A 114,568-nucleotide genomic window follows, 5' to 3' on the forward strand; every position below is an offset into this window, starting at 1 on the left:
TTCTGCAAGCTGCTCTGCGGGCAAGGGGTTAAAGGGGTGCTGGAAGAGTACCGGGATATAATTGAAGTATTTTTACCGGAACTAAAGCCGATGGCGGAGTGTCAACAGCACAATCCCCACCACTGGTATGATGTGTGGAAGCATACCTTAGAGGCGTTAGGACACACAGAGGAAAGCTTAGTTGTCCGGCTGGCTGTACTTTTACACGATGTAGCCAAGCCGAGAAGCTATACCTTCGGAAAAGACGGGGTGGGGCATTTTTATGGTCACGGGGAGCAGGGAGCCACCATGGCAGAGGCTATATTGAAACGACTTAAAATGGATGGACAAACGGTTCGGGAGGTCTGTCAGCTGATCAAATATCACGATGCAGAGGTGGGAGAAAGCGGTCCCTTGATAAAAAAATGGCTTCACAAGTTGGGACCAGTGCAGTTTGAACGGCTGCTGCAGGTGAAATATGCCGACATTATGGGTCAGTCAGATTATCTTCGGGAACGAAAGCTGAACATGCTGGGCGCTATCCGCAGGAAGCTGCTGCAGGTGTTGGAGGAGGGGCAGTGTTTTTGCTTAAAAGACTTGGCGGTAAATGGACACGATCTGATGGCTCTGGGGATTCCAGCCGGGAAAAAGGTGGGAGAGCTGCTGGAGAAACTATTAGAGCAGGTTTTGGAAGAACAGCTGGAGAATACCAGAGAAACTTTACTCCAGGCAGTGAAAAGGTTGTGAGCCGTCAGGTAATATAACAGGATAAATCAACTACTAATCAGAAAAAAGACAAAAAGTTGGGATTAGGGCTGGAAAAGTCCTATGTAAATAGTGCATAATAGAAGATAAGGTATAACGGGGGGAATGCTTCGTTATGGTAATGAACAAAAGGGAGGACATTATGAAAAGGTTTTTTTCTATTTTACTTGTTTTATCTTTGATTTTGGCCAGCAGCGGCATCTCCATGGCGGCCAGTTCAGCGGACAAATCGTTGAGCAAGCTGTCGGTCAGCAAAAGCAAGAGTACCAGCTCCAGTAAGGTTTATGAGCTGTTTCCGGAGTTTGATGCAAAGATTGCAGATTATTACGTATTTTTACCGAAGGGCGCAGATTCGGCCTACTTATACATGAAGCCCGACAGTAGCAAATACACGGTATATTGCGATGGAAAAGAAGTGGATGATGACGACGACTATTACTTCCAACAGGAAGACATCGACGACGAGGATCAGGTGAAAATCGTAGTCCGAGATAAAGACGATAAGAAGCTGGACACTTACACGGTAACCTTCTTCTGCGGGGATGAGGATGACAACGATGAAGATTACTTAGATTCCCTGTCTATTCGAGAAAAGACGGGTAAAGATTCCTACTCGAAGGTAAGCTTAAAGGAAGATTTCTCTAAGAAAACGAAAGAATACACCGTTTCCATTGGTGAAAACGATTACGACGGCGCGCGAATTTATGCAGAGGCTGAGGATTCCAAAGCCCATGTATTGATTAATGGCCAGTTGTTAGAGGACGACTACTTGGATGTTGAATTGTCCAAGGGCAAGAATGAATTTACCGTTGCAGTTATCGCTGAAAATTGTGAGGATTCCCAAAAGTACACCCTGACGGTGACCTACAAGGGAGGTAGCAGTAGTTCCGACGATAAGGCGGCAGAAGCCATTATTACAGCCTTAAGTGCAAAGGACAACAACGGCAACACCATTTCTCTGAGCCCAGCCTTTAATTCAGGAAAGAAAAATTATACTGGCAGCGTAGGCAGCAATGTTCAAAGTGTCAGCTTCTATTTGACAGCGGACTCCGGCACTAAAATGTACCTGAACAACACGGAACTGAGCAACGCGGTGTGGAGTCAAAATTACAACCTCAATGAAGGACCGAATAATTTTGCTATTACGGTTTACTTAACGGGGGATACGTATGATATCAAGACTTACAGTGTGATTGTTTATAAGCATGCAGCTAAGCTGGAGACCATGGTCAGCATTCAGAATATGAATGTAAATGGGATATCTAAGCAGTTGAATGCGTACAATATCAGCGGCAGCAATTTTGTCAAGCTGCGGGATATCGCCAGCATATTGCAGGGAACCAACAAGCAATTTTCCGTAGGTTATAATGAGGCAACCAACGCTATTTCTCTGTTATCCGGTGGATACTATACGGCTAACGGCCAGGAAAACAAGGCTTTGACGGCAGCCAAGGAGATGATGATTTCCATTCAGACCATTACGCTGGACAATCAGGTCATGGGGATGACTTCCTACAACATCGACGGAAGCAATTATGTTATGCTGCGAGATTTGGCCTTGCTGTTAAATTTTGGACTGTCTTATAACTCGGCTACAGATACGATTCAAATTACGACCAGCAGCAACTACAGCCTCAACTAAGGCTTATTCACTAACTCTACAAAAAAGTAACAAGTTAAAATCAATTTAAATTAAGATAACCTTCATACAAATAAGGGATAATTTTTATATCGGATAGATGAAAAAAGAAGCCGATGTGTTATTCCTTATGACGTATGGAGGTTTATTTTATGAAAAAGATGTTTTCGGGATTTCTTTCACTGTGTTTAGTGGTTTCTTCGGGCTCTATGGCCTTTGGGGGAACTACGGCAGACGAGTCTCTGAGCAAGCTGCTGGTCAGCAAAAGCTCTAGCACCAGTTCCAGCAAATTGTATGATATGTTCCCGGCCTTCGATCCGGAGATTGCGGATTATACCGTTTTTCTGCCGGATGGAGCCGACTCAGCCTACTTATATATGAAGCCTGACGATAGCGACTACACCGTATACTGCGACGGAGAGGCGATTGATGAAGACGATGATTACTTCGCGTTGATAGAGGATATTGATGATGGGGATGAAATTGATATCAAAGTAGAAGACGAAGACGGAGACGGAGACACGTTGGATACATACACGGTCACGTTCTACTGTGGAGACGAGGATGACAGCGATGATGTGTACCTAGATAGCCTAGTGATTAAAAATAAAACAGACAGCGGAACCTACACCGAAGTGGAACTAAACAAAGACTTCGATGAGGGCACGACCTCCTATACTGCCGATATCAGTTCGAACACGTATAAGACCGCTCGGATATATGCAGAGGCGTCTGATACCGATGCCCATGTGTTGATAAACGGTGAACCGGTCAACAGCAGCGGCTATGTGGAGCTGAGTCTGCAATCTGGGAGCAATAAGATTGAGGTGACTGTGGTGGCAGAAAATTGTGAGGATACGAAGACCTACATAATCACCGCTGCCTATGAAGAAAATGTGGAAGCCGTGCTGACCGGGCTTGCCGCCAGAGACGGCGGGAGCAATACGGTATCTCTCAGCCCGACCTTCTATTCGAGCAAGGAAAATTATACCACCAATGTCAGCAACAGCGTGGACAGCATCAGCTTTTATCTAAGCACGGATGAGCTGTGTAACCTGTATATCAACGACGTGGTTCAGAGCAGAAACGACTGGACCCAGAATTACATATTAAGCGAGGGAACGAACACCTTTAAAGTTGGTGTCAAGTCTACTACAGGTACTAACGAGGTCAACACGTATACGATTAGTGTGTATAGGCAACCAGCAAGCCTGGAGGCTAGCGTCAGCGGTCAAAAGATGACCATTGATGGCGTATCCAGAGAGCTAAACGCCTACAATATCAATGGCAACAACTTTGTTAAACTGCGGGATCTGGCTAGTTTGTTGCTTGGAACCTCCAAGCAGTTTTCCGTCAGCTACGATGAGACCAGCAATCGGATTGCTCTTTTGAGTGGGGGGTATTATACCTCGGTAGGACAAGAGAACATGGCTCTGGGACAGGCTAAGGAGATTGCAGCTTCCCAGCAGTCGGTATACTTGGATAACGGCCAGGTCAGCCTGATGACTTATAATATCGATGGAAACAATTATGTGATGTTGCGAGACGTAGCCATGCTGTTGAACTTTGGTTTGAGTTATGATTCGGTCTCCGATACCATTCAAACCCAGACCACCCAAAGCTATTCAGCCAGTTGAGACAGCTCCTTAAGAAAATGTCGGAAGAGCTCCTTCATTGACAAAAAAGATGGGATTTAGTATAATTGATTTTATCGTTGAAGTGGTGTGTTACAGGCAAACGCCACCAGAGAGTGTCGTCAAGAAGGTTCTAGCGGAGAGAAAGTGTTGAATATGAAAGATAAAAACCAATTACAAAATCAGATCTTCCAGGCTGATCAGGAAGAGCATGGACACAGCCACACCCATGAAGAGGGGCACAGCCACGCTCATGCGCACCCTCATCAGAACACCAAAGCCGTACTTAATCGTCTGTCTCGAGCCAGCGGACACCTGGAAGCTGTCCGACGCATGGTAGAGGAAGGAAAAGATTGCAGTGAGGTGCTGATTCAACTGTCTGCTGTGATTGCGGCCTTGAACAACACGGGGAAGGTCATCCTCTCCGACCACATCACCAGCTGTATTGTAGACGCCGTGGAATCCGGTGATCAGACGGCTATTGAAAACCTCAACAAGGCTATTGATCGGTTTATTAAATAAAAAGTGAATTCAAGCTTTATAAAGCATAAAAGTCTGTCGGGCTGAGCTCGGCAGACTTTTTGTGTACTCGGAAAAAATTGGCTTATCTCTCCAGGCCTATCCCTATCCGGGGCATAGGACTAGGGAGATAACTTGGACCGCTGTGTCACTTCACCAGATTAAACAGGCGAAAAATGCAGGTTTTTGGCAGATAAAAAAAGAAAAAACTTTTATCCCCCGTGGCGGCTTGCGGAGAAACAGGATTCCGCTATAATAGTCAAAGAAGCTTGAGAACGCTGTTTTTCAGCGCATTTTGATACCAGCCGAAAGGCAGGTTGCCAAAATTTGCTTTAAGTGAGATAGCAATATATCAAATTGAAAGAAGGAGATGTACATGAATAAGAGAAAACTGATAGGACTGTTGATGGTTTTAGTCTTGACCCTGACTGCGCTGTCAGGCTGCGGAGCCGGAAACAAAGAGACGGCTCGGGAGCAGCGAATCGCTGGGGATGAACTTATTGTAGCCATTGGGGAAGAACCAGAGAGCGGGTTTGATTCAACGACAGGGGGACATGGTTCTGTTACAAAGGTATTTTTTTCTACCCTTTTTCAACGGGATAAGGAGCTGGGTTGGACAAACGACTTAGCTACCGGTTATAAGGTGTCCGATGATAAGCAGACCTGGATTGTAACCATCCGAAAGGACGCTAATTTTACAGATGGCACACCGGTAACGGCGGAAGATGTTATTTATACGTATGGGACGGCTAAGGATTCTGGATCGGATATTGACTTGACGATTATTAAGAGCATGAAAGCTCTGGATAACAAGACCGTGGAGTTTCAGCTGACCAGACCTTACTCTCCGTTTATAGAACGGCTGGCTTATCTGGGCATCGTACCAAAACATGCTCACGATGAGAACTTTAAAGATCATCCAATTGGTTCTGGCCCTTATAAATTCGTTCAGTGGGACAAGGGCCAGCAGGTTATTGCTGTAGCTAACGAGGATTATTACGGCACTGCACCTAAGATAAAGAAATTGACCATGGTGTTCCTCGACACGGATACTGCTTTTGAAGCGGTGAAGAGTGGAACCATCGATGTGGCTCAGATAAACGGGAACCTGGCAGGACAAAAAGTGGAGGGGACTCAAGTTATCGATATTCCTAGCATCGAGTGCTATGGTGTGAACTTCCCGATGGTAGCTAATGAAGGCAAGCCGGCGGAGGACGGAGCAGTCATGGGCAATAATGTAACCAGTGATTTGGCCATCCGAAAGGCATTAAATACGGCAGTAGACCGGGAACAGATTGTTTCGGGGGTACTCAACGGCTATGGCAGTGTATCTACCACTGGCTTGGAAAAGATGCCTTGGCTGAACAAAGACACCGTACTTGAGCCTTCCGAATACGGTGACATTGAAAGCGCAAAGAAAATTTTAGCTGATGGTGGTTGGGCAGATGCCGATCAAGATGGCGTTCTGGAAAAGAACGGACAGAAAGCGGCCTTTAAGCTGTTGTATACCGAGGGTGTTTACCGTCAGGAAATGGCTTTAGAATTCATTAAAGTGGCCAGCCAAATTGGCATTGAGATTGAGTTAAAAAAGGTTACCTGGGATACGATTTTAGCAGACATTCATCAAGAAGCCGTCTTCTATGGTTTTGGTTCAGGGGATCCGTCGGAGCTGTACAACCTGTATTACGGCGGCAATGCCGGTGGGCCTGTGGCTTGGGATAACTCAGGCTGCTATGAAAACCCGGCAGCAGACGCGGCGATCGACAAGGCGCTGGCAGCTACGGATGAAGCGGAGGCACTGCCTTACTGGCAGGAAATGCAGAAATATACTTCTGCCAGAGGGGACGCTCCTTACTGCTGGCTGGCTAACGCCAATCACGTGTACCTGGCACCAGAGGGATTCAGCTTTGGAACGCCGGTCGTTCAGCCTCACGGAGGACGAATTTTCGACAATGTGGCGGAGTGGTCCTGGGAGAAGTAAGGTAGAGTCATAAAGACATAGGGGTACAAGGTATTTTCTTTGGGGAAATACCTTGTGCTTTTAGTAAATGGAGCATATATGAAAGTCAATGCAGGAAATTTTATATTAAAAAAACTGATTAAATTAATGACGCTTCTGGTTGCCATCTGTATTCTGACCTTTGTGTTGATGGAACTATCGCCAATCGACCCGGTGACGGCTTATGTGGGAGCCAGCACGAAGGTAGGAGCAGAGCAGCGGGTCTTAATTGCAGAGCACTGGGGCTTGAACAAGCCGCCGGTAGAACGATTTATGAGCTGGTTCCTTTCCTTGATGCAGGGGGATTGGGGCACTTCGATGATTTATCGGAGAACGGTGCTGGAGGTTATCGGACAAAAGTTTATGTCCTCCTTGGCCTTGATGGCCATGGCTTGGGTTTTATCCGGAATAATCGGTTTTGCCCTTGGCATACTGGCGGGCATAAAGGAAGGAAAGCTGGTGGATAAGCTGATTTGTGCCTACTGTCACTTGCTCATATCCACCCCTACTTTCTGGTTGGGGATTCTTTTCATGATGATCTTTTCTGTGAAGCTGGGGTGGTTTCCCGTGGCCATGAGCGTGCCGATCGGCATGCTGGCGGAGGATGTGAGTCTGCTGGACAAGGTCTCTCATTTGATTTTACCGGCGTTGACCTTGAGTTTGCTGGGCGTGGCGAACATTTGTCTGCACACCCGAGAAAAGACAGCCGATGTCATGAGAAGCGATTTTATTCTCTTTGCAAGAGCCAGAGGTGAAAGCAGCAGGAGTATCGTCTATCATCACGTCATTCGCAATGTATCGCTGCCGGCTATCACCCTGCAATTTCTTTCTTTTAGCGAACTGTTCGGCGGGGCGGTCTTTGTAGAGCAGGTATTTTCTTATCCGGGGTTAGGCCGAGCTGTAGTTCAGTCCGGATTGCGGGGAGACTTGCCTCTGCTCATGGGCATTGTCATCATTAGCTTAGTCTTTGTCTATGTGGGAAATCTGATGGCAGACCTGATGTATCAAGTAGTAGATCCGAGAATGAGAGAGGGGCACAGGGCGTAATGGCAAACAAAGCATATAATATAGAAGAAAAACGCCGAAACATAGAGCGATTGGATTTGGACAGGCCTGCGGGGACCTTAGACATCGGGGGGCTATCCTTGGGTATTCGGGAACAAACGCTGGCTTCCGTGGGGATGCTGGTTCTAGTTTTTCTGGGGGTGCTGTTGGCGGGAAGTCTCATTGGTGTGGATTCCTTATATGTGGACTTAAGTCAGATATTTCGCCCGCCGGGAGCGGACCATCTCTTTGGTACCGACTGGGTAGGCAGGGATATGCTGCTGCGGACTTTGAAGGGATTAAGTCTGAGCATGAAGATTGGGCTGTTATGCTCGGTAACCAGCAGTTTGCTGGCCATGCTTTTAGGTGTGGGAGCTCCGCTGCTGGGGGGAAAGGTTGATGCTTTGATTTCTTGGCTCATCGACTTGACCTTGTCCGTGCCTCACACCTTGGTGGTCATCTTGATTTCCATCGCTTGCGGGGGAGGCGTACGGGGCTTGGTCATCGGCATTACGGCCACTCACTGGACGTCGTTGACCCGGGTAATTCGGGCGGAGGTTATGCAGCTTAAGGAAGTGGAATATGTGAAGATATCCAGGAATCTGGGTAAAAGCCGCCTCTTTATCGCCAGGTATCACGTACTGCCTCATATTATTCCGCAGTTGGTAGTGGGCACGGTGCTAATTTTTCCTCACGCCATCCTTCACGAAGCGTCCATCACTTTCTTGGGGTTTGGCTTGCCGGCCCATCAGCCGGCTATCGGGGTGATTCTTTCTGAATCCATGAAATATCTGACCAGCGGGAAGTGGTGGTTGGCCTTTTTCCCAGGTCTCAGCCTGGTATTGGTGTCTATCATGGTCAACAACTTGGGACGAAATATAGAAAAATTGCTGGATCCCAAATCAGCGAATCGATAAAGAGGAGGTATCTCGGGAAAGATGGAAAAGAGTACGATTTTACAAGTAAAGGACATGAAGATTACCTTTTCTCAGTATACAAAGGGCCTGCGGAGAAAGAAACTAACGGTCATCAATGGTCTGGATCTGGAGTTGCAGAAGGGGGAGATTCTGGCAGTGGTAGGCTCCAGCGGTTCAGGGAAAAGTCTGCTGGCTCACGCCCTGCTGGGTATTCTGCCGGACAACGCTGCTTTGGAGGGAGAGATTTATTACAGAGATCAAATCCTGGGACAATGGGAAAAGGAGCGTATTCGAGGACGGGAGTTGGTGTTGATACCTCAGTCGGTAACCTATTTGGATCCCCTTCAGAAAGTGGGGGAGCAGATTGGCCTGTCAGTAAAGCATAAAGGAGACCGCCGGAAGACCGCAGAACAGCTGTTGCTGCGATACGGCTTGGAACCAGAGACCGCAGATTGCTATCCCTTTCAGCTGTCGGGCGGAATGGCTCGAAAGGTGTTGCTGGCCACCGCTTTGGCGGCAGAGCCTGAGGTTATCATCGCCGACGAGCCCACGCCGGGTTTGGACGAAGAGGCGCTGGGCGAAGTATTGAAAGATTTTAGAAGGTTGGCAGACCAAGGCTGTAGTTTGCTGATGATTACCCACGATATCGAAGCGGCTTTAAAAATTGCAGACCGGGTGGCGGTGTTTTATGGTGGTACGGTGCTGGAGACAGCGAAGACGGCAGATTTTGCCCAGGGAGGCAGGGGCTTGCGGCATCCTTATACCAGGGCCTTGAATCAAGCTCGGCCGGGAGAAGGCTTTGAGGCCATTTCGGGAACACAGCCTTACGGGGACCAGTTGCCAACAGGCTGCCTGTTTGCTCCCCGCTGCCTGAAGAAGACAGCGGTTTGTGAAAAAGAGAAACCCTTGCTGAGAGAACTGCGAGGAGGAAAGGTCAGGTGCAATCATGCGACTTAGCGCAGAAGAAATCAGCTTTGGCTACCAGGCAGGAAAGACTGTTTTGGAGAATATAAGCTTTCATATCGATAGCGGTGAGGTGGTTGGCCTGGCAGGAGCCAGTGGATTGGGCAAGAGCACGCTGAGTAAAATCTTGGCAGGGTACGAGACGCCTCAGCAGGGCCGGGTTCTTCTGGATGGTAAGCCGATTCCGGCTAGGGGATTTCAACCAGTGCAGCTGGTTTTTCAGCATCCGGAAAAGGCTGTGGATCCCCGCTGGAAGATGAAGAAGGTGCTGGCGGAGTCCGGTCAGTTTCCGGAGTCTGAATTGCTTGAAGCTATGGGCATCCAGCCTGAGTGGCTGGAGCGGTGGCCAGCGGAGCTATCCGGCGGGGAGCTTCAGCGGTTTTGCGTGCTGCGGGCCCTGTCAGAAAAGACGAAGTTTTTAATTGCTGACGAGATGACCGCCATGCTGGATGCTATTACCCAGGCTCAGATTTGGCATACCGTGTTGAATTATGTCCGGGAGCATCAGATGGGGCTGGTGGTTATCAGCCATGAACAGGAGTTGCTGGATAAGCTCTGCAACCGGGTCGTACAGTTAGCATAAGATGGGAAAATTATGAAAATTAAAAGAATTTAGAGGAAAAAAGAATATCCGGTTAAAGCTTAGGCGGATATCGGAATAAAAAGAATTTTTTGTAAAAGACTGCCGACAGCTTAGACCGAAATGGTGGTCTTTTTTGTTGAAAAAAGAATATAATCATTATTTGTTAAAATATTATCAGTTTTTATAATAAAGCATATAGACAATAATTTAACAGAATGATATAATCGTTAATGGAATATTCCAGAGGTCTGTGCAGTCCTGAAAAAAGCTTCTGAGAGGCCTTGGAGTATTTGGGGAGCACCTTAGGTGCAGCCCGCAATAATAATTACTTATATAATAGAACAAGAGGTGGCTTATGAATTTAATTGCGGTATTAATACTATTTCCATTAGTAGTATCTATTGTGACGTTCTTGGTCAGAAAGGAGAACATCAGGAGTGCGGTGGTACGCATCGGTGCTGTAGGTACATTGGGATTGACCGTGTATACAGCCCTGCAGTATTTTAACGACGGCTTGAGGATATCTCTCGGAGAAACCGAGATGATTGAAATTTTTATCCTCGTAGTTGAAGTAGGTCTGGCCGCCTATATCATACGGTTAGGCATACAGACGAAAAAGTACTTAATCTCCGTGTTTTCCCTATTTCAGACAGCCCTGATTCTGTGGTTTGAATTTACCCAGAAACATGGCATTGAAGTAGAGACCAGTATCGTGTTTGACAAGCTTTCCGGTGTTATGGTCCTGATAGTAGGGGTCATCGGAAGTTTAATCTGTCTGTACGCGGTAGGGTACATGAAGGGTTATCATGAACATCACACAGAGGTAAAGGACAGACAGTCCTTCTTTTTGGGTGTATTGTTTTTATTCCTGTCCGCTATGTTCGGACTGGTGCTGAGCAATAACCTGATGTGGCTGTATTTCTGTTGGGAAATCACAACATTCTGTTCCTTCCTGCTGATCGGTTACACGAAGACGCCGGAGGCCAGAAACAATTCCCTGCTGGCGTTGATTATCAACGTAGGCGGCGGTGTAGCTTTTGCTATTGCCATCGTCATGATTGGCATGAACTTTGAAACGTTAGAGCTATCCACGCTGATTGCGATGAAGCCGGAAGCCTTGGTATTAATTCCAGTATTCCTGCTGTGTGTGGCAGCCCTTACTAAATCAGCACAGCTGCCGTTCTCTGCTTGGCTGCTTGGTGCCATGGTAGCACCGACGCCATCTTCGGCGTTGTTACACTCTGCAACGATGGTTAAGGCAGGCGTATACTTGATTATCCGTTTGGCACCATTGCTGGGAGAAACATCTGTAGGACGCATCATCACCCTGGTAGGTTCCATTACCTTCCTGGCATGTTCTCTGCTGGCCATCGCTCAGCGGGATGCAAAAAAAGTGCTGGCTTATTCCACTATTGCTAACTTGGGCCTGATTGTTATGTGTGCCAGCATTGGAACACAGGAAGCCATTTGGGCTGCTATTCTGCTGGTAATTTTCCACGCAGTATCCAAGTCTTTGCTGTTCTTGTCGGTGGGTTCCATCGAGCATCAGCTGGGCAATCGAAACATCGAGAATATGAATATTCTTATGCACGTATCCAGAAAGCTTTCTATCTACCTGACTATCGGTATCGCCGGCATGTTCTTAGCGCCATTCGGTATGCTGATTTCCAAGTGGGTAGCCATGAAGTCTTTTATCGATTCAAACAATGTGATTATTGTTATCATTTTGGCATACGGCAGTGCAGCCACTTTATTCTACTGGGGTAAGTGGATTGGTACATTGCTTTCCAACGGAGTGGGTAAAACCGACGGACATCACGGTGTTTTCTCCTTGGATGAGGAAATTCCGATTTTCCTTCAGGCAGCCATTGTGGTTATTTCATGTCTGGCCTTCCCGCTTATTTCCAAGGTGGCCATCGTTCCGTATCTGTCTGAAGCCTTCGGCGGTCAGGCTATGGCGCCTATTGGCTTAGGCAACCAGCTTATCATGGTCATCATGATGGCCGTTTTGATTCTTATGCCTTTAGGATACATTCCGTTGAGCAAGAACTCAAAGGCTAGAGTGACACCGATTTACATGGCCGGTGAAAACGCTGGAGATAACGAACACTTCATCGCTGCTACTGGTGTAAAGCGTAAGAGTGAGCTCAGCAACTGGTATCTGGAAGTATATCTGGGAGGAAAGCGGTTTACCTTCTGGAGCAATATGACAGCTATCACATTACTTGCTATCGGTGTATTATTAGTTATTTGGGGGTGGGCTTTATAATGTTGGCAATATGGATTATTCGTATTATTTTAATCGTTGTCCTAACACCTATAGTGGGGGGACTTCTGGCCGGCTTTGACCGGATCATTTCGGCGAGAGTTCAGGGTCGAAAAGGACCTCCTCTGCTTCAGCCGTTCTACGATGTATTGAAACTGATTAAGAAGGAAAACATAGAGGTCAACAAGACGTATAAGTTTTATGTATATGCTTCTTTGTTTTTCATTATTTTGACGGCAGTCATCATGCTCATGGGCGGCGATATGCTGCTGGCCATCTTCGTGCTGACATTGGGCGCTATCTTCTTCGCCTTCGGCGGCTACGCTTCACAATCTCCGTACAGCATTATCGGTGCAGAGCGAGAATTGTTGCAGATGATGGCTTATGAGCCGATGGTACTGATTACGGCAGCAGGTCTGTACATGGTCAGCAAGTCCTTTTTCATCAGTGATATGATTAGTCAAGCGGTTCCGGCTATCGTCTATCTGCCGGCCGTGTTTGTAGGCTTCGTGTACATTCTGACTTTCAAGCTGAGAAAGTCTCCTTTCGACTTGAGCTTAGGTCACCATGCTCATCAGGAGCTGGTACAGGGTATTTCTACGGAATATTCCGGCAGAGAGCTGGCTATTATTGAGATTACTCATTGGTATGAATCCATTATCGCCTTGGCCTTCGTTTATGTATTTTTCGCTACCAGCAACCCGATCAGCCATGTATTTGCTGTGCTGGCTTGTCTGGTGGTGTACTTCTTCGAAATTTTGGTAGATAATTCTACCGTTCGTGTGAAGTGGCAGCTGGCTTTAAAGTCTGCCTGGATTGTTACCGGCGTAGTCAGCGTGGTAAACCTGATGATCGTATCTTTCTTTAAGTTTTAAAGAGTGCGGGAAACAAACTTTATTATTGTTGAGTTGAAATAAGTTAATAGAAGCGGAATATGTATTTATTCAGAAAGTAGGAAATATGAATTATAATACAAAATCACCATGGATATTACACTACGATGGTTCCAGCTGTAATGGATGTGATATCGAGGTTTTAGCCTGTCTCACCCCTTTATACGATGTGGAGCGCTTTGGTGTAATCAATACAGGAAATCCGAGGCACGCCGATATTTTGTTAATCACAGGCGGTGTGAACGATCAGAACATTCCAGTTGTCAAGCAGATTTACGAGCAGATGGCCGAACCGAAGGTGGTAGTGGCCGTGGGCATCTGTGCCACCTCTGGAGGAATCTTTGCGGATTGCTACAACATGGTAGGCGGTGTAGAAAATGTACTGCCGGTGGACGTCTATGTACCGGGCTGCGCAGCTCGGCCCCAGGCTATCATCGACGGTGTGGTAAAGGCTTTGGCAGTGCTGGATGAAAAACAGAATGCCATGAAAAAATAACCGCCGTCTAAGCGTACTACTTGTGCCGCAAGCATGAGCGGCGGAATGGAGATTTTTATATGGAAGAACAGAAGATTATTAAGATACCGGCAGAAGCTCTTTTGGCTGAAGCCTCCAACATGAAGGGCCAAGGTTATCGGCTGGCGGCCATTTCCTGCACCAACAAGAATGGAATCGAACTAAGCTATACCTTCGAAAAGAACTATGATTTTATCAATCTGCGTATCAATATGGACTATGAGACGGAGCTGGAAAGCATCAGCTGCCTGTATCCATTCGCCTTTTTATACGAGAATGAAATCGTAGAGCTTCACGGAGCAAAGATTAACAACATTGCAGTGGATTTTAAAGATAAACTATATCGTATATCCACCGAAACACCATTTAAAGAGAAGAAGAAGGAGGAGGAATAATGGGAGAGAGAACAGTCATTCCTTTTGGCCCCCACCATCCGGTGCTTCCGGAACCTATCCACCTGGACTTAGTTCTAGAGGATGAAAGGGTAGTGGAAGCCATCCCTCAGATTGGCTACATCCACAGAGGGCTTGAGAAGTTAGTAGAAAAGAGAGATTTTAAACAATATACCTATATTGCTGAGCGAATCTGCGGCATCTGCTCCTTTATGCACGGCATGGGCTATTGCATGTCCGTAGAGAGTATCATGAAGCTGGAGATCCCAGAACGGGCTGAGTTTTTAAGAACGATCTGGGCTGAAATGTCCCGTATCCACAGCCATATGCTTTGGTTAGGCTTGACAGCCGACGCCTTTGGCTTCGAGAGTTTGTTCATGCACTCCTGGCGTTTGCGGGAAAAGGTACTGGACCTCTTTGAAGAGACAACAGGCGGCCGGGTTATTTTCTCCGTCTGTGATATCGGCGGCGTTCGCAAGGACATCGATGCTGAAACCTTGCAGAAGATTGTGCGGGTGCTGACCGAAATGGGCGAAGAGCTGAAACCTCTGGCAGACGTATTCTTAAACGACTTCTCGGTAAAGAGCAGAACGGTAGGCGTAGGCGTACTGACCAAGGAGAAGGCGGAGGAACTGGGCGCTATCGGTCCGATGGCTAAGGCCAGTGGTGTGAATCTGGATATGCGGACTCAGGGCTACGCAGCCTACAAGCACCTGAACTTTGAGCCGATTACGGCTACGCAGGGCGACAGCTATGCCAGAATGGTCGTTCGTATCAAAGAGATTTACCAGGCCATCGATCTGATTCGTCAATGTGTAGAGAAGATTCCAGAAGGAGATGTCTTAGTAAAATTCAAAGGGAATCCGGATGGCGAATACTTTACGCATATCGAGCAGCCTCGAGGAGAGGTTCTCTATTATGTGAAGGCCAACGGAACTAGCTTCTTAGACCGGGTTCGGGTGCGGACACCGACCTTTGCTAATGTTCCGGCTCTTCTGGAAACATTGAAGAATTGTGATTTGGCCGATGTGCCGATTTTGGTTCTGACCATTGACCCTTGCATCAGTTGTACAGAAAGATAATAGAAACTGTATGGTTGGTTGAATACGGGCGGCCTCCCGTTCCCGGGCTGGCAGCCCAAACATATCAACGCTCTTAAAAAATATATAATGACTTGGCTTTCCTTGAAAATGGCTTCAACAGCAAGAATTCAAGGAAACACCAAGCATGGAAAGGCATGGAAGTAATTATGTCTCTATTAAGCATGACAAAGACACTTTTTAAAAGCATCTTTCACGGGCCATATACCGATCTGTACCCTGTAAAGCCTAGAGAAAACTTTGAACGCACCAGGGGAAGCATCGGCATTGATATTGAAAGCTGCATATTCTGCGGCATTTGCCAAAAACGCTGTCCTACGGGGGCCATCGAAACCTCCAGAACTGACAAGTCCTGGAGCATTGAGCGGATGAACTGCATTCAGTGTGGTTACTGTGTAGACGTATGCCCGAAAAAATGTTTGCAGATGAAAAACGACTATACGACCCCTGAACTAGAAAAGGTAAAGGATGAGTACGTAGATGCACGAGTACCCGATAACGAAGCGAATAATTGAAGTCTCTGAAGAATTCGCTAAAAAAAACAATGTGGACCAGGTAAAGCAGATTAACCTGGTGGTGGGGGATTATTCAGGCTATGTGGCCAGCTCCATCGAGCTTTACTTTGACCTTATCGCAGAGGACAGCATCTGTAAAGGTGCTGCCCTTCACATTGAACGGGTCAAGCCCAAATTGAAGTGTACCAGCTGTGGCCAGCTCTTTGAACGAAAGCCCTTTGAGTTTACCTGCCCCCTTTGCGAAGGGGAAGGAGAACCCACAGATATCGGTCAGGAATTTTACATTAAATCCATAGAGGTATGATAGGAGAGTGACATGTCAGAGAACAACGAAATCGAAGTAATGCAGTCCGTATACGACAAGAACGATGAGGTGGCCCAGCAGATTAATCAGCAGTTGACGGAGAAAGGCATTTTTGCGGTAAACGTCATGGGTGCGCCAGGAGTAGGAAAGACTTCTTCCCTAATTCAGATTATTCAGCGGTTGGGAGATGTGTCTTCTTATGTGATTGAAGGCGACATTGAGGCGGACATTGACACCAAGAAGCTGTTGTCTCTGGGTGTTAAAACTGTTCAAATCAATACCAACGGCGCCTGCCATTTGGATTCTCCGCTGATTGGTGAAGCGGTAGAAGAACTGGATATCCAAAAAGGTGTCCTGTTTATTGAAAACATCGGCAATTTAGTCTGCCCGGCTGAGTTTCAAATCGGTGAACATGTAAAGATGCTGATTTCCACTGTTACTGAGGGCAGTGACAAGCCGTACAAATATCCCTTGGCATTTGAAAAAGCCGACATTATCTTGATCAATAAATGGGACTTGCTTCCATATGTTGATTTTGATGAAGAATACTTTATGAAGGGCGTCCGGGCTTTAAACAAGACAGCCCCTATTTTTAAGGTGGCCAGCAAAGATGGCCAGGGGTTTGAGGAAGTCGTTTCATGGATACAGAAGCACATAAAATAAGAACTAAAAAAGTCATCGTATCAGGAATTGTACAAGGGGTTGGTTTTCGACCCCTTACTTTTCGTGTTGCCAAAAAAAATAATATAGTAGGAACCGTACAGAACATTGGGGGAATGGTGGAAATTGTGACTCAGTCTTCTGAAGAGAATTTTCAGCAATTCCTGTATGATTTACAGACTGCGGATTGTGAAGGCTGTGAGATTATCAAAATTCAAATCAGTGACATAAGCGCAGAAGACCAACAGGTCTATCCAGATTTTAAAATTATTGAGAGCACGGCTAACCGGGAAGTGTCTATCATTCCGCCGGATTTGGCCACCTGTGACCGCTGTCTTGGGGAGCTGTATGAGAAAGGAAACCGAAGATTCTTTAACCCCTTTATCAGCTGTATGTCCTGTGGACCGCGGTATACCATCATGGATGTTCTACCCTATGACAGAGATACCACGACCATGGTGGATTTTCCTATGTGTGAAGGCTGCAATGAGGAATATGTGTCACCGGAAAGCAGGCGCTTTCACGCCCAGACCATCTCCTGTCACGATTGCGGGCCTTATTTAATTTTAAAAGAATATAACAAGAGGAGTTCCCAGGAAGAAATCCAGGCCAAAGAGTGGCGTGGAGTGAGAGCCTCATCCTTGGGGAGGGGTGTTAAGTGTATTAACCAGCCTCCTCGTGCAGGATACAAAAGAGATGAAAATAGAACAGAACCCTGTGAGAAGCCAGTGAGACCACTGAATTCCCATCAGGTTAGCATATATAAGAGTAAGAAGCGGTTCGAGCGGGCTGTCCGCCTTTTAAAAAGAGGGGGAATCCTGGCGGTAAAAGGGATTGGCGGCTACCATTTTGTGTGTTCCCCTTTTCTGGAGGAGACCGTACAGAAGCTGCGCCAGTTGAAAGGCCGAGAGGAAAAGCCCTTTGCGGTCATGTTTGAATCCGTGGCGGATATTCGGCAGCATTGTCACGTATCGCCTCAAGAAGAGCAGCTGCTGAAATCTAAGGCACGGCCTATCGTCCTGCTTTATTCCCAAAATGAGCAGATGGCCCCTTCTACTTACAAGGCCAGTATTTACTGCGGGGCTTTTTTACCGTACACCCCGTTGCAGACGATGCTGGTTCGGGCTTGCGGTCCGCTGATTATGACCAGCGGAAATATTTCGGACCAGCCTATCATCCGGGAAGACAGCCAGATGCTGGCTCTGGACAGCCCTTTACTGGACGGGATACTCTACAATAAGAGGCGGATTCTCCGTTCAGTGGATGATTCGGTGGCTAAAATCATCGATGGAAAACCACAGTTGATTCGTCGGAGTAGAGGTTATGTGCCATATCCGGTATTTCTGCCGGAAAGGGAAGACAACCTGAAAATATTTGCGGCAGGAGGGGATTTAAAAGCTTCTTTCTGCCTTTATAACAGGGGAAGTGCGGTGGTTTCCCAGTATTTTGGCGATTTGGAGGAAGGCTCGGTGCTGGCAGAATACCGGCAGGGCGTAGCGGATTTAAGCAGGCTGCTGAAAATTCAGCCAGAATTGACGGTCTGTGACCTTCACCCTAATTATTTTTCTACCAAATTTACCGAAGCGATGGACAGGCCCCTGCTCTATGTTCAGCATCACCATGCCCATGTGGCCTCCGTCATGGCGGAGCACCATTTAAATGACGATAAGGTCATTGGTATCGCTTTTGACGGTACAGGCTACGGGTTGGATGGTCATATTTGGGGCAGTGAATTTATGATTTGCCAAGGGGCAGATTTCCAGCGGTTGGCACATTTAAAATATACAACGATGCTGGGAGGCGACGGCTCTATGAAGGACGCCAAAAAGACTGCCACCTGTTTCCTGCTGGGAGCAGGGCTGGAGCAGTATGTTTCCGATGAGCGAAAGACGCTGATTCAGGCAGCTTTGACTCACGGTGTCAATACCATTCAGACCTCCAGCGTGGGCAGACTCTTTGATGCGGTGTCCAGCATTTTGGACATTCGGCAGGAGAACCAGTATGAAGGAGAATGTGCGGCTTATTTGGAAAAAGAGGCCTTACTAGCAGAAAAAAGCGGGGTTGCTGCTGTGCCGATGGCTTTTGGCTTGATTCGGCAGGGTAGTCTGCTGGAGATTGATGCGGCACCAGTGCTAGAGGTCCTTTGCGGTCTGGAATGGGATCAGGAATCGGGTCAGGGTGGCCGTAAACGATATGAGGACCAGTCAGCCTATCTGCTTCGTCGGCAAGCCTTGGCGTTGGGCTTTCACTATGCTTTGGCAGAGGTGGTGCTGGAAGTCTGTCGCTTGCTGGGACAGGAACAGCAGACCAATAAGGTTGCCTTTAGCGGAGGTGTTTTTCAGAACTGTGTGCTCACCCAGCGGGTGCTTCAGCTGCTGGAGCGTGATGGTTTTTCCGTGTATTACAATGAAGCTGTACCGCCAAATGATGGCTGTATCAGCTTAGGACAGATTTTTGTGGGTATCATGAATAAAGACGGCAGTGAGTCTGTTCAGTTGCAGAGCGATAGAATAAAGGAATAAATAGGTGATAATATGTGTGTTGCAGTACCGGGAAAGGTAATAGAAATCAATGGCCCAAAGGCTAAGGTAGACGTGATGAACAATACTTGTGATGTAGATATTCGATTGGTTCAGCCGAAATTGGGAGATTATGTGCTCATTCACGCAGGCTGTGCCATCGATGTGTTGAGCAAGGATGCCGCAGAAGAGATTTTGTGGATGTTCAATGAACTGGAGGAGGAAATGAATGGTCACCCTGGAGCAGATCGTTAAGGAATTAAAAGAATATGACGGAGAAGAAATTAAGATTATGGAGGTCTGCGGTACGCATACCTCCAGTATCTTTAAAAATGGCATTAGGAGCCTGATTTCTCCTAAGATTAAACTGATTTCCGGCCCTGGCTGTCCAGTTTGTGTCACCCCTTCGGTGTATGTGGACAAGCTGGTGGAGCTATCGTTAAAGCCCAGCCACTGTGTCTTGACCTTTGGGGATATGATGAAAGTCAAAGGCAATCAAGGGTCTTTGACAGAAGCCGTCGCCAAGGGTGGCCGAGTTCGCGTGCTGTATTCTCCCTTGGATTCATTAACAGCCGCTCAGGAAGACCCGGATACGCAGTATGTGTTTGCCGCGGTGGGTTTTGAAACAACGACTCCCATTTATGGTTTGCTGCTGGATGAGATCTTAAAAAAGAATCTTTCCAATTTAAAGCTGCTGACCTCTTTAAAGACCATTACGCCGGCTTTGGAGTACATCTGTGAGAATGAAAAAGGGATTGATGCCTTTATCGCCCCTGGCCACGTGAGTGTAATTATTGGCAGTCAAAGCTACGAAGCATTGGCGGAAAAATATGGCAAGCCTTTTGTGGTAGCTGGATTTGGCGGAGAACATATCTTGGCGGCTATTTATGAGATTTTACTTCAGCTTCGAGATGGGCGGCACCAGGTGAAGAACATGTATGTTAGTGCTGTTTCCCAGGAAGGAAACCCCCAGGCTCTTTCGGTTATCAATCAGTATTTTGAGACTAAGGAAGACTTTTGGCGGGGCATCGGCGTGATTCCTCAGTCTTCACTGGGGCTGAAATCGGCTTACCAACAGTTTGATGCCGGAAGCAGTTTTATCGAGTACCGAGAAGAGCTGCCCAAGGGCTGCCGATGTACAGACGTCATTCTGGGGCGGATTACGCCGGTGGAATGTCCGCTGTTTGGCGGCTCTTGTACGCCGCTGAACGCCGTAGGTCCCTGTATGGTTTCCACAGAAGGGGTATGTGGTATTTGGTACAAGAACAGAGGCTGAGGAAATAGAAAATGGACAATCCCGAATCCTGGATTGTCAAAAGTGCTGCAAATTGCAGTACTTTTGCCCTTCAGGCAGAGACAGGAATGGAGGAATAGATGAAAATTGACTTATCTTATGGCAGCGGCGGAAAGCAGACCAGCAGCCTAATTAATGACATATTTTTGAAACACTTTGACAATCCAGTGTTAAACCGGCTGGAAGATGCGGCTGTTTTAGATGTTCAGGGCCGAATTGCTTATACCACGGACTCTTTTGTGGTAACCCCCTTGTTCTTTAAGGGAGGGAACATCGGTAAACTGGCGGTTTGTGGTACGGTTAACGACCTAGCGATGATGGGGGCCAGACCTCGCTATTTGACGGCTGGCTTCATTCTTGAAGCCGGAGCGGACAGCCAGGTTTTGGAGCAAATTGCTCAGACCATGCGGGAAACTGCGGATGAGGCTGGTGTTCAAATTGTAGCGGGAGACACTAAGGTTGTGGAAGGCAGCGGCAATATTTATATCAATACCTCGGGAGTAGGAGAAATTCTTAAAGAAGGCATCAGTATTGCCAACTGCCAAGAGGGGGACTGTATCTTGCTGTCAGGCAATTTGGGAGAACACCATGCAGCTATTATGTCTGAGCGTATGGGCATTGAAAATAATATTGCCAGCGACTGTGCCCCCCTGTTTTCTTTAGTGGAAGGTTTGCTGGAGGCAGGTATTGATGTGCATTGTATGCGGGATGTAACCAGAGGAGGTCTGGGAACGGTGCTTAACGAAGTAGCTGACAGCTCCGCTTGCCAGGTGGAAATCCGCGAGACATCCTTGCCTGTCAGCAAGGAGATTCAAGGGTTTTGCAGTATACTAGGCTTGGATCCCCTGTACATGGCTAATGAAGGCAAAATGATTGCCGTAGTTCCGGGAGAGCAGGCAGAGCAAGCTTTGGCCGCTATGCAAAGAAATCCCTATGGTGCCTATGCCCAGATAATAGGTCGCATTGAAAAGGGTGCAGGAGTCCGGATGATTACTGCCTTGGGCGGCAGTCGAGCCGTGGATATTCTCTATGGAGAGGGATTGCCGCGAATCTGCTAAGGTGGAAGGCTAAAAGCTAAAACGATAGGTACCCATTGTGGTAGGGAGGTAGAACATGAAGATTGTGGATTTGACCCATTTTATTTCAGAAGATATGCCGGTGTATCCCGGCACAGAGGGACCTAAGTTTACACCAGCCAATTCCTACGAGGTAGACGGGTTTAAGGAAACCCTGATGACGATGTACACCCATACAGGCACCCACATGGACCCACCGGCGCATTTGTTTGCCGGGCGGACTACTTTAGATCAGTTCCCTGTTTCTCAATTTGCCGGCGTGGCCTGTGTCATCGACTGTTCTGATTTGCAAGAAGGGCAGCAGATTACCATGGATTACGTGAACCGACAGCGGGAAGCTGCGGAGAAAGCGGAATTTCTTTTGTTCAGCACGGGCTGGGAGGAATACTGGGGTACAGAACGCTATTTTGGCGATTATCCTTGCATCGACCAGGAGGTGGCAGACTTTCTGATTCAAGAAGGTAAAAAAGGGATTGGTCTGGATACCATCGGCTTGGACCCGATTGCAGATACGAATCTGACCTTACATAAAAAACTCTTTCGGGATAGTGAGATTGTTATTATTGAAAATCTGGAAAATTTGAAGGAGCTGAGAGGACAGAGTTTTACTTTCTGTGGGCTGCCCCTTAAGCATAAAGATGCGGATGGCTCTCCGATTCGAGCTATCGCTTTGCTGGAAGTATAAAAAGGTAATAGGAAAGGTGGATTGTCACCAGGCATAGGCCCGGCGGCCCTGGCATATATATTAGGAAAAGCGGGAAAGGACGTAAAGAAATATGAACAGCGTCAAGAAAGCACTAATATTATTTGTGGCAGGCGGCGGAGCGTATTACCTGATAGAGTTGATGTTCAGAGGCTACAGCCACGGAAGCATGTTCTTGGTGGGGGGCCTCTGTTTTTTGCTGGTGGGGCTTCTCAATGAGCAACTATCTTTTGATATGCCGTTAAAGTGGCAGATGCTTTTAGGCAGTCTGCTCATCACCGTGGTAGAACTGATCAGCGGCCTTATTGTAAACTCCTGGCTGGGCCTGAACGTGTGGGATTACAGCAGCCTGCCGTTCAACCTTTGGGGACAGATCAGTCTGCTTTTTACCATTTTGTGGATTCCGTTAAGCGGCGGAGCAATTCTTTTGGATGATTATCTGAGGTATCGGTGGTTTGGTGAAGAACGACCACATTACCGGTTTTGAAAGTTTGTAGAAATCTCCTATTTTAATAGCTAAGTTTTTGGTCGAAAGCGGCGCAGGGAAATCTTTCGCCGCTTTTTGTTATCTGTAATAAACCGTTTACATCTCCGCAAAATAGTTCCTAAGCGCATCTGCCTTTTGGATAATCAGGCTTTTGAGGGATGGGGGATATACGGACAATATCGTTTCTCCATAGCCGATAAAGTAATTCGCAATAAAGTTTTCTTCGCCTTTGTTGTAGAAACCTCGCAGGAAATACTCTCCGCTTTCCCAGGAAAGTTTCATCGAGGGATAATGTTCTTTATAGAATAAGTCCACCCCTTTCTTGGACAGCTTTATTTCAAAATCAATAGCATCTGGGGCTTTATATAATACATGGGCAGGTTTCAGAAATTGGGCTAGGGGCTTTGCTTGATATTGATTGGCTTCCTCCATCGCTAAAATTTTATCACAGCGAAATACCTGAGGGCTGTCGCTTTCAACATTACATCCCGTAGCGTACCACTGTCCATAAGCGGATGAAATATTAAAAAATTGAACGAAATAGTTAGTCGGAATGCCCTTTTTTTCATATAAGACCTTAGAAACTTTTTCTTCGATAGCATATTGCAGAACATCGCTTAAAAATGGACAGGGATTATGGTGCTGGATGGAAGCTAGACGGAACACACTTTCTACTCTGTGGAGCATATCTATTTTTTCTGGAGATAAACAGGTTTCAAATTTTTTCTTTAACTTTTCTACACTTAAATGAAACGGTGTCGTTTCATAATCTCTTAAGGTGAGCATGGAGAAATATAAAGCAAAGACCTCATCCATATTAAACACCATAGGGGACAGGAGTTTATTACTCAGGATGCCATAATAGCCATTTCGACCTGGCTGTGAATAGATCGGCATACCAATTAGCTCTAGAGATTGTACATCTCGCAGGGCAGTGCTTTTCGAAATATGATAGTTATTCATCAAATCTTTTAAGTTAAATGAATTTTTATCATTAAGAAATAGCATCATATCCTGTAGCCTTTCGGATTTATTCATCTTTACCTCCTTTGGGATTACATCTATAAGGTGTCGATAAATGACACCTTTTTATAGTATGCTACAATTACTTAAGAAAGAAAAGAGAAGGAGATATAAAACATGAAAAAATTATTTTTAGCCTCATCTTTTAAAGATGTAGCCCCTATATTAGCCAATTTTGAAAACAATCTCAAGGGTAAAACCGTCACCTTCATACCGACTGCAAGTCTGGTGGAAAAAGTTGTTTTCTATGTAGAGGCGGGGAAAAAGGCACTTGAAAAATTGGGCCTGATTATTGATGAATTAGACATATCTACAGCTACAGCCAATGAAATAAGCAGCAAATTAAAAGGCAACGATTTAATCTACGTAACCGGTGGGAATACTTTTTTCTTGCTGCAAGAACTGAAAAGAACCGGTGCTGATCAAATCATCGTGGAGGAAGTTAACGGGGGGAAGCTCTACATTGGTGAATCCGCAGGCGCCATGGTTACAGCAGCAAACATTGAATATGCCAAGAGCATGGATAGTGCCAAAAAAGCCCCAAACCTGATTGATTTTGATGCATTAGGCCTAGTAGACTTTTATACCGTACCCCACTATACCAATTCACCTTTTAAGAAAATCACCCAAAAGATAGTAGACAATTATTCTTCTACTTTGAACTTATCGCCGATTAGCAACCAGGATGCCATTTTGGTCAGCAGTAACGGGGTTAATATAGAAAGGATTTAAGTTTCTTTGTTTCTTTGAAGCTGTAGATTTTTGGATATTCCGGAAATATCGCAAGCTATATTTCCTATATAATAAAAAACCTATTGACTATACGGTAACCATATACTTTAGAATAGTAAATAGGAGGAAAACATCATGAAACTTTCACTTAAAATCAAGACAGCATATGGCGTTATTGCCATTGCAGACCAATGTCTATACTTTCTTTACGGAACATTTTTCCTGTTTTTTACTACCACGGTGGTAGGGCTGGACCCTGGCATCGCCGGAGCTATTGCGGCCTTAGGTGCTATATGGGATGCCTTGAGTGCTGCGGTTATCGGTTTTATTTCCGATCATACTTATTCCAGGTTCGGCAAGCGAAGGAGTTTTATTCTCTGCGCTTCCATACCGGTGGCTATCGCCACTACGCTGCTATTTACTGCCATTGAGGCAGATATGACGGTGAAAATTATCTATTACGTGTGTATGACACTGATATTCTGGACTGGTTTTGCATCCTTCTTCGTTCCATTTTTAGCATGGGGGGCAGAGCTGACGGAAGATTATAACGAACGAACTCGGCTCCGGTCCTTTGCCTATGTAGGCAATACCTTGGGCATGGCTATCGGTGCCGTGCTCCCGACCATTTTTGTGGATCACCTGCTCCAGATGGGAAGAACTCAGGCTCAAGCCTGGACTGGAACGGCAGCCATGGTGGCCGGCTGTGTGTTTTTATCCCTGATTATCGGCACCTTTATTATCAAGGAACCCAGCAATCTGGAGGACAAGGAGAAAGGAGAGCCCTTTTCCATCAAGGGTTCTTGGATTATGTTCCAAAATCTGGTGAAAAGCTTCAAAGAAATCTTTCAGTTAAAAGCACTTCGCTACGCCGTATATGGCAGTGTTTTATACTTAGCAGCTAACACCATATTTGTGGCGGACCGGCTGTACTTTTACACCTATAACATGGGACTGGATGCTTGGAGTATAACAGTTCTCATGGCCATTGAGCCTTTTGCGGGCATGTTATTTGTACCCATATTGATTATTACTGGTAAAAAGCTGGATAAACGAAGCCAATACTTGCTGGGCATGAGTTTGTGTGCGTTGAGCATGCTGGTGCTCCGGCTGGTGGGGACCACTAATTTCCTGGAAGCGGCCTTTATGCTGGTGGCCTTTGGCTTGGGGGCTATCTGCTATTGGCAGCTGATGCCAGCCATGATTTATGACGTTTGTGAGGTCGATGAGCTGGCCAGCGGCAAGCAGCGTCAGGGGACGATTGTGTCTTTGCAGGCTATGGCAGAGTCTATATCGGAGGCCATCGGCCTGCTCTTGCTGGGAAATATGCTCCAGTGGGCGGGATTTGACGGAAATGCGGCCGTTCAGCAGCCAACGGCACTGCTTTGGGTGGAAAACGCCTTTACCCTTATCCCTGGTATCTTTATGTTCTTGTCCGTATACGCTATCTATAAATATCCCATCACCAGAAAATCATTTAATCGGGTGCTGACTGCCGTGGAAAAGAAGCGGGCAGGAGAAGAGGTGGATTTGGCGTCTTTTAAGGATGTGTTAGGCTAAAGGCAGTCGGCAGAGCAGCGAGATTTTAATCATGTAATGGTCATAGCCGCACATGGACAGCTCATCCAGCATGGTATCTTCGTAAAAATATTCTCCGGGCAGATAGCCCTGCTCCAGCACGCTGTTTAAAAGCAGGCGGTAGCTTTCCGAAGCAGTATTAAAACCGTTTCGGTGGTAGATGACGGCGTAGGTGCCAGCGCCCTTGATGTGGATGTCTGGATAATTCTTGTGGGTCACCCGGGTGTAGATATGGGCGTAGGACCAGTAGGGACCGCCGGTAGGCATATGGGATGTGGGAATGGTGCTGCCGGTGGAATGAACCATGTAGAGGCCCATGTCCCGGCAGTAGTTGTAGTGCTTGGTGATTGCTGCCGCCAGGGTCAGGTCGTCGGCCTGACCGCTGTAAGGGGTGGCAATCAAATATTCCTCTGGCAGATCCACGTAATGAACGGTTTCTGTCTTCGCTTGTAAACTTTCTTTGGTCAGTTCTGTTTTGCTCTGAATGTAGGTTTTTATCCAGGTCAGCTGCCGGATTCTTTCCTCTACCGCCTGTTCCTTTTCGTGGAGCAGCTGGATGAGGCTTTCCGGGCTCCTGGTATCTAAATATTTTTTAATTTCCTTTAACGGCATGTCCAGCTCTTTCAGCATGGAGATAATCTCAAAGACTTCCACTTGTTGATGGGAGTAATACCGGTAGCCGTTGCTGCCAGTAATCTCTGGAGAAAAAAGACCAATATCATCGTAGTGGAACAAGGTTTGTTTTTTTACGTGGCACAGCTTTGCAAAGTCTCCGGTGGTAAAATAATTTTCTTTCTTGAAATCCATGGATCTTCTCCTTTACAATAGTTGGACGGACTTATCGTTGCCTAAATCCGGCTATTTTAGTATAATAGTAGTCAGGCAGATGCTGTTTTATAGGATAATACTTCATTTAATTAGTCAACAGTCCTATTATAGCCTATTCTGCCTGGCAAAAGAAACAGAGAAGGGCAGATTTTTCCGAATGCTTTTTAAAAGAAATGGAAAAGAACCGGGAACCTGCTAAGAAGAGTGGAAGAGGTCAGACATGAATTATATTGAAACGAAAATATATACGGGAAGAGACGGCATGGAGCATTTGCTTAATCTTTTGTCGGCAATGGGCCGGGAGGATGTGGTCATCGAGGATCCGGCTGATGTGGCCGAACTGATGGACAAAAAGAATTCATATGACTGGGATTATGTGGACGATGATGTCATGGAGCAGGCAGGTAGAGAACCTGCAGTTATTCTCTACTTGGAGGATTCTGCTGAGGGAAAAGCCCAGTTGGAAGAACTCCGCCAAGCAGTCGCTGGTTTGAAGGAACAGCTGGAATCTGGCAGCTTGGGAGCAGGCAAGGCTTTCGGACGGATGGAGGTAGAGGCCAGACCGGTGCGGGATGAGGACTGGAAGGATAACTGGAAGGAATACTTTAAACCGGCTAAGATTACAGAGCGAATTGTGGTGAAACCAACTTGGGAAGAATATGAGAAACAGTCGGAGGATGAATTGATCATCCAGATTGATCCGGGTATGGCTTTTGGCACGGGCACCCATGAAACAACCACTTTATGCATCCGGCTAATGGAGAAGTATCTCCAGGAGGGCGATGCCGTGCTGGATGTAGGCTGTGGATCAGGGATTTTGTCTATCGCTGCCGGTCTGTTGGGTATGAAGAATATCCTAGGCGTAGATATCGACCCGATAGCTGTTCAGGTATCCCAGGAAAATGTTCAATTAAATGGGCTTTCTCAGCTGGTAAACATTCAGTATGGGGATTTAACTAAAGGCATTGATTATAAGGCTGACTTGGTGGTGGCCAACCTCATGGCCGACTTGGTGATGATGCTGTCTGAGGATGTGGCTAAACATCTAAAGGGAAAGGGCTTGTTCATTTCCTCTGGTATTCTGGTGGAAAAGCAGGCGCAGGTGGCAGAGGCTATAGGAAGAAACGGCTTCGAAGTTATTGAGGTATTGGAGCAGGGCGATTGGTGTGCCATTGCGGCGAGGTTAAAGTAGATGAGCAGATTTTTTACGACACCAGAACAGGTGGGGGAAAAAACCATACGCATAGTAGATAAGCAAGATATTCAACATATGACGAAAGTTCTCCGGCTACGGGAAGGTGATCGGATTGACATTTCTGATTGTCAGCGCTGGGAATACCAGGCTGAGATTTTGGAGATTGACAAAGAGTATGTGGAGACGTTGATTTTGGACAAGCAGAAGTTTACCAGCGAACCCTTTACCAAAGTCACTTTATTTCAAGGACTTCCTAAGCAAGGTAAAATGGAAGTCATCATACAGAAGACCGTGGAGCTGGGTATTCACGAAGTGGTTCCGCTGTTTACAGACCGCACTGTCGTGACGGACAATAAGGGGAATCTCTCCAAGAAACAAGAACGTTGGCAGAAAGTGGCAGACGAAGCGGTGAAGCAGTGCAAACGAGGGCTTATTCCTCGGATTGGGGAGGCCTTGAAATTTCAGCAGCTGCTTCCGCTTTTAGATACCTTTGATCTGGTCCTATTCCCTTATGAAAATGAAGAGCAGAGGAATATTAAAACTGCACTGAGAGGCTTAGATCAGAAGCCGGAGACTGTGGCTTTAATCATTGGTCCGGAAGGGGGCTTTTCGGACCGAGAAGCGGAGTTGCTGAAAGGCACCAGAGCGCACTGTGTTACCTTGGGTAAAACGACTCTGCGGACAGAGACAGCAGGTATGGCAGCCCTGGCCATGGTCATGTACGAATTAGAATTATAAATGGCCTTCTTTGAGATGGCGTTAAAGAAAGAAGTCAACCCAGAGAAAATTTCTCTGATGAAATGGGCCAGAAAATGAAATCTTTAGTAGATATTCAAGATAAAAGCATATATAATAGAGACAGGACAAAATGTTTTAATATTTGGAGGTAAATGGTATGACAGAGAAAAAATTTTTTGTATGCAAGCATTGTGGAAATTTGGTGGAAGTAGTAAAGAGCTCAGGTGCACCAATGGTCTGTTGTGGAGATAACATGACGGAGCTTACAGCGAATACCGTAGAAGCCAGCACGGAAAAGCACTTGCCAGAAGTAAAGGTTGAAGGCAATGTAGTACATGCTAAGGTTGGTTCCGTTGAACATCCTATGCTGGAAGAGCATTACATCCAGTGGATTTACCTGCAGACGTCAAAGGGTGTACAGAGAAAGCACTTGGCTCCAGGAGAAAAGCCGGAGACGGAGTTCCATATGGCCATGAATGAAAAGCCGGAAGCTGTTTATGAATACTGCAATCTGCACGGACTGTGGAAGACAGAGATAAAGTAAACAGGGCGTCAGCAATAAAAACTAAATAAACCACATATCGTGTGAAAAACTAGAGCTGTTTCTACATAAGTTTTCTTATTGCAGAAACAGCTCTTTTCAGTTGCTATACTATTTTCAGCAGCTTGCCCCGTCCAAGGATTCAGGAGTAGCCTCAGCCGTGGCTGATGTCCAGTCTAATCCGGAACGCCCCCACATATAATAATCTATATAGGTTTATGAGAAATGGAGAGATCTTATGGCAATTAAAATTTTTATTGATCAGGGGCACAACCCGCAAAACCCCAATGCTGGAGCTGAGGCCAACGGACTGAGGGAGCAAGACATCACCTACGATATAGGCGTGCGTCTGGCGGCACTTTTAAACGGTAATCCCAACTTTGAAGCTAGGCTGTCAAGAAACTCCCCGGAGGAAGTGCTGGGGACCAGCAACGCCACCAGCCTTCAGGCTAGAGTTTATGGAGCCAATTCCTGGGGCGCTGATTTTTTTATCAGCCTTCACTGTAATTCCAGTGAAATTGCAGAGGCCAGCGGCAGCGAAGCCTTTGTATTCCGCATGGAGAGCCCAGCTTATGAAATGGGTCTGCGGATTTTGGAAGGACTGAACTATGCCACCGGACTAGAGAACAGAGGCGTATTTGTGCGGCCGACTTTATATGTGCTGCGGGCTACAGAGATGCCGTCTGTACTGGTGGAGATGGGGTACATCACCAACGTGCATGATGCGACTTTAATGGTAGAGGACCCTCAGAGCTTTGCCAGGGGCATCTACAATGGCATCCTCTTATTTTACGGCTTACTTTAAAGGCTGAGATATTAAATCGAGGCGAAGACGCTGTGGAACCCCTAACAGGGGAATTTCCCATTATATTAAGTACAAGGGCGGCAGAAAGATGCCGCCTTTTACGTGTCTTTTAATATGTCTTTGAAAAAGCTGGCACTGCTTTTGTCTGGAGGCCGGAGAAAGCGCCCCAGTCGATACAGGCTGTTTGGATCTCGGGATATTTTATTGACCTTTTGGCTGCAAGTCAAAGAGGCCTGAAAGCCCATTTCTTTTATGACCGCTTCGGATTCCTTGCTGTAGTAGCCGAAGGGATAAGCGATGGTGTTCGGGGTGGTGCCGGTATAATCCGTAATCTTCTGCTGCAAGAGCCCCACATCTTCCAGCATCTTTTCCCGATACGCGGTGGTGCTTTCCCCTGATTTTTCGCTGCAGCCCTTTCTCCCCTGATCATAGGTGTGCATGTCATAGGTGTGGTTTTGGATTTCCACATGACCGGAAAGAATCATTTCGTTAATCTGATTCCAGGTCAGATAGGAATAATAGGAATTGTTGATTTTAATTAAGCTGTAGCGGTCAGTCTGGGAGCCCAGTATGGAGATAACGGCTTTTTCATCGTACTGTTTGAGCAAGGGGAAGGCATAGAGGTAATTGTTATAAAATCCGTCGTCAAAGGTGAGAACAATGGGTTTTTCTGGCAAGGGAGTCCCTTGATGAACATAATTAATCAGCTGCTTCATGGTGACGGTGGAATAGCCCTGTTCTTGCAGGTAGGCTAGATCTTGCTCAAAACGGTCTGGGGAAATAAAGTATTGATTCTGCTGGCTGGGGTCTTTCACGAGCCCATGGTACATGATGATAGGGAGGGCGATGGTATCCTGGACTTCGTCTCCACTTTTGCCTGAAGGGGTATCGTTGTTTTCCATTTCTGAACTGCTGTGCTGAGCTTGACTGGTCCCCGCCCGGGGGGGAGAGATGTACAGCTGGTTGAAAATTGAAAAAGAAAGAAAAATGACTGCTAAGGCCAGAGATACCCAAATCCCTGGCCAGATAAATTTACGAAAGTGCATGAGAACCTCCCATCTATAATATATAAACTATATGAGGGAAGCAGGGGAAATATGAAGGCCTTAATGCCTTTAACTTGCAAAGGGCATTCCTTACATATTATATCTCGGGATTTGTTCCAAGATATAATCACATACTTTAACGACCATTCCTTGATTTTTCATTGCATGAAGAAGTTCTGAAATAAACTCATCATTTTCTTGGACTTCATCAGCGGCTTCTATCTGGCCGTCTTTTTCCCCCGATCGGATTTCAAGAATAGCTTTTTTTACATCCATATATTTTATGGGTTCATTTAAAAAAAGAAAGTCAGCGGAAAAGTCCATGTTTTCTGTCAGACGAAAAGGAAGCTCTTTGCCTGACAGCTTTGCATCAATCAGTCCCAATAATCTGCGCAATTCAAAGTGTGTTGCTGGTGCAATGCCATAAGACATAAGAAATTCATAGAATGGGTACTTTTCATTAGATAGCTTACAAATGGATAAATAATCAACGGTGGTTTTTAAATGGTTGATTTGTTGATTTAATTCTGCAATAACATTATTTTGCTTGTTCAATAAATTTTCCAGTTCAATTAATCTCTTTTCCATTTCTTATCCTCTCTATTTAAAGATTTTACTTTAGCCGATGACCACTTTCAGCCATGCTGTTCAGCCATTTTTCCTGTCCGCCTATGAAATCAAAAAAGTATCGGAACCTTGTTTCACTCATTTGCTTTTGCACCTCCCATAAGCGTTGAGGCCAGCTGCAAAACTTCCCTCATACGCTGTAATTCTTCTTCAGCTTTCTGCTTGCCGGTATCGGTTATCCGATATTCTTTTTTCTTGTTGTCTGATTCCGTTTCTAAAGGGGTAACCCACTTTTTCTTTACCAATGCATGGATTGCCCCATACAAAGTACCGGCCCCCAAAACAACCCGCCCATTGGTTTCTTGGTCAATAAACTGCATGATACCGTACCCATGATTTGGTTTATACAAAGCTAACAAAACAAGAAAAGTCGTTTCTGTCAGCGCACCGCCCTTTATATTATCCCGGATAAAAATCACTTCCAATCGTATTACGTTTAATGTAATAAAAATATATCGCTAAACGTAATATCTGTCAATAGATTTTCAATAAAAACGATTGAGGCCATATCGGTGACCTCTTTCAGATTAACGTAATTGGCACTTTTCATCGCTGTAATTGTGCTATATACTAAGTGAAAGAAGACATCTGGCGATGGGTACATTGGTGGTCTCAGATCAGAAGAAAATAATATTAAATAATAACAAATGCTATTCTAGCTTCAAAGAGAAGCAGAAAAGGGAGGAAATTATTATGTATAGAGAAATGAGAAGGAAAGACAAAAAGCTTTCAGAAGAAGACACGCTTCAAGTTTTAAAGACGGCACCGTATGGTATGCTGTCTACGGTGGGAGAGGATAATATTCCTTATGGGGTACCGATTAACTTTGTTTACAAGGATGACAAGGTGTTTTTTCATTCGGGAGTTGCAGGCCATAAATTAGATAATATAAAAATGAATGATAACGTTTCGTTTTGTGTTGTTACAGATGTAGAGACCCTACCAGCTGAATTTAACACGAAATTTAAAAGTGTTATTATTTTTGGCACAGCGGAAGAAGTACAGGAAGAGAAAAAAGTTGAAGTTTTTAAACTATTCTTAGAAAAGTTTTCTCCTGATTTTATGGAATCGGGTGTGGAATATATCCATAAGGCCAGCAAAGGTGCGCGGATATTTCAAATTAACATAGAACATATGACCGCAAAGGGAAAAATCTGATATGAATTACTTGGGAATGTGTGTAGGAATTGGTACATTTATCATTATAGGAGTTTTGCACCCCGTTGTTATTAAATCAGAATATTACCTGGGCACGAAGATATGGCCCCTTTTTCTTATAGCGGGGCTGGCTTGCATCGTTCTATCTTTATTTTTAGATCATTTAGCAATCGCTGCACTTTTATCCGTATTAGGGTTTTCCTTGTTGTGGAGTATCAAAGAACTTTTTGAACAAGAGCAAAGAGTAAAAAAAGGATGGTTTCCGAGCAATCCCCGGAAAAATAAGAAGGCATAGGTTTTGTTTGGCAGCAGTTTCTTTAAAATATCTGCCAATTTGCTGTGGGGTTTGGACCCATTAAGGCTGTTTGCTTTTATCCCAAATAGGTGGACAGGTTTCTGCTGTTGAAAAAATCTGCTCCATAAGGTATGATAAATGAAGTATAATTTGGAGGAGAAAAAGTTGATAAACAGTGAACAAAGGCAGGCCGGAAAGCTGCGGGTGGGGGTGAAGACCCTTGGCTGTAAGGTGAATCAATATGAAAGCGAAGCAATTAAAGAAAACTTTAAAAACTGCGGACATGAGATTGTGGATGAAAACGATTTTGCGGACGTATATATCATCAATACTTGTACGGTGACCAATTTAGCGGACAGAAAATCCCGGCAGTACATTCGTAAGATGAAACGGGTGAACCCCCTGAGCATTGTGACGGTAACCGGTTGCTACGCCCAGGTAAGCCCAGAGGAAGTGGCTGAAATTGAAGGGGTGGACATTGTAGCCGGAACGAATCAGAAAAGCAGGCTGGTGGAGTTAATCCAAGAACATAGGAATCAGTTAGAAAGTCATCAGGAAAGTCTGGTGGAAGATTATCGCCATCTGACAGAGTATGAGGAGACGGGGGTTATTACCTCCATGGAATCCAGGACTAGAGCTTATATAAAAATCCAAGAAGGCTGTGATCGATTTTGTTCTTATTGCGTCATCCCCTATGCCAGGGGGCCAGTGCGGAGCCGAAGAGCGGCGGATATTGTGAAGGAGGCTCAAAGCCTGCTGGAACAAGGCTTTAAGGAACTGATTCTGACGGGCATCAACACGGCATTATATGGAACGGAGACTTCCTTCGAGCAGAAGGAGCAATTGACGGGGATTGAAATCATCCTTCATGCCTTGGAGGAGCTGGGTGGCGAGTTTCGAGTGCGCTTAAGTTCCTTGGAACCGACGGTCATTCATGCGGACTATGTGAAGAGGCTGCTGAAATATAAACGGCTGTGTCCTCACCTGCATCTGTCCATTCAGAGCGGCAGTGACAAGATCCTTCAGGCTATGAACAGGCGATATGACAGGTCGGAATACTTGGAGATTGTGAATGTCTTAAAAGAATTTGATCCAGGCTATGGTGTTACCACAGACATGATTGTCGGATTCCCAGGAGAAACTGAGGCAGATTTCAGAGAGAGTCTGGAGATGGTAAATCAGGCAGGCTTTTGTAAGGTACATGCCTTTAAGTATTCCAAGCGGGCAGGCACCAAAGCGGCAGATATGAGAGAGCATGTGGCACCGGAGGTGAAGAACAGAAGGAGTCAGGAACTCATCGAAGCTGGAGCCCAGGCGGCGGAGCAGTTTTTTAAGAAAAATATTGGCGGCCAGCGGACGGTGTTAGCCGAAGAATATCTGGAGGAAGCGGGATGCCTTACCGGTTACACAGAAAATTATATCAAGACCTATATACCCTGCACAAAAGAGTTGGGTGAAAGATCGCTCAATGCCTTGATTGCCGTGGAGCTGACAGACCTGTACCGAGACGGCATGGCGGGACGGCTGGCGGAATAAGCTTTTCCCGGGAATGTTGGGTTAAAAAGCGGATAAGGCTTGAAAATCAGCGAAAAGAGGGGTATACTAAGCCCATTCATGTCCAATATCTGCGGTAATGCCGCAAGGATAAATTTATTAAGAAACCAAATTTGAAAAGGAGTGAAACATATGGCAGAGTGCATTTTCTGCAAGATTGCAGAGAAAGAAATACCATCTAATGTGGTCTATGAAGATGAACAGATCGTCTGCTTCCATGACTTAGAGCCACAGGCTCCCGTCCATGTACTGATTATTCCTAAAAAGCATATGGCCTCTCTGGATGAGGTTAGTGAAGAGGATCAGGCATTGCTGGGACATCTGATGGTGAAGGTCCGGGATATAGCGGAAAGTCTGGGATTGGAAAACGGATATCGGCTGGTGAACAACTGCGGGGAAGACGGTTTTCAGTCGGTAAAGCACGTTCATTTCCACCTTCTGGGTAAAAGAAAAATGACTTGGCCCCCAGGTTGATGAAAAATTTACTTGCCTTATGGGACAAATAATAGTATAATGTCAATGTTGTAGATGAAAACTGTTGGACCAGCATTCATTAGTTCATGAGAGGTCAGGAGGTGAATTGGATACATGGCACAAGTAGTTGTAAGAGAAAACGAAAGTTTGGAAAGCGCTCTTAAAAGATTTAAGCGTTCTTGCGCAAGAGACGGCGTAATGTCAGAATTGAGAAAAAGAGAACATTACGAAAAGCCTAGCGTAAAGAGAAAGAAGAAGTCTGAAGCTGCAAGAAAAAAGGCTAAGAAGTTCTAGTCGAGGTCGCAGGCTGAAATAGATTAGAGGTGTTTTAATTGACCTTAAAAGAAAGATTGACAAGTGACTTCAAGGATGCGATGAAAGCAAGAGATGAAGTTCGAAAAAATACAGTGAATTTTGTTCGTGCCGCCATTAAACAGTACGAGGTGGACAATCGGAAGGAGCTGGACGATGAAGGTGTTTTGGCGATTTTAACAAAACAAGTAAAAATGAGAAAAGACGCCCTCGCTGATTTTGAGAAAGCTGGAAGAACAGATCTTTTAGATTCCTACAACAAAGAGATAGAGATTCTCTTGTCCTACCTACCGGAACAGATGACCCCGGAAAAAATCGCAGAAGTGGTGAAAGCCACGGCTGAAGAGTTGGGCATTGAAGCTGCAAAGCAGAACATGGGTAAGCTCATGGGTGCTGTTATGCCGAAAGTAAAAGGCTTAGCAGACGGCGGAGCGGTAAAAAAAGCGGTAGAGGCATATCTATCATAATGAAACATTTAACACCCCAATCGCAATGATTGGGGTGTTTTTTCAATAGAAATTGATTAAATTTCCGGCATTTGCTGTTTTATAGATTGATTTCCTAGTAAACCGATGGTAAAATAGTAATATATTATTGCTATTACCTGATGAAATCAGTAGGTTGATGGGTGATAAATACCATATGTGAAAGCGGGGAGAAAAATGAAAGTATCAACAAAAGGAAGATATGCCTTGAGGCTGATGATCGATCTGGCGGAACACAATACCGGCGAATATATATCCCTTAAGGATATTTCTCAGAGACAAAATATATCTACAAAATATTTAGAGCAAATTGTGAGCCAGCTGTCCAAAGCCAGTTACTTAATCAGCGTCCGAGGTCCTCAAGGGGGCTATAAGTTGGCTAAGGCAGCCAAGGAATACACGGTAGGAGATATCCTGCGGGTGACGGAAGGAAAGTTTGCGCCTACCGCTTGTCTGCTGGACGAGGAGAACCAGTGTCAGATGTATGAGGAATGTGCTACTATCAGCTTTTGGGAAGGTCTGTATGAGGTGATTAATAAGTACATTGATTCTTATACGTTGGAAGACCTGGTGGAACAGCACCGTCAAAAAGGCACATGGGATTATATGATTTAAGCTGATTTGTGAAATAAAATAAGATTGAATTAGATGGGAGGTCTATATTATGTCAAAAATTTATAGCAGCCTTACGGAATTAATTGGCGGGACACCTCTTTTAGCCCTGAACAACTATGGGAGAAATCGGGAGCTAAAGGCGGAGATTTTAGCTAAATTGGAGTACTTCAATCCGGCGGGCAGCGTAAAGGATCGGGTAGCCTTGAACATGATTGAAGATGCGGAGAAAAAAGGTCTTTTAAAGCCAGGCAGCGTTATCATTGAGCCGACCAGCGGAAACACGGGTATCGGACTGGCGGCTGTCGCCGCTGCCAGAGGCTACAAGGCTATTTTGACCATGCCGGAAACCATGAGCATAGAGCGGCGAAACTTGCTGAAAGCGTATGGTGCAGATATCGTGCTGACGGAAGGCACGAAGGGGATGAAAGGGGCCATTGCTAAGGCCCAGGAGCTGGCGGCGGAAACGGAAGGCAGCTTTCTTCCCGCGCAGTTTGACAATCCCGCCAATCCGGCGGCCCACCGAGCAGCTACTGGACCGGAAATTTGGGCAGATACCGATGGACAAGTGGACATCTTCGTTTCGGCTGTAGGTACGGGCGGAACTCTTACTGGTGCAGGGGAATATTTAAAATCGCAGAATCCGCGAATTCAGATTGTTGCGGTGGAACCAGCTTCTTCGCCGGTGCTTTCCGGTGGCGCAGCGGGTGCTCACAAGATACAGGGTATTGGTGCAGGTTTTGTACCCGCCGTACTGAATACAAAGCTTTACGATGAAATTCTCCAGGCAGAAAATGAGAAGGCTTTTGAAACCGCCAGGGCGGTAGCCAGAGAGGAAGGCCTTCTGGTAGGCATCTCCTCGGGAGCAGCCTTGTGGGCGGCAGAGGAGCTGGCACGGCGTTCTGAAAACCAAGGTAAGCGGATTGTGGTTCTCCTGCCGGATACTGGGGAGCGCTATCTATCCACGCCAAACTTTATTGAATAAGTTTAAAAGAAAATCTAAAAGAGAAAATGACCTGCCTCAGGTCATTTTTTTTTATATTTGTAATACATTGTTATGATGAGGTGAGAGGACTGTATGGATATAAAACATGAGCTGCTCTACGATTTTAACCTGCACATGCCCAGAGTTCTGGTCAGCGGCAGGACGGGAATTATCGACAATGTGAAAAAGATTGTCTTTGTATCGGAAAATAGCATTGTTATTGACAATGGCAAGCGCTTTACGGCTTTGAATGGCCACGAGCTGACGATAACACAAATTGAGGATGAAAGGGTGTTGGTGGCAGGTGAAATCAAATCAATCGAGTTTTATGGAACATTGGCTGCTGATACGGATTGAGGGCTTTAAACAACAGGAGCTGCTTTCCCAATGCATGAAAAAAAATATCCCTCTAAGGCAAATAAAAATTAAAAACAACATTGAATTGACCATGAGAGTCCGGCAGGAGGATTTTGACCTGGTGAAAAAACTGGGGAAAAATAAATACCGGTTTACCGTCTTATCAGAAGGCGGATACATCCCTCTGCTGTCTGGCCTGTTGGCCAACAAGGCTAGAATCCTGGGAATAGCTATATTTCTTTTTATCGTCTACTTCCAGACTTTATTTGTGTCTGAAATTCGTATAGAAGGCTATGAGGGATTTACAGAGAGAGAGGTTCGACAATGTCTCCGAGATGGAGGCATGTTCGAGGGCAGCCGGAAATCCATGGATTTAGAGAAGCTGAAACTTTATTTATATGATAAGCTGGACAACGTCGCTTTTGTGGGTATCAATATGAAAGGATGCTTAGCGGAGGTTCGCATTGTGGAGGGCACAATCAACCTGGAAAAGGTGGATAAATCCGCTCCTTGCCATATTGTAGCAGATCGAGAGGGCTATGTTGAGCGAGTTACGCCTATAGAAGGAATAAGAGCCGTAGATACGGGGGATTATGTAAATAAGGGAGATATTCTCATTGCTGGAAACATTCCCATTCAATCCACTACTTATGGACAGCCAGAGAACAGCCTTACAGAACGGTATGTCCACGCGGAGGGAAAGGTTACCGCACGAATCCCCTATTGGTTTGTATACAATCAAAGCGCCTATGAACGGGTAAAAAAGCCTACCGGAAAGTTTTTTTATACTTTTCAAGTTCAGCTGGGAGAAAAGACTCTCTCTACAGAGGAAATCTATCAGCCTTATGAGGTGTCCGTGAAAGAAGAGCTGAAAACCGTCAAAGGTCTTCGGCCTTTTCCCTTTTCTTTTTCTGTTGCTAAAGTAAACGAAGTGGAACTTTTTTCCAGAGAAAGAAGCAGGGAAGAGATGGAAAAACAGGTAAATAAGTTAATTCGGCAAGAAATAAAAGAAAAATTGCCTAAAAACACACAAATTTTAAATAAAAGTTTGTATTTTACCAATAAAAAAAATATAATAGAAGTGGCTGTAATGATTGAGTCATTACAGGAAATAGGAATGGAACAGGAGATTGTTATTGGAGAGAATGCAGAGCGAGGGGCTGAAACTGGAAATCAGTGAAGCCGTAGACAGAGGTGAGCTCTTTGGGAGCTTGGATTCCAATTTAAAGATTATCGAAGAATATTTTGCCATTACCATTATTCAGCGGGATAATGAACTGATATTGAAGGGGGACCAGGAGGGCGAGGCTCAGAAGGTCTTAACGGAGATGATGTCCATCATCTCCATGGGAGAAAAGCTGGATACTCAAAAGATCCATTACGTCATCGCGTTGTGCGAAAATGGCATGTCCTATAAAGAGAGCAAACTTAATAAAGATATCATCTGCTTTACCCACAAGGGTAAGCCCTTAAAACCTAAGACCATCGGTCAAAAGGACTATGTGAACAGCATCCGTCAAAAGGATATCGTCTTCGGCGTAGGACCGGCGGGTACCGGCAAGACTTATATTGCGGTAGCCATGGCCATCAGCGCCTTTAAAAATAAAGAAGTCCAGAAAATTATTCTGGCCAGGCCAGCGGTGGAAGCTGGAGAACGGCTGGGATTCCTGCCGGGAGACCTGCAAGAAAAGGTAGACCCTTATTTGAGGCCTCTTTACGATGCCCTCTATGATATTTTAGGGAGGGAAGGAGCCATGAGGCTGAAAGAAAAGGAAGTTATTGAGGTGGTGCCGCTGGCTTATATGAGAGGACGGACTCTGGACAATTCCTTCATTATTTTAGATGAAGCGCAAAATACCACCAAGGAGCAGATGAAAATGTTTCTCACCAGGTTGGGATTCGGCTCCAAGGCAGTTATCACGGGGGATATCACTCAAATTGACCTGCCTAGAGGAAAGAAGTCCGGGCTGGTGGATGCCATCAACGTTTTAAAGCCCGTGAAGGATATCGATTTCTGTTATTTAAAGGATGTGGATGTAGTTCGTCATGAACTGGTGAAAAAAATCATCAATGCCTACGAGCATTATTACAGCCAACATCCAGAACCAGAAGAAAAGAAGGATGGCATTGATATAAATTGATAATCGGTATAGGATATAGAGTAAACGCTATTGCTGTATGCGGATGATGAGGTGACAGGTATGAACATTATTTTTAGTGAAGAGAGAATGCCGGGACAAGCCGTCGTGGAGAAGATGACGGAAGCTGGAAAGCTGTGCATCATAGAAGAAGGCTTAGACCCCAAGGATATTGTAGTCAGTGTAACCTTTGTTGATGAAGAAGAAATACACCAGCTGAACAAGCAGTATCGGGAGGTGGACCGGGTGACAGATGTTCTTTCCTTTCCACAGTTTGATGACCTGACCAATTTGCCGAAGGGCGGGGAGGTCTGCATCGGCGATGTGGTCATCTGCCCGGAACAGGCCCTGTTGCAGGCAGATGATTTCGGCCATTCTCCAGAGAGAGAGTTGGTATACCTGTTTGTTCACAGTGTCTTCCACCTGCTGGGATATGATCATCTAGAGGAAGAAGACAAGGTGGCGATGCGGGAAAAAGAAGAGCGGATTATGAATCAGATAGGCATAGAGAGGTAAGGCTTTCATGAATGGAAAAGAACTGTTTTTAAAATCCAGACAAGCGGCTGATAAGGCTTATGCGCCGTTTTCACGCTTTCACGTCGGTGCAGCCCTTCTAGCTAAAAGCGGAAAGGTTTATACTGGCGTCAATGTGGAGAATTCTTCTTATGGGGCCACCATCTGCGCGGAGAGGACGGCCTTTACAAAGGCCATCTCCGAAGGCGAACTGGAGTTTGTGGCCATCGCCATCAGTGGAAATGGTGGGGAAGCTTGGCCTTGCGGCATATGCCGGCAGTTTATGTATGAGTTTTCACCAGATCTGCTGGTCATAACCGGAGCAGACGAAGAGCACTTGGAGCAGATGACGCTACGGGAATTACTGCCCCATGGATTTAAGTTGTAACAAAAGGAGAAATAGATTGAAATCAGGATTTATAGGAATAATCGGCAGGCCTAATGTGGGAAAATCTACGTTGATGAATGCCATATTAGGGGAGAAAATCTCCATTGCCACAGACAAGCCTCAGACCACTCGAAACAGTATTCGAGGTATTTACACCCGGATGGCGGAGACAAAAGGGCAGGATGACGTGCAAATGATCTTTATTGACACGCCAGGCATTCACAAGCCTAAAAACAAGCTGGGAAGCTATATGACCGGCATGGCGGTCAACACCTTTCGGGAGGTAGAGGTCATCGTTTTGTTGGTAGATGACGAGTTGTCCGCAGGAACAGGGGACAAGTACATCTTGGACTTACTGCGGGAGGTGGATACCCCTAAAATACTGGTGATTAACAAGATTGACAAGCTGGAGCCAGAGAAATATCGACGAATTTATGAGGAATATCAGTCTTTGAATATGTTCCAAGCAATCTTTGGAGCGGCGGCTATTCAGGGAAAGAATGTGGATGCCATCTTGAAGGAGATTGAAGGCTCGCTGGAGGAAGGACCGATGTACTTCCCGGCAGACATGGTTACCGATCACCCAGAACGGTTCATTGTCAGCGAGATTATCCGCGAAAAAGCGCTTTTATATTTGGAGCAGGAAGTGCCTCACGGTATCGCAGTAGAGATTGAAAGCTATAAAGAGGAGAAGAATCTGACCAGCATAGGGGCGGTAATTTACTGCGAAAGAAAATCCCATAAAGGCATCATTATCGGCAAAGAAGGCAAGAAATTAAAAGGCATCGGCAAAAGTGCCAGAATGGAAATCGAGGCCCTTCTGGGAAGCAAAGTATTCTTAGAACTGTGGGTAAAGGTGAAAGAAAACTGGCGAGACAGCGATTTTGCCTTATCCAATTTCGGCTATGACAACAGGGAATAGATATGTACACGGATACAGAAGGAATCGTTTTAAAAAGCATTAAGATGACCAGCGGCAGAAAAATGCTGGTATTATTTTCTTTAAAATATGGCAAGATAAGCGCAGCTACCAATATCAACGAAAAGGGCAGAAGTAAGTCTACTCTGGCCTTACGGCCCTTTACATACAGCCGCTTTGAGCTGTATAAAAACCGAGAGAGCTATAACATTAACAGCGCAGAGGTCATCAAGAGCTTTTACAAGATTGGCGAAGACGTAGATAAGTACATGTACGCCTCCTACATCTTGGAATATACAGATAAGATTCTTTCGGAAAATGAGCGGGCTCCGCAGATGTTTGATTTACTTCAGGACTATCTGGCCGCTCTGGAAAAGCGAAGCAAGTCTTATGCCACCTTGGCGCTGGCCTATCAGATTAAGTCACTGGCATTGCTGGGCTGTGCGCCTCAGCTGAAACAGTGTGTGTCTTGCGGAGAGAGGGGAAATCTCCGTTGGTTGGCGATTGGGGAAGGAGGCCTGATTTGTGAAAGCTGTTTAAATAAACTGAAGGGGAATACCAATGAATCATTGATTTATGACGCAAATTTTGGTATTATTGAAGCAGCGAACTACATGTTATCAAACCCACTGAAAAGCTTAGAAAATCTGGCTTTAAATCAGCAGACACAGGATAGTTTAAAGGAGCTTATACGGCGTTATATATCCTATCATTTAGATATCAGAGACCTGAAAAGCGAGAGCTTTCTCATGGAATAGTTTAAGGAGGTAAGAGTATGGAGATTACACTGGAAAAAATTGAGTTAGTGAAAGACAGAACCGGAGTCAGCTATAAAGAGGCGAAGGAAGCTTTGGAAGCCGCCGACGGCAGCGTTGTGGATGCCATTATCGCCATTGAGGAATCCATAGATGAGAAGACAAAGTCCAAGATTGGAGAAGGCAGTCTGCAGATTGTGGAAAAGATCAAGGAGACCGTTAGAAAAGGCAACGTATCTAAGATTATCATCAAGAAGGACGGAGAGGTTATGCTGAACCTGCCGGTTAATATCGGTATCTTAGGAACGATGTTGGCTCCTTGGGCTATGATTGCCGGTATGGTCGCCGCTTTCGGCACCAAGTGTGTGATTGAGCTGGTAAAGGATGATGGAGCAATTATCGACATCAGTGAGATGGCCAACGACACCATCGAGGATATTGTGGAAAAGGGTTCGGTCATTGCCGATGAAGTAAAAGTCCGCAGTACCGACGTGTACAACAACGTGAAGCATAAGACTTCGGATGCCTTAAATAAAGCGAAGAAGGAAGAGGAAGATGGCTGCTTCTACGACGAAGAAGATATGTCCTTCGAGGATGCGGAGGAAAATCTGGAGGAGGAGCCGGAAGAAAAGGCAGAAACCTTTGAGGCAGAAGATTTTGCAGAAGGCGAGGAATAATCCATTTCTTCAACTGAGTTTAGCAGAAATGAATACGTTAGATATCAAAAGACGAGCTATGCTCGTTTTTTGATAGTAATATAAAAACTAGGAGTGGTAGGTAAAAATGAGTAAGGAAATTACAATGGAGAAAATTACAGCTTTAGCCAAGAACAGAGGCTTTGTGTATTCCGGGTCCGAAATCTACGGAGGTCTGGCCAACACATGGGATTACGGTCCCATCGGTGTGGAACTGAAAAACAATGTAAAGAAGGCTTGGTGGAGAAAGTTTGTTCAGGAATCCAAGTATAACGTAGGACTGGACGCAGCCATTTTAATGAATCCGAAGACTTGGGTAGCTTCCGGCCACGTGGGTGGTTTTGCCGATCCACTCATCGACTGCAAGAGTTGTAAAGCCAGATTTCGGGCAGATAAACTCATTGAAGAATACATGAAGGAAGCAAATATCCCTGAAGTGACGGTGGATGGTTGGTCCAACGAAAAGCTGGAAGGCTACATTAAGGAAGAAGGAATTGCTTGTCCGGAATGCGGCAAAAACGATTTCACCAATATTCGTCAGTTCAATCTGATGTTTAAAACCTTTCAGGGGGTTACAGAGGATTCCAAAGCAGAGATATTCCTGAGACCAGAGACGGCCCAGGGCATTTTTGTCAACTTCAAAAACGTGCAGCGGACGTCCAGAAGAAAACTTCCTTTTGGTATCGCTCAGGTAGGAAAGTCCTTTAGAAACGAGATTACGCCGGGAAACTTCACCTTCCGAACTAGAGAATTTGAGCAGATGGAGCTGGAATTCTTCTGCAAACCAGGTACAGATCTGGAATGGTTCCACTATTGGAAGGACTACTGCGTGGCTTTCTTAAAGGCACTGAACATGAGCAGCGAAAACTTCCGCCTGCGGGATCACGAGCAGGAGGAGTTGTCCCATTACAGCAATGCCACCACGGATATTGAATATCTGTTCCCATTTGGCTGGGGCGAGTTGTGGGGTATTGCCGATCGAACAGATTTCGACTTGAAGCAGCACAGTGAACATTCTGGTCAGGAGATGAATTACACAGATCCAGAGACTAATGAAAAGTATATCCCTTACTGCATTGAACCTTCTTTGGGTGCAGACCGGGTTACGCTGGCATTCTTATGCGAAGCCTATGATGAAGAAGTCCTGACAGATGCCAACGGAAAAGAAGATGTAAGAGTGGTACTGCGATTCCATCCAGCGCTGGCGCCATTTAAGGCAGCAGTATTGCCTCTGGCTAAAAAACTGGCACCGATAGCGCAGCCTATTTATGAAGAGCTGTCCAAGTATTTCATGGTGGATTACGACGAAGCGGGCTCTATCGGCAAGCGGTACAGAAGAGAGGATGAGATCGGTACGCCGTTCAGCATCTGCGTGGATTTCGATACAGAAAGCGACGGCTGTGTAACCATCCGAGACCGGGATACTATGGAACAGGTACGGATTCCGGTAGCAGAGGTGAAGCAGTACATCGAAGAAAGGTTAGTATTCTAACCTTTTCAGAAGGGAAGAAATTCAAATGGAAAAATTTGTATATTCATTTAATGAAGGCTCAAAGGAAATGCGGGAGCTGTTAGGAGGGAAAGGCGCCAATTTAGCAGAAATGACTCAAATCGGTTTGCCAGTGCCTTTTGGCTTTACAGTCACTACAGAGGCATGTAACCAGTATTACCAGGAAGAGTGTCAAATTGCTGAAGATGTAATTGAACAAATTTTTGAAAAGCTTTCTGAACTGGAAAATGTGACAGACAAGGTATTTGGCGATAAAGAAAGACCTTTGCTGGTATCGGTGCGCTCTGGCTCCGTATTTTCTATGCCTGGCATGATGGATACCATTTTGAACCTAGGCCTGAACGATGATATCGTGGAAGGCCTGGCTGTACTTACTGAGAATCCGCGGTTTGCTTACGACAGCTACCGACGATTCATTCAGATGTTTGGCAACATCGTTTTGGAGATACCCAAGACAAAGTTTGAAGCTCTTTTGGAGAAGAAGAAGCAGGAGAAGTCTTATGGGGATGACCTGTCTCTGACCACAGAAGATATTCAAGAGCTTATTAAAGATTATAAGGTGCTTATTCAGCAGGAAATGGGCAGAGAGCTTACTCAAGACCCCAAAGAGCAGTTGATGGAAGCCATCATGGCTGTATTCCGCTCTTGGAATAACGAGCGAGCGGTATTATATAGGCAGTTGAACAACATCTCCTCCAGCCTGGGGACAGCGGTCAATGTTCAGTCTATGGTCTTTGGCAATATGGGGGAGCATTCCGGTACCGGAGTAGCTTTTACCAGAAATCCGATTGACGGCACTAGTGAGATTTTTGGTGAATTTCTCATGAATGCACAAGGAGAGGACGTGGTTTCGGGCCTGCGGACGCCGCTGCCTATCGACGGCATGGCGGAGTTCTTCCCGGAGGTTTACAAAGAGTTTCTGCGCATATCTAAGCTGCTGGAAGAGCATTTTACAGATATGCAGAATATTGAGTTCACCGTGGAAAAAAACAAGTTGTTTTTGCTTCAATCCCGAAACGCTAAGCGCACGGCGGAAGCTGCTGTGCGAATCGCCGTGGATATGGAGCAGGAGGAGCTCATTGATAAGCGGACTGCCGTCACCAGACTGGAACCGGAGCAAATCAGCCAGCTGCTTCACCCCCGTTTTGAAAAAGCGGATCTAAAGCGGGCAGAAAAGCTGGGGATTGGTCTTCCAGCTTCACCGGGAGCTGTGACTGGCCGCATTTGTTTCAGCGCGAAAGAGGCGGAGGCTGCTGCCTTAAATGGAGAAAAGGTCATTCTTACCCGGATGGAGACTTCTCCGGAGGATTTGGCAGGCATGGTAGCGGCAGAGGGCATTCTCACTGCAAGAGGGGGCATGACCTCTCATGCAGCAGTGGTGGCTAGAAGTATGGGGCGGTGTTGTATCGTTGGTTGTGGGGACATGACAGTGAATCAGCAACAGAAGACTCTCACCATTGGAAATGTAGTTCTCACCGATGCGGATTTTATCTCCTTGGATGGCATTTCAGGCATGGTTTACAAAGGGGATGTCAAGACGGTAACCCCAGAGCTTTCAGGCAATTTCGGTACCATTATGAAGTGGGCCGATGAAATACGAACCTTGAAAGTCCGGGCCAACGCGGACAACGGGCAGGAGGCTAAGGCGGCAGTCCAGTTTGGAGCAGAGGGCATTGGCCTTTGCCGGACGGAGCAGATGTTCCGCAAAGAAAACCGCATCCTGCTGATTCGTCAGCTGTTGCTGACAGAAAACGAGGATAAGATCAGGGAAAGCCTGTTGCAGCTGCTGCCTTTTCAAAAAAAGGAATTTAAGGCTATCTACGAAGCGATGCAAGACAGGCCGGTGACCATTCGCCTGTTAGACTTATCTTTTCATGAATTTCTGCCTAGCAGCCAGGAGGAGATTATTCGCCTGGCGGAGCAGCTCCATGTGTCCCTGGACCAGCTGAATCGACGTATTGACGAGCTGAGGGAACTAAACCCCATGCTGGGATATAGAGGGTGCCGCTTGGCAGTAACCTATCCGGATATAGCGGCCATGCAGACTGAGGCAATCATTTTGGCAGCCATTGAAATGAAGCGGGAAAAGAATCTGGACATTGCCCCAGAGATTATCATCCCTATGGTGGCTATGAGAAGTGAATTTGCTTTTATTAAGAAGATTGTGGTGGAAACCATCGATAGCTGCTTTAAAAAGGAGAACATGACCTTGAACTATTCGGTGGGGACGATGATTGAAGTACCTAGGGCGGCTCTTGTAGCTGATGAACTGGCCAGAGAGGCAGAGTTTTTCTCCTTTGGGACCAATGATTTAACACAGATGACCTTTGGCCTGTCTCGGGAGGATTCCCTGCCGATGATTCGGGAGTATCAAGGAAAACGGATTCTTGACAGCAATCCCTTTGAAACCATCGACAAAAAAGGGGTGGGTAAGCTGATTCAAATGGCAGCAGAAGCAGGCAAGTCCACCCGGCCAAACCTCAAAATGGGCATTTGTGGTGACCAATCCGGTGATCCGCAGACTGTAGCTTTCTGTCACAACCTAGGGCTGAACTACGTGTCCTGTGCCCCTTATAAGGTACCGGTGGCCAGACTGGCTGCTGCTCAGGCGGCTATCGGGCAGAAATAGGGGGAAACCGTTTTTACTATGAATGAACATATTTTAATCGTAGATGATGAAAAAGAAATCGCTGACTTACTAGAGGTTTATCTGCGAAATGACGGTTACCGGGTCCATAAGTTTTATAATGGCACCGATGCCTTGCAGTGCATCGATTCAACAAGATTAGATCTGGCGATACTAGATCTCATGCTTCCAGATATCGATGGATTTCAACTTTGCCAAAAGATTAGAGAAAAGTACTTTTTCCCCATTATTATGCTGACGGCAAAAGTGGAAGCGGGGGATAAAATAATGGGTCTGACTATGGGAGCAGACGATTATATAACAAAGCCCTTTAATTCTTTAGAAGTGGTAGCACGGGTTAAAACTCAATTGCGAAGATATACCAGATACAACAACGTACAGAATGTAGAAGCGGTTCCAGCAAAAGAGTACGACATAAAAGGGCTGCTGATTAATAAAGATATGCACAAGTGCTGGTTGTTTGGCCAAGAGATTTCCTTAACGCCTATCGAGTTTGCCTTGCTTTGGTACTTATGTGAACATCAGGGGAAGGTGGTTTCTTCTGAGGAGTTATTTGAAGCGGTATGGGCTGAAAAATACCTAGATAATAACAATACGGTTATGGCTCATATCGGCCGATTGCGTGAAAAGTTGAAAGAACCAGTCAAAAACCCTAAATTTATTAAAACCGTATGGGGAGTGGGATATACCATTGAATAAGGATATACAACGAGACAGCCATATACAGGGTGGTTTGAGAAGCCGATTAGCTGGGCGTATTGCCATTCAATATGTCCTTACTCTGGTGGGCTTTGCTGTTGGGTTGCTCTTATGTATTCTTTTGGCCTGGCAAGTCTGTTCTTCCATCACGTGGAGCCCTTACAATCCCTTCTATCAGATTCTTAGGTGGATGAGAGATGAGTTTCGCTTAGTGGTAGGCACGATAGGCTTTATCGGCTGGGGTGTCATCACTTATTATTTCTTCACTAAGGCCCTTAATTATCTGGATGAAGTAGTTGCTGCCTCTAAACAGCTTGTAGCAGACAAAGATCAGCCCATCGTTTTGCCGGAGGCGATAAAGATTGTGCAGGATGAATTGAATCTCTTTCGCGAACAGGCCTTGCGCAATGAGCTGCTGGCAAAAGAGGCCGAGCAGCGAAAGAATGACTTGGTGGTCTATTTGGCCCATGATTTAAAAACACCATTAACCTCTGTGATTGGTTATTTGACTTTGCTGCGGGATGAGAGGCAAATTTCCCCGGAATTGAGAGAGAAGTATTTGTCTATTTCCCTAGATAAAGCAGAGCGTTTGGAAGACTTAATTAACGAGTTTTTTGAAATTACCCGCTTTAATCTTTCTGCCAGCGTGCTTCAATACAGAACTGTAAACTTGACTCGCTTGCTGGAGCAGCTTATATTTGAGTTTCAACCCATGTTATCCAGTAAAAATTTAACCTGTCAGCTTCATAGTAGGCCGGATACGTCCATAAAATGTGACGTGGACAAAATTCAGCGGGTGTTTGATAACCTTCTACGCAATGCTGTCTTTTACAGCTTTGAAGGTGGCAGCATCCAGATCACCGTGGTGGAAAATCAACGAGACATCTCCATTAAGTTTATCAATCCAGGGGACACGATTCCCGAGGAAAAGCTGGAACGAATCTTTGAGCAGTTCTATCGTTTAGATACAGCTCGAGGCTCTAATAGTGGTGGTGCAGGACTAGGTCTGGCTATTGCAAAAGAGATTGTGGGCCTTCATAAAGGAACCATCCGGGCAGAAAGTAAAAACGAGCTTATTGAATTTGATGTGAATCTTCCTCTTTTGTAAGGAAATTGTAAGTATTTTTATATAAAAAAGTAGAAAATTCGTCAGGATAAACGAAAAAAGAGCATTTTTGTTCTTGATACAATGATTGTATCAAGACAAAAGTGCTTTTTTGTTTTGATTTATATAGAGAAGGGATAAAGAGATATGGCAAGAAAGAGATTGACTCAGGTGTTTCCGTTTTTGCTTCCTTTGCGCAAGTGGCAGCGAAAACAATGCTTTTATCTGCACATGTGGCTGGATGGCAACCAATATGCTAAGAAGAGGAGCGAAGATTTACTGCCGCAGCAGGTATTTGAAACCTCGTCGCTGATGCTGAACAAAAACAGCGGATTTAATATGAGGTATCAGATAAACAAGGTTCACAATCTAAAGGTTGCGTCTAAAAAAGTAGACCATCTGATTGTTAAACCAAAAGAGACGTTTTCCTTTTGGCAGCTGGTGAGGCATGCAGATCGGCATCAGCCCTACAAAGAAGGCTTAAATTTGGTGGATGGGAAGATTGTTGGCTCATACGGGGGCGGCTTATGCCAGCTCAGCAATATGTTGTTTTGGATGTTTCTCCACACACCGTTGACTATTGTGGAGCGTCATGGACATGCTGTAGAGTCTTTTCCAACGACCACAGAGACGCTGCCTTTGGGCACCGATGCCACCATCAGTGAAGGCTGGCTGGATTTGAAAGTAAGAAATGATACCCAGGACACTTTTCAGATTGTCGTGACTTTTGATGAAGAATACATGCACGGCTGCATACGGTCGAATGCAGAAAGCTTGGCAGAATATAAGCTTTTTAATCAGTCCGTTTCGTATTACAGAAAAAAAGGACGAGTTTACCAAAAGGCCTCAGTTGACTGCATCAAAAGGGATAAGCTGGGTCATAGAGAAGAACAGGTTTTTTTATACGAAAATCTATGTGAGATTGGTTATGCGCTGCCAGAGGACGTTTGCATGGAGGAAAAGGGGGATTAAATATGCAGGAGAAAAAAAAGAAAATTGCCGTAATTTTTGGGGGTAATTCGACAGAATACAAGGTATCGCTGCAATCAGCTGCTGCCGTTTTGCAAAATTTAGATGTGGAAAAATATGATATTGTTCCCTTGGGCATTACCAGAGGAGGGGACTGGTATCGCTATAAAGGGGAGTATGACAATATTCAAAACAACACGTGGGATGAGGATTTGAACCAGCTTGTTCCCGTGGTGGTTTCGCAGAATCGCACGTTAGGCGGGATTATTGAGATGTCTAAGGGAAAGAGCCGTGTAACAAAATTGGATTTTGCCTTCCCCATCCTACACGGAAAAAATGGTGAAGACGGCACGGTGCAAGGTCTCTTTGAGTTGGCGGGCATACAGGCAATCGGCTGCAATACGCTGTCTTCTGCCCTGTGCATGGATAAAAACAGAGCCCACAAGATGGTTAGCACCGCAGGCATTTCTATACCTAAATCCATTACCTTGAAAGGAGCCGAAAGAAAGGAAGCGCTGGAGAAGATTACTGAGCAATTGATGTACCCGGTTTTTGTGAAACCTGTCTGCGGTGGTTCCTCTTGTGGCATGACAAAAGTCTATGAGGAAAAAGATTTGCAAGAGGCTATTGAATTTGCCTTGAAACATGACGATGAAGTCATCGTGGAGGAAGAAGTTCAGGGTTTTGAAGTGGGCTGTGCGGTGTTAGGGGAAGAGTCGTTAACCATCGGACGGGTGGATGAAATAGAGTTGGATGATGTATTTTTCGATTATGAAGAAAAATACACCCAGAAAAATTCAACGATTCATATGCCTGCAAGAATTGATGCCCTTTGTGAAAAGAAGATACAGGAAACCGCCAAGACTATCTATAAGGTCTTGGGCTGCTCTGGCTTTGCCAGAGTGGACATGTTCCTAACCTCATCTGGCGACATTGTATTTAATGAGGTCAATACCATCCCCGGTCTTACTGCCCACAGCAGATATCCAAATATGATGAAAGGCATTGGCTTGTCCTTTGAAGAACTGCTGGACAAGCTGATTGGGCTGTACGTTGAGCATGAATAAGATCTTATTATCAACAGAGCAAATTTATAGGGGGAATTTGCTTCTTGTAAATAAAGACTTTCCGGTGAAGACTTCCGGTGAAGGTGGATTTGTGCCGGTGGATTCCAGATTCCCGGAGATATTAATCAAGAGTCAGGCGGCAAAAGCTTTTCGTTGGATATTAGAAGAAATCGGCGGCTCTAACGAAATCATTCCGGTCAGCGGATATCGTCCTTCAGCAGAACAGGAAAAAATTTATGAAAGCTCCATGGAGGAATACGGAGAACTTTTCACCAGAAAATTTGTGGCCAAGCCCTACCACAGTGAGCATCAGACTGGGCTTGCTATCGACTTGGGGGAGAAGAAAGAACACATCGATTTTATCTGTCCAGACTTTCCCTATAGAGGCATTTGTCAGCAATTTCGCAGAAGAGCTGCCCATTACGGCTTTATTCAGCGTTATTCTGAAGAAAAGGAAGCCATTACAGGCATTGCCCACGAACCGTGGCATTTTCGCTATGTGGGTTATCCCCATTCACAGATTATCAGCAAAAAGGGCCTAGCCTTTGAAGAATATATAGCTTTCCTCAAAAGGTTTTCGGCCCATAAAAAATATGTGTTTCAGCGAAAAGGCCAGCTGCCCATTCATGTATTTTACGTGCCGGCAGATGCTTCCGGAATAACGGCAGTTTCCCTGCCAGAGCAAGGGGTTCATGAGATTTCCGGTAATAATTCAGACGGTTTTATCGTGACTCATTGGCCAGACGGTACTATTGACTTTCGAAGATGATAATATCATCTCCTATTTTGACAATGGAATTCCAAGGGAGCTGCATGTAGTCGTGGGTGGAGAGAAAGCTGATTTTTGACTGGAAGTTGGGAACCAGGATGGATTTAATCCGACCGCTTTCCTTTTCAAAGAGCATTTCTGCATCCCAAAGCTGTCCGTGCCTGCTGCCGTTTCGCAAATCTACGATTTCTTTATCACCAATTTCACTTAATCGCATAATGAACCTCCATTTAGCAAATAATAATGATGTTCAAAGGGAAATAGACCGGAAAAACCGGTCATATAATAGTATTTATTGAAGGAGGGTTTTATGAACAATTTTGTGAACCAGGAAGAAGAAATCGACCAGGGTTCTGGGAAAAAAGAGTCGGACAGTTCCGAAGCGAAGGAGAACATTTTAGAGCTGGGTGTAACCAATATGGTAGAGGATTTTAAGAGTGATATCTTGTGTCTGCCCATCATCGGAAGTATTGAAGGTCATACTTTTGCTTCACCTACGGACAAGACTACGAAATACGAGCATATCATACCTCAGTTGACAGCCATCGAGCAGAACGACCAGATCCAGGGATTGCTAATCATTTTAAATACAGTAGGGGGCGATGTAGAGGCCGGCTTAGCTATAGCAGAATTAATTGCCACCCTATCTAAGCCCACCGTATCATTGGTTCTGGGCGGGGGGCATAGCATCGGTATTCCACTAGCTACTGCCGCCAATTATTCTTTTATCGCCGAAAGTGCTACGATGACCCTTCATCCTATCCGCATGAGCGGCATGATTATCGGTGCAGAGCCTACCTATGACTACTTTCGAAAGATGCAGGATCGGATTATAGACTTTATCATTCGCACTTCTCACGCAGATCGGGATCATATCGTAAGCTTGATGAATTGTACCGATAATATGTCTAACGATGTAGGCACCGTGCTGTTCAGCCACGATGCAGTGAAAGTGGGGCTGATTGAAGAGATCGGCGGACTGAGCCAGTCCCTGAACAAGCTGTATCAGATGATTGAAGAAGAGCATTGCAAAAATCAGCAGCCGGTAAAAGAAAAAGAGCTTTCAAAGAAAAAATAAAGATTGACATTTATTTCCATAATACCTTATACTGAAAAAACAATATGGTATTTGGAGGGATTTATGGATATTATTACAATACTCTTTGTGTCGGCAGACGCGGCCTATGCCAAGGCGCTTGCCAGCTGTGTAACAGAAACAAGCAAAAACATGGTTTTTACTCTTTTGGATTCCCAGGCATATCTTCGCGGGAATTTTGCTATGCCCAATTTGATACTTTTCGACTGGATGGTGCCGGAGCAGGAAGGGGAAGCTGGAGCAGGTGTTGTCCGCCTGAGCGAACGGGCTGGAGAGGCGGACCTTTTTCGCTACGATACAGCGGAAAATCTGGCAGCTCAGCTGCTGACTTTCTATAGTGCAAAGACAGGGAGGAGCTTTCCTAGACCCGTAAATGGGCCGGGGAAGCTGGTCCTTTTTTGCAGTGCTTGCGGCGGAACGGGAAAGACCTCCGTGGCCCTGGGGCTGGCAGAGGAACTAAGCCGGTTTCACGGTAAGCGGGTGCTGTATCTCAGCGGAGAAGAGGTGGAGTCCACCGGTACTTATTTTCAAGAAGAGCGTAAAAAAAGTTTGTCCAACTACTTGTATCAACTGGCAAAGCAGAAAGATTGTTGCTTCCCGTTGGAAGGCGCTGTCCTTTGCAGCAGTTACGGCGTGTTGGCTTTTTCACCTGCTGCCGGGCGGAATCCGTTAAAGGAATTGACCATGGCGGAATGGAGCGATTTCTTAGAGGCACTACAGAAGGCTGCCCCGCTGGATTATATTTTCGTAGATGGGGATGATACATTGGGAGAAGAAGGAATCTGGCTGGCTTCTGTCTGCCAGCACATTTGTCTCGTGAGCAGGCCAGAGCAGAATCAGCGGCAAGAGCGCTATGGCCGTTACTTAGAGCACTGCTTGGGCCGTCAGGTATGGGATAAGATGATTTGGGTAGTAAATTTCGCAGAAGATGAAAACCGAGGTGAAGCTGGAAGGGAATTCATTCCAGCAGCTGAGGTCGCATGGGGAAACGGTCAGACGGTTAAGACCGTCTATGTGGAACGAGATGAGGCCAGCTTTATTCATGGGCAGAGGACAGACGGCTCAGCCTTTACAACCATCAGTATTGAGCGAGAGTTTGGTACAGGCATGAAGCAGCTTTCGTCAGAATTAACATGGATTTTACAATAGTTTAACAAGGGAACTCTTTTTACCTGGAGTGTAGAGCGGTATCCTATTTAATATAAGAGGTAATATAAAAGGATATAAATTCATACAGGCGAAAGGTGAGGGTCATGGAGATGAATGGGTTTCAGGTACTGATTACGCTGGTAGGCAGCGTTGCGGTGTTTATTTACGGGATGAACCTGATGAGCGATGGATTGCAGCGGGCAGCAGGAGAACGGATGCGGAAACTCCTAGCCTATTTTACAAAGAATCCACTGATGGGCGTTCTGGCTGGAGCACTGACGGCAGCAGTCCTGCAAAGCAGCAGTGCCACGACGGTGATGGTCATCGGCTTTGTCAGTGCCGGGTTGATGAATTTGCCTCAAGCCATCTGCATGGTGCTGGGGGCCAACATCGGGGCTACAGCAACGTCCCAGTTGATTGCCTTTCAAATAGGAAATTACTTTTGGCTGCTGATTTTGGTGGGATTTTTGCTGCAAATCTGTATGAAAAAAGAAACCTGGATTAACGTAGGACAGGCTATATTTGCTTTCGGGTTACTGTTTTTGAGCATGAACCTCATGGGTACAGCCATGGGAGCGGTAGCGGCTTCTCCGAAAACGGGAGCTTTTTTTCTGTGGGTACAAGAGCTGCCGATTATAGGAGTGCTGGCAGGTGCGGCGGTGACTATGGCTTTCCAGAGCAGCACCGCATCCATTGCCTTGATTCAGAGCCTGGGCAGTCAGGCCGTAATAGGCGGTGCAGCCAGTGCAGTAAGTCTTCAAAGTGCGCTGGCCATGGTGCTGGGTACAAACATCGGTACCACCATTACTGCTGCTCTGGCTTCCGTCGGGTCTACGGCCAATGCTAAGCGGACGGCAGCAGCTCATATTATCTTCAATGTGGCGGGAATGGTTTTATTTTTGATTTTTCTGCCATTGTATGTTAACTTTATTCAATTCATTTCTCCTGCTGGCCCGGAATATGACGTCTTGGCCAGACAGGTGGCAAATGGGCACATGTTCTTCAATCTGATTAACACGCTGATCTTCCTGCCTTTCCTCTGGCTTTTGGTGAAAGCAGTGGTCAAGTTGATTCCGGGCAAAGATGCGGATAAATTGCCAGCGCAGCCCCAGTACTTAGATTATAACATCATTGAACAGCCGGTTTTCGCCATTCACTTGGCGACTAAGGAATTGCTGCGGATGGGCGGATTCGCCTTGCAGATGATTAAGGATACCAAAAAAGCTTTTATTGCCAACGATACAGACGCGGTGAAGTCGGTGTTTAAGACGGAAGCGGTAATCAATGGGCTTCAGCAGGAAACTGTCAAGTATCTGGCATCCATCTTTGCTACCGACACCTTAACCGAGCATCAGGGTAAGCTGGTATCCGGTCTTATCCATATTGCCTCCGACTTGGAGCACATTGGCGATAACTGCGTCAATATTACAGAGTTTGCGGAAGAAAAAATGCGCAATGGCTATGAGTTTTCTGACATTGCTTGTGCAGAAATCTATGAATGCTTTGACCAGGCCAATCGTATGACCAGCACCGTTTTGAAAGCCCTGGAAGAAAGTGACGCCCACTTGGCGCAAGATTTGCTCCTGCAAGAGGAAGAAATGAACCGTACCGAGGAGCGGCTGAAAAAGCAACACATCAAACGGTTGTACGATAAGAGCTGTTCTCCAGAATTTACCGTAATGTATACAGATATTATCCATAATATTGAACGAATAGGAGATTCCTGTAAGAAAATTGCCGATGCAGTCCTATCGGATATTCAGTTTAATGAAAATAATCTGACAAATAGAGAAATTTAAGGGTGCGTGACACCGGTCATCTGTGTTAAAATTAAAACATAGGCTAAGCTAAGCTGATATGGGATAGGCAGGGGCACTTGCCTGACCGTGTATCAGCTTAAATTATATAGGCAGGGATGAAGGAACAAAATGAAAAAGATACTGATCATTGAGGATGAACCCAACATCATCGAGTTGGTGGGATATAATCTGAAAAATAATGGGTATGAATATATCAGCGCCGAAGATGGGATTATGGGCATTACCTTGGTACACCGGGAGAAGCCGGATTTAATTCTGCTTGATATTATGCTGCCCGGAAAAAATGGCCATGAAATATGCAGGGAGTTGCGGGAAGATGGCAACAAAACCCCCATTATCATGCTTACTGCCAAGAGTGATGAGGTGGATAAAATTCTCGGACTGGAATTTGGTGCGGATGATTACATGACAAAACCTTTCAGCATAAGAGAATTGATGGCTAGAATCAAGGCCGTCCTCCGGCGGTATGAGGAAAATACGTTCCGTCCGCCTAACAGCGAACACATCTTGGGACTGGACCATTTGCAGATTAATACGGACCGCCACGAGGTCACGTTGGGAGGAAAGCCTGTGGAACTGACTTTAAAAGAATTTGAGCTCTTGTGTTTCCTCATGGAAAATCGAGGTCACGTTTTTTCCAGAGATCAGCTGCTGGATAAGGTCTGGGGCATTGATTACGCAGGAGAAACCAGAACGGTAGACGTTCATATTCGTTATCTGAGAAAAAAATTAGGGCAGGACGACAATGAAGACAAATATATACAGACCATCCGAGGAAAGGGTTATAAGATGCGATGAAAAAGCGTTTTTTACTGGCTTCTATGGGAATCACGGTCTGCAATGTCCTGCTGCTTCTATCTGTCATATCCTATTTTGCCTATATTGAATCCAGCGGCCGGGTGGGAGCCTTCTCCTTTATGTTAAACAACCGGCATTTCGGCATGACAATGATTATTTGTGTAGCCTGCTCAGGGATTTTTTCCTTACTTATTTACAATCAACTCATGAAACCAGTGCGAAGACTTCAAGAACAGATGGTACAAACCACTGAGGAGAACAAACGGGCAGAGCAGATTCGCAGTGAATTTGTGGCCAATGTAACCCATGAACTGAAAACGCCCCTGACCTCTATCTCTGGGTTTATTGAGACCTTGCAAGATGGCGCGGCAGAGGACCCGGAGATTCGCAGTAAGTTTATCGACATTATCGCTATTGAGACCGCCAGGCTGGAGCGTTTAATCCAGGATGTGCTGGTTCTTTCTGAAATCGAAAATAAAAAGACACCTCTGGCGGTGGGTATCATCGATACCAGAGAATGTCTAGCCAATCTAATCTCTACCATGGAGCCTATTGCAAACAGCAAGAACATCCATCTAGAGGCCCAGCTGGCCCAAGACTGTTATATTGAGGGCAATCGGGACCGTTTTATTCAAATGATGATGAATTTAATTGAAAATGCCATTAAATATTCTAAAGAAGGCGGAGAAGGAAAGGTGCTGGTAACCTCTCGCTTGGATGCAGGGAAGGTGTACATTCAGGTTAGCGATAACGGCATCGGCATAGCAGAAGAACATTTCGGAAGACTTTTTGAGAGATTTTACCGAGTAGATAAATCCAGAACAAAGAAGGGTGGTGGAACAGGACTAGGACTTTCAATCGTCAAGCATATTGCATTTTTGCTTCATGCAGAAGTGAATGTGAAGAGTAAGTTGGGTGAAGGCTCGACCTTTACCGTGATTTTTATCCGGAAGGAGGAATAGATGGAACATCTTGATTTTTTAATACGCGACTTAGCCTTAATACTGGTGGTGGCCAGCATCACGACTATTATCTTTAAAAAGATAAAGCAGCCGCTGGTCTTAGGCTATCTTTTAGCAGGATTTTTGACCAGTGCTAATTTTTCAATACTGCCTAATATCATGGATCCGGAGAATATCCATATCTGGGGGGAGTTAGGAATTATCTTTCTAATGTTCGCCTTGGGGCTGGAATTCAGCTTTCATAAAATTGCTAACATCGGCGGCAGTGCCATTGTTACGGCTCTAACGGTCATGACTGCCATGGTGTTTATTGGATATGGCGTGGGCCAGCTGATGGGCTGGAGCCAGATGGACAGTATATTTTTAGGAGGCATGCTTTCCATGTCCTCTACGATGATTATTCTTAAGGCCTACGACGAACTGGGTCTGAAACAGAAAAAGTTTGCCCAGCTGGTACTGGGAACCTTGATTGTGGAAGACGTTATGGCAATCTTCATGCTGATTGTGCTGTCTACTTTGTCCGTCAGCAAGAACATCTCTGGCTTAGAGCTGGGCGGTCAAATCGGTATGATGCTGCTATATTTAATCATTTGGCTCATGTTGGGCGTTTACCTGATTCCTACAGCCTTGAAGAAGGCCAGCAAGTATTTAAATGATGAAACCTTGTTAATCGTTTCTCTGGGCCTATGTCTGGCCATGGTGGTTATTGCCAACTACATGGGATTCTCTTCTGCTCTCGGTGCTTTTCTGGCCGGCTCTATTCTGGCAGGTACCGTCAAAGGAGAGAAAATCGAAGAATTACTCCATCCAATCAAAGATTTCTTTGGTGCTATCTTCTTCGTATCGGTGGGCATGCTGGTAAATCCAGATTTGATTGTACAATATGCAGGACCTATCCTGCTGATTACTGTGGTGACAATTCTAGGTCAGATGACCTTCTCTTTTATAGGAGTGCTCCTGTCGGGGCAAACTCTGCGAACCGCTGTAGGTGCTGGCATGAGCATGGTGCAAATCGGCGAATTTTCCTTTATCATTGCATCCTTGGGCACAACCCTAGGAGTTACCAGTGATTTCTTGTATCCCATCGTGGTATCGGTTTCCGTTATTACTACCTTTACAACGCCTATGTTTATTAAAAAAGGGGAACCCGTCTATGGCTTGATTAGCAGGTCTCTGCCGAAGCGGACTTTGAAGAAAATTAAGCAGTATACTTCTGAAAAGCAAAATGAAAATGAGAAAGATCCAGATTGGAAGGAATTTCTTAGCAAATATATTCCAAGAACAGCCATCACGATTATCATTCTAATCTGTATCTATATAGGGGGCATTCACTTTGTCGCACCAATTCTGGATCATTATGGTATGGTTATGGAATATGCCGAGTGGGTAACAGCAGTCATAACGATTGTATTGATGGCACCTATTATCAATCTGATGTCCTATAAGCGAAATGTTATGTATACAAAACTGTGGCTGAAAAACAAGACTAACCGCCTGCCGCTGTTGGTATTCCGTGGCTTTCGAGTAGTGGTTTCCCTGTTTTTCGTCATGCTGACAATCAAGACTATGACGAATATACCAGTGTGGATCCTTTGGATTATTTCACTTGTTATCGTCTTTTTCAGCATCAAGTCAGACTTTATGATCAGCCATTCCATCAAAATTGAGACCCGGTTTATCGCCAACTTTAATGAGCGGATACTGGAGCGAAAAAAGAAGGAAAAGGGTGTGGTGAAAGGATATCGCTGGCTGGATGAGACTTTATTGGTGGAAGAATACGAAATCAAACAGATTCTGATGGATGAACCGGAGAAAAATATATTTGCCCGTCGTAAGCTGGGGATTCAAATCATCAAGATTATCCGCAAGGATCATCACATCAATATTCCTGATATTCGAGCCGGCGTGAGAGAGGGAGATATCCTGGTGGTCATGGGAAAGAAGAACAATTTGGAATCCTATGAGATGTCCCTGGAAAACACGGTAGTCTTTTCTAAGAGAAAAGAAATGCTTACCTTGAGGGATTATACTTACGGTCAGGTGTTCATTTCTACGGATAAGGAGAATCATCTGTTGTGTATGGCTGTGAATGTGACTAACCAATGTGAGTTCTGCAACAAGACGATTCAGATGTCCCGGATACGGGAGAAATATCATGGTTTTGTTATCGGTATAGACCGAGGCGCTTTGTCTATGGTCACGCCTAACAAGAACACTCATATCCGAGAAGGGGATGTGTTGTGGGTGCTGGGCGCACAAGCTACCGTTGATCGATTCCTGCGGGATGGTATTCTCAATTAAATAAGCCGGTAATTTTTTTCATATGGCTTAAATCCTGAAAAAATTACAATAATCAAATAATGTCGAAATAAAACAGTTGTAAAATATTTACAACTGTTTTATTATATTGTTATAAGTAATAAAAAGGAAGAAAAGTATTAAAATGGATATTGATGAAAAGCAGGTGGTTCCTCAGGCGCTTATTATGGATCTGACAGCAGATCTGCGAAGAATGATTGGTCATACCAGCTTGGAGGATGACGAAGAACAAATCTTTGCCTTGATGGAAGAAGCCATCTTGGCGGACAGCCGTTTGGAATTGTATAGTTTTAAGGTTAAAGCTCGATTGATTCATCAGGTGTATTACACCATTCGCAAAGACTTGGGCATTCTTCATCCTTACAGCCAGGACCCCCAGGTGACAGAAATCATGGTTAACGGCAGGGACCATATCTTTATCGAGCGTCAAGGGATTATCGAAAAGCTAGAGCAGCGATTTACTACCACAGAAGAGCTGGAGGAGCTGATTCGCCGGATTGCAGGCCGAGTCCATCGAGAAATAAATGAACTCAATCCCATCGTCGATGCCAGACTGCCCGATGGCTCTCGAGTCAACGCGGTTTACAAGAATGTTGCTTTAGGCGGCCCCAGCTTGACCATTCGAAAATTTCCTGAAAAGGCTTTTTCGATGCAGGACTTAGTAAGTTTTGGAACTATTACCCAAGAAGCAGCAGATTTTTTAGCGTGTATGGTGGTGGCAGGAGAAAATATTTTTATCAGTGGCGGGACTGGCAGTGGCAAGACCAGCTTGCTAAATGTGTTGTCTACCTATATTCCTCATCAGGAGCGCATCATCGTCATCGAAGATTCTGCGGAGCTCCAACTCCACGGCGTAGAAAACCTTGTGCGGTTGGAATGTAGGAATGCCAATGTTCAGGGGAAGGGGCTGGTAGATATGCAGCAGCTAATTAAGACCAGCTTGCGAATGAGGCCCAACCGCATTATCGTCGGGGAGGTTCGGGGAAAGGAGGTGTTGGACATGCTCCAAGCTTTTAATACCGGTCACGATGGGTCCTTATCTACGGGCCACGGAAATTCTGTCTCCGGTATGCTGAAGCGTCTGGAAACTATGGTGCTGCAAGCAGCCGAATTTCCCATAGACGCTATCCGCAGTCAAATTGCGGAGGGTATTGATATTATGGTTCATTTGGGGCGGCTGCCAGACAAGTCTCGGCGGGTGTTGGAGATTGCAGAAATATGTGGCTATGAGGGACATGACTATATCATCAACAGTCTGTTTCAATATCAGGTGGAGCGAGGGCTGGAACGGACAGGAAATAAGCTGGTTCGAGAAGAAAAGCTGAAGTTGAGAGGAGTGAAGGCGTGAGAGATAAAGCAGTTGACCGTATAAAAAATTATGGTAATAAGAGGGTGGAGGGGCAGGATGGCTTTGGGCGCAGAATGGGGGTGAGGACAAAAGGCAGGATGGCTAATAGCGGAGGCTGGACGCAGCTTTGGGCAAAAGGGACAGGAGCGGAAGTGGTTTCAAGGAGTCGGAGGCCAGATTCAGGCGGTCCTCGGGATTACGGAAATTATGTGCTGACAGGGAGGGAGAAAAGCAAGTATTTCTGTTTAGCAGGAGGAGGGCTGTTTTTTATCGGTTATCTCTTTTATCTAAATTTGTTTTTGTCGGCGGCAATGGCGATGCTAGTTTTTCCCCTGAAGCGATTTTATATTCAGTTGAAGGTTCGTCAACAGAAGGAGCAACTGCGGCAGCAGTTTCGAGACCTGCTGTATTCCCTGTCTTCTTCCGTTGCAGCAGGCCGGCAAATGGGAGAGGCTCTAGCAGAGGGCCGAAAAAATTTATCCTTTATCTATGAGGAAAATCAGCTTATTATGGTGGAACTCTCTTATATGATTAAGAGCATTCAAGAGAGCAGAACCACCGAGGAATTGATTTTGAAAGACTTTGCTTATCGAAGCGGGGTGGAAGAAATCATTAATTTTGCCGATGTCTATTCTACTTGTCGATCTACAGGAGCTAACGTGAATCAGATGATTGCCAGAGCTGCGGAGGTTATTATGGATAAGATGACTATTGATCGGGAAATTCACACGATAACAGCACAGAAAAAGGCAGAATCCAAGATTATTAGCGCTATGCCGGTGTTGGTGATTTTCTTTCTAAACGTAGCTTCTCCCGGATATCTGTATGTACTGTATCACACCGTAGCAGGCCGGATTGTCATGACAGCAGCGCTGGGCAGCATGTTCATATCTTATTATATTATGAATAAAATGCTGGAGGTGAGGCTGTGAAAGGAGAAGGCAAGGCGCTGAATCGCCTTTGGACCCGAGTTCCGGAACAGTTGACTGGACGGACGAAAAAATACGAAAAGGAGTTGTATCAAGTTTATGGGCAGCTCCCTGGCAGAGAAGTGGTTCAAGCGATGAGGCTGAGGAACGCTAGGCGTTACGGATACATTCTGCTGGGGCTGGCTGTCATAACCTTTCTACTGCTGTTGCAGGCAGTGGCTGGTCAGCAGAATAACTTTTCGGTAGACGAGACTGGCCGAAAATATATCGAAAGGCCTACCTATGATCAGGGCAGTCGACAGGCCAGTTTAGTGGTCACGGGAAAGGTTGCCGGAGAAACTGTGCAAAAGACCGTTTTGCTGACCATTAAACCGGAGGGGACCGATCGTGTCCAAGAAGAAGTGGATGAGCAAAAGGGAGCCACTAATCCCGAATCATTGCAGACAGCAGCCCTGAGCAAATTAAATGCAGCTATTTATGGGATCAACAAAGGGGACAGCGGCAAGGTTGTCTATTTGCCGGAGCATATCGAGGGCATGAAGGGGATTGCTTGGAGCCAGGAGCAGGACCGGCCGCTACCCATGGTGGTATTGACAGGCGGATTTCTGCTTCTTTGCACCTATTGGAAAAGGTATGATGAGCTGAAGCAGTTGAAAAAAACTTGTCAAGAGTCCATTGAAAGGGAACTGCCGGATTTTTTAAGTAAGCTGATTTTACTTATGAATGCCGGGCTAGTTCTGACGGCAGCTTTCCGTAAAATTGTAGAAGATCACAATTGCAGGGAAGGCAGGAAATGCTCTTATTTTTACAGCCAGTTGACGGAGATAAATCTCCAAGTAGATCAGACCAATGCTTCTATGGTCGGCGAATTAAAAAGTTTTGCTGAACGCAGCCGAAATCGTGAGTTCATGAGAATTGTCAACGTGCTGGCGGAAAATATTCACAAGGGGACAGAATTGGTAAAAATCTTGCAAGATGAAAACAATTTTCTGTGGTTTCAGCGGAAAAAATCAGCGGAAGAAAAGGGGCGCATAGCAGAAACAAAGCTTACGCTGCCGTTAGCTTTGCAGCTGGTCGTTTTAATCGTGATTACCTTAGCTCCTGCTATGTTGGACATGTAGGAGAAGAAAAAACAAAAGGAGGAAAGAGAAAATGAAAAAACTGAGAAACAATAAAAAGGGGATGGAAATGGTGCAAGTAGGGATATTAATTGCCATCGCTATCGGTATTGGTTTAATTTTCAAAAATCAAATTACTGAATTTATTAATGGCACCTTTTCAAATCTGATGAACAGTGGGTTTTAAATGGGCAGTAAGCGAGGGTCTGCCATGGTGGAAGCCGCTATGATTTATCCTTTGGTAATCGGTACGGTGATGGCAGTAATCTATTTGATGATTGCTATGTATGTAGGAGCGGCCATGAAGAGCAATCTAGACTTTCAACTGAGGGAAAGAGCTATGGTGTTAGCAAAGACCGGGACCCGGTTAGAGGAAAGCCAGTTTACGCCTTCTGATAAATATGGAAGAGGGGCGTTTGGTCAGCAGATTGCCTTTGGGGAGCGAAAGGAAGGCCTGATGACAGTCTTGCATGGACAGTCAAGCCACGGTTATAGGGCAAATGCCTTAGTGGCGGGGCCTTTATTTCGACAGCATCAGGGAGAAGTGTATTTAATTGATGAAAGAGAATATATACGAAAGGTGGATATGATAAAGCCGTGAAGAAACTGTATTATCTGTGGGCAGGAGGGAACAGGCGGCCTAAGCTATTTAGAAGGAATAAGCGCGGGAGTATGTCGGTGCTGCTTTCCATGATCTTTGTCTGCCTGATTATGGCGGCAACCGTGCTGGTGATTGCCGCTGCTGGTGCTTCCAGTTACTCCTATTATGATTGCGTATTGCAGGGGGCAGGACGTTCCGTGCTTTCAGAATACCACTTGGCTTTAAAGGAAAATTACGGACTTATGGCTTTTTCCGGCTACAATCAGGAGGTGGATGATAAACTGGCTTTTTATGCAAATGGTAGTTTTCAAAAGAAGGAGAGCCAATACCGAGTGAATTATATCAAGCCCAAGTTAACTCAGGTAAGCAGTAATTTAAGTTCGTTCAGTCTTTTAGATATCGATAATTTTGAGAAGGACCTGGTAGATTATATGAAACACCCACAGGTGAATCCACCGAAAAAAGCAGAAAAGATTTATGAGGGAAAGGCTCAGTTAATCAACGAGAAAGTCCTTAACAGCCTTCCCTCCAGAGGCGTTGAAGGGAGGAATCTGGAGCTTGCTGCTAGAATTACAGAGGGGTTGCCGCCTTTGGAAGATCTGTTTTCCAAAGCAACGAATCGGCTGTTAGTAGATCAATATGCCCTTGAACATTTCAATTACAATCTGGGCTGGGGCAGCCGAACAGAAACTTTTTTTAAGAATGAGTTAGAATATATTCTTTATGGAAAGAAAACCGACGGAGAAAACCGGTTGCAATTTATTAATGACTTTAAAGTTCTGAGAATGATTCTTAACTCTGCTCATATTTATGGAGATCTGAAAAAGCGCAATCAAGTGCTAGAGATGGCCGCCCTGTTGACTCCCGGACCTGAGGCCGCCTTGACGGCTATAGCCCTGACAGAGGCTTGGGCCTATGGGGAATCGGTCAATGATGTGGAGCTGCTTGTAGCAGGTGAAAAGGTGGCGCTATATAAAAATTCAAGAGATTGGGCCTTGGATTTAGAAACGGCCATAAATGGCACCAAGACCGCATCTTATGTGAAACCGGCAGGAGACAATGGGATTACCTATAAGGACTATTTGCGGATATTTCTCTATCTGGAGGATCGCCAAGCAAAGCTGCTGCGGATGATGGATCTCATTCAGATTAATATGCAGGGGGGCTTTGACCAAAATTTTTACATAAAGGATTGTTATGTGGGCTTACAGATTGAGGCTAAAGTCAGCGGACAGGAGTTCAGCTATGTTCAACAATACTAAGAAGGGCAATATAGGGGTAGAGACGGCCATTTTGCTTCCCTTGGTTGTTTTGAGCATCCTCACCATTGCTTATTTGATTAAGGTGGACTGTGCAGGAGAAGCCATCATCAGTGCGGCCTTTGATGAGACTAGAAGATTGAGCATCGAGTCCTATACGGGACCAGGACAACTAGCGGCAATTGGGTTTCCGGGGCGAGTCGAAAAGCGTCTGCGGCAAGAGACAAGCTGCAAGGGGATATCGGTAGAAAGATTTAGGTATTTGTATGGTAACGGGTACATGGATAAGCTGATCTCTTTTCAGGTAGAATATGAAATGGACCCCCATTTTCCCATTTCCTTTTATGATGTTTTCCAAGGGAAAGAACGAATCTTAGCTAGGGCGTTTGTGGGTAGCAGCAGATATGGCCTGCCGGGGGAGTTTTCTCAGATGGAGCAGCAGGAGGATTCGGAAATAGTGTGGATCTTTCCGGTGGCAGGCAAGAAGTATCATCAAGAAAATTGTTCTTATATAAAGGTGGCAGCGACAGAGACCATTTTGAATAGCTCTATTAAAAAAAGGTTTAAGCCATGCAGCATCTGTGAAGCGGCAGAACTGGAAAAGGGTAATGTCATTTACTGTTTCTATAATCAAGGCCAGTCTTATCATCGGCCAAGCTGTCCTTCCGTGGAACGGTATGTGAGAGAGATTGAAAAGAGCCAGGCCATCCAACGGGGCTATACCCCGTGCTTAAAATGTGGAGGAAGCTGATGGAGAGCAGATATGAGATTGGAGAAGTTGAAGATTTTGAAGTGAAAATTTTGGCATCTGGCAGCTGTAGCTGTTTTTTGCCGCTGTCTTTTGTAGAGCGGCAGGGAAAGCTGGAGATAACCGAACATCGAGCGGGATTTCGGCAGATTCAGGTGGATGTACTGCAAAATCCCTATGAGTTGTTAGAAGTTATAGAGAAACTGGTACTATGTATGAAAGAGGCACACAATCGCCTAATCCGGCCGGAACGCTATAAATTGGGAAAAACCAGTTTGTATGCAGATGAGGCGGGACATCAGCAGCGGATTCGTTTTATGCCGGAGCATGTCAAAGGGGATGTACCAGGCATATCAGAGAAGCTGAGGTTATTTTTGCAACTGTGGCAGCCAGAAAACCATCGATGTCAAGAGTATGTAACTCGGGTGATAGAAAAGCTGACCGAACTAACTTTGTCAACGGAGGGAATTTTGAGCTATATAAGCGAGCTGAAACGGGAAGTATACCTCTGTGGCTGGGATCGGTAAAGAATGCGCCAGTGACAACGAAAGAAGCCCTATTGCCTGCTTCTGAAGAAGTTGCCGTTGCGCAAAAGACCTTCTTAGGATAAAATGAGGAGAACAGCAGCCCTTTTATGAAAACGTGGAATGGAGAAGAGACGGTGGCAGATTTTGTATTTGATGAAGATATCTATAAATTAATTGTGGATCAGCTGGATGTAGCTGTCATCACGGATCAAGAGGGCAGGTATGTGCATGTTACCAAGTCCTGGGAGGAGTATTACGGTCTTCAGTTGAAAGACATCAAAGGAAAGTTTGTGCGAGAAGTCTTTCCCACCACCAAAATTCATGAGGCTTTAAAGACAAAAGAATCCTTTATTGGTGTTCCCGCTCCGCTTGTCAATGAGAAGCAGGAACAGGGATGGTGCAGCTATATTCCCATCATTAAGGAAGGCCAGGTGGTAGCAGGGTTTATTCATGTGCTTTTTCACAGTGAAAAGACGGCGGTGGCCTTTTCCAGAAGGTTAAACGCCATGATGGATGAATTGAATTACTATAAACAGGAAGTGAAGCAGCTGCGGAAGTCCAAATACAGTATTGATGATATCATCGGTGAAAGCCCATTGATTGGACGGCTGAAAGAGCAGATTCAGCGGGCGGCCAAATCCTCTTCTACTGTGCTGATTGAGGGGGAGACCGGTTCTGGTAAGGAGCTGGTGGCTCATTCGATTCACGACTTAAGTCAACGGGCTTATAAGCCTTTAATTAAGATTAACTGTGCGGCTATTCCGGCGGAGCTGTTTGAATCAGAATTATTCGGTTACGAATATGGAGCATTTACAGGGGCTGATAAAAAGGGTAAAAAGGGAAAGTTTGAAATGGCCAGCGGAGGGAGCCTATTTCTGGATGAGATTAATCAGATGCCGTTAATCTTACAGCCAAAGCTGCTGAGAGCCTTGCAGGAAAGCGAAATCGAACGAATTGGCGGCAAGGAGAGTATTCCCGTGGATATCCGGTTAATTGCCGCCTCCAATACTTCCTTAGAGAAGATGGTCAGCAGCAATGCTTTCCGAAGTGATCTATTCTATCGGTTGAACGTGCTGAGTATTCGGATACCGGCTCTACGGGAGAGAACAGAAGATATTCCCTTGCTGGTGGACAGTATGATAGAAAAGTTCAATTTTCAGCTGGGCCTTAATGTTCAAGGGATTCAGCCTCAGGTGCTCCAGCGGTTTGGAGAATATGATTGGCCAGGAAACATTCGAGAACTGCAAAATGTTGTGGAGCGAGGGATGAACATGGCTTTGACCGGAATGTTGGAATGGAAACACTTTGATGAGTATTTTCAGAACAAAGCGCTGAGGCGGCTAGGCAGAACCGCTGAGAAGGGAAGTTTGCTGATTCGCCAGGCTAAGAAAAATTTAGAAAAGGAAATTTTGTTGGAGAGCCTGGCCAAATACGGGGATAACAAGACTCAGTGTGCCAGAGAGATGGGGATATCTAGAACACTGCTGTATAAGAAGATGAAGGAGTACGGTATAAAACAGTAAAGATAACTCAGAACGGAGAAAATATGTAAACTTTTATTTACGTAAATTAAAGTTTACATTTTGGTGAAATGCTGAATTATGAATGAATATCAACCGCTACTCATGGAAAGTGTAAATTAAAGTTTACACTTTCTTTTTTTATTTCAAACGGAAGTATTGCAGGAAGCGGGGAGAAAAGAGGCGGACCCCTTGTTTTGACTGCATTTAAGAAAAATAAAAGGTTTTATTTTTTGTTGGCACGGAATTTGCTCTATATAAGGGTGCAGCTTAAAAACTGCTGATCTGGACCAGGTATCACGAAGCTGGTCCGCGGAGTTATTATTTTTTTAAGAAAGGGAGAATGTACCATGAACGAAACATTAGAAAGAAATCCACAAAGGTGGAAAGTCCTATTCGGCGGCTTTGCCTGTTATACTTTCGACGCCTTTGACTTGTCGCTGTTGGCCATGTCCCTGGCCCTAATTATTCAAGATTTGAACATTTCCACTCAAAAGGGCGGCTTGCTGAGCACGATTACCCTGCTGGGCATCGGCCTCAGTTCTCTATTTGTAGGATGGATGGCGGACAATTACGGCAGAAGAAAGACGCTGTTGTTCAGCTTAGTATCCTTTGGACTGTTGACCGCAGCGATTTACTTCGCCCAGAGTTGGGCGGTCATTATGGTTTTACGTTTTCTAGCTGGGTTTGGCTTGGGTGGCCTGTGGGCAGTGCTATCTACCTACATTAACGAGACTTGGGCACCGAGCCTGAGAGGAAAAGCGGCTTCCTTTACCTTGAGTTCCTTCCCGGTAGGTTCTGGCTTTGCTTCTTTCTTCGCAGGTATCCTCATTCCTGTATATGGCTGGCGAGTGCTGTTTTTGACTGGAGCCCTGGCTATTATTCCGGCGCTGTATATGTACTTTGCCGTACCGGAATCCAAGGAGTGGGAAGAACAAAAAAGATTGGAAGCGAAGAACAGCAAAGCAGCTAAGGCACCTATCAGCCAGATTTTTTCTCCTCAGTTCAGAAAGAATACCATCATTGCTACAGCGGTTTCGGCCTTTGCTTTTAGCGGGTACTGGGGCGCCTCTACTTGGTTGCCGACTCTCCTGGTGACAGAAAAAGGGCTGGATACCGCTACTATGGCTAAGTTTATGGTTATTCTTAACGTCGGCATGTTTATCGGAATGAATGTATTCGGTGTCGTGGCTGACAAATTAGGAAAAAAAGTGGCCTTAATGATTACTTTCTTAGGATTGACCATCACTTTACCGATTTACCTTCATGCTACAGAGCCAAACATGTTATTGATGCTGGGGCCGGTATACGCCTTTTTCGTATCCTTTACGACCATCTTTGGCTCGTATTTCCCGGAGATGTATCCGACGGAGGTCCGAGCTACCGGTACCGGATTCTGTTTTAACTTTGGCAGAGGCCTGTCGGCTATTGCACCGTTTGCCTTAGGAATCATAGCAGCAAAATATAGCTTGACCATGGGCCTGGGGATTTGCTCCATCTTCTTCTTTTTATCCTTCTTAGGTATGATTTTCCTGCCTAGCGGAAAGGCACAGCAGTAGGAAAAAGGGGAAGCGGAAATGACAGGATAGACTATCAGAATTGTACTTATACGTGTTAGGAGGAATGAACATGATGGAAGGAAAAAACATGAAAATCATCGATTTGAGTATTGCAGTAGAAAGCGGATTGCCTAGCGATCCGCCGGATTATAGACCTTATATTGACTATCAGAATCACAAGGATACCGCCAAGGATATGCTGGAGTATTTTGGCGATGCGACGTTGGACGATTTGCCGGAGGGAAACGGCTGGGCGGTAGAGTTTTTAAAAATCTCTACTCATGGAGGCACCCATATTGATGCTCCCTATCACTATTACCCCACGATGAACGGCGGCGAAAAAGCTTGGACCATCGACGAAATTCCCCTGGACTGGTTCCATGGGCACGCCGTGGTGGTAGATTTCCGGGAAAAACCGGACGGCTACAAGGTAGAACCGGAAGATTTCCAAGAATACTTTACAAAGATTAACTATACGTTGAAGGCTGGCGACATTATCCTTGTCAATACGGGGGCCAGCAAAAAGTGGGGCAGAGCGGAATATTTGTCCTCCGGCTGTGGTATGTCTAAAGCAGCTACTCTTTGGTTGGTGAATCAGGGGGTGCGGGTAGTGGGCACGGATGCCTGGAGCTGGGATCGTCCTCTGCCTATAGAAGCGATAGACTTTAATAAAACCCATGACAAAGAGCTAATTTGGGAAGGCCACCGGGCGGGAGCTGTCAAGGCTTATTGTCATATTGAAAAACTGACGAACTTGGAAGCCCTGCCGATAACAGGCAGTCATTTCTTCTGTTTCCCGGTGAAGATAAAAGCTGCCAGCGCTGGCTGGATTCGAGCAGTAGCCTTTGTAGAAGAAGATTAGCCGTACGAATGAACAGACGACAGAAGGAGGATATTCACCTATGAACAAAACTATTATTACCATCGCCCCTACGGGAGCATGGCCTAAAAAAGAGCAGAACCCTCATATTCCTATGACACCCCAGGAAATTGCCGATGACGTGTACGAATGTTATCAGGCGGGCGCTGCCATTGCTCACCTGCACATGCGGGATGAAAAAGGCGAAGGGACCATGGATAAAGATAAATTTGCCGAAACCGTACAGCTTATCCGGGCGAAGTGTGACATCATCATCAATTGCACGACCTCTGGAGACTTAAATGCCACCGACGAAACCCGGCAGGCTCATTTAAAAGCCCTCCGGCCAGAAATGGCATCTTACGATTGTGGTTCCATGAATTGGATGAACAACAGCTTATTTTTAAATCCGCCGCACTTTCTGGAGGAGCTGGGCCAGACCATGCAGGAATACGGCGTCAAGCCAGAGATTGAGATTTTCGATGCAGGCATGGTGTATAATTCCCTCTATTATTTGAAAAAGGGTATTTTAAAAGCACCGTTGCACTATCAGTTTGTGCTGGGAGCAGCTGGAGGGACTACGGCTACCGTAGAAAATCTGGTATATTTAAAGGGCCTGATTCCAGAGGGCTCCACTTGGTCGGCCTTAGGTATTGGAAAGAATAATATTGCCATTCTCCTGACCGCTGTTGCCTTGGGGGGCCATGTACGGGTAGGGTTGGAGGATAACCTGTATTATAAAAGCGGGCAGCTGGCCACAAATACTCAGTTGGTAGCCCGGGCAAGGGCCATCATCCGAGAGGCCGGAAACGATGCAGCCACCCCAGAGGATGCTAGACATATTTTAAATCTTTGATATTTATTAGATAAATCGAAGCGCAAAAAAAAGACCGGAAACTCCGGTCTTTTTAACTGTTTTAGTGATTAACGATCTCTGCGTCTTTCCTGCTTTTTCTTGTCCCTGCATTCTTTGCATCTCTTTGGTTCATTGTCAAAACCCTTTTCTTTGTAAAATTCCTGTTCTCCAACAGTGAATACAAATTCGCTTCCGCAATCCTGACAAATAAGTGTTCTGTCTTCCATAATCTTTATTCCTCCATGTTTAAAAAAAAAGTTTCTAAATATTTAAAATATCGAAATGGGAGACGATGCAGATTGAAAATTTTTCCGTACAGATGCTAGGGACATTAGTTTCCGGTAGAGAACTTTCCATGGTCAGATCGAGCCAAAGCTATTTTAAATATTTGATAAGTTCATTATATAGTGGCGGAAAAGAAAAGTCCACAACTATTTCTGAATTCAGCGAAAAATACAACAAATTAATTAAAATGCTGGAGATGGTTTAATCGGAAGGCTCTAGCGTCGGGAGAAAAACAAATATATCGTCGTAAAAGCATAAGGAAAGCTTCATAGGCAAACAAATAAATTGAATGTTTTTCGTCACACATCATAGAATGAATTATCAAGTTGTACTTGCCAAGGAGTAGGAGGATAGGGGATCATGAGACCGATTAGAAGAAAAAGGCGGAGAAATGGGTTTCGCCAAAAAACAAAGGTGAATTTTACAGCAATTATTGTTATAATAAGTATGGCAGTATTGCTGGGATATGGAACAGCAAAATTTATCATCTACCCCTTGTTTCATGACAGCGGTCAGAAAGGGGACGACCTGGCGGGCCAGGGGTTCCAGATTGAAAAGTTTTTAAGCTTTTTTCTGAAAGAGGACGACCCACAGAAGGAACCGGAAGGCGATAAAAACGGAGAGCAGGGCGTTCAGGAGCAGGGCACCAGCGGGCCGGCGGTCCAGCCGGACTCTTCCGGCGGCAAAGATGGTGTGGTGGAGGATAAGCTGAATGTGACTCCGGTGCAACAGAGCACGGGGACTGATACAACTAATGGCTACTGTATTCAGTTTGGCAGTTTCACCACCAAGTTGAGTGCAGAAAGCCTGGTTTCGGAGCTGAAGGCCAGCGGTATCACCGCCGAAATCATTGAGAAAGACGGAGCCTACAAGGTAGTGAGCCAGCTTTTCCAACAGAAAGAGGAAGCGGTGACCACCATGAATTCCCTGGTGGGAACAAAGTATGCAGACGCCTTTATCACGCCTCGATAAGAAGAACATTACAGCAAGCTAATGAAGAAATTTAAACTAGAGAACAAAGAAACTATACAAAGCTGGACCTGAGATGAAAACGGTTCTCAGGGCCGGGAGAAGAAAGGCAGAACATATGATTCCTCTTTCAACCAGGATGAGACCAGACAGCATTGACCATTTTATCGGGCAGAGCCACTTTATGTACAAAGGCTCTCTCTTTTATAATTCTATAAAAAACGGTACCTTTGATTCCGCCATTTTTTTCGGGCCCTCCGGCACGGGGAAGACTACCTTGGCCCGGCTTATTGCCCGGGAAATGGACGGAGACTTTTCGGAGATAAATGCAACCTCTACAGGCATTAAGGAATTAAAAGAAATCATCGACCGAGCTCAGTTGAAATTTTTCGGCATTCAGAAGCAGACCACTTATGTATATGTGGATGAGGTTCATCGGTGGAATAAGCTTCAGCAGGATACGCTGCTGAAGGCCATTGAGGAAGGCGTTATCCATTTTATCGGCAGTACGACGGAAAATCCGTACTTTTCCATCAACAATGCCATTCTCAGCCGGGTGAGGAACATCTACGAGTTCAAACCCCACAACACCGAGGATCTGGTGCAGATTTTGACCTATACCTTGACGGAGACCGATCGGGGCCTAGGCAACCTACACATTCCCTATGAGGAGGAGGCTCTGCGGGTGTTGGCAGAATTGAGTTCAGGAGATGCCAGGGTGGCTTTGGATACCCTGGGCTTTATAGCGGAAAACTTAAATCCTGGCGAACAGCTGACCAGCAAGCTGGTGGGGGAGGCTATGCAACGGAAGACCGCTTTTTTTGATAAAAGCGAAGATCGATACAACCTGCTGTCTGCTTTGCAGAAATCCGTTCGAGGCAGTGATCCCGATGCTGCTGTTCATTATTTAGGGCGGCTTATAAATGGCGGGGCTGACTTACAGATGATTGGCAGGCGGCTGCTGGTCATGGCCAGCGAAGATATCGGCATGGCTTATCCCTCGGCTATTACCATTGTGAATTCCTGCATTCAGGCAGCTCTCATGGTGGGCTTTCCCGAGGCCCAGATTAATCTGGCTCAGGCAGTGGTGCTTCTGGCTTCTTCTCCTAAGTCCAACGCTGCATATATGGCCCTTAACAAAGCTATGGGGGATATCCAGACCAAGGTCATCGATGACGTACCCTTGCATCTGAAAGATTCTCACTACTCAGGAGCACAGAGCAGAGGCATCGGCATCGACTATAAATATCCTCATGATTACGGTGGTTATGTGAAACAGCAGTATTTACCGGACAATCTCTACCAAGAAGGCGTTCACTACTATCAGCCGACAGAAAATGGCAACGAGGCAGCATTTAAAAAATTTTTAGAAGGGGTCAGGAAAATAAATGGCAAGGATTGAACTAGCGAAAAATTCAGGGTTCTGTTTCGGGGTGAAACGGGCTATGGACATAACCGAGGAAGCAGCAGAGCAGTTTGCTGGTACGAAGCAGGTTTATACTTGCGGTCCGCTGATTCACAACCGGAACGTCACTGACGGACTGCGGGAAAAAGGCGTGGAGATTATCGATGAGTTGTCCCAGGCTTCCGAGCAAGATGTGGTCATTATCCGTTCCCATGGAGAAGGACAAGCTTTTTATGAGCAGGCAGAGCAGATTGGCTTTCAGCTTATCGATGCAACCTGCCCTTTTGTAAAAAAGATTCATAAGCTGGTGAAAGAAGCTGCTGACCGAGGCGAAGCCGTAGTGATTGTGGGCGATCAGGAGCATCCCGAAGTTCGCGGCATAAATGGCTGGTGCAGAAATAAGGCATTCATCATTAATTCTCTGGAGGAAGCGGACAAGCTGGAACCGGGGAACTATTTTGTGGTGGCCCAGACGACCATCCAGCAAAGTCACTTTGAGGCTATTCTCTCTAGGCTGGCGGAAAAAGGCTGCGGATTGGATTTGCACAATACCATCTGCAGCGCTACCCGGGACCGGCAGGAAAGCTGTAAGAAACTGGCAGAAAAAGTGGATGCCATGTTAATCATCGGAGACCGAAGCAGCTCAAATTCCCAGAAATTATATGATCTCTCAAAAAAACATTGCGAAAAAGTATATTTTATTGAAAATATAGCAGATTTACCATTGAAAGATATTGAATTATGTAATAAAATAGGAGTCGCGGCAGGTGCATCGACTCCTGAACGCTTAATTAAGGAGGTTATTGCTAACATGAGTGAATTTCTCACTGAAAACAATGAAGAAAATTTAATGCACGGCTTAATGGATGAAATTGAGAAGTCATTAAGACTGCCGAGAGGCGGAGAGATCGTAGATGGTACTGTAATTCAGGTGACTGACAGAGAAGTTGTTGTCAATCTTGGCTGCAAGAAGGACGGTATTATACCAAAGGACGAATTAACACTGGAAGGAGAACAAAAGCTTACCGATTTATTTAAAGAAGGCGATGAAATCCAGGCTAAGGTATTGAAGACTGATGACGGCGACGGAAACATTCTACTTTCTAAGAAAAAGTTAGAAGTGAACGAGCATTGGGATGAAATCAATAGTGCTCTTGAAGATAAATCATTTGTTAACGCTAAGGTTATTAAAGAAGTCAAAGGCGGCGTAATTGCAGCTTACAAGGAAGTGTACGGATTTATTCCTCTTTCCCAGTTATCGGACAAGTTTGTGGATAAAGCAGAAGAATTTATCGGCAAAACTCTTCCGGTAAGAGTAACTCGCGTAGATCAGAAGAAGGGCAAGGCGGTATTCTCTCACAAGGCTTACTTGGCAGAAGAACGTCAGAAGAAGATCGACGAAGTATGGGGCAGCCTGAGCGAAGGCGACGTAGTAGAAGGTACTGTTATGCGGTTTACTGACTACGGTGCATTCGTAGACATCGGCGGTATCGACGGATTGCTGCACATCTCCGAGATTTCTTGGGGCAAGCTGAAGCACCCACAGGAAGTTCTTTCCATTGGGCAGAAGATTGAAGTGAAGGTCCTTTCCATGAACAACGAAAAGGGCAAGATTTCTCTGGGCTTAAAGCAGACCAAGCCAGAACCATGGTCTGTTATCGATGAAAAGTACCAGATTGGTCAGGTTATTTCCGGAAAGATCGTACAGATCAAGGAATACGGTGCATTTGTAGAGTTAGAGCCAGGTCTGGACGGTCTGGTACATATCTCTGAGATTGCACACAAGCGTGTGACCAATATTGCGGATGAAATTTCTGTTGGACAGGAAGTTTCCGCAAAGATTTTGGAAATCGACAGAGATAGAAAGCGGATTAGCTTGAGCATTAAGGAAACTTTAGATGCTCCAGTTGACGAAGAGACAGAAGAAGTGGCAGCTGAGGATGAAGAATAAGCAACATCTTTAAATGGCCAGTACAGCGGGGCGTATACGTCCCGCTGTTTTTGTAGAGCGGAAGAGCGCGTATTTTGCTCTGCGGCTCCCAGAAGCATGGATGGAAAAGAGGTCCAGCGTAGTAAACGAAGTTTGCGGAGGAGGCGAAACCAGGATGAAGAATTTGATTTTAATAGGAATGCCAGCCTGCGGAAAGAGTACGGTGGGTGTAGTTCTAGCTAAGACGGTAGGTATGCGGTTCATGGACACGGACCTGCTGATTCAAGAGCGGGAAGGTGCTTTGCTGCAAGACTTGATCGATAAAAAGGGAAACGATTATTTTCAGAAGGTGGAAGAATACGTCCTACGCAGCATCGATACGGAAAACACGGTCATCTCCACGGGAGGCAGTGCTGTCTATTACCCGGAAGCCATTCGGCATTTTAAGAAAAAGGGCCTGGTGGTCTACCTGAAAGTTCCTTTCGAAGCCATAGAGGAGCGGCTGGATAACATTACGACCAGGGGCATTACCATGGGACCAGGGCAAACATTAAAGGATATCTATAACTTGAGAATCCCCTTGTACGAGGCCAATGCAGATATTACGGTGGATACAGGCGATTTGACGGTAGAGCAGACCATTGAAAAAATTATGAAGGCAATCGGATAATGGATGATTGTAAAGAAAGGACCTATAGTACATCAAGCTGTCGGTGGGAGCATAACTGAAAAGGATATAAAAAAAGCTTTTAAGCCAAAGGGTAAAGAAACCAGGTTTAAAAGCTTTTTAGGTTAACGGGCAGTATAGCAAGAGTAACTTGCTCTCGAAAGGTACCATCTAGGAAAGCACTAGGCTAGAGAAGCTTGTATCAACTCTTCAGCACTCTTCAAGGTGGCTTCGGTAATATTCAATCCACCTAGAAGACGGGCCACCTCCTGGATTTTTTCCTCCGGGGAAAGAGGGACCACCGTCGTATAGGTGGAGGTTTCGTCGGAGCTCTTGACAATCTTATAATTATAGCTGCCGCAGGCGGTAATCTGAGGCAAGTGGGTAATGCAGATGATCTGATGATTTTCAGCAATTTCTCTCAGCTTCTGTCCCACCACGCTGGCAGCAATTCCGCTGATGCCAGTATCTATCTCGTCGAAAATCATGGTAGGAATATCATCATAGTCGCCGATGATTTTTTTGAAAGCCAGCATAATCCGGGACATTTCCCCGCCAGAAGCAATTTTAGCCAGAGGTTTCAAAGGTTCTCCCCGGTTGGTGCTGATGAGAAATTCCACGGTGTCCACGCCGTTGGCAGTGTACCCAGAAGGATTTTTCGTCAAACTGATTTCAAACTCAGCACTGTTAAAACTTAATTCGTGAAGTTGAGCTTTAATTTTAACCTGAAGCTCGGCAGCGGCCGTCTTGCGCAGAGTAGAGAGACGCTGTGAGGCTAGTTTCAGCTGATCTTCACAGACTGAAAGCTGGTGTGTTATGGCTTCTTTGGTCTCGTCCATATTTTCAATGGTGGCTAAATCCGCCTCCAGCTGTTGTCGGTAAGTCAGCACCTTTTCGATAGAGCCGCCATATTTTCGTTTCAGCTTGTCGATGACGTTCATTCTGGAAATGGCCAGGTCCAGCTGCTCCGGGGAAAAGGTCACGTGGTCCCGGATGCTCCGGACTTCGCGGCTGATATCCTCCAGCTTGTAGTAAGCATCATCGAAATCCGCCAGCAAGTCTTGTACAGCCTTGGAATAGGGGGCAATGTCTTGCAGTTGGTCTTGGACCTTGGACAAAGCTTCCAGTACGGAAGGAGAATTGTCGTATAATGCTTCGTAAGAATTAGACAGATTGCCATATATCTTTTCGCTGTTTTGCAGAGCCAGGATTTCTTCTTCTAAGGTTTCATCCTCGCCAGAAATCAGGTTAGCATTGTCAATTTCGTTCAGTTCAAAGCTGATAAAGTCGTATTTTCGCTGATTGTCGGCGGCGTTGGCCAGCAGTTGTTCCAGCTGACTTTTCAGGCTTTTGTATTCTTGATAAAAGTTTTGGGTCAGAGTTTGAACCGGCAAAATCTCAGCACTGTTGTACAGGTCCAGCAAGGTGATGTGAAGCTCTGGGTCCAGCAGAGATTGATGGTCATACTGGCCGTGAATGTCTGCTAGTTTTTTACAGAGCCCATGGAGAAAAGATACCGAAACAATTTGATTGTTCACTCGGCACACACCTTTTCCGCTGGCAGAAATTTCCCGTTTAATGATGATTTGGCCTTCATCTGCCGGAATACCGTTTTCTTCCAACAGCACGAAGGCTGGTTTTGGGCAGTCTTCAACAATCAGCTCGATTACTGCCTTGTCTTTTCCAGAGCGGACAAAAGCCGTATCTGCTCTGCTTCCCAGGGCCAGGCTGACCGCTTCGATGATGATGGATTTACCAGCGCCGGTCTCGCCGGTAATAATGTTCAGGCCGGTGTGAAAATCCACATCCATTTCATCGATAATAGCAAAATCCTTCACATGCAGATGAGAAATCATAGTGATAAACCTCCCAAGGGAATATTATTGCAATAAATCGTTAAATTTTTCTACTAAAGCCGGGACATTTTCTGCATCGTCCACAATAATCAATAGGGTGTTGTCTCCAGCAATGGAGCCAACCACGTGGGGAACGTTCAATGAATCGATGGCTTCACCGGCAGCACTGCCGCATCCAGACAAGGTCTTGACGATAATCAGATTGTAGGAATGTGCCACACTGCGAATCGTTTCCTTAAATATTTTAAGAAACCGGTCGGTAATAGGCGTTTCGATGGAATTCCCCAGCGCGTATTTGTACTTCCCGCTGTTGGACAGAACCTTAATTAGCTGTAATTCTTTGATATCCCGGGAAATGGTGGCTTGGGTCACGTCATAACCGCTTTCTTTTAATAAAGATGCCAGCTTTTCCTGTGTTTCCACTTCAAAATTATTGATGATGTCCAATATTTTGTTTTGCCTCGAATAACGCATGTAATTACCTCCGAATAGCTTTTAAAATAAAATACATTACATGAATACTATAACATAATTATACAGGAATAAACAATAAGAATTATTGTTTATGCAAAATGGTCCCGAATGAAAAGTTTTTATGCAGCAGACGAATTGCATATACACGGGTGGACAAACATGTGTTTGCGTGATAAAATGAAATAATAATGTGATTTCAGTTCGTGTAAATTTATGATAGAATAGAAAGCAATGGAGAATTTATGAGAATATTAGGCATTGACCCAGGTTACGCCATTCTGGGCTACGGAATTATAGATATGAAAGGCAACCATTTTGAGGTCTGTGGATATGGAGCGGTTACGACGGAGGCTTCTATGGACATGACCGACCGATTGAAATGCCTGTACAGTTCTTTGATGGAGATTATCGTGGAATATGAGCCGGAAGTAGCCTCTGTGGAAGAGCTGTTTTTTAACACCAACGTTAAAACCGCTATTATGGTGGGACAGGCCAGAGGAGTGGCTATTTTGGCTTGTGCTAACTCTGGCATGAGCATTGCTGAATACACACCGCTGCAAATTAAGCAGGCACTGGTAGGTTATGGCCGGGCAGAGAAAAAGCAGGTTCAGGCCATGGTCAAAACGATTCTAAATTTAAAAGAGGTACCTAAGCCCGACGATACGGCGGATGCCTTGGCGGCGGCTATCTGTCATGGTCATTCAGCCAATTCCAGCCAGCGGCTTGCCAAGTTGTTGAAAGCCCGATAAGGGAAGGCAAAGACTCGGATAACATAGAAGAAAAGCGAAGGAGGATTACATGCTTCATTTTATAAAGGGAACCTTAGCCGGACAGTTTAGCGGCGGCGTAGTCATCGAGACTGGCGGTCTGGGATACGAGGTATACGTACCCGATAATTCTGCGATGTATCTGGCTAAGGAAGGGCAGCAAGTTCAGGTTTATACGGCGATGATTGTCCGGGAGGACGACATCAGCATTTACGGGTTTGCAGACCGGGAAAGCTTGCAGCTGTTTCGCAAGCTGATGACGGTAAACGGTGTAGGAGCTAAGGCAGCTTTGGCTATTTTGTCGGCGCTGCCTATGGGAGAGTTGCAAAAGGCCATCATCTTTGAAGATGCAGCGGCGTTGACCAAAGCCAACGGCATTGGCAAGAAGATTGCACAGCGAATTGTGCTGGAACTGAAGGACAAGCTGGATGGGGCAGAGGCCATTAGCGGTGGCTTGTCTACGGAGGCGGTGACTGGTGCTCAGGTCAATGAAAAAGGAGAAGCGGTTCACGCACTGGTGGCTTTGGGATACAGCAAGGGCGAGGCTGTGGAGGCGCTGGCAGGTATTCCTGAGCAGGAATTAACAGTGGAAGAATACATAAAGCGAGCCTTGAAAAGGTTGTGTTGACAAGCGTAACGGGGTGACAAGAGCAACGGGAAGAACAGACGGGAGCAGATAAAATGGATTTTATGGAATATGATGAGCGGGTAACCTCGGTCAATCAGAACCAGGACGAAGAGGCGGGAGAATTCACCCTCCGTCCAAAAAAGTTAGAAGATTATATCGGCCAGAAGACCGCCACAGATAATTTGAAAATCTTTATTGAAGCGGCCCAACTACGGAAGGAGCCTTTGGACCATGTCCTTTTTTATGGGCCTCCGGGTTTAGGAAAAACCACCTTGGCGGGGATTATTGCCAATGAGCTAGGGGTGGATCTACGGATTACTTCCGGGCCGGCTATCGACCGGGCGGGAGATTTGGCCGCTATTCTTACCAACTTGAATGAGAACGATGTGTTGTTTATAGACGAGATTCACCGGTTGAATCGGTCAGTAGAGGAAGTCCTGTACTCGGCTATGGAGGATTACGCCTTGGACATCATCATCGGCAAGGGGCCTTCGGCCCGATCCATTCGCTTGGACTTGGCTAAATTCACATTGATTGGTGCGACAACCCGAGCAGGCAGTTTGTCGGCCCCTCTGAGAGATCGGTTTGGAGTAATCAGTAAATTTGAGCTCTACACGATAGACGAATTGAAGAAAATCATCAAGCGGTCGGCTGGACTTTTAGATATCCAGGTGGATGAGGTCTCTTTGGAAGCCATGGCCAGGCGTTCCCGGGGTACGCCCCGGGTGGCCAACCGCATGTTGAAACGAGTGCGGGACTTTAGCCAGGTAAAAGGCAGCGGAGTCATCGATTTGGCGATTACCAACGCCACCTTGAAATCCCTTGGTGTAGACGAATACGGCTTGGAATCCCTGGATCGAGAGCTGCTGCGGCTGATTATCCAGCGATTCAAAGGGGGGCCGGTGGGCATTGATACCATCGCCGCCTCGATTGGCGAAGACCGGGTAACCATCGAAGACGTGTACGAGCCCTATCTCATTCAGGCGGGGTTTTTACACCGGACTCAGAAGGGACGCATGGTGTCTGAACAGGCGTATAAGCATCTGGGCATCCAGCTTCCAGAACAGGGATAACAGAAGACAGCACCCTGTCTGTCGGGGCTATATTGCAGCTTAAAAGATTTAATAGAGCCAAGAAACGAGGAAGAATATGAAGATAAACATAAAGAAAATACTGTCAACCACATTGGCTGCTGTTGTACTGTTGACGGCCAGTGCCGTCTATAATACCGGCACTGCGGCGGCCAGCTCCATGCCGGAATATATTCGCATTGGATTGAAATATGGTAGTTCCAGCACCAGCGAATACCAGATTGCCTTTGACAGCGGCCTACGCTTAGGGGTTGGCAGCAATGACGGATTCACGGAGCTGGCTTCTTTTCCTGATGTGAAGCAGGTTACTCTTCGTCTGGAAGGGGGCGTTGTTCAGGTACTCGGAGTTACGTCTTCCGGCAGCACCCTTCAGCTGAACCAAGACCAGGCTGGCGCCAATTGTCTGATGCCGTATAGCGACAACACCGGCGGTCATGTTACCTTTAATGGCAGCACCTACCGAGGGGGCATCCTCTTTAATGTCACTTCCGGCAGCTTGACTATCATTAACCTGCTGTCTGTGGAAGATTACCTGTATGGTGTTATCAATGCCGAGTTGAGCCGTACCTATCCAGCGGAAGCCTTAAAGACTCAGGCGGTAGCTGCCAGAAGCTATGCAATCTGTAATTTGGGGAATCATAAGTCATATGGTTTTGACCTTTGCAGCACCACTCATTGTCAAGTTTACAAAGGGGTAAGCGACGAATACCCGGAGACGATTCAGGCGGTAGACGAGACCAAGGGAGAGACCATTCAGTACGACGGCAAAACGGTGTCTGCTTTCTTCTATAAAAACAGCGGAGGCTATACTCTGAATTCTCAGGACGTATGGGGCGGCAACGTAGGTTATCTGAAAGCCGTCAAAGATGAGTATTCACCTGTATATCCTTGGAGTCAGACTTATACTTTTGCGGAATTGTCCAGCAAGCTGTCGGCAGCAGGTTGCAGCGTGGGAACGGTGACCAATGTGGCCATTACTGGACGGAATCAGTCTGGGGCAGTAGGCACAATCCAGTTCAGTGGCACTGGCGGCACCACTACTTTGCAAAAAGATAAGATTCGCACAGTCTTGGGCTCTACTGCCATTAAATCCACTATGTTCACCATCAGTGCAGAGGGCAGCGCCCAGCCGAACGTCAATACCAATAACGATGCAAATACGGGGAAGGCTTACGTCCTGCCACAAAGCAGAACAACAGCTTCCCAATTGCCGGATAGCGTTTATGCCATCAATAGCAGCGGCACCACCCGGCAGGCGGATATAGATAGTCTCTACGTTTACAGCACCAGCGGTGTGAAGCCGTTAAAAGATTCGTCCGGCAGCTCCCAGCAGCCGCTGAATCCGTCCACTGAGAGTGTCAGCGGCGGTACGGTTACCTTTACGGGGTACGGTTACGGACACGGTGTGGGCCTGCCTCAGGATAGTGCTGTGGAAATGGCCAAGAAAGGCTTTACATACGACGAGATTTTACAGTATTATTATACAGACATCACCATAGATTAATCGCCCAAAGGGGACTGTTGTGTAAACAGGGCCTAAGTATGTCAATAAAACTACAGATAAGATTACAGCTAAAAATAGAGAGAAACGGAGTTAGACACATTCATGCACATCGATGATTTTGATTACCATTTGCCCCCGGAGTTAATTGCCCAAAAACCGGCAGATAAGCGGGATGATTCTCGGTTATTGGTGGTTCACCGCCAGACAGGAGAGTTGGAGCACCGACACTTTTACAACGTTTTGGAATATTTAAAGCCAGGAGACTGCCTGGTCCTAAATGATTCTAAGGTACTGCCTGCCCGGCTATTTGGCATAAAGGCGGAGACTGGTGCCAAGGTAGAGTTCTTGCTGATTAAACGGCTGGAGGGAGACCTATGGGAGACTATGGTCAAGCCAGGAAAACGGTTGAAGCCGGGAGACGTGGTAGACTTTTCCAGAGAAGGCGCCACTGCTGCTTTTAAGGCTACCGTAATAGATTATGGTGAAGAAGGTACCCGTCATGTGCGGTTTGAATATGAGGGGATTTTCTTAGAGCGGCTGGAAGAACTAGGCAGTATGCCTTTACCGCCTTATATTGAGCGGGCCAGCCAGGAAGAGGACCGCGACCGCTATCAGACGGTATATTGTAAGGAAGAAGGTTCTGTGGCTGCACCTACGGCAGGTCTCCACTTTACGCCGGAGCTGTTAGAAAAGGCTAAAGCCATGGGGGTAAAACTGGCCTATGTGACTCTACATGTGGGAATCGGTACCTTTCGGCCGGTAAAATGCCAAGTGGTGGAAGAGCATAAGATGCACTTTGAAGAATATCAGGTCAGCCCAGAGAGCGCTCAGATTATTAATGAGACAAAGGCCGCAGGGGGACGGATTTTCGCTGTGGGAACCACTTCCTGCCGGACGGTGGAAAGTGCTGCCGTATTACAGGAAAATCAAGGAGCAACTTCTTATCAAGTAGAAACTGGCCACGGAAATACCGGTATCTTTATTTATCCCGGGTATCAGTTTAAGACTGTGGATTGCCTGATTACCAATTTTCACTTGCCAAAATCTACTCTGCTGATGCTGATTTCTGCTCTGTACAATCGGGAGCGGATATTGGAGGTCTATCAGGAAGCTGTAGCCGAAAAATATCGCTTCTTTTCCTACGGGGACGCCATGCTGATTGTGTAATGGAAGAAGGCAGTCAGCTGCGAAGAGTGAAAGCCGCGGGCTGTCCAGTGAAGACAAGTAACCGTTGGCCTAGAGCTGACATACTATAGAAGAGAACAAAAGGAGAATGTAATAAATGAAACATGCAGTTACCTATGAACTGTTAAAGACGGATCAGCGGACCAAGGCCAGAAGAGGGCGGGTAACCACCCCCCACGGCACTATTGAAACTCCCGTGTTCATGCCTGTGGGCACGGCAGCTACGGTAAAGGCCATGAGGCCAGAGCAGGTAAAGGAAATGGGCGCAGAGATTATTTTGTCCAACACCTATCACCTGTATTTACGGCCAGGTCATGACATCGTCAAGGCCGCAGGCGGACTGCACAAGTTTATGAATTGGGACAAAGCTATCCTCACCGACAGCGGCGGCTTTCAGGTCTTCAGTCTGGGTGCTTTGAGAAAGATTACTGAAGAAGGCGTGGAATTCCGCTCCCATATCGATGGGTCTAAGCACATGCTTTCTCCGGAAAAGTCTATGGAGATTCAAAATGCCTTGGGATCAGACATTATGATGGCTTTTGATGAGTGTGCGCCATATCCTGCGGACCGGAATTATGTAAAGAATTCCTTGGAGCGAACTACCAGATGGCTGAAACGATGCAAGGAATACCATCAGAATATGGAAAACCAATCCTTGTTCGGTATTATGCAAGGGGGCATGTACAAAGATTTGCGGTACGAGAGTGCCATGCAGATTGTGGATTTGGACTTGCCGGGCTATGCCATCGGCGGCCTGAGTGTAGGGGAGCCTAAGGAACTGATGCTGGATGTATTGGACGACTGCGTGGATCATCTGCCAGCAGAAAAGGCCAGATACCTCATGGGTGTAGGCAGTCCGGATTACCTCTTTGAAGGCGTGGAGCGTGGAGTGGACATGTTTGACTGTGTTCTGCCGACCCGTATTGCCAGACACGGCATGGCCATGACCTCTTATGGCCGGGTAAATATTAAGAATGCTAAATATGAGCGTGATTTTGAACCATTAGACCCGGAATGCGACTGCTATACGTGCAAAAACTATTCCAAGGCCTACTTGAGGCACTTATATAAGTGTGATGAAATGCTCTCAGCCATGCTGCTGTCCAATCACAACTTACACTTCTTAGTGAAGATGATGGGAAACATTCGCACGGCCATTGAGGAAGAGCGGTTTTTGGAATATAAAAATGAGTTTTATGCGAAGTACGGCAGGTTTTAAAAACCTGCCTTCTTGCTGAATATAGAATGGCCTGGGCAGAAGTACTCAGGAGAGAGGACCAGTGTATGGAAGTATGTAAGCACGACGAATTTTGCGGAGGCTGTATTCACCAGGGCATCCCTTATGATAAGCAGGTGGAAATGAAGGGCCGGGAGGTCCTGCGGCTTCTGGAAGCCAAAGGCATACCGGCAGATCGGTTTTTAGGTATCGAAGGCAGCCCCAAGCAGTACGCCTACCGGAATAAGATGGAATATACCTTTGGGGACCAGGTGAAGGATGGCGAGATGACGCTGGGTATGCATCAAAAGGGCCGCTTTATGTCCATCGTTACGGTGGATGAATGTCAGTTGGTGGATCCGGACTTTAATATTCTGTTAAAAGCCGTTCTGGAATTTTGCGGGAAGCAGGGCTATGGGTTTTATCACAAGAAGACACATCAGGGCCTTGTGCGAAACTTGATTGTCCGTAAAGGGGAGCGAACCGGCCAGTTGCTGGTCAATCTGGTGACTTCCTCTCAGCTATTTTTTGATGAAACCGCTTTTGTGGAATGTCTCCAGAGCTTGGAATTGAACAACCCGCTGGTAGGAATCCTGCGGACCATCAACGATGGGCTGGCCGATGCCGTCAACTGTGACGAACTGAAAGTCCTGTGGGGACAGGACTATTATATGGAAAAGATTTTAGGACTGGATTTTAAAGTTAGTGCATTTTCCTTTTTCCAAACCAATATAGAGGCGGTGGAACGGCTGTATGTCAGCGCATTGGGGTTAATTGACCAGCTAGAGGGAAAGACCGTTTACGATTTGTTCTGCGGAACGGGGACTATCACTCAGGCTCTGGCCTTGAAAGCCAAGAAAGCCATCGGTGTAGAACTGGTGGCGGAAGCTGTAGAGGCCGCCAAAGTCAACGCTCAGTTAAACGGGTTGACCAACTGTGAATTTCTAGCAGGAGATGTCTTTGATGTGCTGGATCACATTGAGGAAAAGCCGGATGTCATCGTAGTAGATCCGCCGCGAGTAGGCATCCAGAATAAAGCCTTGAGTAAAATCGTGAATTACGGAGTAAAGCAGATTGTCTACATTTCCTGCAATCCGAAAACCTTGGCAGAGAATTTGCAGTTTATGGAGCTTTACGGATATGAGGTGAAGTCGGTGAAGGCTTATGATAATTTTCCGATGACGAAACATGTGGAGTGTGTTTGTTTGTTGGAGAAGAGATAAATGGCTAGCTAATATATAAAGTTCTATAAATAATTTGCATCCATTTGTAATGGGTGCTTTTTACCGTGAAAAACATTACCTATTTGTAATAATAATTTTAATGGTATATAATGTAAAAATAAGTATAAATAAAGAGTAATTTAGGAAAAACACAGAAGTTATATGAAGTAAAATTAATTTGGAGTACTTAAAATGTTACGAATTTCTGAGAATAGTCTAGAATGGGCACTAAAACATATTGAAAAATATGGCGACACAGATATATTTCCAATTCCATTTGAATATAAAGCCATACGTTATCAATGGGGAAATGTTTTAAAAGATTATTTGCTACAACAAGATATTTTGAAATGGAATGTCAGGCCTTATAGGAGATTACTTACTCCAAAGCATAAATATGGTTTCAGGGTTGCAACTCAACTCGATCCATTAGATTGTATACTATTTACTAGTCTTGTTTATGAAATTGGAAAAGATATAGAAAAATATAGATTGCCAAAAGAAAAAAAAGTAGCGTTCTCAAATAGATTTTTACCTACTAGTCATGGGGATATGTATAATTGGAGTGCTTTCCAAAGAAAAAGTTCAGAACTATTAGAGGAAAAAGAAAAAGATATTTTTGCAGAACCTTATGTAGTTGTAGCAGATATTGCAGACTTTTTTCCTAGAATATATTCTCATCCGTTAGAAAATGCATTAAGTGCATGTACAAATAAAAGTAATCATGTTTTAAGAATTAAAAAGATGTTAAATGATTGGAATTATAGTGTTTCATATGGAATACCCGTTGGTCAATCAGCCACAAGATTGCTTGCAGAGTTAGTTTTAGATGATGTCGATAGGGCCTTGATAAGTGAAGGTTTTGAGCATTGTAGATTTGTTGATGATTATAGAATATTTTGTTCATCTAAAAAAGAGGCATACATTAGTTTGGCCTTTCTTGCAAACACACTCTTTGAGAATCATGGATTAACTTTGCAGCAACATAAAACTAGAATTTTGACAGCTGAAGAATTTAGAGAAATACATCTGATTTCGGAGGCTAAAAAAACATTAAATAATTTATCTGAGAAATTTCTTGAAATACTTAATGAATTAGATATTGATGCTTATGATGCAATAGTATATGGTGATATTCCTGAGGATATCAAAGAACGTATAGATGAATTGAATATGATTGATATTTTGCAAGAGCAATTAGGGCTTGATGATATTGATATAAGACTTGTTTCATTCATTTTAACAAGAATGGGGAGACTAGATAACCCCGGAGCTATTGATTTATGTTTAGATAATATTGATAAGCTTTATCCCGTATTTAAAGTAGTCTTTACATATATAAATGAATTGGATTGCCTTACCGTAGAACAAAAGGCGTGTTATGGAGAAAAGATTATTTCAATTATAGATAATTCAATAGTCGGACATTTGGAATATCATAGAGCCTGGGTATTTGACTTGTTTGCTAACGATCAATCTTGGAATAGTAAAGACAAATATGTTGGACTATTAAACAAATTTCCAGATGAATATTCGAGAAGAAAACTTATTTTAGCACTAGGTAAATCAAATAATTATTCTTGGTTCAAGTCACAAAAAAGAAATTTTGACAGATTTCCTGAATGGGAAAGGAGAGCCCTTTTAGCTGCGATGTCTTGTTTACCCGGGGATGAAGCACAGCATTGGTATAGATCAATAAATAATCGTTTAGATATATTGGAAAAAAACATTGTTGAATGGGCAATGAAAGAGTTTTAATTTGATACTTATAACACCCAACTAATAATCTGATTCATAACTCAACATGATTAGAACGTAATCTTGATGCTCTATTCAAATTTAAATATAAGGAAATAAAAATGGCTGATATTAAGTATTATAAACAAAATATAGGTGCTGGTCGCAATTTATATTGTATAGATTCTAATATTTTGATCAATGTTGGTAAATTTTATTTTGATGGAAGATGTGGTAGAGATGATACTTTAACCGAACAAGTTAAAAAGTTTATAATTCTTTGCAGAAATACTGGTACGATAATATATGATTATGCGTTATTAGAGATTAGCTTCAATTTTGGTACAAATAAAATAAATGCGGACGTTATGAATAAGTTCATGATGGTTATTGATACGTTATTTATGAACTGCGCTGATGAAGAAGTTATAAATCATGCACCTCAATTTAAGCCTTTTTGTAAAGAAAAACTAAGTGGAGAATTTAACTCAATATTTGACTGCAAATTACCTCAAATCATATTTTCAGATGAAATAGGTTCATTGAAAATATTCTATCTAATGTACTTATACACTATTATAATTTTCTATTTATCAAATTGTAAGATTGAGCCTATGGAAAAAGTTAAGAAACTTTATGCATATATGACGGAAGAGATTAATTGCTTCATGGCCCATGAATTTCAGTTAGGCCAAATGATATTCATTGGAACTCAAAAAGAAAAGAATATAGCAGAGGGAATTATGAAATTTGGAAAAATTAAAAAAGGAAAATCTGCAATTCGAATTTTAATTAATGCGTTGCTGGACATTATGTCATACAGACGATTAACTATGATAAAGGATATGTCAATATTACAGAAGGCACCAGTAAGTAGTATTTTTGTGACTCAAGATCAAGGATTACAGAATTATATAGAGTTGAATTCGGATTTTAAAACAGTTATAAATGGAGATAAAATTACTGACTCATTTACTAGCGAATTTGTGCCTGAAGAAAAATATCTAATAGAATGGAAAGAGTTTTACTATGAGACAATTATAACAAATGCAAAAAATCGATTTATGGAATATCATTTAGGAAGAAAACGTGAAGTGGATCAAGAGAAAATATTAAAAGAAATAAAGTATTATGAAAAGCTAATTTTTGGATACTAATAAATGCCTATACTTGGATGAGTAATAAAGTAAAAGCTTTCAAGAAGTTATATGTAGGGCTCAAAAATAAGGTTTAGGATATAGAGTACCGTGATATTATTATTCAGATTAGAATAAGAGGGTATGTAACATGGTGGATAATAAAAATATACTTGAAGGAATAATAAAATTTGCGGGCAGTAGCTATTATAATGAGTGGAAGCCATATTTATTGAAACTACTAAGATTGAGTAGGTCAAAGAGAATAAACCGTTCTCCTATCGACAGTATTTCAATACAATTAGCTATTGCAAAGACTATAATGGAAGCTGAGCAGATAATACAAGCGCAGCAAAAAGAATATAAATTTCAAAAGGACAACCCTAATATTATTTTCAATATGCGACTTAGACATATTTTGAAAGAAATAGCAGATGGAATAGCTTGGAGACAATTGGGTTTTAATAGACCTTTGATGAGGCTTTTATCACAGAATAAATCTCCAGGTTACCTGAAGCACGAAGTTTCAAAAGAGGATGATGTAGCAATTAATAAAGTGACCTATGGGAATCAGGTTATCATTCACGATATAACAAATATCATGAGAGTTGGAGATTTAACTGTTATTGATTCAAAAGGATATCCTAATGTATTAGAAATTAAGAGCGCAGGTAAGAAAGTATGGGATGCTGACGCTTACAGAAACTTGTTACGAAAAGGTGGAGATTTATCTAACCAAGCAAGTAAGGTATTAGAAATTGACAATGCTCTAAAAACTGGTGTGATTAAATTCGGTAGTAAAAATGCCTATATTCATTATACTGATATGCCATTATACTCGAATTTAGACACTGTACAAAATATTATAACTATGTGTAATGAAAAAGGTATATGTGGTACTTTCGTTGATAGAATGATGTATATTAGAGCATTTAAAGTAACTGCTGAAATTGATAGTCTAGAATTACCATTTAAACTATCAAAGCATTGGAGTGACCTTTCTAATTTAGATACGTTATATATTTCCAATGGTGAAATCTACAGGAATAGAATTTCGTACGTAGCTTACCCCTTTTCTGAGGAAATTGTTCTACAGTTATTATCTGGTGAAATAATTTTAGAGTGTTATATTGATATGATAGAGCTTAAAAAGAGATTCGAAAAGAGTGGATGGAGAATTAAATTTGAAAGCAACTCGAAATTGCGTAAAAAGAGTAATAAGACAGAACGAAGCAAATTATATAGTGGTAAGAGTCTATACAATATTGATATAGACACAAAATTATTTACAATATCTAAAGATGGATTTAACATGCAAATTGGTGCAGAACATATGGGTTATATTTTATTTGACTTCTTAAAGCCAGAAATTATTACGGATACAGCTTCATTAATTAGAGAATTGACAGAAAAAACAAAGAGCAATAACTATATTACAACATCATACTTAAGAGAACGTGATATTTGGATATAATAAGTGGTTTTAAACAAGCAGGAGTACTAATAACATCTTAAGATATGCAATATAAAACTAACTAAATAAAATTACCATATTAGATTCAAGTTCAATTAGAATTCATGATTTAAAATAATTAAGGAGAATTATATGTCAACACAATTAAATAATAATTCAGCAATTGCACTTTCTAAATCTGCAAGACATTGTTGCTTATGTAGAAAATATTTACCACTATCTATGCAAGTTCATCATATTAAAGAGAAAAAAAGAGGTGGAACAGACGAGTTAGATAACCTTATCCCTGTATGTATACAATGCCATTCTGCTATTCATACCAAAACGGATATGACAAGAGCTTTTACAGATGCTGAATTGAAAAGCTCAAGAGATATTGTATATGAAATGGTATCAGAGGGAAAGCTGCCAGTATCAGATATTAATATTCCCAGTGATTTTACTCAAATTGTTTCACTCTTAAAAGATGAGTTACAAAAAAAAGAAGTGGGCAATAATATAAGCGAAACATCTATGGAAATTTTAGTGAAAACTTATTTTTATAATACTGATATTCAAATTATGAACAGTGATGGTGAATATTCTTATGTAAAAATAGGAAGTGATATGTTTTTCTTGAATATTGAAAAATATTATAAGTATCCTAGACAAATAATTGAACTATTGGAAAAAGAGTTATTGTCCGAAGAAGATGGTGGTTTGCATATTTCACCTACAGGTGAAACATTTCTCCAGGGGTTGATTGGAACTATTCCTACATATACACAAGTTAAAGTTAAATGCTTAAATTGTGGTTTACATTTTATTATTTGTACGTGGGACAAAGAGCGTCATACTAATAAAACAATACATTGCCCAGAATGTGGAGCAAACAATGGAAGAAATCTTGTATGGATACAGGAGAAACCCGGTTTTATATTTGAAGATGTCCCTGGAAATGCTATGCTCTGTGGTATGGAGTAAATTAATTATTTGAATTTTACCCACCAAGATACTTTAGGGACAAAAGTTAATCTTGTCTAAATAGCAATAATCTTAGCCTGTAATTTTTATCTAGGAGTAAAATTGTGTAGTTATCTTAAAGGTATAGTAGGAGATTAGAATTGCAGAATTATTTGAATAACAATATAAGTTTGATTAAAGAGTACCAATTATTATACAAAGATGGAATTAACATAAAGAATTTAGTAAATAAACTTGAGACAGAAGAGCTAGTTACGCATGAAGGCTTTGATTATGGCAGATTTAGAGTTTTTATTGATAGTTGCTTGCTCCTGCTAAATAAAGAAAAACTAGATCATTATTGCAAAGGTTACTGCGATTATCAAGAGTTATTCCAAGAAATTTTTAATGATGAAGAACTACTGGATTACATTGCGTTTGTTAAAAATGAAAGAATAAGTTCAGAAATAGACGGTGAATATCTCTACTATTCTTTAGATGGAAAGAAAAAAACACCATGGGATCAGGTCGCGACAATTAGGCATGCAATGGCACATATGAATATCGGACATTTTATGTCACAAGAAAGAGGTTTATTGATTTATTATAATTTATATAATAAACATAAAGGAATTCGTAAAGACTGGGGAATTGTGTTTGAACCTATTCTACATAAATTTATTAAAATGTTTTTTAGTAATTATAGTTATGGCATTTTATTTAAAAGTACTTTTTTTTCAAAATATTCTTTTGAAAAAGGGAGAATGGGAAATGAGTTTAATTTTTATGAAATAACATGTAATAAAATAAATAACGCTTACCATTTTCATTTAATGAGTGAACTCGCTCATATTTATAATGACTTTGAAAAATTATGTGCTTTTATTATGGAACATAAAGATAAACTTAATATAAAAGAAGTGCCTATAAAAGATAAGGTAGACCTATCAATATATAATAAATTAGTTAGTAAATTTAAACTTAGTTGCAAAGAAGAATATTTTTATGGATTAAAAACATTACTTGATTTTGAAACTGAACTTTCTAATTTTCTAGTACATATTGGACATTTTAATGATGTGTTGTATCAATATTCAATAATCAAGAATTGTGGAAATTTTACTAATTCTGAAGTAGAAATGTATAAAAAACAATTGAAAGAAGTAATATTGGAACTAAAGGAAGATGAAAATGCCAAACTAATGTTTGAACTGGGTTTTACTTATCTTATGACGGTTAATTTCGCTTTGAGAACCGAAGATGACGATTGTAAAAATATGAAATATGCGGATGTTAATGTTTCAATGTTTATTTATGATAGAGATAATTTAAATAAATATGTTATAGATAATAATGTTTATGAAAGCCCATTGCAGCATTATGTTATTGAGAGAATGAGAAATGCCTTAATGCATGGACATATTGATGTTTTGATTGGGGAAAATGGTGAAGTAATATTTATTTTTTCAGATAATTATAATAAGCGTAAAGAGAAAATTGAAATTACTTTGGATAATCTTAAATCTTTTTTATCACAGGAATGTCTATATAATGGAGTTCCTAAAGAAACGTTGATATTACTTGCAGAACCAATAGAAGGAAGGAAAAATTAGATCGTATATTTGAAAAACCAATAATGTGGATAGATTGTATTAAAGTTGAATTATTAGTCTTGTTAGCGCAATTGAGCTTGTGATACAATATATATCGTTTGAACCTAATGAAGAGCTCATAATAAATCATGAATTACAGTTTTATACCAGAGCGAGCTTGGTGATTTCAGACAAAATTCTATTTTGAATAGCATGTGAAATACTCTTCCAAGGAACCACCAGTTCTTCACGGCATCATTATTGCCCATTCAAGGCATACGGAGTGTGTTTGTTTGTTGGAGAAATGCGACTCATAGAACGGAAAATAGAATTTGACCACAAGGTATTCATCTTCCATTGATAATCAGATATTGCAGTAAAACTAAGCTTCATATCCGAAAACTGTAATTTGATTTTTACCTGCCATGCAGATTTTAATTTCTATAGCATCTAACTGTATTGTGTTTCCAACGCCTAGACCGGTATGTGTTCCGACAAAAGATGTTTGTAAGTTATTGATCACTTCCCAAGGGTCAGATGCTGCCCGGACCCTATCTGTAATATCATATTCAATTGGGTTGGTTAAATAATTCACAGATCCTAGGATAGACAGACTTATTTCTTGCAATTTAATCCAATCTGCCTGGCTATTTGGTCGCCAATAAAGAATCATGGAACTAACACCTACCGCAAGCGTTAGATTAAGGCGACAGTAATATTTTATTGTGACCTGTTTAATCTCTAAATACTTGTATTGAGTTGGCAACATACTATATCCCAAGACAAGCCTTCCTCCGGTTTGAACAAGCAGAGCAGAGCTTAGAGAAGCCAGTGTTCCGTTGGAAAGCCCTATTGCATTATTAACATTAGTGAAATCACTTTTGCTGTTATAGGCAACTTGAGTAGCAGTTACAGCACCATAAGTATTACAGGATATTTCCTCATCAGAAGTATTTAACATAAGTGAATGACCAGTTGCAAGTTTGAAGGCTGAAGAAAAGGATTGACTAACAGTGCTAAAAGGTTGTGTTATTTTTAGAGATATAAAATTGGTATCATTATCACTTAATAAAATTGATACGGCTAATGGAGCCGATAGTTGGACAGAGGTGAGATAAATACTTTTTTGTGATTCCGGTGTCCAAAGAACTGTTTTTGAAGGTTGTATACCTAAGCTATAATAATTAATGATATCAGAACTTTTTTTTATCGTTAATTGGGTTTGCGGTTTTATTGTCGGCATGTCATTCTTGATTTGATTATTATATTTCATATGTCGCTCTCCTTGAAATGCCTATTAATGCATTATAACTCATAGCCTAAAAGAGTAATATTAACTGTTCCTGCAGCACTGGTTGTAAGGGAAATTATCTCACCAGGATTAAATTCAATTGGTGAGGGAAAGCTTAGACCATAGGTAGCAAGTGTACTATTAAGAGTTATTGACATAAAGGTGGCATTGTTTCCTCTATTTAATTGGACAACTAGTGAAGAAGACGAAGAAACCTGCAATGCAGTGAGGAAAATACTCTTATTAGTACCAGGTGTCCATATAGGTGCATTGGTTTGAAGTGTGGTAAAGGTTTTAAACAATAGAATATCAGATGGATATTCTATTGTGAGTAGGGGATCTTCTAAATTAAAAACGATACTCATCAGTTTTGTATTGCTGTCCATTGATAAACTCCTATTAATATATTTTAAATTCCAATTATTATCTATACTATATGAATTTGTTTGAAAAATATCAATTAGCATACACTTTTCAGAATAATAATTTTAATCCTTATAAATATAAAGAAATAAATTTTACTAAAATTGGAGAATTTTTCATAGGGGCATCTTCGACTGTCAATGTAAGAATTCCCGGATTAATGACATAATTGATACTTGGTTGAATGACTCCATTCACGAAAAGGTTGTCATAAGAAGTATATTTAGGATCCAGAATCCCCTGGTCGCCATAAACAGTTAATTCATCTGCATCAGTATATGTTTTTTTGCCATTTGATAAGGTATTATATTGATAGGTCTCTGCCTTAATCAGTTGATTGTCTTTGTCTTTGATTACTAAATATTCAAGAATAATGGGTACATCTTTTTTTGGTGGTTCTGCTATGGTTAAGGTTAGAAGACCAGTTTCGACAGAATAATTAGTCTCTGGCTGTAATACTCCATTAATGTAGAGATTAAAGAAGGATACATTATTTGGATCAGGTATACCATTTTCTCCATATATCAATAATTCATCTGTATTGGTAAATTCTTTTTTGATACCATTTGAAACGGTATTATATTGATAGTCAGAAACATTAAATATTTTATTATTCTTCGTATGAAAAGAGCCGATAATTTCTGCTAGTAATACCACTGTATTCTTGGAATCTAAAGTTTCGACATCCCAGGTTATTATATTGTTTTTTTCAGATATAGTACCTTTGGTAAAACTTATGGGATTAAAACAAATCAAATCATCTAATAGTAAAGTATCAGTCATGACAATATTATTAACCGGACCATATCCATAATTAGATATTCTTATTTCAACTCTCCAAGTATTAATTTTATTTGAATTAACTTCCAGGGGACCTGATACGATATACTTTTCAATCATTAAATCACCAAATATGTCTGGACAATGATTGCTTTTATGAATACTAATTGATCTGTCATGAACAGATAACAAATTTTCTTGCTGCAAGAGATTGGGATAAGTCTTAGACACAAAAATGTCAGATGCATAGTTGATAGCTGCATTGTTGCAGGCAAAAGGCTTTGCCCATTCGTATGGGAAAAAAACTTGAACAGGACACTCCGAGATTATATTGGAAATAATACATGAATTTGAATCTGAGCCGCTGGCAATAGCTCTGCTTAGTGAACGGCATCCTGCGGTATTAAATAAACCCTCAACTTCAATAATAGCAGTCAAAGTTTCGCAGGGAAAAATTTCTTTGATCATCCATATAATAGAATTATCAGAGACTGATATTTTACCCGATGTTATAGATTTAATCGTTATGTTCTTAAATTCATCTAAAAAAATATAGTCTATGACAGTAAGATTATTTATAGTTTCACTGTCTGTATTTGTAATATGGAGAGAGAAAGTCCATTTTTTAGGATGACCTAAAAATGTCATTGTAAAATTACTAATAGTACGGGTCCGTAATAGCAGTTTCTTTTTTGCTATATTTTTCTTTGAAAAAACTTCAATCTGAAAATCTTGAGAATAATTAGAAAGAATTTTTTTTGTCTTCACCCTTCCTACGCCTAGGGCAATACCTAGAGGTTTAAATCCGTCCTGGCAGAAGCAGCCTGTGATATCTACCATAAGAACTGAAGTCTCTAGTTTTCTTAGTACCTCAATGTTCCAAAGAAGTTCATTGCCTGATATAGCAGCTATTCCATGAGAAATACTGATGATTTTTATACAATTGATATGATTAATGTACAGGAGATCCCTTATCAGGAGCTCGGATATAGTATTAGCACTAAGATTAGATACTTTTATTTCCATTCTCCATGTATTAACTGTATTAACACTTACTTTTGTAGGGCCTGAGATAATGGTTTGAGTGAGTTTTAATCCTGGACTAACATTGATAGGGTTTATGCCAACAATATCAGTGCTTACAGAGCCTGCGACGGTACTTCCATATGCCATGGTTCTACCAATATAGCGAGTTCCTTCCACTTGAAAGAAACCCGCTGCTCTAAAATTAGCAGTAGCGGATTCGCATAGGCCCAAAGTATCAATATTCCAGGTAATTACTCCATCCTTTATTAATATACTTCCGCAGGAGGCAAAGATATTTTCAATATTAGTAATTAAATCTAATAGAATTGTATTTGTTACAAGAATATTTGAAATGGGAATATTGCTTATATTACTTATTGTTAAGGTGAATTCCCAAATTCCGTTACAGCCTGACGGAATACATTCAGGCCCACACAAAAGAATACTTTCCAAATAAAGGTAATTACTTATGTTATTCCCTACACAAATACTTATATCTGTTACCGGACCGCTGGAAATCATTCCTGAAGGAAGGATGCCTTCAACTATAGCAGAATTAAGTTTCGCCGATTTTGTGCTATTATCTTCAAAAGTAATGAAAGAGATAATAATTGCAGAATCCTTTATCGGAACATCTTCCGTTTTAAGAAGGAGAAGGCCTTTTTGTATCTCATAATTAACCTTTGGTTGCAGTACTCCGTTAATGAACAGGTTAAAAAAAGAGACATCATTAGGATCGAGAATGCCTCTATCACCATATTGAATTAATTCATCATCATCCGTATAAATTTTTTTGAGTCCATCAGACAGCGTATTATATTGATAGACCTCTGCATTTAATAAATTCTTTTCCTGTTTTATAGAATGTATGTTATCTTCAAACATAGTGACCATCTCCAAGTAAATACATATATGAAAGGGATGTGCAATGATAGCACATCCCTAATTAATTAAGTTGTTACTGTGGTGTCAGAATCAGAGGTTGGAGCAAAGTTAGTTACAATTAGAGTAACTGGAGCTCCAACTGGGATTGCTGCTGCGTCATTAACAGTAACCTGGGACCCATCAGTGTTAACGGTATATAGACTAGATTGCTGTAATACACCATTTATAAATAGCATATAATATCCATTTTTGGTAGTAGCAGTTGTAAGATTACCAGTCAAGATATCGCCAGCATCATCTATAAATTTCGTTGCTGGGACAGTAAGGACACCACTTGTTCTGTCAGTTTCATCTAGAAGATAGAAATATCTTACAATTTCTGGATTGACATCAACATCAGTAGTAGTAGTAGCATCGATTGCAAGTCTAAATAATTGTGTAGCCATTATCATTCTCCTTTCTATTTTCCTTACATTTTAGTATATGTGTAAGATGCCGATTTGTAACATATTTGGGTGGTTATAATGTTACTTGCAGAAATATATAAATAGCGTCGGTTTATTACATGTCTTTTAGTAACACCGATTGCAAAAAACAACAAGGATAATTCATCTTTAAAAGCCTAAGAATGAAGCAGATGCTTAGACTGTATTTTTGTTTGCTGTTCATGAAATTTCCGTATTTGCTGATAAAGAAGGGGTGGATCTTGGGGTTCAGTGTCATCAGGCATATGAAAGCACAGACATTGAAATTCTATGCTTCTCATAACTTATCAGAGGCGGGCAACTTGATCGAGTCCCTGTTGAAAGATTATATGCTAATTATACAATTCAGTATAATTATGGATAAATTTTCATGTGACATGTATAATAAAAGGGAATAATGACGTTAAAGCTGAATCACTAGGGTTTCTCCACATCATTATTCCCCCCTTACTGTATAAGGAGAAAATGAACTATGAGCAAACAAAACCACGACAAGCACAAAAATCACAAACACAAGCATGATAAAGGAGATGAGGGTCATAATCACGGCGGGAAAACTGCGGTGGCATTGTTTTTTACAGGGCTGGCAGCATTTATCGGTGCATATTTTGTTAATAGTGGGATATTAAATATTGCACTGAACTTAATCGCATTGGTGACAGCGGGTTATCATATAATCATCGAAGGATTCTTGGATACCATCAAAGAATCAATTAAATCTAAAAGGTTTATGCCGAATATTCACTTGTTAATGACATTAGCGGCTATGGGCGCTTTGATCATTCAGGAATATCATGAGGCAGCTATGCTAATTCTGATTTTTGCTGGAGCTCACTTTTTAGAAGAGTATGCTGAAAGCAAAAGTAAAAAAGAAATTACAAATTTATTGAAACTTAATCCTACAAAAGCTCGTTTATTAAAAGAAAATGGACGAGAAGAAGAGGTTGATGTTTCGGTATTAAAAGTTGGAGATAGACTTCGTGTTTTAAATGGAGATCAAGTACCCACGGATGGAATTATTTTGACAGGAGAATCTTCAATTGATCAGTCATCTATTACTGGTGAAAGCATTCCCGTGGAAAAACAAGTTGGAGACACTGTTTTTGGTAGTACAATGAACGGCTCAGGCAGCTTTACCATGGAGGTTACAAAAGATTCAAGCGATACAGTGTTCTCGAAAATTTTACAGTTAGTAAGCCAAACTCAAACAAATATTTCAAAGACAGCAGTATTGATTAAAAGAATTGAGCCTGTTTATGTAACGATTGTATTAGTATTAGCACCAATCTTTTACTGGCTAGGCATATCAGTATTTGTATGGGGTTCACAGGAAAGTTTTTATAGGACAATGGTATTTCTGATTGCTGCATCCCCATGTGCTTTAGCAGCAACAGATATTCCAGCGACTTTGTCAGCAATCAGTAATTTGGCTAAACGTGGAGTCTTATTTAAAGGTGGATCTTATCTTTCTAATCTTTCAGATTTAAGAGCGATTGCTTTTGATAAGACCGGAACTTTAACACAAGGGCAACCTGTTGTTACAGATGTATTCTTTGACTCATCTGTTTCTGAAGGGTCAAAAGAAAATTATCTTGATATTATTGCTTCTATGGAAAAGAAGTCAAACCATCCTCTTGCTGATGCGATTTTAAAACATCTTTCAGAATCAAAAAATTTGGATCTTGATGTGGAAAATCTTGTAGGAATTGGCTTAGTTGCGAAGTACAATGGAATTGACTACAAAATTGGTAAGCCATCATCTTACAAAACCGTTTCCAGTGAGATTAAGCAATACACAGAAGACTTTGAGAGCAACGGGAAAACTGTCGTATACTTTGGCGTAAATGATACTGTTGTTGTACTGGTTGCAATTCAAGATATTCCAAAAGAAACAGCGAAAAATGCAATTAAATATTTCCGAAATGAAAATATTCATACAGTAATGATTACTGGAGATGCAGTTAAAACAGGGCAAGCTATAGGAAAATCTTTAGGAATTGACGAAGTAAAAGGGAATGTTATGCCGGAAGATAAGTCACGTATTATAACTGAATTAAAAGATAAGTACAATATTATCGCAATGGTCGGTGATGGAGTGAATGATGCTCCGGCGTTAGTTACAGCAGATATTGGTGTAGCCATGGGAGATGGAACGGATATTGCGATTGATGTAGCCGATGCAGTTCTTATGAAAAATGACTTGAATAGGCTGGCATACACACACATAGTAGCTAAAAAACTCAGAAAAGTCGTATGGCAAAATATTGCCTTTTCAATGGTGGTCGTAGTAGCATTAATTACTATGAATATCGTAGGAGTTATGAATTTGTCGTATGCTGTTCTAATTCATGAAGGAAGTACACTAGTTGTTATTGTAAATGGTTTACGACTATTGAGAAATACTTTTAATAATAAATCCGAATAAAAAGAAAGAGAAAGAAAATAATGAGGTAAAAATATATGCCACGCAGAAAAATAGGGATACTGCTTTTTAACGAAGTTGAGGTAATGGATTTTGCGGGTCCCTTTGAGGTGTTTTCCATTACAGAAAACGCTGCGGCAACGGGGAAAGCATTCGAGGTGTACACCATAGCCAGAAAAAAAGAGCTAATTAGCACCCGCAATGGATTAAAAATTCAACCAGACTATGACTTTCATGATGCGCCTCAATTTGATATTTTAATTATTCCCGGAGGGTATGGCGCGGAAGAAATAGAAATTCATAACCAAGAGACTATTGATTGGATTAAAAGAAGTTTTACTCAAGTGCAAATAATGGCATCTGTGTGTACTGGTGCATTTTTATTAGCTGAAGCTGGATTACTGGATGGAAGACAAGCAACAACACACTGGATGGATATTGATAGATTAGAAGAGGAATACTCAAAAGTTAGAGTTATACGTGACGTCAAATTTGTTGACGCATTTCCTATCATTACATCGGGGGGAATATCGGCGGGAATAAATATGTCTTTTTATATTGTGAAAAAATTATTAGGTATAGAAATTGCAAAAATCACAGCAAAAAGGATGGAATATGATATTGATTTAGGGAATTAACGCTGGCTTACGCAGAGCAAATTTCGAACGGAGTCCCAGAGACGTATTTGAAAACTATAACGGAATTTGTAGCTTTAGATTAAACAATAGCCACGGTTGCTGCTCCGAAAACAGAGTAGTAGTCGTGGCTTTGTTTCTGCCTAAAGCTTTTTTCTCTGATCGTAAAAATAACGCAGCCGAAGCTGCGTTAGAAATATGAATTAGTATTAGAATCTTAGTGACAAGCAAGTGAGGCTGCCGTCTATTTTCCTGAACTCACTTGTATCAACTAGCTTTACCGGGTAGCCTAGGTCCTCGATGATTTTAAGAGTCTTAGGATATCCTTCAGGAACAAGAACTGTACCGTTAATGTACAGGCTGTTGATTGCGTAAAGTTCGTCAGGGTCTATAATGAAGCGATTAAAGTCTTTGAAAGCTTCTAGCTTGTCAACGGTTTCTGTAACAAGCATATTGTTGTTTTCAAGGTAGATTGCGAAATCCTTTAGATGAAGGCCTTCTGTTACAGGTACTGTGGATGAAGTGTATCCAAACTTTGTAACTATTTCGTTGAACTGGCGGGCGCCTTCTGCGTTTGTTCTGTCGCTTAGACCGACGTAGAAGTGATCTCCTGTACGCATTACATCACCGCCCTCCATTGTTCCTGGAGCTTTGATGTAAAAAATCTGGTCATCCGAGTAGAACTTACGAATCGCTGGAAGGATTTCTTCCTTTTCGCCATTGCGGGAGTCTTTTGCAGGGTTTGTGATCACTGCACAACGCTCCATAACAACGGCTGGGTCTTCTGTAAAGCATGAGTCAGGGTAACGCTCATCTGCTTCTAAATCTAAAACTTCTAGTCCAAGAGATTCAAGAATCTCAACGTATTTATCATGCTGTCTGGCGGATAATTCGTACTCTGGCTTTTCTCCTGCTGCTACGAACTGAGCTGTGGATATTCCGTCGATTAATGCTTTGCAAGGTTTTTTGGTAATAGCTTTTGTAAACATATTTATACCTCCATAAAATTAAATTGATGTTTTCTATGCTTTGAGTATATAATATAAATAAAGATTCGTAAACAGCAATTATATCATGGTTTCCATGAGTATTAATCATATAATGGGCAAGGAGGTCAAACATGAGTCTCTCACAATACGAGGCATTTGTCAAAGCTGTCGAGACTGGAACAATGACTCAGGCAGCGGAGGAGCTTGGCTACACACAATCAGGACTTACTAGAGCATTAAATACATTAGAGGAGCAATGGAATGTAAAACTATTAACTAGAGGACGAAATGGTGTACAACTTACTACAGAAGGGCAACTGCTGTTGCCATATATAAGAACGCTCCTTCATGACCAACGTAGACTTTCCGAGCGAGTCGGAGAGATCAATGGCCTTCGTGAAGGTCTTATTAGAATTGGAACATTTAACAGTGTCTCTGCACAGTGGCTCCCTGGGATTATAAAGAGATTTCAACATGATTACCCTGGAATCAGATTCGAACTGTTGCATGGAACAGATACTCAGATTGTCAGTTGGATAGCTGATGGACGAGTGGATGTGGGTTTTGTTGCATACCCAACTTTACCGGAACTTGAGTCCGAATTCCTGTACCGTGACCCCATCGTAGCCATTTTTTCTGAAGATGATCCCTATTCTAGAATGGAAAAACTCAACATTTCCGAGCTGCCAAAGCTGCCGTACATTGCACTCAACGAGGGGGTAGAGGATGAGATTACAGCTATTCTGGAGAAAAACAGGACGAACCTAGACGCATGTTTCGTAGAAAGCAACGATCACGCCGTAATCGCCATGGTAGAGAAAGGGCTGGGCATTAGTCTTATGTCTGTCATGATGATACAGGGCTTTGACCGACGAATTGTGGCGATTCCTCTGGACCCTCAGGGCTATCGCGACCTTGGAATCGCTTGCCGCAGCCGTCACCTTCTGTCTGGCGCAGCATCAAGGTTTTACGAGTATGCACGTCGCTGGATAGCTGAGGAGTACAAGTCTATCGAACTATGACATATCTCCAAGGGATTATGAATTCACCACCAGATACCTTCAGCCTGTGCTGGATGATGAAGAAATCATCAAGAGCGAATTAAAGGAACTGGTGCACACCAGCGTGTAGGAAACCCTCAATGACCTGTTGGAGCAAGAGGCTCGGTAGTTTCAAGATAAGTAGGTGGGCAGAAGAAAAATCATTATTCTGGTAAATGATGCTAGCCGATATAATGTTATTCTCTATGGGTTGAAAGCAAAAGAACTGAAAAATATAAAAGAATTAATTATATCTGCGATTCGGCAAACTCTTTTGAGTGATGGGGTGAATCCAGAAATGATAGATGCGTATCTAAAAATGCAGGAGAGGTCCTGTTTTCTAAAACACAAAACAGGACTACGATGGCCAGATTAAATAAAGGCTGTGAAGCAGCCGAAAATTTTTACAATCTACCATATGATAAAAAGCAGGAGTGAACCTGCGCAGTCTTTTATAATCTACACAATAGAAGCCATTTTCCTTATTGGAATGGTTGCTATTTTGGTACGGAGAAGAGTGGGAGACCCCCACGATTGTGTAAACCTTCAAACGGGTGTAAGATAATTATATGAACTAGATCGTTTTGAGAAACTTTGAACAATACTACGAATATCCTTAAAGAAGATAGTCAAAGGGGCGATTGCTCTAAGAAACAATTAAAATGCTTATTAAGCGAGGAACTTTATACTATGGAAAATAATAAATCGAGTAAATGGTGGATATTCACTATCACTAGTATGGCGAATTTAGCTGCATCTTTTTCGATTAACAGTCTGAATCTGGCGCTGCCAACCATTGCTAAAGACTTCGGGGTGTCCCAAGGGGCAGTTAGCTGGTTGGCTCTTGTCTATTCCCTAATTCCATGTTGTACGTTGTTGATTTGTGGAAAAATGGCGGACTTGTTCGGGTATAAACGACAGTACCTAGTTGGGTTTTCTTTTTTTGCAATAGCCTCTATGTTAGCGCCCATATTTTCCTACAATCTTTTGACCTTAATTATTTTAAGAGCCTTACAGGGCTTTGGTTACAGTATGTTGATTTCTATTACGCAGGCAACCATTTCAAAAACCTTTGAGGATAACGAACGTGGAAAAGCGCTTGGTGTTAATGCGGTCTTTGTGTCAGTAGGACTTGCATCAGGACCAACAATCGGAGGGCTTCTGCTTGCACACTTTTCCTGGTATTCTATTTTTTATTTTTGTATTCCATTCTGCATCATTGGGTTGATAGCAACGCTGATTGTCATGCCGGAAGATACCAATAAAGAGGCTGGAAAGAGGCAGATTGATTGGTTAGGCGGCCTTTATTTTGCAATAGCAATTGGTACACTGGCCATTGGACTAAATTTCAGTGATGAATGGGGGTGGATATCCACTCCATTTTCAATATGTGTTGTAATATTTGCTGTATCCTTTAGTTTGTTTATATGGAGAGAAAAAACAGCTGAGGCACCATTAATGCCCTTACAGCTATTTAAGAATAGAACCTTTTCAAGAGCAAATGTGACCTGTGCTTTATCTTATACGACACAGCAGCTGACTACATATCTTTTTCCTTTTTTCCTAATCAATATTTTATTATTAAAATCAGATAAATCAGGTTTGATTTTATTGGCGTCGCCTGTGGTCATGATGATTGCATCCCCTTTAGGTGGAAGTCTTTCCGATAAATATGGAACACGTCTACCAGCGGTTGTTGGACTTTCTTTAATCGCCTTAAACTGTGTTTTGGTGGGATTTTTTAGCGAAAACGTAAGCCTACTCTTTGTTATCCTTGTATTGGGGTTGTTGGGTGCGGGAAATGGCTTAAGTGTATCAGCCATCAATTCAGCAATTCTCAGTTCTGCCCCAAAAGATTATTCTGGAGTTGCTTCTGGAATGTTAGCAACCATGAGGAATATCGGTCAAACACTAGGTACGGCTCTTGGCAGTGTCATGCTAATTACAAGGGAGGCCCATTATGAACAAGTAACTGGATCCGATAAAAGTACAATATATTTATTGGCACAAAGAGATACTTTTTTTATTGGGTTTGTACTTGCTCTTTTAGGCATATTACTTATTATGCAAATACCTAACAAGAAGATAAGTAAAAATTAAAGGACAAAGACCATATTCTTAGTCCTTGTCCTTTATTATTTCTAACAATTTTACCTTAAAGCCTGATAAGCTTAACCTTTTTTTACTCGATACAGTTTACCTTTAATCGTCTTCGTTTTAAATGCTTTAATCACCAGTGCTTCCTTTCCATCTGAAATTTCAACATTGGTTACCTTACCTCTGATGTCTACTTTTCCGATGTCCTCATTGCGAATACCGTCCACCCGTCTGATAGCCGCAAGAAAGTCACTTGTTTTCAAAGAACTGTTATCTCTACCAGCATTAAACTGCACAAAAGCCTTCTGCCCTCTGCGATTGTCGGCTTTATATCTTTCCCGGCCGGTTCTGCGGGTGGAATCTGCCTTCGGGGGTTTCCGATCTACATGACCGCCTTTACATGGGATCGTATAGCCGAGAAACTTTTCAAGATCATGAAATCGATCCATTTCACTTGGGATTACCATGGTGATGGCGATACCGTGTTGGTCTACACGACCGGTTCGGCCAATTCGATGCACATATTGTTCATGCTCGAAAGGGACACCATAGTTGATGACATGAGTGATGCCTTGCACGTGTAGCCCTCGCGCGGCTACATCTGTGGCAATAAGCATTTTATATTCGCCTCTTTTAAAAGCATTTAATGTTTCCGTACGCATCTGCTGGTCCATGCCACCATGTACGGCACAAGTAAAGTGGTCCCATTTCCGAAAGATTTCAAACAAATTGGCAACCTGCTCTTGTGTATTACAGAAGATAATAGCTTTTCTCGGGCGTTCTCTTTCGATAACTTTCTTCATAAAGTCAACTTTTTTAAGGCCATCTACTGCATAGTAAATCTGTTCAATCTTTTCCAGGTTTGATACTTCTGCTTCAATTTGGATTTCTTCAGGGTGATTCATAAACTCTTGGCTCAGGAAATGAACTTCATTTGGTATGGTTGCAGAGAAGAGCAATGTAACTCGTTCCTTAGGTATTTTTTTTATAATAGTTTCCAGTTGTTCTTTAAAACCCATAATCAGCATTTCATCGGCTTCATCAATTACCAGGTATTTAATATCATGGAGTTTCACATTTTTGTTCAAAAGGTGGTCCATCATTCTACCTGGTGTAGCCACAATGACATGGGGAAGGGTTTGTTTTAATTCTTTTCTTTGCAGTTCCATAGGCTGTCTGCCATATAAAGCGCAGCACTTTACACCTTTATATTTACCAATATCAGCAATATCCTGTTTTACCTGCTCGGTCAATTCTCGTGTCGGTGTCAGAACCAATACTTGTGGAGTATCAAGTTCTACATCAATTTTTTCACAGAGAGGAATGGCGAATGCTGCAGTTTTACCGCTTCCTGTTTGGGACTTTACAATTAAATCTTTACCTTCCCAAATCATGGGGATTACTTTGGCCTGAACCTCTAAGGGTTGCTTGAATCCCAACTCGCTCAGAGCTCTTTTGATGGCATTATCAAGGGGATAATCCTTAAACTTTTCTATGACTTTTTCTTGAATTTCGTTTACTTTGTTCATATTTTTCTCTTTTCTCAACTCACCTTAAATAACTTTATATTTTGATTTATTATCGATCTTTATTCTTACAATGCAATCCTCGCTATAAGAGGTTACAAAATTTTATTATACCATAGGTATGGCTAAAAAGATAGATTATTAAGCATGAAGGAGATTACTTTATTGTAGGTTTTTTGAACATATGTTACGACCTCTAAATAAGACGAGCAGCCGAAACGTGCTTCACATCAATTTTTGTGTTATACTTAGTATACGGAAAACTTTGTAATTTGTTTTTGAGTAGGCATAATTTAGAATAAAAAGGAGATATCATTATGTACTTTAGACAACTGACTATAATCGTCAAGGATATGGAGAAATCTATTGAATTTTATGAGACAATTACGGAATTGAAGATTTCTCGGCGTTTTAAAGATGGATCTGCAGAGATTGCTTTTATGACAAATGGTAAAGGGGAGACAGAAATTGAATTAGTTTGTACGCCGCAGATGCAGAAATTTGAAGGAAAGGGCTTTTTCATTTGCTTTGTAACGGATAAACTGGATGCCATGCATGAATTGGCACAAACAAAAGGCTTAAATCCTTCTGATATTCGAAATCCGGATGCAGAAAGCCGTTATTTTTACGTTTATGACCCGAATGGCGTATCTGTACAACTGAAACAAAAGATGTAGACAATCTACAACTCCGATTGACTTCCTACAAATACTTGTTATAATAATATTATAGTTAGCATAAGCTAATTGAATGTTTGCGCTAGATTTAGGACATTCTGTAAATGGAATAACTAAATTAAGCTCTTGCTAGATGGTACTGGCAAGGGAAAGGAACGCTATATGAAGTACGAAGATTGGAAAGATAAGACAGCCGAGTTTAAGAAGATAGACGTTCGTCACCTTCAGGGAAACTTTTTCCTTGGGTTACGAAAACAAGCCCAGAATTTAGAAATAGGAGAAGGCTTAGAAGTTATTCAGACCTTTGAGCCACATCCGCTCTATGCAGTATTGGAGCCTCTTGGCTTTGTCCATCATACAGAAAAAACTGCTGTTGGTGAATTTCACGTATATTTTTACCGAGCAGAAATAAAAGAGGCAGGGGGACAGGCCCCTTACGCACCCTTGGCCCTGTTGAATTATCCAATGATTGATGAAGAACTTGGTGAAATTGCCGTAAACTTCTGGGATTTGACCTGGAACAATGATAAAAGAACCCTGTCTTATGAAATGAGACTTTTACTGTCCTTAGCCAATGCGGTTGGTGCCGGAAGAATGCGTCAAGCCTCCAGAGAACTTGTAAAGGCGTATGCTTCGGGAATAGATTCTGCGGCATTGGACGATGTATTCGAACTGATTGCATGGAATCAAGGAATCGGTTATTTTAGTTCAGAAATCGGACCTTCCGCGCTGTTTCAAGCTTATAAGCTAATTAAGACACAAGAGAAAAATGGGAAGAGCCGTGAGGAAATAAAACAATTGCTCATGGAACGGTTTGGTGAGAAAAATGAAGAAGTAGGCGTGTCATAAAACACGAATTAGGGGATAAAAAAAGGGTTGCTAAATAGCAACTCTTTTTTGTTACAAAATCTGTATGTATATAGCTCACCGCTAACAGGAAGGAGCCCAACCTATCGTTGCATATGGAATGGTAAACTCAACAATACCTGTGGAGTAAGGTGCTATATCATATTGTTGATAATAAATGGTTATTCCGCTAGGGGCCATATAAAAATTGTGGCAGCTAAGATTTCTGATAATTAACTCTTTATAATTATCAAAATAAATTCCTGGATTTTCTTTTAAGTTTCCTTCGGCCTGTGCTATTATTTCCTGTGTGAGTAAAAGAGTGCAATTTGTAGAAGGTTTAAAGAAATCAGAGAGGTAGATATTTGATCCGCCGCATAGTTCCCAAGTGTTAGACGTTCTTGTGGTGTTTCCGTGTGCCCCTCCTGTGAATTCATATTTGTCAGTATAAAGACTTAAAAAACAGTTATCGTTATAAGTTATGGTGTATTCCATATAAGCTTCATAGCCATAAAACGGAAAATTATTTTTTAGTGAATCAGCGTAGTCCTCCATCGCTTGCTGGTAAAGTGTATTGGCGGCATATTCAAAGTATTCATCCACTTGCATAGAAATTTGATTATTTATTTTTTCCCCTGCACATGAATTATTAGGTGTAGTCACTATTGGATATTTTATCGTAAGTGCCAGCATGTCAATATTATCATATTTAAACTGACAATTAATTTCTTCTGTATGAGTAGTGGCAAAGCATCTTGGTTTATCCATTTACAAACCTCCTATAATAAATTAGCTTATACCTATCATATGCGCCAATTTTATATATGCTAATTTATCTTTGGGATTATTCCTATTTAGAGTAGGGGCATATGGCTATTAGACATATATCGAACTCCAATTTATCTGTTTTCATAAAAATTGAATGGTGCAAAAGAAGAAGACAAGGGCGTGTTTTCAGGGTATAGTAGAAGTATAAGAAGGAGGCAAATTTCATGGTACATACCGCATATATACAAACCACGCTGGGGTTAATTGGTATATCTGAAAGCGAGGGTTTTATTACAGAATTATTTTTTGAAAAAGACTTACAAAAAGGCACTGACACACAGCTGACGCCATTGCTGGCAAAGGCAGAGAAGCAGCTTGCAGAATATTTGTCTGGAAGTCGTAGGGACTTTGAGCTTCCCCTTGATGTTGCAGGAACAGCATTTCAGAAAACGGTCTGGGAGGCTTTACGAAAGATTCCTTATGGACAAACCCGAAGCTATAAGCAAATTGCAGAATGGATTGGAAAGCCAAGTGCAGCCCGGGCTGTAGGGATGGCAAATAATAAAAATTCGATATTGATTCTAATACCCTGTCATCGGGTTGTAGGTGCAGATGGGAAGTTGGTCGGCTATGCGGCCGGTTTGGATATGAAGGAAAAGTTGCTGGAATTGGAGCGAATACAGGCCAACGGAGGAAAGGAAGTCATTTTATGAAAGTACGCGATTTAGCACTAGCCACTTTTGTTATCATACTATGGGGCATAAATTTTACTGTTATTAAAGTAGGCGTTCACGAGATCCCGCCTATGCTGCTGGTATCGCTGCGCTTTTTCTTTGCGGCATTCCCGGCAGTATTTTTGGTAAAACGCCCAGCTACCAGTTGGAAGTACGTGGTTGCTTATGGATTGACAGTGGGCGTCGGTCAATTTTCCTGTTTATTTTATGCCATCCACGTAGGAATGCCAGCTGGCGTTGCATCGGTAGTATTACAATCACAGGCATTTTTTACGGTTTTATTTGCAGGTATCGTGTTTCAAGAACGAATTAAAATAGGGCAAGCAGCAGGCCTCCTTGTGTCTGGCGTAGGCCTTTTCCTCATCAGCGGGAACCTTGGTGGCGGGCAGGGAGCTATGATACCCGTGGGAGCTTTTCTACTTACCTTAGTGGCTGCATTTTTTTGGGGACTTTCCAATATTGTCGTCAGGCAGGCTTCTAAGGAGGCTGCATTACAGGGAAATAAACTAAATATGTTCCATATGGTTGTGTGGTCCAGTCTGATACCGCCGCTTCCAATGTTGGTGGCCTCGTTAATCCTGGAAAAATCAGAACAAGTTTGGCACGCAATGAGCAACTTGAATGAATTAGCTGTCTTTTCTGTATTATATCTTGCCTTATTTGCTACGCTGATTGGGTATGGTATATGGAGCACCTTACTGTCAACCTATCCGGCTCAGAAGATAGCCCCCTTGTCTTTGCTTGTTCCTGTCGTTGGACTTATTACAGCACAGGTGTTTCTTAGCGAAAAGCTTTCTGCCATTCAGTGGGCAGGAGGGGGGATTATTATCTTGGGGCTGTTGATATCCAACTGTGCCCCTCTGCTGGGAAAACGAGGCTCAATCGAAAGGGAGAGCTTTAGATGACAGAAGAAGAAAAATGGAAGGCATCATTGTCCTGTGATGCCGCTTACGACGGTCAATTTTTCTATGGTGTGAAAACAACTGGAATTTTTTGTCGGCCATCCTGTAAATCAAAGAGTCCCAAACGAGAAAACGTTATTTTCTTTGATACAGCAGAACAGGCACAACAGCATGGACTTCGTCCCTGCAAACGGTGTCGGCCTGATTTATTAGAATTTCAACCACAGAAAGAAAATGCAGAAAAAATCAAATTGATTTATGAGCAGTTTTATTTAGATTATAACGATTTAAGAGAGGAATTAAAAAAGCTTGGTCTCAGCAGAAACCGAATTACTCAGCTGTTTCAGCAGCAATATGGAAAAACACCAGTAGAATATTTAAATGAGCTGCGTATAGACCGTGCTAAACAGCTGCTGGTGAGTACACCGGAAAATATATTGCAGATTGCCTTGCAAAGTGGCTTTGAGAGCCTCTCTACTTTTTATATACAGTTTCAAAAAGTAGTGGGTGTTTCGCCAAAGGCGTATCGGCAATCCTTTGCCCAGAAGGAGGAAAAGCCATGATTATCAGCGCAAGCCGCCGCACAGATATTCCGGCCTTCTATTCTGAGTGGCTGCTCAATCGCCTCCAGGAAGGCTATGCATTAATTCCAAACCCGCGGAATCCTCTTTATTTCAGTCGGGTGAGATTGAACCCAGAGATTGTTGACTGCCTCGTGTTCTGGACCAAAAATCCAGCCCCTATGATTCCGAAACTTAGTCAAATAACAGCAATGGGGTATCCTTTTTATTTTCAATTCACGCTGAATCCCTATGGAGCAAATATTGAACAAAATTTGCCGGATAAAAAAACGCGGATACAAACGTTTCAGACTTTAAGCCGCATCTTAGGGCCGGAACGGGTAGTATGGCGGTATGACCCGGTCATCCTGACAAAACAAATGGATGTGGCTTATCATATACAAGCTTTCGAAAAAATGGCCTTGGCTTTGGAGGGCTTTACACACCGTTGTATTTTCAGTTTTTTGGATTTCTATCCGAAGATACGCGGAGAACTACAGGCACTTGGTGGGATTGAGATGCAGGAGACAGATATGCGCAGCGTGGCGGCGGGATTTGCTCAAATTGCTGGGGGGCATAAAATCCGTCTATTTACCTGCTGTGAGACGGTAGATCTAAATGCCTATGGAATTGCTCCGGGGGCCTGTATTGATGCAAGCTTGATAGAAGAAATTCTAGACTGCTCTATCTACTACAATAAAGATATAAATCAGCGGGCGGCGTGCAGGTGCATGGAGAGTGTAGAAATCGGCACTTATGACGGTTGCGCACATGGCTGTCAATATTGCTATGCAATATCTTCGGAGAGAGCAGTACGGAATAATATGGAAAACCATGATCCGCAAGCTCCAGTTTTATTTGGGAATCTGCCGGAAAAGGCCATCATACATGAGAAAAAGATGATTTCTGTAAAAGACGGACAAATGCGATTGTTTTAAAATAGCTGCTACATTGCCTATAAAAACTTATGGATACTATCATTTACCTCAGTTTTTGAAAAAATAATAGATGTTTCTGTTAAGGCATAGGAGGATACCGCATTGATAAATTCTTCAATATCAGCTAAAGAAGAAACGGATAATTTTACAATAAAGCATGCAGAACCTGCAATTCTGTAACACCACTCACTGTGTTTATACTCCTTGATAAAGTTTTTAAACTTTACATGTTGTCCATCTCTCATGGTAACTTCAATGATACAGTCGATGACAAAACCAAGATTCTTTTTGTTCAGGCGAATGGTATACCCCTCAATGATGTTGTTATCCTCAAGCTTTCTTACCCTTTCCGCGACAGAAGGGGGCGAAAGGTTTACTCGTTTCGACAACTCCCTGATGGATATACGGCAATCGGTCTGCAATTCTTGTAAAATACGTGCATCAATTTCATCTATTTTCATTTGGCATATCCTTTCTAAAAAAATGTTTCAATAGAAATATGAAATGTTTTATTTGATATTGATTGAAATGTTATTTTCATTATATATCTGTTACAATGATTCCGTCAACTAAACATATTTTTTAGGGAGGAATACAGATGAACATGATTTCTTTTTCACAGAACGGGGAGACCCCCTTTCAACAACTATTGGGATTTAATAAAGATATTCTGGAGAAGTGGATTTCTTTGGAAGAATGCTTTTATTCCAGCAAAACCTTTTCTGTCGAACTAAAAGAGGAGGTCCGTCGCAGATTGGCTTTTAATAACGGCTGCGAATACTGCAAAGCTAAAGGGGCTCCTTCAAAGGCTATCCTAAATCCGCGAATACAAATGGCTGCTCGTTTTGCTGATTTTTCTAGTAAAGAAACACATATAGGTGACCGGGAAATGGGAGCACTGAAAGAAGTGTTCTCAGAAAGGGAGATATCAGAGCTCTTGGCCTTTATTTGTTTCACATCGGCTAGTCAGCGATTTGGAGCACTATTAAATCTGCTGCCGAGTTGTCAGATTTAAGTTATCCCTGTATTTAAAGCAGCCCTGAAATATGCTTTCACTCAAATAAATTAAGGTTGACAGTTTATCATTTGATGATAGCTGTCAACCTTTTTATATGTTAGGCGATGAGCGGACAAACAATCATCATGGTAACACATTCGTCGGAAGCCGCCCAAAGCAGCAGCCGAATTATTACAGTCCGAGACGGAATAATGGAATAAGTCGTTATGATTTTTTGACTTGATAATAAATTTTTATTGCGCTACAGTTAAGTTTACAAAAGAGGACAGTAAAAGCGAGGAATAAATATCCTCTCTACAGTATGATTTAGTCAGGAGGGAAAGAAATGGAGTGGTTGAAGAAGCTAAGCAATGCCATTGATTATATTGAAAAGAATTTAGACGGCGAGATTTGTTATGAAGAAGCGGCTAAAATTGCCTGTTGTTCTACCTACTATTTCGGGCGGATGTTTTCCTATGTAGCGGGTATATCCTTATCCGAGTATATTCGCCGCCGGAGAATGACACAGGCTGCTTTTGAAATACAAAACACGGATAGGAAGGTTTTGGAGGTTGCATTAAAATATGGCTATACTTCTCCGACGTCCTTTAACCGGGCCTTTCAAAATGTGCATGGAATATCCCCAATTTCCGCAAAAGCAAAAGGCTGTATCTTAAATGCATACCCGCCTATTAAATTTTCAGTCAATATAAT

At 43.4% G+C, this 114,568-nt stretch carries 116 protein-coding genes (2 of these 116 only partly in view); 99 read left to right on the forward strand and 17 right to left on the reverse strand.

The genetic code is table 11. The features are described 5' to 3' along the window. From Ami103574_RS07660 to Ami103574_RS07770, 23 genes are all read left to right on the forward strand, one after another. Positions 1-726: the 3' portion of a CCA tRNA nucleotidyltransferase gene (locus Ami103574_RS07660; protein WP_163066265.1), read on the forward strand. Its footprint begins 603 nt before the window's first position; 726 of the gene's 1,329 nt are visible here — the last part of the coding sequence; its start codon lies beyond the left edge, outside the window; it ends in the stop codon at positions 724-726. 160 nt (positions 727-886) lie between these two features. Continuing rightward, a complete protein-coding gene (locus Ami103574_RS07665) occupies positions 887-2,386 on the forward strand; it encodes a cadherin-like beta sandwich domain-containing protein (protein ID WP_163066267.1) in 1,500 nt (499 codons plus the stop codon). 149 nt (positions 2,387-2,535) lie between these two features. Further along, positions 2,536-4,020, forward strand: a complete 1,485-nt coding sequence (locus Ami103574_RS07670) for a cadherin-like beta sandwich domain-containing protein (protein ID WP_163066269.1) — start codon at positions 2,536-2,538, stop codon at positions 4,018-4,020. A gap of 153 nt (positions 4,021-4,173) precedes the next feature. Then, complete coding sequence (locus tag Ami103574_RS07675) at positions 4,174-4,539, forward strand: metal-sensing transcriptional repressor (RefSeq protein ID WP_163066271.1); 366 nt, start codon at positions 4,174-4,176, stop codon at positions 4,537-4,539. 373 nt (positions 4,540-4,912) lie between these two features. Further along, positions 4,913-6,517, forward strand: a complete 1,605-nt coding sequence (locus Ami103574_RS07680; protein ID WP_163066273.1) for an ABC transporter substrate-binding protein — start codon at positions 4,913-4,915, stop codon at positions 6,515-6,517. A 78-nt stretch (positions 6,518-6,595) separates the two neighbouring features. Next, entirely contained in the window at positions 6,596-7,582 is a 987-nt protein-coding gene (locus Ami103574_RS07685) for an ABC transporter permease (RefSeq protein ID WP_163066275.1), read from the forward strand. After that, positions 7,582-8,496, forward strand: coding sequence for an ABC transporter permease (locus tag Ami103574_RS07690; RefSeq protein ID WP_207710530.1), 915 nt, complete (start codon positions 7,582-7,584; stop codon positions 8,494-8,496). The genes Ami103574_RS07685 and Ami103574_RS07690 overlap by 1 nt, the downstream gene beginning before the upstream one ends. A gap of 21 nt (positions 8,497-8,517) precedes the next feature. Continuing rightward, positions 8,518-9,453 carry an ABC transporter ATP-binding protein gene (locus Ami103574_RS07695; protein ID WP_163066277.1) on the forward strand — a complete coding sequence of 312 codons (936 nt, stop codon included), beginning with the start codon at positions 8,518-8,520 and terminating at the stop codon, positions 9,451-9,453. Then, positions 9,443-10,042 carry an ABC transporter ATP-binding protein gene (locus Ami103574_RS07700; protein WP_163066279.1) on the forward strand — a complete coding sequence of 200 codons (600 nt, stop codon included), beginning with the start codon at positions 9,443-9,445 and terminating at the stop codon, positions 10,040-10,042. Before Ami103574_RS07695 ends, Ami103574_RS07700 begins: the two co-directional genes overlap by 11 nt. A 355-nt stretch (positions 10,043-10,397) precedes the next feature. Beyond that, positions 10,398-12,311, forward strand: a complete 1,914-nt coding sequence (locus tag Ami103574_RS07705) for an NADH-quinone oxidoreductase subunit 5 family protein (protein WP_163066281.1) — start codon at positions 10,398-10,400, stop codon at positions 12,309-12,311. Further along, complete coding sequence (locus Ami103574_RS07710) at positions 12,311-13,183, forward strand: respiratory chain complex I subunit 1 family protein (protein ID WP_163066283.1); 873 nt, start codon at positions 12,311-12,313, stop codon at positions 13,181-13,183. The genes Ami103574_RS07705 and Ami103574_RS07710 overlap by 1 nt, the downstream gene beginning before the upstream one ends. 85 nt (positions 13,184-13,268) lie before the next feature. Then, positions 13,269-13,697 carry an NADH-quinone oxidoreductase subunit B family protein gene (locus Ami103574_RS07715; protein ID WP_163066285.1) on the forward strand — a complete coding sequence of 143 codons (429 nt, stop codon included), beginning with the start codon at positions 13,269-13,271 and terminating at the stop codon, positions 13,695-13,697. 59 nt (positions 13,698-13,756) lie between these two features. Beyond that, positions 13,757-14,110, forward strand: coding sequence for an NADH-quinone oxidoreductase subunit C (locus Ami103574_RS07720; protein ID WP_163066287.1), 354 nt, complete (start codon positions 13,757-13,759; stop codon positions 14,108-14,110). Next, positions 14,110-15,189, forward strand: a complete 1,080-nt coding sequence (locus Ami103574_RS07725; RefSeq protein WP_163066289.1) for a hydrogenase large subunit — start codon at positions 14,110-14,112, stop codon at positions 15,187-15,189. Before Ami103574_RS07720 ends, Ami103574_RS07725 begins: the two co-directional genes overlap by 1 nt. Before the next feature lie 167 nt (positions 15,190-15,356). Continuing rightward, a complete protein-coding gene (locus Ami103574_RS07730) occupies positions 15,357-15,722 on the forward strand; it encodes a 4Fe-4S dicluster domain-containing protein (protein WP_163066291.1) in 366 nt (121 codons plus the stop codon). Continuing rightward, entirely contained in the window at positions 15,688-16,026 is a 339-nt protein-coding gene (gene hypA, locus Ami103574_RS07735; RefSeq protein ID WP_163066293.1) for a hydrogenase maturation nickel metallochaperone HypA, read from the forward strand. The genes Ami103574_RS07730 and hypA overlap by 35 nt, the downstream gene beginning before the upstream one ends. Positions 16,027-16,038: 12 nt before the next feature. Beyond that, on the forward strand, positions 16,039-16,689 hold the full coding sequence (gene hypB, locus Ami103574_RS07740; protein ID WP_163066295.1) for a hydrogenase nickel incorporation protein HypB: 651 nt from the start codon (positions 16,039-16,041) through the stop codon (positions 16,687-16,689). Beyond that, positions 16,665-19,208 carry a carbamoyltransferase HypF gene (locus Ami103574_RS07745; protein WP_163066297.1) on the forward strand — a complete coding sequence of 848 codons (2,544 nt, stop codon included), beginning with the start codon at positions 16,665-16,667 and terminating at the stop codon, positions 19,206-19,208. Before hypB ends, Ami103574_RS07745 begins: the two co-directional genes overlap by 25 nt. A gap of 12 nt (positions 19,209-19,220) precedes the next feature. Next, a complete protein-coding gene (locus Ami103574_RS07750; protein ID WP_163066299.1) occupies positions 19,221-19,460 on the forward strand; it encodes a HypC/HybG/HupF family hydrogenase formation chaperone in 240 nt (79 codons plus the stop codon). Further along, positions 19,435-20,481 (forward strand): hydrogenase formation protein HypD, encoded by a 1,047-nt coding sequence (hypD, locus tag Ami103574_RS07755; RefSeq protein WP_163066301.1) that lies wholly within the window; start codon positions 19,435-19,437, stop codon positions 20,479-20,481. Before Ami103574_RS07750 ends, hypD begins: the two co-directional genes overlap by 26 nt. 98 nt (positions 20,482-20,579) lie before the next feature. After that, complete coding sequence (gene hypE, locus Ami103574_RS07760; RefSeq protein ID WP_163066303.1) at positions 20,580-21,557, forward strand: hydrogenase expression/formation protein HypE; 978 nt, start codon at positions 20,580-20,582, stop codon at positions 21,555-21,557. Positions 21,558-21,612: 55 nt separating this feature from the next. Beyond that, positions 21,613-22,260 (forward strand): cyclase family protein, encoded by a 648-nt coding sequence (locus Ami103574_RS07765; protein ID WP_163066305.1) that lies wholly within the window; start codon positions 21,613-21,615, stop codon positions 22,258-22,260. Positions 22,261-22,351: 91 nt separating this feature from the next. Continuing rightward, a complete protein-coding gene (locus Ami103574_RS07770; RefSeq protein WP_163066307.1) occupies positions 22,352-22,765 on the forward strand; it encodes a putative ABC transporter permease in 414 nt (137 codons plus the stop codon). 96 nt (positions 22,766-22,861) lie between these two features. Here the strand turns inward: Ami103574_RS07770 and Ami103574_RS07775 are convergent, their stop codons facing one another. Then, positions 22,862-23,803: a helix-turn-helix transcriptional regulator gene (locus tag Ami103574_RS07775; protein WP_163066309.1), complete on the reverse strand. Its 942-nt coding sequence runs from the start codon at positions 23,801-23,803 to the stop codon at positions 22,862-22,864. 102 nt (positions 23,804-23,905) lie between these two features. Between Ami103574_RS07775 and Ami103574_RS07780 the strand changes: the two genes are divergently transcribed. Together Ami103574_RS07780 and Ami103574_RS07785 are read left to right on the forward strand one after the other, a co-directional pair. Further along, positions 23,906-24,520: a peptidase E gene (locus Ami103574_RS07780; RefSeq protein WP_163066311.1), complete on the forward strand. Its 615-nt coding sequence runs from the start codon at positions 23,906-23,908 to the stop codon at positions 24,518-24,520. 135 nt (positions 24,521-24,655) lie between these two features. After that, positions 24,656-26,080, forward strand: a complete 1,425-nt coding sequence (locus tag Ami103574_RS07785; protein WP_163066313.1) for an MFS transporter — start codon at positions 24,656-24,658, stop codon at positions 26,078-26,080. Here Ami103574_RS07785 and Ami103574_RS07790 read toward each other — a convergent pair. Further along, the gene (locus tag Ami103574_RS07790) at positions 26,072-26,905 is read right to left on the reverse strand and encodes a MerR family transcriptional regulator (protein ID WP_163066315.1); all 834 of its coding nucleotides are present in this window, start codon (positions 26,903-26,905) and stop codon (positions 26,072-26,074) included. The genes Ami103574_RS07785 and Ami103574_RS07790 overlap by 9 nt on opposite strands. 241 nt (positions 26,906-27,146) lie before the next feature. Here Ami103574_RS07790 and prmA point away from each other — a divergent pair, with 241 nt between their 5' ends. The 4 genes from prmA to Ami103574_RS07810 all read left to right on the forward strand — a co-directional run bounded on the left by prmA (position 27,147) and on the right by Ami103574_RS07810 (position 30,205). After that, on the forward strand, positions 27,147-28,118 hold the full coding sequence (gene prmA / locus Ami103574_RS07795) for a 50S ribosomal protein L11 methyltransferase (protein ID WP_163066317.1): 972 nt from the start codon (positions 27,147-27,149) through the stop codon (positions 28,116-28,118). Beyond that, positions 28,119-28,859 (forward strand): RsmE family RNA methyltransferase, encoded by a 741-nt coding sequence (locus tag Ami103574_RS07800; protein WP_163066319.1) that lies wholly within the window; start codon positions 28,119-28,121, stop codon positions 28,857-28,859. 157 nt (positions 28,860-29,016) lie between these two features. Next, positions 29,017-29,403, forward strand: coding sequence for a desulfoferrodoxin family protein (locus Ami103574_RS07805; RefSeq protein ID WP_163066320.1), 387 nt, complete (start codon positions 29,017-29,019; stop codon positions 29,401-29,403). A gap of 235 nt (positions 29,404-29,638) precedes the next feature. Continuing rightward, on the forward strand, positions 29,639-30,205 hold the full coding sequence (locus Ami103574_RS07810) for an N-acetylmuramoyl-L-alanine amidase family protein (RefSeq protein WP_163066322.1): 567 nt from the start codon (positions 29,639-29,641) through the stop codon (positions 30,203-30,205). Positions 30,206-30,303: 98 nt separating this feature from the next. Here the strand turns inward: Ami103574_RS07810 and Ami103574_RS07815 are convergent, their stop codons facing one another. The 3 genes from Ami103574_RS07815 to Ami103574_RS07830 all read right to left on the reverse strand — a co-directional run bounded on the left by Ami103574_RS07815 (position 30,304) and on the right by Ami103574_RS07830 (position 32,297). Beyond that, the gene (locus Ami103574_RS07815; protein ID WP_163066324.1) at positions 30,304-31,251 is read right to left on the reverse strand and encodes a polysaccharide deacetylase family protein; all 948 of its coding nucleotides are present in this window, start codon (positions 31,249-31,251) and stop codon (positions 30,304-30,306) included. A gap of 90 nt (positions 31,252-31,341) precedes the next feature. Continuing rightward, positions 31,342-31,839 (reverse strand): hypothetical protein, encoded by a 498-nt coding sequence (locus Ami103574_RS07820; RefSeq protein WP_163066326.1) that lies wholly within the window; start codon positions 31,837-31,839, stop codon positions 31,342-31,344. 113 nt (positions 31,840-31,952) lie between these two features. Next, positions 31,953-32,297, reverse strand: coding sequence for a PadR family transcriptional regulator (locus Ami103574_RS07830; protein ID WP_330587254.1), 345 nt, complete (start codon positions 32,295-32,297; stop codon positions 31,953-31,955). A gap of 274 nt (positions 32,298-32,571) precedes the next feature. Here Ami103574_RS07830 and Ami103574_RS07835 point away from each other — a divergent pair, with 274 nt between their 5' ends. The 23 genes from Ami103574_RS07835 to Ami103574_RS07945 all read left to right on the forward strand — a co-directional run bounded on the left by Ami103574_RS07835 (position 32,572) and on the right by Ami103574_RS07945 (position 52,284). Beyond that, positions 32,572-33,036, forward strand: coding sequence for a pyridoxamine 5'-phosphate oxidase family protein (locus Ami103574_RS07835; RefSeq protein WP_163066328.1), 465 nt, complete (start codon positions 32,572-32,574; stop codon positions 33,034-33,036). 1 nt (position 33,037) lies between these two features. Next, on the forward strand, positions 33,038-33,331 hold the full coding sequence (locus tag Ami103574_RS07840; RefSeq protein ID WP_163066330.1) for a DUF4491 family protein: 294 nt from the start codon (positions 33,038-33,040) through the stop codon (positions 33,329-33,331). 165 nt (positions 33,332-33,496) lie between these two features. Continuing rightward, entirely contained in the window at positions 33,497-34,867 is a 1,371-nt protein-coding gene (gene mtaB / locus Ami103574_RS07845) for a tRNA (N(6)-L-threonylcarbamoyladenosine(37)-C(2))-methylthiotransferase MtaB (RefSeq protein ID WP_163066332.1), read from the forward strand. A gap of 150 nt (positions 34,868-35,017) precedes the next feature. Beyond that, positions 35,018-35,359: a histidine triad nucleotide-binding protein gene (locus Ami103574_RS07850; protein ID WP_163066334.1), complete on the forward strand. Its 342-nt coding sequence runs from the start codon at positions 35,018-35,020 to the stop codon at positions 35,357-35,359. A 114-nt stretch (positions 35,360-35,473) separates the two neighbouring features. Beyond that, positions 35,474-35,653 carry a 30S ribosomal protein S21 gene (gene rpsU, locus Ami103574_RS07855; protein WP_027399339.1) on the forward strand — a complete coding sequence of 60 codons (180 nt, stop codon included), beginning with the start codon at positions 35,474-35,476 and terminating at the stop codon, positions 35,651-35,653. Between the two features lie 38 nt (positions 35,654-35,691). Beyond that, a complete protein-coding gene (locus tag Ami103574_RS07860; protein WP_163066336.1) occupies positions 35,692-36,138 on the forward strand; it encodes a GatB/YqeY domain-containing protein in 447 nt (148 codons plus the stop codon). Between the two features lie 195 nt (positions 36,139-36,333). Then, the gene (locus Ami103574_RS07865) at positions 36,334-36,771 is read left to right on the forward strand and encodes an RrF2 family transcriptional regulator (protein ID WP_163066338.1); all 438 of its coding nucleotides are present in this window, start codon (positions 36,334-36,336) and stop codon (positions 36,769-36,771) included. Positions 36,772-36,820: 49 nt separating this feature from the next. After that, positions 36,821-37,753 (forward strand): cysteine synthase A, encoded by a 933-nt coding sequence (cysK, locus tag Ami103574_RS07870; RefSeq protein ID WP_163066340.1) that lies wholly within the window; start codon positions 36,821-36,823, stop codon positions 37,751-37,753. Between the two features lie 93 nt (positions 37,754-37,846). Further along, positions 37,847-38,110 (forward strand): YabP/YqfC family sporulation protein, encoded by a 264-nt coding sequence (locus tag Ami103574_RS07875; RefSeq protein ID WP_163066342.1) that lies wholly within the window; start codon positions 37,847-37,849, stop codon positions 38,108-38,110. Then, the gene (locus tag Ami103574_RS07880; protein ID WP_246213230.1) at positions 38,082-39,290 is read left to right on the forward strand and encodes a sporulation protein YqfD; all 1,209 of its coding nucleotides are present in this window, start codon (positions 38,082-38,084) and stop codon (positions 39,288-39,290) included. The genes Ami103574_RS07875 and Ami103574_RS07880 overlap by 29 nt, the downstream gene beginning before the upstream one ends. After that, positions 39,256-40,251, forward strand: a complete 996-nt coding sequence (locus Ami103574_RS07885; RefSeq protein ID WP_163067952.1) for a PhoH family protein — start codon at positions 39,256-39,258, stop codon at positions 40,249-40,251. Before Ami103574_RS07880 ends, Ami103574_RS07885 begins: the two co-directional genes overlap by 35 nt. A gap of 60 nt (positions 40,252-40,311) precedes the next feature. After that, complete coding sequence (gene ybeY / locus Ami103574_RS07890; RefSeq protein ID WP_163066346.1) at positions 40,312-40,764, forward strand: rRNA maturation RNase YbeY; 453 nt, start codon at positions 40,312-40,314, stop codon at positions 40,762-40,764. A 7-nt stretch (positions 40,765-40,771) separates the two neighbouring features. Next, on the forward strand, positions 40,772-41,149 hold the full coding sequence (gene cdd / locus Ami103574_RS07895; RefSeq protein WP_163066348.1) for a cytidine deaminase: 378 nt from the start codon (positions 40,772-40,774) through the stop codon (positions 41,147-41,149). After that, complete coding sequence (gene era / locus Ami103574_RS07900) at positions 41,133-42,071, forward strand: GTPase Era (protein WP_163066350.1); 939 nt, start codon at positions 41,133-41,135, stop codon at positions 42,069-42,071. The genes cdd and era overlap by 17 nt, the downstream gene beginning before the upstream one ends. 2 nt (positions 42,072-42,073) lie before the next feature. Beyond that, a complete protein-coding gene (gene recO, locus Ami103574_RS07905) occupies positions 42,074-42,826 on the forward strand; it encodes a DNA repair protein RecO (RefSeq protein ID WP_163066352.1) in 753 nt (250 codons plus the stop codon). A 17-nt stretch (positions 42,827-42,843) separates the two neighbouring features. Next, positions 42,844-43,500 carry a DUF4342 domain-containing protein gene (locus Ami103574_RS07910; protein WP_163066354.1) on the forward strand — a complete coding sequence of 219 codons (657 nt, stop codon included), beginning with the start codon at positions 42,844-42,846 and terminating at the stop codon, positions 43,498-43,500. 124 nt (positions 43,501-43,624) lie between these two features. Then, positions 43,625-45,010 (forward strand): glycine--tRNA ligase, encoded by a 1,386-nt coding sequence (locus Ami103574_RS07915; RefSeq protein WP_330587250.1) that lies wholly within the window; start codon positions 43,625-43,627, stop codon positions 45,008-45,010. A 25-nt stretch (positions 45,011-45,035) separates the two neighbouring features. Further along, entirely contained in the window at positions 45,036-47,657 is a 2,622-nt protein-coding gene (ppdK, locus tag Ami103574_RS07920) for a pyruvate, phosphate dikinase (protein ID WP_330587251.1), read from the forward strand. A gap of 18 nt (positions 47,658-47,675) precedes the next feature. Beyond that, positions 47,676-48,374: a VanR-ABDEGLN family response regulator transcription factor gene (vanR, locus tag Ami103574_RS07925; RefSeq protein ID WP_163066358.1), complete on the forward strand. Its 699-nt coding sequence runs from the start codon at positions 47,676-47,678 to the stop codon at positions 48,372-48,374. After that, positions 48,367-49,482, forward strand: coding sequence for a sensor histidine kinase (locus Ami103574_RS16165; RefSeq protein ID WP_408609099.1), 1,116 nt, complete (start codon positions 48,367-48,369; stop codon positions 49,480-49,482). The genes vanR and Ami103574_RS16165 overlap by 8 nt, the downstream gene beginning before the upstream one ends. Before the next feature lie 144 nt (positions 49,483-49,626). After that, the gene (vanW, locus tag Ami103574_RS07935; RefSeq protein WP_163066360.1) at positions 49,627-50,451 is read left to right on the forward strand and encodes a glycopeptide resistance accessory protein VanW; all 825 of its coding nucleotides are present in this window, start codon (positions 49,627-49,629) and stop codon (positions 50,449-50,451) included. Positions 50,452-50,453: 2 nt separating this feature from the next. Further along, positions 50,454-51,515 carry a D-alanine--D-serine ligase VanG gene (vanG, locus tag Ami103574_RS07940; protein ID WP_163066362.1) on the forward strand — a complete coding sequence of 354 codons (1,062 nt, stop codon included), beginning with the start codon at positions 50,454-50,456 and terminating at the stop codon, positions 51,513-51,515. Continuing rightward, positions 51,508-52,284, forward strand: a complete 777-nt coding sequence (locus Ami103574_RS07945) for a M15 family metallopeptidase (protein ID WP_163066364.1) — start codon at positions 51,508-51,510, stop codon at positions 52,282-52,284. Before vanG ends, Ami103574_RS07945 begins: the two co-directional genes overlap by 8 nt. Here Ami103574_RS07945 and Ami103574_RS07950 read toward each other — a convergent pair. Beyond that, on the reverse strand, positions 52,265-52,501 hold the full coding sequence (locus Ami103574_RS07950) for a YlmC/YmxH family sporulation protein (RefSeq protein ID WP_163066366.1): 237 nt from the start codon (positions 52,499-52,501) through the stop codon (positions 52,265-52,267). The genes Ami103574_RS07945 and Ami103574_RS07950 overlap by 20 nt on opposite strands. A gap of 93 nt (positions 52,502-52,594) precedes the next feature. On the opposite strand from Ami103574_RS07950, the gene Ami103574_RS07955 reads away from it, so the two are divergent. From Ami103574_RS07955 to Ami103574_RS08040, 18 genes are all read left to right on the forward strand, one after another. After that, a complete protein-coding gene (locus Ami103574_RS07955; protein ID WP_163066368.1) occupies positions 52,595-53,362 on the forward strand; it encodes a ClpP family protease in 768 nt (255 codons plus the stop codon). 63 nt (positions 53,363-53,425) lie between these two features. Beyond that, positions 53,426-54,529, forward strand: a complete 1,104-nt coding sequence (locus Ami103574_RS07960) for a P-loop NTPase family protein (RefSeq protein ID WP_163066370.1) — start codon at positions 53,426-53,428, stop codon at positions 54,527-54,529. Between the two features lie 104 nt (positions 54,530-54,633). Continuing rightward, positions 54,634-56,328, forward strand: coding sequence for a Na/Pi cotransporter family protein (locus Ami103574_RS07965; RefSeq protein WP_163066372.1), 1,695 nt, complete (start codon positions 54,634-54,636; stop codon positions 56,326-56,328). Positions 56,329-56,457: 129 nt separating this feature from the next. Beyond that, a complete protein-coding gene (locus tag Ami103574_RS07970) occupies positions 56,458-57,147 on the forward strand; it encodes a response regulator transcription factor (protein WP_163066374.1) in 690 nt (229 codons plus the stop codon). Next, on the forward strand, positions 57,144-58,109 hold the full coding sequence (locus Ami103574_RS07975; protein ID WP_163066376.1) for a sensor histidine kinase: 966 nt from the start codon (positions 57,144-57,146) through the stop codon (positions 58,107-58,109). The genes Ami103574_RS07970 and Ami103574_RS07975 overlap by 4 nt, the downstream gene beginning before the upstream one ends. Further along, positions 58,110-60,410: a cation:proton antiporter gene (locus tag Ami103574_RS07980; RefSeq protein ID WP_163066378.1), complete on the forward strand. Its 2,301-nt coding sequence runs from the start codon at positions 58,110-58,112 to the stop codon at positions 60,408-60,410. It abuts the gene before it with no gap. 142 nt (positions 60,411-60,552) lie between these two features. After that, positions 60,553-61,776 (forward strand): CpaF family protein, encoded by a 1,224-nt coding sequence (locus Ami103574_RS07985; RefSeq protein ID WP_163066380.1) that lies wholly within the window; start codon positions 60,553-60,555, stop codon positions 61,774-61,776. Then, a complete protein-coding gene (locus Ami103574_RS07990) occupies positions 61,773-62,708 on the forward strand; it encodes a type II secretion system F family protein (RefSeq protein WP_163066382.1) in 936 nt (311 codons plus the stop codon). Before Ami103574_RS07985 ends, Ami103574_RS07990 begins: the two co-directional genes overlap by 4 nt. Then, complete coding sequence (locus tag Ami103574_RS07995; protein ID WP_163066384.1) at positions 62,705-63,826, forward strand: type II secretion system F family protein; 1,122 nt, start codon at positions 62,705-62,707, stop codon at positions 63,824-63,826. The genes Ami103574_RS07990 and Ami103574_RS07995 overlap by 4 nt, the downstream gene beginning before the upstream one ends. Positions 63,827-63,857: 31 nt before the next feature. Further along, positions 63,858-64,010 carry a Flp1 family type IVb pilin gene (locus Ami103574_RS08000; protein ID WP_246213111.1) on the forward strand — a complete coding sequence of 51 codons (153 nt, stop codon included), beginning with the start codon at positions 63,858-63,860 and terminating at the stop codon, positions 64,008-64,010. Next, positions 64,011-64,424 (forward strand): TadE/TadG family type IV pilus assembly protein, encoded by a 414-nt coding sequence (locus Ami103574_RS08005; RefSeq protein ID WP_163066386.1) that lies wholly within the window; start codon positions 64,011-64,013, stop codon positions 64,422-64,424. Beyond that, positions 64,421-65,686 carry a DUF5702 domain-containing protein gene (locus Ami103574_RS08010; protein WP_163066388.1) on the forward strand — a complete coding sequence of 422 codons (1,266 nt, stop codon included), beginning with the start codon at positions 64,421-64,423 and terminating at the stop codon, positions 65,684-65,686. The genes Ami103574_RS08005 and Ami103574_RS08010 overlap by 4 nt, the downstream gene beginning before the upstream one ends. Then, positions 65,670-66,434 carry a hypothetical protein gene (locus Ami103574_RS08015; RefSeq protein ID WP_163066390.1) on the forward strand — a complete coding sequence of 255 codons (765 nt, stop codon included), beginning with the start codon at positions 65,670-65,672 and terminating at the stop codon, positions 66,432-66,434. The genes Ami103574_RS08010 and Ami103574_RS08015 overlap by 17 nt, the downstream gene beginning before the upstream one ends. Then, complete coding sequence (locus Ami103574_RS08020) at positions 66,434-66,958, forward strand: hypothetical protein (protein ID WP_163066392.1); 525 nt, start codon at positions 66,434-66,436, stop codon at positions 66,956-66,958. The genes Ami103574_RS08015 and Ami103574_RS08020 overlap by 1 nt, the downstream gene beginning before the upstream one ends. Before the next feature lie 107 nt (positions 66,959-67,065). Then, the gene (locus Ami103574_RS08025; RefSeq protein WP_163066394.1) at positions 67,066-68,481 is read left to right on the forward strand and encodes a sigma-54 interaction domain-containing protein; all 1,416 of its coding nucleotides are present in this window, start codon (positions 67,066-67,068) and stop codon (positions 68,479-68,481) included. A gap of 347 nt (positions 68,482-68,828) precedes the next feature. Beyond that, complete coding sequence (locus Ami103574_RS08030; protein ID WP_163066396.1) at positions 68,829-70,037, forward strand: MFS transporter; 1,209 nt, start codon at positions 68,829-68,831, stop codon at positions 70,035-70,037. Between the two features lie 70 nt (positions 70,038-70,107). Further along, positions 70,108-70,899, forward strand: a complete 792-nt coding sequence (locus Ami103574_RS08035) for a cyclase family protein (RefSeq protein ID WP_330586970.1) — start codon at positions 70,108-70,110, stop codon at positions 70,897-70,899. Between the two features lie 40 nt (positions 70,900-70,939). Continuing rightward, positions 70,940-71,752 carry a BKACE family enzyme gene (locus Ami103574_RS08040; protein ID WP_163066398.1) on the forward strand — a complete coding sequence of 271 codons (813 nt, stop codon included), beginning with the start codon at positions 70,940-70,942 and terminating at the stop codon, positions 71,750-71,752. 68 nt (positions 71,753-71,820) lie between these two features. Here the strand turns inward: Ami103574_RS08040 and Ami103574_RS08045 are convergent, their stop codons facing one another. After that, positions 71,821-71,979, reverse strand: coding sequence for a zinc-ribbon domain-containing protein (locus Ami103574_RS08045; protein WP_163066400.1), 159 nt, complete (start codon positions 71,977-71,979; stop codon positions 71,821-71,823). A 418-nt stretch (positions 71,980-72,397) separates the two neighbouring features. On the opposite strand from Ami103574_RS08045, the gene Ami103574_RS08050 reads away from it, so the two are divergent. The 4 genes from Ami103574_RS08050 to Ami103574_RS08065 all read left to right on the forward strand — a co-directional run bounded on the left by Ami103574_RS08050 (position 72,398) and on the right by Ami103574_RS08065 (position 77,011). Continuing rightward, entirely contained in the window at positions 72,398-73,009 is a 612-nt protein-coding gene (locus Ami103574_RS08050) for an SPOR domain-containing protein (protein ID WP_163066402.1), read from the forward strand. A gap of 115 nt (positions 73,010-73,124) precedes the next feature. After that, a complete protein-coding gene (locus tag Ami103574_RS08055; RefSeq protein ID WP_163066404.1) occupies positions 73,125-74,408 on the forward strand; it encodes a replication-associated recombination protein A in 1,284 nt (427 codons plus the stop codon). Next, positions 74,395-76,362 carry a bifunctional 4-hydroxy-3-methylbut-2-enyl diphosphate reductase/30S ribosomal protein S1 gene (locus Ami103574_RS08060; RefSeq protein WP_163066406.1) on the forward strand — a complete coding sequence of 656 codons (1,968 nt, stop codon included), beginning with the start codon at positions 74,395-74,397 and terminating at the stop codon, positions 76,360-76,362. Before Ami103574_RS08055 ends, Ami103574_RS08060 begins: the two co-directional genes overlap by 14 nt. 154 nt (positions 76,363-76,516) lie before the next feature. After that, the gene (locus Ami103574_RS08065; RefSeq protein WP_163066408.1) at positions 76,517-77,011 is read left to right on the forward strand and encodes a shikimate kinase; all 495 of its coding nucleotides are present in this window, start codon (positions 76,517-76,519) and stop codon (positions 77,009-77,011) included. 179 nt (positions 77,012-77,190) lie between these two features. On the opposite strand, the gene recN is transcribed toward Ami103574_RS08065, so the two are convergent. Together recN and Ami103574_RS08075 are read right to left on the reverse strand one after the other, a co-directional pair. Then, a complete protein-coding gene (recN, locus tag Ami103574_RS08070) occupies positions 77,191-78,864 on the reverse strand; it encodes a DNA repair protein RecN (RefSeq protein ID WP_163066410.1) in 1,674 nt (557 codons plus the stop codon). A 24-nt stretch (positions 78,865-78,888) separates the two neighbouring features. Further along, a complete protein-coding gene (locus Ami103574_RS08075) occupies positions 78,889-79,338 on the reverse strand; it encodes an arginine repressor (protein ID WP_163066412.1) in 450 nt (149 codons plus the stop codon). 242 nt (positions 79,339-79,580) lie between these two features. Between Ami103574_RS08075 and ruvC the strand changes: the two genes are divergently transcribed. From ruvC to Ami103574_RS08135, 12 genes are all read left to right on the forward strand, one after another. Beyond that, positions 79,581-80,087, forward strand: coding sequence for a crossover junction endodeoxyribonuclease RuvC (ruvC, locus tag Ami103574_RS08080; protein ID WP_163066414.1), 507 nt, complete (start codon positions 79,581-79,583; stop codon positions 80,085-80,087). A gap of 49 nt (positions 80,088-80,136) precedes the next feature. Beyond that, entirely contained in the window at positions 80,137-80,733 is a 597-nt protein-coding gene (ruvA, locus tag Ami103574_RS08085) for a Holliday junction branch migration protein RuvA (RefSeq protein WP_163066416.1), read from the forward strand. A 53-nt stretch (positions 80,734-80,786) separates the two neighbouring features. After that, positions 80,787-81,806, forward strand: coding sequence for a Holliday junction branch migration DNA helicase RuvB (gene ruvB / locus Ami103574_RS08090; RefSeq protein WP_163066418.1), 1,020 nt, complete (start codon positions 80,787-80,789; stop codon positions 81,804-81,806). Between the two features lie 76 nt (positions 81,807-81,882). Beyond that, positions 81,883-83,328 carry a SpoIID/LytB domain-containing protein gene (locus tag Ami103574_RS08095; RefSeq protein WP_163066420.1) on the forward strand — a complete coding sequence of 482 codons (1,446 nt, stop codon included), beginning with the start codon at positions 81,883-81,885 and terminating at the stop codon, positions 83,326-83,328. Positions 83,329-83,430: 102 nt separating this feature from the next. Next, the gene (gene queA, locus Ami103574_RS08100; RefSeq protein ID WP_163066422.1) at positions 83,431-84,495 is read left to right on the forward strand and encodes a tRNA preQ1(34) S-adenosylmethionine ribosyltransferase-isomerase QueA; all 1,065 of its coding nucleotides are present in this window, start codon (positions 83,431-83,433) and stop codon (positions 84,493-84,495) included. 115 nt (positions 84,496-84,610) lie between these two features. After that, complete coding sequence (gene tgt / locus Ami103574_RS08105) at positions 84,611-85,732, forward strand: tRNA guanosine(34) transglycosylase Tgt (protein WP_163066424.1); 1,122 nt, start codon at positions 84,611-84,613, stop codon at positions 85,730-85,732. Positions 85,733-85,797: 65 nt separating this feature from the next. Next, a complete protein-coding gene (rlmD, locus tag Ami103574_RS08110; protein ID WP_163066426.1) occupies positions 85,798-86,952 on the forward strand; it encodes a 23S rRNA (uracil(1939)-C(5))-methyltransferase RlmD in 1,155 nt (384 codons plus the stop codon). A 192-nt stretch (positions 86,953-87,144) separates the two neighbouring features. Next, positions 87,145-88,710 carry an RNA-directed DNA polymerase gene (locus Ami103574_RS08115; protein WP_163066428.1) on the forward strand — a complete coding sequence of 522 codons (1,566 nt, stop codon included), beginning with the start codon at positions 87,145-87,147 and terminating at the stop codon, positions 88,708-88,710. A 101-nt stretch (positions 88,711-88,811) separates the two neighbouring features. Continuing rightward, entirely contained in the window at positions 88,812-89,846 is a 1,035-nt protein-coding gene (locus Ami103574_RS08120) for a hypothetical protein (protein ID WP_163066430.1), read from the forward strand. A gap of 130 nt (positions 89,847-89,976) precedes the next feature. Further along, entirely contained in the window at positions 89,977-91,299 is a 1,323-nt protein-coding gene (locus Ami103574_RS08125; protein WP_163066432.1) for a hypothetical protein, read from the forward strand. 132 nt (positions 91,300-91,431) lie between these two features. Beyond that, on the forward strand, positions 91,432-92,262 hold the full coding sequence (locus Ami103574_RS08130) for an HNH endonuclease (protein WP_163066434.1): 831 nt from the start codon (positions 91,432-91,434) through the stop codon (positions 92,260-92,262). 140 nt (positions 92,263-92,402) lie between these two features. After that, positions 92,403-93,854, forward strand: a complete 1,452-nt coding sequence (locus tag Ami103574_RS08135; protein ID WP_163066435.1) for a hypothetical protein — start codon at positions 92,403-92,405, stop codon at positions 93,852-93,854. Between the two features lie 361 nt (positions 93,855-94,215). On the opposite strand, the gene Ami103574_RS08140 is transcribed toward Ami103574_RS08135, so the two are convergent. The 4 genes from Ami103574_RS08140 to Ami103574_RS08155 form a co-directional block, all read right to left on the reverse strand. Continuing rightward, a complete protein-coding gene (locus Ami103574_RS08140) occupies positions 94,216-95,106 on the reverse strand; it encodes a hypothetical protein (protein ID WP_246213112.1) in 891 nt (296 codons plus the stop codon). 32 nt (positions 95,107-95,138) lie between these two features. Further along, complete coding sequence (locus tag Ami103574_RS08145; RefSeq protein WP_163066437.1) at positions 95,139-95,510, reverse strand: hypothetical protein; 372 nt, start codon at positions 95,508-95,510, stop codon at positions 95,139-95,141. Positions 95,511-95,619: 109 nt separating this feature from the next. After that, positions 95,620-98,238: a DUF4183 domain-containing protein gene (locus tag Ami103574_RS08150; protein WP_207710484.1), complete on the reverse strand. Its 2,619-nt coding sequence runs from the start codon at positions 98,236-98,238 to the stop codon at positions 95,620-95,622. A gap of 65 nt (positions 98,239-98,303) precedes the next feature. Beyond that, positions 98,304-98,684 (reverse strand): DUF4183 domain-containing protein, encoded by a 381-nt coding sequence (locus Ami103574_RS08155; RefSeq protein WP_163066441.1) that lies wholly within the window; start codon positions 98,682-98,684, stop codon positions 98,304-98,306. 511 nt (positions 98,685-99,195) lie between these two features. Here Ami103574_RS08155 and Ami103574_RS08160 point away from each other — a divergent pair. Both Ami103574_RS08160 and Ami103574_RS08165 read left to right on the forward strand, forming a co-directional pair. Next, positions 99,196-101,148, forward strand: coding sequence for a heavy metal translocating P-type ATPase (locus tag Ami103574_RS08160; RefSeq protein ID WP_163066443.1), 1,953 nt, complete (start codon positions 99,196-99,198; stop codon positions 101,146-101,148). A 35-nt stretch (positions 101,149-101,183) separates the two neighbouring features. Continuing rightward, positions 101,184-101,783, forward strand: coding sequence for a DJ-1/PfpI family protein (locus Ami103574_RS08165; RefSeq protein WP_163066445.1), 600 nt, complete (start codon positions 101,184-101,186; stop codon positions 101,781-101,783). 206 nt (positions 101,784-101,989) lie between these two features. On the opposite strand, the gene Ami103574_RS08170 is transcribed toward Ami103574_RS08165, so the two are convergent. After that, positions 101,990-102,769, reverse strand: a complete 780-nt coding sequence (locus Ami103574_RS08170) for a dimethylarginine dimethylaminohydrolase family protein (RefSeq protein ID WP_207710485.1) — start codon at positions 102,767-102,769, stop codon at positions 101,990-101,992. Positions 102,770-102,900: 131 nt separating this feature from the next. Here Ami103574_RS08170 and Ami103574_RS08175 point away from each other — a divergent pair, with 131 nt between their 5' ends. From Ami103574_RS08175 to Ami103574_RS08180, 3 genes are all read left to right on the forward strand, one after another. Then, positions 102,901-103,791 (forward strand): LysR family transcriptional regulator, encoded by an 891-nt coding sequence (locus Ami103574_RS08175; RefSeq protein WP_163066447.1) that lies wholly within the window; start codon positions 102,901-102,903, stop codon positions 103,789-103,791. 163 nt (positions 103,792-103,954) lie between these two features. Beyond that, positions 103,955-104,185 (forward strand): DUF6933 domain-containing protein, encoded by a 231-nt coding sequence (locus Ami103574_RS16170; protein ID WP_408609078.1) that lies wholly within the window; start codon positions 103,955-103,957, stop codon positions 104,183-104,185. Positions 104,186-104,499: 314 nt separating this feature from the next. After that, complete coding sequence (locus tag Ami103574_RS08180) at positions 104,500-105,909, forward strand: MFS transporter (RefSeq protein ID WP_163066449.1); 1,410 nt, start codon at positions 104,500-104,502, stop codon at positions 105,907-105,909. Between the two features lie 71 nt (positions 105,910-105,980). Here Ami103574_RS08180 and Ami103574_RS08185 read toward each other — a convergent pair whose 3' ends face one another. After that, a complete protein-coding gene (locus Ami103574_RS08185) occupies positions 105,981-107,435 on the reverse strand; it encodes a DEAD/DEAH box helicase (protein WP_163066451.1) in 1,455 nt (484 codons plus the stop codon). 314 nt (positions 107,436-107,749) lie between these two features. On the opposite strand from Ami103574_RS08185, the gene Ami103574_RS08190 reads away from it, so the two are divergent. Together Ami103574_RS08190 and Ami103574_RS08195 are read left to right on the forward strand one after the other, a co-directional pair. Further along, entirely contained in the window at positions 107,750-108,109 is a 360-nt protein-coding gene (locus Ami103574_RS08190; RefSeq protein ID WP_163066453.1) for a VOC family protein, read from the forward strand. Positions 108,110-108,271: 162 nt separating this feature from the next. After that, positions 108,272-108,958: a DUF2249 domain-containing protein gene (locus Ami103574_RS08195; RefSeq protein ID WP_163066455.1), complete on the forward strand. Its 687-nt coding sequence runs from the start codon at positions 108,272-108,274 to the stop codon at positions 108,956-108,958. Positions 108,959-109,039: 81 nt separating this feature from the next. Here Ami103574_RS08195 and Ami103574_RS08200 read toward each other — a convergent pair whose 3' ends face one another. After that, the gene (locus Ami103574_RS08200) at positions 109,040-109,723 is read right to left on the reverse strand and encodes a DUF3298 and DUF4163 domain-containing protein (protein WP_163066457.1); all 684 of its coding nucleotides are present in this window, start codon (positions 109,721-109,723) and stop codon (positions 109,040-109,042) included. A gap of 224 nt (positions 109,724-109,947) precedes the next feature. On the opposite strand from Ami103574_RS08200, the gene Ami103574_RS08205 reads away from it, so the two are divergent. From Ami103574_RS08205 to Ami103574_RS08220, 4 genes are read left to right on the forward strand one after another with little or no spacing between them, the layout of a single operon-like run. Further along, positions 109,948-110,436 carry a methylated-DNA--[protein]-cysteine S-methyltransferase gene (locus tag Ami103574_RS08205; RefSeq protein ID WP_163066460.1) on the forward strand — a complete coding sequence of 163 codons (489 nt, stop codon included), beginning with the start codon at positions 109,948-109,950 and terminating at the stop codon, positions 110,434-110,436. Then, a complete protein-coding gene (locus Ami103574_RS08210; protein ID WP_163066462.1) occupies positions 110,433-111,362 on the forward strand; it encodes an EamA family transporter in 930 nt (309 codons plus the stop codon). Before Ami103574_RS08205 ends, Ami103574_RS08210 begins: the two co-directional genes overlap by 4 nt. After that, positions 111,359-111,922, forward strand: a complete 564-nt coding sequence (locus Ami103574_RS08215) for a bifunctional transcriptional activator/DNA repair enzyme AdaA (RefSeq protein ID WP_163066464.1) — start codon at positions 111,359-111,361, stop codon at positions 111,920-111,922. The genes Ami103574_RS08210 and Ami103574_RS08215 overlap by 4 nt, the downstream gene beginning before the upstream one ends. Next, on the forward strand, positions 111,919-112,857 hold the full coding sequence (locus Ami103574_RS08220; protein WP_163066466.1) for a DUF1848 domain-containing protein: 939 nt from the start codon (positions 111,919-111,921) through the stop codon (positions 112,855-112,857). Before Ami103574_RS08215 ends, Ami103574_RS08220 begins: the two co-directional genes overlap by 4 nt. A 17-nt stretch (positions 112,858-112,874) precedes the next feature. Here the strand turns inward: Ami103574_RS08220 and Ami103574_RS08225 are convergent, their stop codons facing one another. Next, a complete protein-coding gene (locus Ami103574_RS08225; protein WP_163066468.1) occupies positions 112,875-113,318 on the reverse strand; it encodes an Lrp/AsnC family transcriptional regulator in 444 nt (147 codons plus the stop codon). Positions 113,319-113,455: 137 nt separating this feature from the next. Between Ami103574_RS08225 and Ami103574_RS08230 the strand changes: the two genes are divergently transcribed. Both Ami103574_RS08230 and Ami103574_RS08235 read left to right on the forward strand, forming a co-directional pair. Next, entirely contained in the window at positions 113,456-113,872 is a 417-nt protein-coding gene (locus Ami103574_RS08230) for a carboxymuconolactone decarboxylase family protein (RefSeq protein WP_163066470.1), read from the forward strand. Positions 113,873-114,200: 328 nt separating this feature from the next. Then, on the forward strand, positions 114,201-114,568 hold the 5' portion of the coding sequence (locus Ami103574_RS08235) for an AraC family transcriptional regulator (protein ID WP_163066472.1). The gene runs 517 nt beyond the window's last position; the window shows 368 of its 885 coding nt (coding positions 1-368); it begins with the start codon at positions 114,201-114,203; its stop codon lies beyond the right edge, outside the window.

Origin of the sequence: Aminipila butyrica, from assembly GCF_010669305.1 — a bacterium.
In the GTDB taxonomy this organism is placed as follows: domain Bacteria; phylum Bacillota; class Clostridia; order Peptostreptococcales; family Anaerovoracaceae; genus Aminipila; species Aminipila butyrica.

Excerpts from the sequence above, each read along its gene's own strand:
- Ami103574_RS07665 (WP_163066267.1), top strand. The coding sequence starts at position 887 with ATGAAAAGGTTTTTTTCTATTTTACTTGTTTTATCTTTGATTTTGGCC.
- Ami103574_RS07670 (WP_163066269.1), top strand. The coding sequence starts at position 2,536 with ATGAAAAAGATGTTTTCGGGATTTCTTTCACTGTGTTTAGTGGTTTCT.
- Ami103574_RS07675 (WP_163066271.1), top strand. The coding sequence starts at position 4,174 with ATGAAAGATAAAAACCAATTACAAAATCAGATCTTCCAGGCTGATCAG.
- Ami103574_RS07680 (WP_163066273.1), top strand. The coding sequence starts at position 4,913 with ATGAATAAGAGAAAACTGATAGGACTGTTGATGGTTTTAGTCTTGACC.
- Ami103574_RS07685 (WP_163066275.1), top strand. The coding sequence starts at position 6,596 with ATGAAAGTCAATGCAGGAAATTTTATATTAAAAAAACTGATTAAATTA.
- Ami103574_RS07690 (WP_207710530.1), top strand. The coding sequence starts at position 7,582 with ATGGCAAACAAAGCATATAATATAGAAGAAAAACGCCGAAACATAGAG.
- Ami103574_RS07695 (WP_163066277.1), top strand. The coding sequence starts at position 8,518 with ATGGAAAAGAGTACGATTTTACAAGTAAAGGACATGAAGATTACCTTT.
- Ami103574_RS07700 (WP_163066279.1), top strand. The coding sequence starts at position 9,443 with ATGCGACTTAGCGCAGAAGAAATCAGCTTTGGCTACCAGGCAGGAAAG.
- Ami103574_RS07705 (WP_163066281.1), top strand. The coding sequence starts at position 10,398 with ATGAATTTAATTGCGGTATTAATACTATTTCCATTAGTAGTATCTATT.
- Ami103574_RS07710 (WP_163066283.1), top strand. The coding sequence starts at position 12,311 with ATGTTGGCAATATGGATTATTCGTATTATTTTAATCGTTGTCCTAACA.
- Ami103574_RS07715 (WP_163066285.1), top strand. The coding sequence starts at position 13,269 with ATGAATTATAATACAAAATCACCATGGATATTACACTACGATGGTTCC.
- Ami103574_RS07720 (WP_163066287.1), top strand. The coding sequence starts at position 13,757 with ATGGAAGAACAGAAGATTATTAAGATACCGGCAGAAGCTCTTTTGGCT.
- Ami103574_RS07725 (WP_163066289.1), top strand. The coding sequence starts at position 14,110 with ATGGGAGAGAGAACAGTCATTCCTTTTGGCCCCCACCATCCGGTGCTT.
- Ami103574_RS07730 (WP_163066291.1), top strand. The coding sequence starts at position 15,357 with ATGTCTCTATTAAGCATGACAAAGACACTTTTTAAAAGCATCTTTCAC.
- hypA (WP_163066293.1), top strand. The coding sequence starts at position 15,688 with ATGCACGAGTACCCGATAACGAAGCGAATAATTGAAGTCTCTGAAGAA.
- hypB (WP_163066295.1), top strand. The coding sequence starts at position 16,039 with ATGTCAGAGAACAACGAAATCGAAGTAATGCAGTCCGTATACGACAAG.
- Ami103574_RS07745 (WP_163066297.1), top strand. The coding sequence starts at position 16,665 with ATGGATACAGAAGCACATAAAATAAGAACTAAAAAAGTCATCGTATCA.
- Ami103574_RS07750 (WP_163066299.1), top strand. The coding sequence starts at position 19,221 with ATGTGTGTTGCAGTACCGGGAAAGGTAATAGAAATCAATGGCCCAAAG.
- hypD (WP_163066301.1), top strand. The coding sequence starts at position 19,435 with ATGGTCACCCTGGAGCAGATCGTTAAGGAATTAAAAGAATATGACGGA.
- hypE (WP_163066303.1), top strand. The coding sequence starts at position 20,580 with ATGAAAATTGACTTATCTTATGGCAGCGGCGGAAAGCAGACCAGCAGC.
- Ami103574_RS07765 (WP_163066305.1), top strand. The coding sequence starts at position 21,613 with ATGAAGATTGTGGATTTGACCCATTTTATTTCAGAAGATATGCCGGTG.
- Ami103574_RS07770 (WP_163066307.1), top strand. The coding sequence starts at position 22,352 with ATGAACAGCGTCAAGAAAGCACTAATATTATTTGTGGCAGGCGGCGGA.
- Ami103574_RS07775 (WP_163066309.1), bottom strand. The coding sequence starts at position 23,803 with ATGAATAAATCCGAAAGGCTACAGGATATGATGCTATTTCTTAATGAT.
- Ami103574_RS07780 (WP_163066311.1), top strand. The coding sequence starts at position 23,906 with ATGAAAAAATTATTTTTAGCCTCATCTTTTAAAGATGTAGCCCCTATA.
- Ami103574_RS07785 (WP_163066313.1), top strand. The coding sequence starts at position 24,656 with ATGAAACTTTCACTTAAAATCAAGACAGCATATGGCGTTATTGCCATT.
- Ami103574_RS07790 (WP_163066315.1), bottom strand. The coding sequence starts at position 26,905 with ATGGATTTCAAGAAAGAAAATTATTTTACCACCGGAGACTTTGCAAAG.
- prmA (WP_163066317.1), top strand. The coding sequence starts at position 27,147 with ATGAATTATATTGAAACGAAAATATATACGGGAAGAGACGGCATGGAG.
- Ami103574_RS07800 (WP_163066319.1), top strand. The coding sequence starts at position 28,119 with ATGAGCAGATTTTTTACGACACCAGAACAGGTGGGGGAAAAAACCATA.
- Ami103574_RS07805 (WP_163066320.1), top strand. The coding sequence starts at position 29,017 with ATGACAGAGAAAAAATTTTTTGTATGCAAGCATTGTGGAAATTTGGTG.
- Ami103574_RS07810 (WP_163066322.1), top strand. The coding sequence starts at position 29,639 with ATGGCAATTAAAATTTTTATTGATCAGGGGCACAACCCGCAAAACCCC.
- Ami103574_RS07815 (WP_163066324.1), bottom strand. The coding sequence starts at position 31,251 with ATGCACTTTCGTAAATTTATCTGGCCAGGGATTTGGGTATCTCTGGCC.
- Ami103574_RS07820 (WP_163066326.1), bottom strand. The coding sequence starts at position 31,839 with ATGGAAAAGAGATTAATTGAACTGGAAAATTTATTGAACAAGCAAAAT.
- Ami103574_RS07835 (WP_163066328.1), top strand. The coding sequence starts at position 32,572 with ATGTATAGAGAAATGAGAAGGAAAGACAAAAAGCTTTCAGAAGAAGAC.
- Ami103574_RS07840 (WP_163066330.1), top strand. The coding sequence starts at position 33,038 with ATGAATTACTTGGGAATGTGTGTAGGAATTGGTACATTTATCATTATA.
- Ami103574_RS07850 (WP_163066334.1), top strand. The coding sequence starts at position 35,018 with ATGGCAGAGTGCATTTTCTGCAAGATTGCAGAGAAAGAAATACCATCT.
- rpsU (WP_027399339.1), top strand. The coding sequence starts at position 35,474 with ATGGCACAAGTAGTTGTAAGAGAAAACGAAAGTTTGGAAAGCGCTCTT.
- Ami103574_RS07865 (WP_163066338.1), top strand. The coding sequence starts at position 36,334 with ATGAAAGTATCAACAAAAGGAAGATATGCCTTGAGGCTGATGATCGAT.
- cysK (WP_163066340.1), top strand. The coding sequence starts at position 36,821 with ATGTCAAAAATTTATAGCAGCCTTACGGAATTAATTGGCGGGACACCT.
- Ami103574_RS07875 (WP_163066342.1), top strand. The coding sequence starts at position 37,847 with ATGGATATAAAACATGAGCTGCTCTACGATTTTAACCTGCACATGCCC.
- Ami103574_RS07880 (WP_246213230.1), top strand. The coding sequence starts at position 38,082 with ATGGAACATTGGCTGCTGATACGGATTGAGGGCTTTAAACAACAGGAG.
- Ami103574_RS07885 (WP_163067952.1), top strand. The coding sequence starts at position 39,256 with ATGCAGAGCGAGGGGCTGAAACTGGAAATCAGTGAAGCCGTAGACAGA.
- ybeY (WP_163066346.1), top strand. The coding sequence starts at position 40,312 with ATGAACATTATTTTTAGTGAAGAGAGAATGCCGGGACAAGCCGTCGTG.
- cdd (WP_163066348.1), top strand. The coding sequence starts at position 40,772 with ATGAATGGAAAAGAACTGTTTTTAAAATCCAGACAAGCGGCTGATAAG.
- era (WP_163066350.1), top strand. The coding sequence starts at position 41,133 with ATGGATTTAAGTTGTAACAAAAGGAGAAATAGATTGAAATCAGGATTT.
- recO (WP_163066352.1), top strand. The coding sequence starts at position 42,074 with ATGTACACGGATACAGAAGGAATCGTTTTAAAAAGCATTAAGATGACC.
- Ami103574_RS07910 (WP_163066354.1), top strand. The coding sequence starts at position 42,844 with ATGGAGATTACACTGGAAAAAATTGAGTTAGTGAAAGACAGAACCGGA.
- Ami103574_RS07915 (WP_330587250.1), top strand. The coding sequence starts at position 43,625 with ATGGAGAAAATTACAGCTTTAGCCAAGAACAGAGGCTTTGTGTATTCC.
- ppdK (WP_330587251.1), top strand. The coding sequence starts at position 45,036 with ATGGAAAAATTTGTATATTCATTTAATGAAGGCTCAAAGGAAATGCGG.
- vanR (WP_163066358.1), top strand. The coding sequence starts at position 47,676 with ATGAATGAACATATTTTAATCGTAGATGATGAAAAAGAAATCGCTGAC.
- vanW (WP_163066360.1), top strand. The coding sequence starts at position 49,627 with ATGGCAAGAAAGAGATTGACTCAGGTGTTTCCGTTTTTGCTTCCTTTG.
- vanG (WP_163066362.1), top strand. The coding sequence starts at position 50,454 with ATGCAGGAGAAAAAAAAGAAAATTGCCGTAATTTTTGGGGGTAATTCG.
- Ami103574_RS07945 (WP_163066364.1), top strand. The coding sequence starts at position 51,508 with ATGAATAAGATCTTATTATCAACAGAGCAAATTTATAGGGGGAATTTG.
- Ami103574_RS07950 (WP_163066366.1), bottom strand. The coding sequence starts at position 52,501 with ATGCGATTAAGTGAAATTGGTGATAAAGAAATCGTAGATTTGCGAAAC.
- Ami103574_RS07955 (WP_163066368.1), top strand. The coding sequence starts at position 52,595 with ATGAACAATTTTGTGAACCAGGAAGAAGAAATCGACCAGGGTTCTGGG.
- Ami103574_RS07960 (WP_163066370.1), top strand. The coding sequence starts at position 53,426 with ATGGATATTATTACAATACTCTTTGTGTCGGCAGACGCGGCCTATGCC.
- Ami103574_RS07965 (WP_163066372.1), top strand. The coding sequence starts at position 54,634 with ATGGAGATGAATGGGTTTCAGGTACTGATTACGCTGGTAGGCAGCGTT.
- Ami103574_RS07970 (WP_163066374.1), top strand. The coding sequence starts at position 56,458 with ATGAAAAAGATACTGATCATTGAGGATGAACCCAACATCATCGAGTTG.
- Ami103574_RS07975 (WP_163066376.1), top strand. The coding sequence starts at position 57,144 with ATGAAAAAGCGTTTTTTACTGGCTTCTATGGGAATCACGGTCTGCAAT.
- Ami103574_RS07980 (WP_163066378.1), top strand. The coding sequence starts at position 58,110 with ATGGAACATCTTGATTTTTTAATACGCGACTTAGCCTTAATACTGGTG.
- Ami103574_RS07985 (WP_163066380.1), top strand. The coding sequence starts at position 60,553 with ATGGATATTGATGAAAAGCAGGTGGTTCCTCAGGCGCTTATTATGGAT.
- Ami103574_RS08000 (WP_246213111.1), top strand. The coding sequence starts at position 63,858 with ATGAAAAAACTGAGAAACAATAAAAAGGGGATGGAAATGGTGCAAGTA.
- Ami103574_RS08005 (WP_163066386.1), top strand. The coding sequence starts at position 64,011 with ATGGGCAGTAAGCGAGGGTCTGCCATGGTGGAAGCCGCTATGATTTAT.
- Ami103574_RS08015 (WP_163066390.1), top strand. The coding sequence starts at position 65,670 with ATGTTCAACAATACTAAGAAGGGCAATATAGGGGTAGAGACGGCCATT.
- Ami103574_RS08020 (WP_163066392.1), top strand. The coding sequence starts at position 66,434 with ATGGAGAGCAGATATGAGATTGGAGAAGTTGAAGATTTTGAAGTGAAA.
- Ami103574_RS08025 (WP_163066394.1), top strand. The coding sequence starts at position 67,066 with ATGAAAACGTGGAATGGAGAAGAGACGGTGGCAGATTTTGTATTTGAT.
- Ami103574_RS08030 (WP_163066396.1), top strand. The coding sequence starts at position 68,829 with ATGAACGAAACATTAGAAAGAAATCCACAAAGGTGGAAAGTCCTATTC.
- Ami103574_RS08035 (WP_330586970.1), top strand. The coding sequence starts at position 70,108 with ATGATGGAAGGAAAAAACATGAAAATCATCGATTTGAGTATTGCAGTA.
- Ami103574_RS08040 (WP_163066398.1), top strand. The coding sequence starts at position 70,940 with ATGAACAAAACTATTATTACCATCGCCCCTACGGGAGCATGGCCTAAA.
- Ami103574_RS08045 (WP_163066400.1), bottom strand. The coding sequence starts at position 71,979 with ATGGAAGACAGAACACTTATTTGTCAGGATTGCGGAAGCGAATTTGTA.
- Ami103574_RS08050 (WP_163066402.1), top strand. The coding sequence starts at position 72,398 with ATGAGACCGATTAGAAGAAAAAGGCGGAGAAATGGGTTTCGCCAAAAA.
- Ami103574_RS08055 (WP_163066404.1), top strand. The coding sequence starts at position 73,125 with ATGATTCCTCTTTCAACCAGGATGAGACCAGACAGCATTGACCATTTT.
- Ami103574_RS08060 (WP_163066406.1), top strand. The coding sequence starts at position 74,395 with ATGGCAAGGATTGAACTAGCGAAAAATTCAGGGTTCTGTTTCGGGGTG.
- Ami103574_RS08065 (WP_163066408.1), top strand. The coding sequence starts at position 76,517 with ATGAAGAATTTGATTTTAATAGGAATGCCAGCCTGCGGAAAGAGTACG.
- recN (WP_163066410.1), bottom strand. The coding sequence starts at position 78,864 with ATGATTTCTCATCTGCATGTGAAGGATTTTGCTATTATCGATGAAATG.
- Ami103574_RS08075 (WP_163066412.1), bottom strand. The coding sequence starts at position 79,338 with ATGCGTTATTCGAGGCAAAACAAAATATTGGACATCATCAATAATTTT.
- ruvC (WP_163066414.1), top strand. The coding sequence starts at position 79,581 with ATGAGAATATTAGGCATTGACCCAGGTTACGCCATTCTGGGCTACGGA.
- ruvA (WP_163066416.1), top strand. The coding sequence starts at position 80,137 with ATGCTTCATTTTATAAAGGGAACCTTAGCCGGACAGTTTAGCGGCGGC.
- ruvB (WP_163066418.1), top strand. The coding sequence starts at position 80,787 with ATGGATTTTATGGAATATGATGAGCGGGTAACCTCGGTCAATCAGAAC.
- Ami103574_RS08095 (WP_163066420.1), top strand. The coding sequence starts at position 81,883 with ATGAAGATAAACATAAAGAAAATACTGTCAACCACATTGGCTGCTGTT.
- queA (WP_163066422.1), top strand. The coding sequence starts at position 83,431 with ATGCACATCGATGATTTTGATTACCATTTGCCCCCGGAGTTAATTGCC.
- tgt (WP_163066424.1), top strand. The coding sequence starts at position 84,611 with ATGAAACATGCAGTTACCTATGAACTGTTAAAGACGGATCAGCGGACC.
- rlmD (WP_163066426.1), top strand. The coding sequence starts at position 85,798 with ATGGAAGTATGTAAGCACGACGAATTTTGCGGAGGCTGTATTCACCAG.
- Ami103574_RS08115 (WP_163066428.1), top strand. The coding sequence starts at position 87,145 with ATGTTACGAATTTCTGAGAATAGTCTAGAATGGGCACTAAAACATATT.
- Ami103574_RS08120 (WP_163066430.1), top strand. The coding sequence starts at position 88,812 with ATGGCTGATATTAAGTATTATAAACAAAATATAGGTGCTGGTCGCAAT.
- Ami103574_RS08125 (WP_163066432.1), top strand. The coding sequence starts at position 89,977 with ATGGTGGATAATAAAAATATACTTGAAGGAATAATAAAATTTGCGGGC.
- Ami103574_RS08130 (WP_163066434.1), top strand. The coding sequence starts at position 91,432 with ATGTCAACACAATTAAATAATAATTCAGCAATTGCACTTTCTAAATCT.
- Ami103574_RS08140 (WP_246213112.1), bottom strand. The coding sequence starts at position 95,106 with ATGAAATATAATAATCAAATCAAGAATGACATGCCGACAATAAAACCG.
- Ami103574_RS08145 (WP_163066437.1), bottom strand. The coding sequence starts at position 95,510 with ATGGACAGCAATACAAAACTGATGAGTATCGTTTTTAATTTAGAAGAT.
- Ami103574_RS08150 (WP_207710484.1), bottom strand. The coding sequence starts at position 98,238 with ATGTTTGAAGATAACATACATTCTATAAAACAGGAAAAGAATTTATTA.
- Ami103574_RS08155 (WP_163066441.1), bottom strand. The coding sequence starts at position 98,684 with ATGGCTACACAATTATTTAGACTTGCAATCGATGCTACTACTACTACT.
- Ami103574_RS08160 (WP_163066443.1), top strand. The coding sequence starts at position 99,196 with ATGAGCAAACAAAACCACGACAAGCACAAAAATCACAAACACAAGCAT.
- Ami103574_RS08165 (WP_163066445.1), top strand. The coding sequence starts at position 101,184 with ATGCCACGCAGAAAAATAGGGATACTGCTTTTTAACGAAGTTGAGGTA.
- Ami103574_RS08170 (WP_207710485.1), bottom strand. The coding sequence starts at position 102,769 with ATGTTTACAAAAGCTATTACCAAAAAACCTTGCAAAGCATTAATCGAC.
- Ami103574_RS08175 (WP_163066447.1), top strand. The coding sequence starts at position 102,901 with ATGAGTCTCTCACAATACGAGGCATTTGTCAAAGCTGTCGAGACTGGA.
- Ami103574_RS08180 (WP_163066449.1), top strand. The coding sequence starts at position 104,500 with ATGGAAAATAATAAATCGAGTAAATGGTGGATATTCACTATCACTAGT.
- Ami103574_RS08185 (WP_163066451.1), bottom strand. The coding sequence starts at position 107,435 with ATGAACAAAGTAAACGAAATTCAAGAAAAAGTCATAGAAAAGTTTAAG.
- Ami103574_RS08190 (WP_163066453.1), top strand. The coding sequence starts at position 107,750 with ATGTACTTTAGACAACTGACTATAATCGTCAAGGATATGGAGAAATCT.
- Ami103574_RS08195 (WP_163066455.1), top strand. The coding sequence starts at position 108,272 with ATGAAGTACGAAGATTGGAAAGATAAGACAGCCGAGTTTAAGAAGATA.
- Ami103574_RS08200 (WP_163066457.1), bottom strand. The coding sequence starts at position 109,723 with ATGGATAAACCAAGATGCTTTGCCACTACTCATACAGAAGAAATTAAT.
- Ami103574_RS08205 (WP_163066460.1), top strand. The coding sequence starts at position 109,948 with ATGGTACATACCGCATATATACAAACCACGCTGGGGTTAATTGGTATA.
- Ami103574_RS08210 (WP_163066462.1), top strand. The coding sequence starts at position 110,433 with ATGAAAGTACGCGATTTAGCACTAGCCACTTTTGTTATCATACTATGG.
- Ami103574_RS08215 (WP_163066464.1), top strand. The coding sequence starts at position 111,359 with ATGACAGAAGAAGAAAAATGGAAGGCATCATTGTCCTGTGATGCCGCT.
- Ami103574_RS08220 (WP_163066466.1), top strand. The coding sequence starts at position 111,919 with ATGATTATCAGCGCAAGCCGCCGCACAGATATTCCGGCCTTCTATTCT.
- Ami103574_RS08225 (WP_163066468.1), bottom strand. The coding sequence starts at position 113,318 with ATGAAAATAGATGAAATTGATGCACGTATTTTACAAGAATTGCAGACC.
- Ami103574_RS08230 (WP_163066470.1), top strand. The coding sequence starts at position 113,456 with ATGAACATGATTTCTTTTTCACAGAACGGGGAGACCCCCTTTCAACAA.